Below are 115,343 nucleotides of genomic sequence, written 5' to 3' on the forward strand. Positions count from 1 at the left end.
GCCGCAGCTGCTCGACCTCCCTGAACGAGCCCGGGTCCACCAGCAGCTCGATGCGCTCGCGCGCCGTCAGCTTGCCCTTCGCGTGCTGGGCCTCGGTCGCGCGCTCACTCGGTCCGCGCCGCGCCTGCTCACGCAGCGCCAGCAGCTCGGCCACCCGGCCACGCGCGTCGGTGGGCTCACCCACGGTCTCGTCCAAAACGGTCATGTACTGACCCTACGAAGCCTGCCAAGAAAATACGCAGTGCACTTCGTACAGTCTCCGGACCAGTTTCCTGGTTGCCCTGGACAGAAGTCCCCGGCCGATCGGCCGAAGTACCAGTCCAGGGCCACCCTGGATTGTGCAGGTCCTACAAGTGGGGTCCTGCGGGGGTCTCCCGCCGGGCCCGGCCCGCCGGGTCGGCCCGGATCAGCCGAGCGTCACCTGACAGGTGTGCGTCGCCCCCACCGTGCCGGGGGTGATCCGCAGCCGCAACGAGCGCCCGGTGGACAGTACCTGCACCGAGGGGTCAGCTGCGGTCACCCGGCGTACCGGCTGCTTCCAGGTGATTTCCACCGGCTGTCCGGTGCGCGGCGGCTCACTGATGTGCAGGGTCGCGGTGCGCTGCTTGCGCCGCACCAGGACGCTCGCCGGGGCGGAGGCGGTCAGCGGGCCCACCGTACCCGCCTGCCAGAAGTTCGCGGCGGTCAGTCCGAGCGAGCGGACCGCGACGGCCTGCCGCGCGGCCGTATTGGCGAGTACCTCCAGCCAGCCGTGGTCGTCCGCGCGGGCCGCGAGCGTACGGCGGGAGGCGCCGGGCATCAGCAGGTAGGCGTAGGACGCGTCCGACGGGTCCTTGCCGTGGTCCAGCCAGAGGGTCTGGAAGGTCCTGGTCTGCTGTTCGGTGGAGCTGGTGGTGTTGATGTCGTTCCACGACCCGGTGCGGGCCTCGCGCAGGGTGTGCAGCGCGTCCGTGCCGCCGGGGAAGACCCAGCCGCCGTGGCCCGCGAGGTGCGCCCACTTCGGGCGGCGGCGCTCGTCGAGGGTGAACGCGCCCTTGCCGCCCGCGCCGAGGTTCCGGTTGTCGACGACCGTCTCGACCGGGACGCCGTCGGTGGCGGTGATCCCCGCCCCGAGGCAGATCACGGTGTCGGCGACGCAGAACCAGGACTTCCGGGCTTCGAGGGTCGAGTTCAGCCCCTTCACATGCTGGCCGACGGCGGCGAACTCCCCGTCGCTCGCACCGCCCACCCACTGGACGGCGGGCTTCGCCGCGCCCCACTCCCCGCCCGCACTGTCGGCAAGTCGCTTGGTGGACACGGTCGTTCCGGGCATCCGGTACGGGTCGACGGTCGGCCAGAACCAGTCCGTGTACTGGTCGTTGGCCTGCTCCCCCGGCCACCAGTAGAGCATTCCGGCGCCGGTGTGCCAGCCGTGCGGGTTCTCGCCGTTGCCGCACTCGTAGTACGAGATGCGCTCGGAGCTCATCGAGAGGTTCGCGGCCCAGCCGGGGCGGCGGTGGACGGCCCGGTCCATGGACGCGAACAGCGCGTGCGCGACCGGTTCCGGGGCCGCCTTCACCGGGGCATCGGCGACCGCCTGGAGCCGGGAGAGGTCCGCGACGCCGAACTGGGGGGCGGTGAGCGGCGGCGTGACGGTGTTCCGCCGGATCCAGCCCTTGATCATTCCCTGCCAGCGCAGCCGCTCCTCGTCCGGCGCTCCGCCCGCGATGACGGCCATGGCGGCGATCAGCCCGTTGCCGTGGAAGTGGTCGCTGCGCATCACGTGCGCGTCGTCACCCTTGAGGTAACCCCGGCTCACCGCGCGGCCGTTGACGCTGTCCATCGCCAGACCGTTGTAGATGACCGGCGCGTAGGCGTGCTCGACGCTGTCCAGGATGATCTGCCGGTTGGGGTCGGTGACGTCCCAGGTGGAGCCCGCGAGCAGGGTGAAGAGCCTGCCGAGCCCGTCGAGCATGACCTGTCCGTACGTACCCGAGTAGGCGATCGTGGTGTGCTGGATGAACGAGCCGTCGGCGTGCAGGCCGTCGCCCTCGGTGACGTACGGGAACACCGGCGAGAGGGCGTCCCTGGCGAGCGCGATCTTCTCGGCGGAACGGCCGTTGACCCCGCGCATGGCGACCGAACGGCAGAGGTCGACCCGGTTGGCGCCGGTCGACGTGCCGGAGTAGTCGGCGAGGACGGCGTCCGGAATGAAATGGTCGACGGCGGCGCACGCCGCCTGGATCTGCGCCTCGGTGAGGTGGTCGTACAGCGCGGCGACCAGGTCCATGAGCAGGCGCGGGCTGCCGATCTGCCACTCCCACCAGTTGCCGTAGGGGGTGGTTCCCGCGTGGTAGACCTTCGCCGAGACGTGGTCGATGCCGCTGATCACATCGGCGAGCAGGCCCGCGTCGCCGGTGAGTCCGGTGCCGTCCTGGAGGTAGGCCTGCGTCATCGTCCAGAGCCGCGAGTAGCTCTGGGTGATCCCGGCCGGCGGGTCGAACGGGCAGTCCGCCCAGAGGGACGTCGCGGCGGGGGCCATCGAGGCGCGGAAGCCGGCGGCCATGGTGCCCGTCTGCTTGAGCCGGGTGGCGTAGGGCTCGGTGGTCGCGTCGTAGCCGGTGCCGAGCGCGAGGTCCAGCCAGCGTCCGCGCAACGTGGCGAACTCGTCGCCGCCCGCGGCAGCGGCCGGCGCCGTGGTCCCGGTCGCGGTGGTGCCCGGTGCGGCGGCGGCGTACGGCACGGCGGTGAGGGTCAGCGCACTCGCGCCCGCGGTGGCGAGGAAGGTACGGCGGGACCAAGGGGGCAACAGGGGCACGGCGAACTCCCGGGCGAAGAGGGGGTGTCGAGAACTACTCCTGGCGGTTCTAGCAGGGCTTTCGGGGCCGGAGCAATGGTCTGGACAACACAAACAGAAAGCGCTTGCCCCCGGATCCTCACGAACCGGGAGCAAGCGCTTTCTCACCGACTGCGCGAAACGGTCGGCCCGACTGCGCGAAGAGGGTCAGCCTCCGCAGTGGAAGCGGGCGTCACCCCAGTCCGCGTGATCGTTGCCGGGGCCGTCGCCACCGTCGCCGGTCACCAGATCGACGTACTTGGCGCCGGTCACGTCGGCCGTCAGCGACCAGGCGTCGTCGGCGCCCTTGAGGACCGGCGACTTCACCTTCTCCGTGCCGTCGGCGGACACGATGAACTGGACGCTGCCACGGGTCCCCTGCGAGGCGTCCTGGCCCACCTGGGCGGTGAAGGAGGTGCACTGACCGCCGAGGTAGTAGCGGATCGTGCCGGGCGACGCGGTGCCGAGACCCTTGGCGAAGACCACACCGTTGACGGTCAGCGGCTTGCCGTCACCGGCGGCCTGCTCGCCGTTCTCCTGGTCCTTCTCGGCGGGTCCCCAGCCGTTCTCCATCGACGTCCAGTCGAGATCGCTCGCGTAGGTGTCCTTGACCGGCGGCGGCGGGAGCGTGGTGACCGAGGTGGCCGCCGTGAGCTTCCTGGTGGCGCCGCCGACCGTGTAGGTGCCCGTCGCGCTCAGCTCGTACGGCTGGTGCGCGGCGTCCACCGGCGGGGTGACCTGCCAGACGCCCGTGACCTCGGCGCCCGGTGCGACCGAGTCGAAGGTGACGGGGCCCGCGGGCTCCGCCTGCCAGCCCTCGGGGAGCTTCAGGCTCACCGAGACGCCGGTCGCCGCGGTCGTCTCGTCGTTGGCGAAGGTCACCGAGACCTTGTTCTTGGCGCCCGGCTCCAGGGTCTGCGCGGCCGGGTCCACGGAGAGCGTGCCGCAGGCCGCCTGCTCGCTCGCCGGGCCGAGGTCGGTGACGGTGAAGTTGTCCAGGACGAAGTCGGCTCCCGCGGCGGCTCCGTCGAGCTTGCGCAGCCCGGTGAAGGTGTCGCCGCAGCCCGCCGTGACGTTCTCGCTGAAGTGACCGGTGGTGCGCTGCTCGCCGATCGGGGTGGACCGGGTCTCCACCGATTTCGCCCCGGAGCCCGACGTGCGGTCGTAGCCGTCGACCCAGGCGTAGGAGCCCGCGTCGCTCGACTGGTAGTCGAACTTCACCTGGTACGCGTGGCCGTCGGTCATCGGTACGGTCCACGGCGCCGTCCGGTAGACGACGCCGGTGTTCTCCTCGTGGGACTTCAGCGACTGGCCGCCCCCGATCACGTCGTCGACGGCCTTGCCGTTCCAGCCCGCCTGCGTGTACGGCGCGTGCTTCTGCGCGATGTGCGTACGGGGGTCCGTGGAGCCGCCCGCGTCGCCCTTGAGGAAGGGGCCCCAGCCCTGGTCGACGTTCTCGAAGTCCTCGTACGCGACCGTGCCCGCCTTGACGGTGGGCGCGTTGGCCACCACCCGGACGTCATCGAGCCTGACCGTGGCCGGTGAGCCCTTCGCCGCCTCGATGCGGAAGGTCGTGGCGCCGTTCTTCGGGGCGGTGAAGTTCACCGCGGCCCGCTGGAAGTAGGTGCCGTGCCAGTCGGAGGCGTCGACCAGGTTCTTCGCGGTGGAGCGTTCGACGGCCACCGACGCGCCGCCCGCCGAGAGTGTCGTACGTCGCGACTTGCCCGGCTGGACCTCGATCCAGGCGGAGGCGGAGTAACGGGCGCCCGGCTTGAGGCCCTTGAGCTGCTGGGAGACGGCGGCGGTGCCGGTGCCGGACAGGGCGGCGCTGTTGCGTCCCTGACTGTCCGTGTCCCGTACCGCGGTGCCGGTCTTCTGCCAGTCACTCAGCCGCGCGTCGTTGAAACCGGGGTCCTTGACCAGGGTGTCCTGACCCCACTTCGGGTCGGCCTGGCTGGGGGCGTGGTCCGGGTAGAGGACGTACGGCTGACCCGCGTCCGCCGTCAAGGTGATCTTCCCGTGCACCGGCTTGACCGTGCCGACCTTGGTCCGGCCGTTGTCGGTGAGCTTGTACACGGTGTACTTCCCGGCGCCCGACACGTCCCAACTGGTCGTGCCGCCGGTCTGGTTGTAGTGGTACAGCTTCTTGCCGCCGTCCCACGGAATCAGGTAGTCGGTCCCGTCGATGACCTGCCGCCCGTGGTCGTACACGGCCCGCTTGCCGTCCTTGACGGTGCCGGTCACCCCGCCCGTGAAGGTGATGTCGTTGCCGTCCCAGCGGGTGATCTTCTGGTGCTGGAGGTACTTGGCGGGGAGGTCACGCTGCCAGACGTTGTCGTAGAACTTCGTCCAGTCGGTCTCGCCGGTCCAGCCCTCGAACTCCTGGATGGCGGTCTGACCGAGCACTGGGTCGTTGTTCCAGACGTCCTTCTCGTCGTTCCGGATGAACCGGATGATCTTCGAGTTGAGGCCCTTGTTGGTGGGGCCGCCGTAGTCCAGGTCATTGGCCCAGTGCGACCAGAGCGAACTCCGCTCGAACTTGTCGCCCCACTCGGAGGCCATGTTCCAGCCCTGGTTGCCCACCGCCTCGGCCGTCTTGTCGGCGATCCAGCCGTGCGTGTAGTAGACGTCCAGGTAGAGCAGGGAGAGGTTGGGGTCGGTCTCGTTCCTCAGCTGCTGGAGCCGGTCGACCAGGTTGCCGCTGTTGATGTCGTGGCGCTGGTCGATGTAGTAGCTCTGGTCCAGCCAGTTCCAGCCCTGCGCGGTCTTGTCCACGAGGCTGTCGTCGAAGTGATTGGCGACCGGGTACGCCTCGGTGGCGTTGATGTGCGCGCCGAAGGTCGCGCCCCACTTCTTGCCGTCCTTGAGCAGCTTGTTGAGGTCGGTGAGGCCACCGGCCCGGGTGTTGTAGTTGCCGCCGTAGTCCGGGTGCGCCGAGTCGTGGCCCTCCGACTGGTACCCCTTCAGCAGCGCGAGCTGGCCCAGGCCGTCCGTCGCGAGGGAGATGCGCTTGACGTCGTCGAGGGTGCGCAGGAAGGGGTGGGTGGCCTGGCTGGCGAAGTTGAACGGGATGTGGGTGATCACCCGGTCCGGCGTCTGGTTCCCGCCCTTCGGTTCGATGCCGATGGAGCGGAACGCGACGGCGCCGTCCTGCCAGTCGACCTGCTTGTCACCGTTGGCGTCCGGGGTGACGACGACCTTCGCCCAGGGCAGGTCGTTCCCGCTCTCCGGCTTGGCCGCACCGTCCCCGCGGTAGGTCCACTGGCCGGACCAGACGCCGACGCGGACACTGCCGTCGGTCTCCTTCTGCGCACGGTGCCAGAAGCGGGCGGCGTCACCGTTGGTGGCGCCGCTCGGCTTGTCGTACGAGGAGTTGGACTCGACGGCGGCGGCCAGCTGCCCGGTATTGACGATGGCGTACGAGGCCCCGACGGGCGCGGCGTCGGCCGCGGTGCTGTCGGTGACCTTGCCGAACACGTCGGCGGTGCGGGTGGAGTCGGTGTCGAGCCGGGTGAACGCGGTGGCGGCGCCGGGCTCGTCCGACCCCACGGAGACCAGGTCGTGGCCGGGGATGTCGATGGTCCCGACCCGGAAGGCCGCGGTGTCGCGGATGGCCGTCACCTTGAAGGTGGTGGCCCGCCCGGAGACCGAGAGGGTGGCATCGATCTCGACGCCGGGCAGCGCGTCGAAGGTGAGGGTGTACGCGGCGGACGCGGCCTTGACGACCGGAGCGCCCTTCACCTGCACGGGGTAGGCCTTGCCGTTCAGGGTGACGGAGGTGACCGGCTGCGTACTGCCGAGCAACTGCGCTCCGGTCCCCCGGTCCGTGTACGAGACGACGCGGGGAAAGTCCTTGGCAACGGTGACCGAGAGCTGGGCCGAGCCGATGACGGCGTCCGCGCCACCGCCCGCCGCGGGGGCGGCGGCGGAGACGGACGACACGGGCCCGGCCAGGGCGAATACGGCTGAGGAGGCGGCGACGAGCGCGCACACCGATCTGAATCTTCGGGACATGATCCTGAGGTATCCGCGCCACGGCCGTCCGGTCAATGTCCAACGGCCTTACGGGCAGCGGCAGTCCAACAACCACTGCCCGAAAGTCCAAGCCGGTCGGAACGACCTGGTGCGGTCAGCAGCCGCCGCAGTTGTAGAACGTGACGTCCCAGTGGCTGCCCTCGTCCGCGTACACATTGCCGGCGCCGGACTGCCACTGCGGGTAGCCGTCGCCGCGCAGACCGATGTACGCGAACGTGTTCTTGACGTAGTTCGTCAGGCAGGTGGTCTTGCCGATGTCGAGCTTGTAGCCGTTCCAGTGCGAGTAGGTACCGCTGGCGTGCCCGGTCTCGGTGCCACCGGTGATGTTCGTCGCGCAGCCGTCGGCGCGCTTCAGTGTCTGGGCACCCTGCGCGGTGGCCAGGTTGAGCTGGTCGAAGGAGGTGCAGGTGGAGTTGTTGCGGTCGGAGCAGCCACCTGAGGAGGACCAGGTGATGCCGGAGGAGCTGAACATCGAGGTGGCGGTGGCATGGCTGATCTTGGTGGCGGCGAAGGCGTCGGTGGCACCGCCGAGTATGCCGATGCCGGGGGCGAAGAGGACGCCGAGGACCAGCGCGAGCGCGCCGAGGACCGAGCGGAGCTTCATGGGGGATTCCCTCCTGCTGTGAACCGTGCTGCTGGTGGACCGTGCGGTCTGTGGGACAGCTGTGCAGGTGGCGCGGGAGAGATACTGCCGCAGTTCTACGCGCGTCCGCCAGAGGGCGGACGGCACTCGTCCGCTACGTCCTCACCGAACAGGGCAGGAGCACGCAACAAGGCGCCCCGGAAGGCGAGTTGAGCCTTCCGGGGCGCCAGGCGGGCGGGTGTCAGTCGACCGGCTGCAGGTGCCACTCGGCGGGCGAACCGGGCTCGGCGACCACGCGGTCACCGCGCGGGGTCAGGTTGAGGTCGGTATGTGCGCTGGTGATGACGAAGCCCTCGTGGGCCCGGCGGATCTGCCACAGGTCGCGCCCTTCGCCACAGCGGGCCACATCGGTGAACGGCGGGAAGATCGGCACCGGGGCGAGACGCAGACAGCGGTCCTCGCCACGGACCTCGGCGATCTGGAACTCATCGCCACCGCGGCGGATGACCCGCCACGCCGCCGCGGGCGAGCACTCCCCGAGCGCACCCTCCCGCCCGTGCTCGACGGTCAGACACCGGCCGCTCCGCGCGTCACGAATGAGGAAGGCACCGCCCTCGGCGTTGGCGGGGGTGGCGAAGGCCAGGGCCGCGGCGGCGGAAGCGGCGACGGACAGCACAGCACGGAAACGCATCACAAGCACTCCACTTGAAGTGAGCGACAGGCGGTCGGACCGACGGTCCGGCCGGGAACGCTCGCGCGCTCCGGGTGGTGACTCCCCCACCCCGACCCGCCCCAAGAGTCCGTTCACCCGTTCAGCGGGGGGCGTGCCAGGAGCGCACCGGACGAGCCCGTGCGTCCGCACGCCCGGACAAGATGTTGAACTTTGAACAAGATGGGTCTACAGTGAATCTCGTTGAAGGTTAAACAACCTTGTCAGCGATCCCGTCAGACACCACCCGAGGAGGAGCCATGGCTCTGTTCAACCGCAAGAACGACACCGTCCGGGCCGCCACCACCACCCTCGCGGTGGACCCGGCCCTGGCCGCCCTGTCCGGCACCTACACGATCGACCCGGCCCACAGCAGCATCGGCTTCACCGTGCGTCATGCGATGGTCACCAACGTGCGCGGCTCCTTCGCCGAGCACGAGGGCACGCTGCAGCTGGACGGTTCGGACCCGGCGAAGTCCAGCGCCTCGATCGACATCAAGATCGAGAGCATCGACACCGGCATCGCCGACCGCGACGGCCACCTGCGCAGCGGCGACTTCTTCGACGCCGAGCAGTTCCCGCACATGACGTTCCGCTCGACGCGCGCCGAGCAGCTCGGCGGCGACACGTACCGCGTGGTCGGCGACCTGACCATCAAGGACGTCACCAAGCCGCTCTCCATCGACCTGGAGTTCAACGGCTCGGCCACCGACGTCTACGGCAACCAGCGGGTCGGCTTCGAGGGCAGCGCCGAGATCCTGCGCTCCGACTGGGGCCTGACCTGGAACGCGGCGCTGGAGACCGGTGGCGTCATGGTCAGCGACAAGGCCAAGCTGAACTTCGACATCTCGGCGATCAAGGCCGCCTGAGACCGGTACCGCTCTTCCGCCGATGGGCCGCCACGCGTTCGCGGGTGGCACATCGGCGTGAGCAGTACCGGCGGGCAGGTCCGCTCCCCTCCACCACGAAGACGTTGCCGCAGCTCGGCGAAGCGCAGACCCCGCCGGGTGGGCACTGGCGGTCCCAGATGCGGACAGCCAGCGCCAGGCAGGACGAGGCGAGGAACCACTCGCCCCAGGGGGCGTCGTCGTCGCGGTCCAGGTGGGGGTGCCAGGGCGTACTGCCGTGGTGCGAGGTGAGCCGGAGCCTGCCGGTGCTGCGGCGCAGGAGGCGGTTGACGGCGGCTGCCGCGCTGTCCGTATCGGCGGCCTCGAAGACCTTCCGCAGCGCCCGTGCGGCGCGCCGCAGGTCCGTCATATCCCCCTCGGACAGAGCGAGTTCACCGGACTCACCATGTGCGCGCAGCACCTCGGCGACCTGATCAGGGGTCGCCTTCTCGTCGTTCAGGACATTGATGAGCGCTGCGGTCCGCTCAGTGGTGGCGTTCGGGGTGAGCACCGGGCCAATGTAACGCAACTAGCGCACTTTTGAGTTACCTGCGTAACGTGATGGTGATGGAAAAGCGTTACATGCTGCGGTGGTACCTCGCCGGCGCGACAGCGGCCCGTACCGGTGACGAGATGTCCGGTCCCGCCCTGCTGCTGGCGGGCTTCGCCGCCACCGGATCACCCTCCTCGGCGTCCGCGCTCCTCGCCGGTCTCACGATCTCCGCGGCTGTCGGCGGCCCCCTCGTCGGCGTACTTCTCGACCGTTCCGAACGGCCGGGCCGGGTACTGGCCGGGGCGCTCGCCCTGTACGCGGCTGCCCTGGCCGTCATCCTCGAAAGCCTGGGCCGCGTCCCGGTCGCCGTCACCGTCCTGATCGCCGCGTGCGCGGGACTGCTGGGCCCCGCGCTGTCCGGTGGCTGGACCTCCCAACTCCCCTACGCGGCAAGCCGAAAGGCGCTTCCTCGCGCCCATGCGCTCGACGCGATGACCTTCAGTTTCGCGAGCCTGGTGGGCCCCGCGCTCGCCGGACTTCTCGCCGGGTCGGCCGGGGCGCCGACCGGGGTGGCCCTTTCCGCCGCGCTGATCTGCTTCGCGCTGCCCGCGGCCTGGGCGCTGCCCGCACGCCGCGTCACCTCGACGGCCGCCCCTGTCCTCACCGACCTCGCCTCCGGGTTCCGCTCCCTCACGCACACCCGGCCGCTGGCCCGCGCGACCGCCACCTCGACGCTCTCCTGCGTGGGCGCGGGCATACTGACCGCCTGCACCCCGCTCCTCGGAGAGCGGGTACTCGGCGACGCGGGACGGGGCGCGCTGCTGCTGTCCGGCATCGCGGTCTGTGCCCTCGCAGCCAACACCGTGCTCGCCCGCCACCCCGGCCTCATGCGCCCGGACAGCGTCATCCGGTACAGCACCCTCGTCCTCGCCGCCGCGCTGCTGCTCGCCTCAACCGGCGTTCCTGTACTCCTCATTGCCGCCGTCGTACTGACCGGCGCGGGCGAAGGCCCCCAGCTCGCCGCGCTCTTCGCGGTACGGCACCGGGAAGCGTCCGACCGGTTGCGGGCCCAGATCTTCACCACGGGCGCCAGCCTGAAGCTCACCGGGTTCGCGGTGGGTGCGGCCCTCGCCGGACCGCTCGCCACCTGGTCACTGCCCGGCGCGCTCCTGACGGCCGCCGGATTCCAGCTCCTCGCCACGCTGGCCTTCACGGTGCTCACCCCGGCGGATGCCGACCGGTAGGGGCGCGAACCCCTGCCCCGGGCTCGCGGGTCCGGGTGTCCGCCCACCCCCGCGCCGTCCGCATCCGCGATTCCAAGCCCACCGACGGCCCGGTCCTGACCGTCGCGCCCGATGCCTGGGCCGCCTTCCTCGCCGAGCGCCGACCGCGCCACCGCACGTACAGCTGAAGGGCGTTACTCACCGCCGGAGCACCGCCCTTCAGTCGCGTCGTCGCCGGATTCCGCTCGTTACTCCAGCGGTTCGACGCCCGCCCGCAGCAGGCCGTACGTGTACGCGTCCTCCAGCGACTGCCAGGACGCCGCGATCACGTTCTCCGCGACGCCCACCGTCGACCAGTCGCCTTCGCCGTCGCTCGTGGTGATCAGTACCCGGGTCGTGGAGTCCGTGCCCTGCCTGCCCTCCAGGATGCGGACCTTGTAGTCGGTCAGCTGCAACTTCGCGAGCTGCGGGTAGATCCGCTCCAGGGCCACCCGGAGCGCCCGGTCCAGTGCGTTGACCGGGCCGTTGCCCTCCGCGGTGGCCACGATGCGCTCACTCTTCGCCCAGAGCTTCACCGTCGCCTCGTTGGCGTGCGTACCGTCGGGGCGGGTCTCCACGATCGCGCGCCAGGACTCGACGCGGAAGTAGCGGCGGGCGCGCCCCTCGGCCTCCTCGCGGAGCAGCAGTTCGAAGGAGGCGTCGGCGGCTTCGTAGGTGTAGCCCTGGAGTTCACGCTCCTTGACCCGGTCGACGACGCGGCCGACCAGCTCGCGGTCGCCGCTCAGGTCGATGCCGAGCTCCTTGCCCTTCAGCTCGATCGACGCGCGGCCCGCCATGTCGGAGACCAGCATCCGCATGGTGTTGCCGACCTGCTCGGGGGCGATGTGCTGGTACAGGTCGGGGTCGACCTTGATCGCGGAGGCGTGCAGCCCGGCCTTGTGCGCGAAGGCGGAGACGCCCACGTACGGCTGGTGGGTGGAGGGGGTGAGGTTGACGACCTCGGCGATGGCGTGCGAGATACGGGTCATCTCGGCCAGCGCGCCCTCGGGGACGACGGTCTTGCCGTACTTGAGTTCCAGCGCGGCGACGACCGGGAAGAGGTTGGCGTTGCCGACGCGCTCGCCGTAGCCGTTCGCCGTGCACTGCACGTGGGTCGCGCCCGCGTCCACCGCGGCCAGGGTGTTGGCGACGGCGCAGCCGGTGTCGTCCTGGGCGTGGATGCCCAGGCGCGCGCCGGTGTCGGCGAGGACCGTGGCCACGACGGCCTGGATCTGGGCGGGCAGCATCCCGCCGTTGGTGTCGCAGAGGATGACCACGTCGGCGCCGGCCTCGGCAGCGGCCCGTACGACGGACTTCGCGTACTCCGGGTTGACCTTGTAGCCGTCGAAGAAGTGCTCGCAGTCGAGGAAGACCCGGCGGCCCTGGGCACGGAGGTAGGTGACGGAGTCCCGCACCATGGCCAGGTTCTCTTCGAGGGTGGTGCGCAGGGCCAGTTCCACATGCCGGTCGTGGGACTTGGCGACGAGGGTGATCACCGGGGCGCCCGAGTCGAGGAGCGCCTTGAGCTGCGGGTCGTTCTCGGCGGGGGTGTTCGGCCTGCGGGTGGCGCCGAAGGCGACCAGCTCCGCGTGCTTGAAGTCGATCTCGGTCCGGGCGCGGGCGAAGAACTCCGTGTCGCGGGGGTTGGCGCCGGGCCAGCCGCCCTCGATGAAGCCCACACCGAAGTCATCGAGGTGCCGGGCGATCGTCAGCTTGTCCGAGACAGTGAGGTTGATGCCTTCGCGCTGGGCCCCGTCGCGCAGCGTGGTGTCGAAGACATGGAAACTGTCGTCCGTGGCCTTGGCCTCTGTGGTCATGCTGATCTGACTCCTGTCGGGTGGGTGGATCCCGGAATGTCTGGCTCCACTTGCCCCCATCTTCGCGTGCTCCCCGTTCCCGGCCGAGGTGGGGCCTGGAAACGAAAAAACCCCTCGCGGGTGCGAAGGGTTAGCGCGCGGGTCTGGGGCTCGATGGCCGCGCCGTACGTGGTGGTACGGCTGCGGTCACTGCGGACCGGCGCGCCTGCTGCCGATAATCATGGCGAACGAAGACACGGTCGCAGTGTGCCACATGGGCTGCGCCCGGCCGAGGGGGTCTCACGATGCGGGCGGGATGGTCGGCGGCAGGTCGGTGAACCGGGGGCGAGCCCCCGGACCCCCTGTGTCCTCAATCGCCGGACGGGCTTGATTTTCGGTCGCCGGACGGGCTCGGCTTTCCGTCCCCGGACGGGCCGGATTTCCGTGCAGGTCGATGTCCCGCGTCTCCCGCATCGTGAGATAGACCACCAGGGACACCGCCGCGCACCCGGCCACGTACCAGTAGAACCCCGACTCGATGCCCGCCTTCTTGAACCACAGCGCCACGTACTCCGCGGTCCCGCCGAACAGCGCGTTGGCCACCGCGTAGGGCAGCGCCACCCCCAGCGCCCGGATGCCCGTCGGGAAGAGTTCCGCCTTCACGCAGGCGTTGATCGAGGTGTACCCGGTGACGATGACCAGCGCGAGCAGCGCCAGGCCGAAGGCGGGCCAGAACGTTCCCGCGTGCTTGAGCATCGTCATGATCGGCACGGTCAGGAACGTCGACCCGACCGCGAACGTGATCAGCAGCGGGCGGCGGCCGATCCGGTCGGCGAGGAGGCCCGCCAGTGGCTGGAGACACATGAAGACGAACAGCGCGCAGAAACTGACCAGCGAGGCGGTCGACCTGGCCATGCCCGCGCTGGAGGAGAGGAACTTGGTGAGGTACGTGGTGTACGTGTAGTACGCCACCGTGCCGCCCATCGTCAGCGCCATCACCAGCGCCGCCTCACGCCGGTGCTCCCACAGCGCCTTGAGCGTGCCGCGGCTCTCGTCCGCCGCCGCGCCGGACTCCTCGTACACCTCGGTCTCCAGCATGGAGCGCCGCAGGTAGAAGACGATGCCCGCGCCGACGGCCCCGACGATGAACGGGATGCGCCAGCCCCAGCTGTGCAGCGCGTCCCCGGACATGGTGCGCTGGAGCACGATCTGGAGCCCCAGGCCCACCAGTTGGCCCGCGGTCATGGACACGTACTGGAAGCTGGAGGCGAACCCGCGCCTGTCGGCGGTGGACGCCTCGGTGAGGTAGGTGGCGCTGGCCGCGTACTCACCGCCGACCGACAGCCCCTGGAGCAGCCGGGCGACCAGCAGGACGGCGACGCCGCCGTACCCGGCGACCTCGTACGTGGGCGCCACCGCGATCAGGATCGCGGAGGCCGACATCAGGGTGACGGTGAGGGTCAGGGCGGCCTTGCGGCCTCTGCGGTCACCGATCCGGCCGAGCAGCCAGCCGCCGACCGGCCGCATGAAGAACCCCACGGCGAAGATCCCCATGGTGTTCATGAGGTTCGCGGTCTCGTTCCCCTCGGGGAAGAACGCGTCGGCGAAGTACACCGCGAAGGTGGCGTACACGAACCAGTCGAACCACTCGACCATGTTGCCGGCCGAGCCGACCCAGATCTTCTTCCACTGCTCTCGTCCCATGGGAGTTCACGGTGACGGAGCCGCCGGAAGGGCCACAAGAGGGCGGTACGCAACGATCACGCGTACTTGCGTGCGTTGCGTTCGCGACAGCGCGGCCTCAGCCGAGTGCCTCGTCGAGGAACTCCCCCACGTGGGCCAGGACCTGGGCCCGGTCCGAACCGGGCAGTGCCATCGCGACATGGGTGCTGAATCCGTCGAGCAGCGCCCTTATCCGGGTGGCGAACCGCTCGGTGTCCACGGCCTTCAGCTCACCGCGCGAGGCGCCCTCGACCAGCAGGGCGACCAGGTCGCGGTGCCAGGACAGCTCGATGTCGAGGAGCCGCGCGCGGGTGTCGTCGTCCACACCGTGCGCGCGGTTCCACAGTTCGAGCCAGAGCGACCAGTGCGGGTCACGGGGCCCCGCCGGGATGTACAGGTCGACGAAGGCGTCGAGCCGTTCGCGGACCGGAACCTGCCGGGCCAGTGCCGACCGGCGGTCCATGCCGAGCTGCTCCTCGCTCCATTCGAGGGTCTGGAGGAGCAGTTCGTCCTTGGTGCGGAAGTAGTAGAGGAGGTGCCCGCTGCTCATCCCGACCTCGCGGCCGAGCCCCGCCATGGTGAGTTTCTCCAGACCGCGGTCGGCGATGCTCGCCATGGCGGCGGCCAGGACGCTCTCACGGGGCGGGGCGTTCTTGCGCGCGCGGGCCGCCGGTTCGTTCATGGGGCTCAGAATATGGGCTCGGGGTATGCGTTCGGGGTACGGGTTCGTGCCGTGAGCGCGGTCAGCCGACGGCGGGCTGCTGCTGGGTGATGCAGTGGATGCCGCCGCCGCCCGCGAAGATCGTCCTGGCGTCGGCCTGCACCACGGTCCGGTCCGGGAACAGCGCGCGGAAGATCCCGGCAGCGGCCTCGTCCCTGGGGTCGTCGAACGAGCAGAGCACCACCCCGCCGTTGCAGAGGTAGTGGTTGATGTACGAGTAGTCGACCCACTCGCCGTCGGCCTCCAGGACCGTCGGCGCCTGTACCTCCACCACTTCCAGCGGGCGCCCCTTGGCGTCCGTCTCCGAGCGGAGCCGGGCCACGATGTCCCGGCAGAGCGCGTGGTCGGGGTGGGCGGGGTCGGGCTGGGTGTGCGCGACGACCACGCCGGGCCGGACGAACGCGGCGACGATGTCGACATGGCCCCGGGTGCCGAACTCCCCGTAGTCGCCGCTCAGTCCACGCGGCAGCCAGATCGCCTTCGTGGTGCCGAGCCGGGCATGGATCTCCGCCTCGACCTGCTCGCGCGTCCAGCCGGGGTTGCGTTCCGGGCCGAGCTGGACGGTCTCGGTGAGCAGGACCGTGCCCTCCCCGTCGACGTGGATCGCGCCGCCCTCGTTGACCAGCGCCGAGGTGTGGGTCTGCGCCCCGGCCAGCCCGGAGACCTCGGCGGCGATCTTCGCGTCGTGCTCCCAGCGGGCCCAGCTCTGCGCACCCCAGCCGTTGAACGTCCAGTCGACGGCAGCCAGTTGCCGCCCGTCGGTGACGAAGGTCGGGCCGATGTCCCGCATCCAGGCGTCGTCCAGCTCGCGCTCGGCCAGCTCGATGTCCGGGCCGAGCAGCGCGCGGGCCCCCTCCGACTGGCCGGGGCCGACGACCATCGTCACCGGTTCGAAGCGGCGCACCGCACGGGCCACGTCGGCCCAGGCCCGGCGCGCCTGCGCCAGGTCCACCGCACCGTCGAAGGTGGGGTTGGGTCCGGGCCAGGCCATCCAGGTGCGCTCGTGCGGGGCCCATTCGGGGGGCATACGGAACATGACGGTCCTCGGTTTCGTACGGGAGAGCTGGACTCGTGCGGGGGGGGGCGTGTCCTTGCGGGCACTCGGGGACTGGCGGGCGTGTCCTTGCGGGGACTCGGTGACTGCTACAGGAAGTAGAGGCGGTTGAGGGAGACGGACTCGGCGGGCCGCGACTCCAGCGGGTCGCCGTCGAGCGTGACGAGCCCGGTGCGCTGGTCGACGTCCACCTGTCCGGTACGGCTGTTGAGCCGCAGATCCGCGGGGCCGATACCGCGGGTGCCGCGCACGGCGACCCGGCGCCTGCGGGTCGGCATGTGGTCGTTGCCCTGGTCGAGGGCCGCCTGCGCCACGAAGGCCACGGAGAGATCCGCCGCCGTGGCGCCGTACGAGCCGAACTGCGGGCCCAGGATCAGGGGCTGGCAGGTGTCGGTCGCCGCGTTCGGGTCGCCCGTCACCCCGTACGCCGGGAAACCCGACTTGAGGACGAGCTGCGGCTTCGCGCCGAAGGAGTCGGGCCGCCAGAGCACGATGTCGGCGAGCTTGCCGGTCTCGATCGAGCCGATCTCGTGGGCGAGGCCGTGCGCGATGGCGGGGTTGATGGTCAGCTTCGCCATGTACCGCAGCACGCGCGCGTTGTCGTCGTCGCCCTCCGCGCCGCGCTCCGCCTTCATCTTCCCGGCCATGGCGAAGGTCCGCCGCACGGTCTCGCCCGCCCGTCCCATGCCCTGCGCGTCCGACGAGGTGATCCCGATGGCGCCCAGGTCGTGCAGGACGTCCTCGGCTCCCATGGTCCCGGCGCGGATGCGGTCGCGGGCCATGGCGGCGTCGCCGGGCAGATCGGTCTTGAGGTCGTGTACGGAGACGATCATCCCGTAGTGCTCGGCGACCGCGTCCCGGCCGAAGGGCAGCGTCGGGTTGGTGGACGAGCCGATGACGTTGGGGACGCCGGCCATCTTCAGCACGTTCGGCACATGACCGCCGCCGCAGCCCTCGATGTGGAAGGCGTGGATCGTCCGGCCTTCGAGCACGCTCAGGGTGTCCTCGACCGACAGGCATTCGTTCAGTCCGTCGCTGTGCAGGGCGACCTGGACGTCGTGTTCCTCGGCGACCCGCAGCGCGGTGTCCAGGGCGCGGGTGTGCGCCCCCATGTCCTCGTGCACCTTGAAGCCTGACGCGCCGCCCTCGGCGAGCGCCTCCACCAGGGGCGCGGAGTCGGAGGACGAACCGCGGGCCAGGAAGCCGATGTTGACCGGCCAGGCGTCGAAGGCGTTGAAGGCGTGGCGCAGCGCCCAGGGCGAGTTGACACCGACGCCCCAGACCGGGCCGAACTCCTGGCCGATGATCGTCGTCACCCCGGAGGCCAGCGAGGCCTCCATGATGCGCGGCGAGAGGAGATGGACGTGCGCGTCGACGGCTCCGGCGGTGGCGATCAGCCCCTCGCCCGAGACGATCGAGGTGCCGGTGCCGACCACGACGTCGACCCCGTCGAGGGTGTCGGGGTTCCCGGCCCGCCCGATCGCCGCGATCCGGCCCTCCCGGATGCCGATGGAGACCTTGCGGATGCCCTGCACCGCGTCGATCACCAGCACGTTGCTGATCACGACGTCGCAGGTGTCGCGTACGGCGGCGGCCTTGAGGTGCAGTCCGTCGCGGGCGGTCTTGCCGAACCCGGCGAGGAATTCGTCGCCCGGCCGCTGGGCGTCGGACTCGACCCGGACGGTCAGGCCGGAGTCGCCGAGGCGCACCCGGTCACCGGCCCGGGGCCCGTGCACTGCCGCGTACTCACTCATCGTCCGGCTCCCAGGTATCCGCAGGCCGCCGCGCGCCGCAGGGCCTCTTCCTTCGCGCCGGGCGCGTCCAGCGGTCCGTCGACCAGCCCGGCGAAACCGATCGCGATCCGGTCGCCGCCGATCGCGGTCAGTGGCACCTCGGCGCTCTCCCCCGGTCCGAACCGCACGGACGACCCCGCGGGCACGCACAGCCGCCTGCCGTATCCGGCGGCCCGGTCGAAGTCCAGCCGGGGGTTGGCCTCGAAGAAGTGGAAGTGCGAGGTGACGCTGACCGGCACGGACGCGGTGTTCCGTACGGTCAGCGTCACCTCGGGGACGGGGTCCGGGTAGCCGGGCCCGGACAGCACCGCGCCGGGGGCGTCCTCGCCCAGCGAGCCGCCGCCGATGGGGTCGGCGACCACGGCGAGCCGCGAGCCGTCGTCGAAGACGGCCTCGACGTGCACCTCGGTGACGACATCGGCGACACCGGGCAGCACATCACCGGGGCCGAGCACCGCACGGGCCGCCTCGATCGCCTCGGCGAGCCGCCGGCCGTCCCGGGCCGCCTCGCAGACGGTGTCGGCGATCAGTGCGGTCGCCTCGGGGACATTGAGCAGCAGTCCGCGCGCCCGGCGCGCCCGCGCCAGCTCCGCGGCGCCGAAGAGCAGCAGCCGGTCGCGTTCCGTCGGGGTCAGTCTCACGTCGCACCCACCTCCATGAGTTAGATCGTCACTCTAACTTCATGTTTCGGTTAAAGAAAGAACGGAATCCATTGACATGTCAAAGCGGAATCCCGCACATTGAGCGGCACTCAAAAAGACGAGCGGAGAGGTACCTCGTGCCGATCGAACAGCGCGGAGTCGACACCATCCCGGACGTGGAACGCACCAGCGGGCCACGCGACCTCATCAGCATCCTGCTGGGGTCCAACCTCTGCCTGGGCGTGATCATCTTCGGCTGGCTGCCGGTCTCCTTCGGTCTCGGCCTCTGGCCGGCGGTCACCTCCGTCGTCGCCGGGACCGTCGTCGGCACGCTGCTCACGGCGCCGCTCGCCCTGGTCTCGCTGCGGACCGGCACCAACCTCTCCACGTCGAGCGGCGCCCAGTTCGGCGTACGCGGCAGGCTCATCGGTTCGGTCGTCGGCCTGCTGCTCTCGCTCGGTTACACCGCACTGACCCTGTGGGTCGGCGGTGACGTGATGATCGGGGCACTGAACCGGCTGACCGGCCTGCCGGACAACGGCTGGATCCACGCCCTCGTCTACGCGCTGATCGCCGCCCTCACCGTCGTCGGAGCGGTGTTCGGATACCGGCTGCTGCTGCGGCTCAGCAAGGCCCTCGCCGTCGGCATGACGGCCCTGCTGGTGCTCGGACTCCTCGCGTACGCCCCCGACTTCACCACCGCCGCTGCGCCGCACACCGCGTATCTGCTCGGCTCCTTCTGGCCCACCTGGTTCCTCTCGGCCGTCGCCGCCGGGCTCAGCGGGCCCATCGCCTTCATCACCCTGCTCGGGGACTACACCCGCTACGTCTCGCCCCGGCGCCACAGCTCCCGCGCGGTCCTGGGCGCCACCTGTCTCGGCCTCATACTCGGACTGCTGGTCCCCCAGCTCTTCGGCACGTACACCGCGCTCGCCGCCCGCTCCGCCGCCGACTTCGCGGGACCGCTCGTCGCCGCCTCGCCCGGCTGGTACCTGGTCCCGCTGCTGCTCGCCGCCTCCGCGGGTTCGGTGGGCAACGCGGGGCTGATGCTCTACTCGATGGGCCTGGACCTGGACGCCATCCTGCCGCGCGCCACCCGCGCGCGGGCGACCCTGGTGGTGGCCGCCGTCTCCACCGTCTTCGTCTTCGTCGGCCACTTCGCCTGGGACGCGCAGTCGGCGATGACCTCGTTCGTCCTGCTGCTCACCGCGGTCGGCACGCCCTGGGCCGTCATCACCGTCATCGGGTACGTCCGCTGCGGCGGCCGGTACGACCCGGACGCCCTCCAGGTCTTCAACCGCCGGTCCAGGGGCGGGATCTACTGGTACAACGCGGGCTGGAACCTCCGGGCGGCGGTGGCGTGGGCCATCGGCGCGGCCGTCGGTCTGACCGCGGTCTCCACCCCCTTCTACGAGGGCCCGCTGCTGCACCTCACCGGCGGGGTGGACTGCAGCTTCCTGTTCTCCGGTGCGGTCGGCGGGCTGGTCTACGCGGCCCTGACCGCGCGCACGCCCGACGCCGCTGCCCACCCGGACAGCCTGGCGGATGAGTCGGACCCGTCCGAGATCTCCACCGGGGCGCTCGCGGAGTTGTAGCGTCGTGGCCCATGGACCGTGAGATACAGGCTTTCGTTCCCGAACCGGCCCGCACCGAACGGATCGCGGCCGAGACCGCCGCAGTCACCACCCGCTGGCCCGACCCCGCCGACCGGCCGCCGCTGTTCGGCGTCCCGGTCGGTATCAAGGACATCATCCAGGTCGACACCCTACCCACCAGGGCCGGTTCGGCCCTCCCACCGGAGGCACTGGCCGGACGGCAGGCCACCGTCGTCGACCGGCTGCGCGCGGCGGGAGCCGTGGTCGCGGGGAAGACGGTGACGGCGGAGTTCGCCGTACTGGCGCCGGGGCCGACCCGCAACCCGCACAACCTCGCGCACACACCCGGCGGATCGAGCAGCGGTTCGGCCGCGGCGGTCGCCGCCGGAATGGTTCCGCTGGCCGTGGGGACCCAGACCGTCGGCTCGGTGATCCGGCCCGGCGCGTACTGCGGAGTGGCCGCCTTCAAACCGACGTACGGGCGCATCCCTGTCGACGGCGTCATCGCGAACGCCCCGAGCTTCGACACCCTGGGGCTCTTCGCGGCGGATGTGGCGGGCCTGGCTCCGGCCGCCGCGGTGGTCTGCGACAACTGGCGCCCTGCCGTGCCCACGACGGAACTCCCGGTGCTGGGCATCCCGGAGGGCCCCTATCTGGAACACGCCGAACCCGATGCGCTCGACGCCTTCCGGATCCAGGTGGACCGGCTCGAAGCGGCCGGGCACCTGGTACGGCGGATCGCCGTGATGACCAACTTCGAGCAGGTCAGGGCCCAGCTCTTCACGATGAACCGCTACGAGGTGGCCCGCACGCACGCCGACTGGTTCGCGGAGTACGGCGAGCTGTACCGGCCCGAGACGGCGCAGGCGATCCGCGCCGGGCAGCTCATCACGGAGGTGGAGTACGCACGCGCGCAGCGGGAGCGGGTGGCGTTCCGTGACCGGATGGCGGCGGCGATGGCGGACATCGACCTGTGGATCACCCCGTCGGCGACGGGTCCCGCGCCGAAGGGGCTGGCCACGACCGGAAGTTCGGTGATGTCCCTGCCGTGGAGCAACGCGGGGCTGCCGTCGCTGAACGTCCCGGCCGGGGTGGCGGGGAACGGTCTGCCGCTCGGTGTGCAGTGCGTGGCCGCGGCCGGGCGGGACGAGGAACTGCTCGGCTGGGGCCCGGCGATCGAAGCGACGCTGCGGTAGGGCCCCTGCTCCGTACGCGGTCGTCGGAGGGGCTCGGTACGGAGCCCCTCCGACGGTCCGGTCACGGGTGTCAGAAGGACGCGGTACGGAGCCCCTCCGACGGTCCGGTCACGGGTGTCAGCCCAGCGGGTGCATCCAGCCGTACCGGTCCTCGCCGATCCCCCGCTGGATGTCCAGCAGCGCCGCCCGGAGCTTCAGCGTGACCTCGCCCGGCTCCCCCGAACCCTGCTGCCACTCGCCGCCGTTGGACTTCACCGTGCCGACGGGGGTGATCACCGCGGCCGTGCCGCAGGCGAAGACCTCGGTGAGCGTTCCGTTCGCGGTGTCCGCGCGCCACTGGTCGATGGAGACGCGGCTCTCCTCGGACTCGTACCCCAGGTCGCGGGCGACCGAGAGCAGCGAGTCACGGGTGACGCCCGCGAGCAGCGAGCCGGTGAGCGCCGGGGTGACGATCTTGTTCCCGTACACGAAGTACAGGTTCATGCCGCCCAGTTCCTCGACCCACTTGTGCTCGACGGCGTCGAGGTAGGCGACCTGGTCGCAGCCCTGCTGGGCGGCCTCGGCCTGGGCGAGGAGGGACGCGGCGTAGTTGCCGCCGGTCTTGGCGTCGCCCATACCGCCGGGGACGGCGCGGACCCGGTCCTCGGACAGCCAGATCGAGACCGGCTTGACGCCACCCTCGAAGTACGCGCCGGCCGGGGAGGCGATGACGATGAAGAGGTACTCGTTGGAGGGCTTCACGCCCAGCCCGACCTCGGTCGCGATCATGAACGGGCGCAGGTAGAGGGACTCCTCGCCGCCGTGCGCGGGGACCCATGCCTTGTCCTGCTGGACCAGCGCGTCACAGGCCGCGATGAACGTCTCGACGGGCAGCTCGGCCATGGCGAGGCGGTGTGCGGAACGCTGGAAGCGCTTGGCGTTGGCCTCCGGGCGGAAGGTGGCCACGGAGCCGTCGGGCTGGCGGTACGCCTTGAGACCCTCGAAGATCTCCTGCGCGTAGTGCAGCGTCATGTTCGCCGGGTCGATCGACAGCGGCGCGTACGGGACGAGCTGGCCGTCGTGCCAGCCCCGCCCCTCGGTCCACTTGATCGTCACCATGTGGTCGGTGAAGTGGCGGCCGAACCCCGGGTTGGTCAGAATCGCCTCCCGCTCCGCGTCGGACAGCGGGCTGGAGGTGGGCTTGAGTTCGATCGTAGGCGTCGTCATGAGTGGTTGTCCTTCACCGGTTGTGTGTGACGGACCGCGCTCACGCCACTACTAGGACGTCCGAGCTTCCCCTCATACCGCGGCCCCACGTCCGATTATCGCGCGTGGTCTGCCGTGGATGAAATGCGTGAATGCGGTCCAGGAATCGATGGTCGCACCCGAGGACCGCAAAACACAGCCGCCGGGTGTCTGTGCGACCCGGCGGCTGTGATGAATCAGTCGACGGGTCAGCCCGCTACTCGTACCGCGAGCGCGTCGCCGATCTCGTCCGTCGTGCGGAACGTGCCGTCGCGCTCCGCGAGGTCCGCGGAGACGGCGTCCTCGATACGGGCCGCCTCGGCCTCGAAGCCGAGGTGACGCAGGAGGAGGGCGACCGAGAGGATCGTGGCCGTCGGGTCGGCCTTGCCGGAGCCCGCGATGTCGGGCGCCGAACCGTGCACCGGCTCGAACATCGACGGGAAGGTGCCCGCCGGGTTGATGTTGCCGGAAGCCGCCAGGCCGATGCCGCCGGTCACGGCAGCGGCGAGGTCGGTGAGGATGTCACCGAAGAGGTTGTCGGTGACGATCACGTCGAAGCGCTCGGGCTGCGAGACGAAGAAGATCGTCGCGGCGTCGACGTGCAGGTAGTCGGTGGTGACGTCCGGGAACTCCTGGGCGACCTTGTCGAAGATGTTCTTCCACATGTGGCCCGCGTACACGAGGACGTTGTTCTTGTGCACCAGCGTCAGCTTCTTGCGCGGACGCGCCTGGGCGCGGGCGAAGGCGTCCCGCACGACGCGCTCGACGCCGTACGCGGTGTTGACGCTGACCTCGGTCGCGATCTCGGCCGGAGTGCCGGTGCGGAGGCTGCCGCCGTTGCCCGTGTACGGACCCTCGGTGCCCTCCCGGACGACGACGAAGTCGATGTCCGGGCGACCGGCCAGCGGGGTGGCCGTGTTCGGGAAGAGCTTCGAGGGGCGGAGGTTCACGAAGTGGTCGAAGGCGAAACGGAGCTTCAGGAGCAGACCGCGCTCCAGGACACCCGACGGCACGGAGGGGTCGCCGATCGCACCGAGCAGGATCGCGTCGTGCTGCTTGAGCGACTCCAGCTCGGCGTCCGGGAGGGTTTCACCGGTGCGGTGCCAGCGCTGGGCGCCGAGGTCGTACTCCTTGGTCTCCAGCTTCACATCCTGAGGAAGGATCGCGTTCAGGACCTTGAGGCCCTGGGCCACGACTTCCTGGCCGATGCCGTCACCGGGGATCACTGCGAGATTGAGGCTGCGAGACATGACGGCACCCTACTGCGCGTCCCAGGTAATGACATAAGCGTCCACTATCCGGACAGCCCGTCTGCTGTACGCCTGTCGTTCATCCGGAGGGGAAGAGCACGCCAGACGGGCCAGGCACCTTGTGCGCCATGGACACACCTCGCTTCGGTATCCCCGAGAAGCTCGCCGGCCGGATGAGCATGGCCGAGCAGCACGAGTACCTGCGCACCAAGCTCACCCGCCGCGGAGTTCTCCGTACGACGGCCGCCACCGCCGCCGTCGCCGGGGCGGGCGTCGCGGCGGGCGCCCCGGCCGCGTACGCGGCCCCCGCACACCGGCCCGTCCCTTCCACGCCCGCTCACTCCACGCCCGCCGTCGACGGTTCGCTGGTCGCACCGTTCGGCCGCCACCTCGCCTACGGAGCGGACCCCAGGACGCAGATGCGCGTCTCCTGGCAGGTCCCCTTCGCGGTGAAGCGGCCGTACATCCGGATCGGCACCGCCCCCTGGGACCTGAGCCGGAAGATCAGCGCCGAGGTGCGGCACCTGACCACGCCCCGCCTGAACGGCGGCAAGATCGCCGCCGCCGAGCAGTTCTACGTCCACGCCGGACTGGACCGGCTGCGGCCGGGGACGACGTACTACTACGGCGTCGGGCACGACGGCTTCGACCCGGCCGACCGCCGCCACCTGGGCACGCTCGGCACCTTCACCACCGCTCCCGCGCGGGCCGAGTCGTTCACCTTCACGGCCTTCGGCGACCAGGGCGTGAGCTACCACGCGCTCGGCAACGACCAGCTGATCCTGGGCCAGAACCCGTCGTTCCACCTGCACGCGGGTGACATCTGCTACGCCGACCCGTCGGGCTCCGGCCAGGAGACCGACACGTACGACGCGCGCACCTGGGACCAGTTCCTGGCCCAGACGGAGACCGTCGCGAAGACCGTGCCGTGGATGGTGACCACCGGCAACCACGACATGGAAGCCTGGTACTCGCCCGACGGCTACGGCGGCCAGAACGCGCGCTGGACCCTGCCCGACAACGGCCCGGACCCGGTGAACCAGCCCGGCGTGTACTCGTTCGTGCACGGCAATGTGGGCGTCGTCGCGCTGGACGCCAACGACGTCTCGTACGAGATCCCCGCCAACTACGGCATCAGCGGCGGCAAGCAGACCCGCTGGCTCGACAAGCGCCTCGGCGAACTGCGGAAGAACCACGACGTCGACTTCGTCGTGATCTTCTTCCACCACTGCGCGTTCTCCACGACGAACTCGCACGCCTCGGAGGGCGGAGTGCGCGAGGAGTGGGTACCGCTCTTCGAGAAGCACCAGGTGGACCTGGTCATCAACGGCCACAATCACGTGTACGAGCGCACCGACGCGATCCTGCGGAACAAGGTCGCCAGGAAGGTCCCCATCGGCGAGCGGACCGACCCGACGCGGGACGGCATCGTGTACGTGACGGCGGGCGGCGCGGGCAAGTCGCTGTACGACTTCCCGGCGCCCGACAGTTACGAGGGACACCTCGACGAGCAGGAGAGCGTGCCCACGTACCACTGGGTCAAGGGCGGCGCCAAGGCCACCGAGACCGTCGAGTGGTCCCGGGTGCGGTACACCGGCTACTCGTTCCTCGCGGTGGAGGTGACGACCGGCCGACAGGCGAAGCTCAAGGTCAGCGCACTCGCCGAATCGGGCGAGCGCATCGACCACTTCGAGATCCAGCGCGGCCACTGACCCCGTGATCCCGCTCGACGACCGCCCTGCGCCGTACGGTGCGGGGCGGTCGGCGCCCACGGGTGCGAGTACCGGCGGTCAGTGACCGGTGGAGCCGCCGTTGTCACGGCGGTCGAGTGCGCGCTGGAGGGCTGCTGCCGCGTTCCTGCGGTCGGACTCACCCGAACGTGCGGCGCGGGTGGTGTGACGGACGCGGCGGACGGTCTCGGCCATGGTGATCGACTCCTTGAAGAGCAAGGGGGATATCGATGCGCCGGAAGGGGCGGGGAGCGGGGCGCCGCAGGGGTTACCTGCATCGGGGCGCGGCTCACGACCGCCACTCGCTGGGTCGAGCGAGACGTTCGGCTCCTACCAAGCTAAGGGAGCAGGGCCGCTCTGTCTCCACAATTACTCGGACTTCCTACTATCTGAGACGCGATCACATCTCCGCCTGACTCGCGGACACCCCTACCTGGCTCGCGACGCCACCTAGGTTGCATTCCTAACTAGGTGGTGCTGCAATACAACCATGGCCGCAGACCGCAGATCCAGCTGGCTCAAGGGCGTCCTTGACCTCCTCGTGCTCACCTGCCTCACCGGAGGCGAGAGCTACGGATACGAGATCGCCAAGGCGCTGGCCGCCGCCGGGGTCGGCGAGATCAAGGGCGGGACGCTCTACCCCGTGCTGAACCGGCTCGAAGAAGCCGGACTCGTGGTCGGGGATTTCCGCGCCGCCGAGCGCGGGCCGGGGCGCCGCTACTACCGGCTGACCAGCGGGGGCAGGAAGGCACTCGGCGAACAGAGCGCGGCCTGGCTGGAGTTCCACACGCACGTACGGACGATGCTGGAACCAGGGGGAACAGGGGACATGCCATGACGGATCGCTCGGACACCGATATCGAGTACTTCGCGGAACTCACCGCGGCGCTGCGCTCACACGGGAGGCCCCGGGAGGAGGTGTCGGCCACCGTCGATGACCTCTCGGGCTACCTCGCCGAGACCGGGACGAGTGCGCAGGAGGAGTTCGGCCCGGTGGACGTGTTCGCGGAGCGGCTCACGGCGGCCGAGGACGGTCCCGCCGCCGGGCAAGGGACCGAGCCCCGGACCTGGAAGTGGATCGCCGACATCTACGCCGACCGCCGGCAGCTCAACCACTTCGGCGACCAGGGCTGGGAGATCGAACGCATCGACCGCCTGGGCCGGTTCGTCGCCCGCCGCGACCCGGCCACCGCGATGCGCTGGGAGTACCGGCGCGAAGTGGTCAACGCAGCGGACCGTACGGCGAAGGCGGCCGAACTGGCCCCCGACGGTTGGGAGTTGTGCGGCCACTGCCTGTACCTCATGTACTTCAAACGGCCGAAGGCGGCGAGCGCGGGCCCGGCGGCCGACCTCGCCGAACTGCCGGAAGTCCCGCACCAGAAGATCTTCCTGCGGAATCGCGCGCAACGCGGAAAGCTCTTGCTCGCCCTGCTCTCCGCCGTGGTGAGCGGCACGGTGGTGTCCCTCGCCGTGCAGCACGGGGCAAGCGTCACGCCCATCCTGATCGCAGCGCTGCTCGCGGGGGTGGTGGGCGGGGGCACTGCCTGGTACGGCGTCAAACGGGACGCCGTCGGACAGGTCGAGGACTGAGCCGGTACCCGCACCTGCCGATCGCCCTGGTTCGCCCCTTCGCAGATCAGATTTCGCAGATCAGATGGAGCAAACCAGGGCGTTCGGGCCACAGCTCTTCCGAGTGGCTAGCGGGTCCTCGCCGCGTTCCTGCGGCGCAGTGCGAAGACCAGGCCGCCGCCGAGTGCGACCGCGGCCGCACCGATGCCGGTCACCAGGGGGGTGTTGCCCGCGCCGGTCGAGGCCATCGTGCCGGTCGCGTCGCCGACCGTCGTGGTGCCGTCCGTCGTCGAGCCCCCGGTCGACGTCGTGGAGCCCGAGGTGCCCGTACCGCCGGTCGACTGGGCCTGGGTGCCGCCGTTGGTCGAACCGGACGTGGAGCCCGACGTCGAACCGGCCGTCGATGAGCCTCCGTTGGATCCGCCGGATGAGCCTGAGCCCGTGCCGGATCCCGTACCCGTGACGTCGATCACGAGCTTCGCCTTGTCGTTGGCGGCGTTCTTGTCGAAGACCGGGTGGATGTCGTACACCGACGTGGCCTTCACCTCGCTCGACGTGTCCTTCGCGCCGCTCTCGATCTTGAGCACGAACTTGTACGTGTGCAGCGAGCCGACCTCGTAGAGGTGGTCGGAAGGCAGGCAGACGTACGTGCGCTTGCCCGGTGCGGACGGGCCGCTCGGGCCGTCGATACCGAAGGGCAGGCAGTCCTTCGGGACCTCGACGGCCGTGGTGCCCTTGGGTATGCCGACCATCACCGCCGGCTGGTCGTCGCTCGTGTTGTCGTCGATCCAGCCGGGGCCGTCGTTGCGCAGCCCCGCGGTGACCGTCACCTTGTCGCCGGGCTTGCCCTTGGCGTTGTCGCCGACGGCGGCGAGGTCGGCGGTGTTGTCCGCGGTGACCGCGAGCGAGCGGTAACTGATGTCGGTGGAACCGGACTCCGGGTCGCCGCCGGTGGAGCCGGTGCCGTACTCCACGTTCTCCAGCAGCGCCTTGGACAGCACCTTGAACTTGAGGGGCACGTCGAAGGACTTGCCCGGGTCGAGCACCTGGTCGAAGTGGCAGACGGCCACCGACACCTGGTCGGCGTCGGTCGAGTACGTACATCCGGCGGCGTGCTCCGGGAATTCGATGCCGCGCGTGATCCGCAGCCGCATCGTGAGGCCGTCGGCGGGCGCGTCGCCCTGGTTGGTGAAGGTGAGGGAGTCCTCGCGGACCGTGCCCGGCTGCCACGGATCGCTGGACAGCTCGGACACCACGAGGGCGGGGGCTGTCCCGTCGGCGTGCGCCTGGGCGGCCGGTGCGAGGGCGACGGCGAGCAGGGCCGCCGCTACGGCGGACGACGAGCTGATGCGGTGACGCAAAACGGTTCTCCCGGGTGGGTTTCTGCTGTGTACGCGGGTACCTGCGGCGCGGGTTCTCGGCCTGCACGCACGGGCACCTCCCGCGTGGGGGGGGCTTCGACCACACGTGAATTCATGTGCGGTACGGGGGCTTTGACCGCCGGGTGACGCACAGGGTTGCACGAGGTCACGGGACCATCACCGGTGCGGCACAGGTCCCACACCTGGAGCCGCGGACCGCGGCCGGCTCATCCGGTGACGGTCTCGATGTCCTCCGGCACGCCCGTGACGCCCCGCACCACCTCGCCGCTGCCCCTCCGGACGGGCAGCACGCTCGCGAGCAGCCCGTCGTCGGCCGGGTACGGGAGCTCCCGGGGCAGCAGGGCGGTCGCCGCCGCTTCGTCGCCCTCGCGGACCAGCGCGTGGATCCGGTGCACCAGCGGGGTGACGTCCCGGATCGAGACCGTCCATTCGTCCGCGTACCGCCGCGCCGCCTCCCCGCTGAGGCCGAGCTGCAACGAGCGGTGGGGCTGCGGGCGGAGCCACAGATCTCGTTCCGGGTCCCACTGCACCCGGGCCGGTGACCGCTGCAACTCCCTCTTCCAGGCGGCCTGGTCGGCGTGGAACCCGCGCTCGTACGCGGAGAGACACGCGTGCCGCAGCGCCCAGTCGAACCCGGCGCGGCTGATCTCGACGGCCAGGACCGTCTCCTGGCCCTCCTTCGCCGCCCAGCCGCAGCGGTACATCATCCACAGGAACGACGGCTTGATCCAGGTCATCCGGGACCGCTTCCAGGCTGCGGGGAAACGGCCGTCGCGGGCGGCGGGGAGGCCCAGGGACGGGGTGTACGCCTGGTAGACGGTGACCGTCGACTCCGTGTGGAGCGCGCGGATGCGGTGGGACGGTTCGGGGGCGAGGTGTTCTGCCATGCGGGCAAGGGTGCGTCGGCGCACGGCGGGCGCGCCACTGAATTCCGTACGGCCCCGGGAACGCGAAACCGCCCCCGCCCGGTGGGGGGACCGGATGGGGGCGGAGCTTCGCGGGGCGTGCCCGGGGTGACCCGGGGGGGGTGTCAGCCCTGGTGCGGGTAGGTGTACTCGGTCGGCGGGACCAGCGTCTCCTTGATGGCCCGGGTCAGGGTCCAGCGCTGGAGGTTCTGCGGGGCACCGGCCTTGTCGTTGGTGCCGGAGGCACGGCCGCCGCCGAAGGGCTGCTGGCCGACCACGGCGCCGGTCGACTTGTCGTTGATGTAGAAGTTGCCCGCCGCGTAGCGGAGCTTGTCCATCGTGTACGCGGTAGCGGCGCGGTCCGACGAGATGACCGAGCCGGTCAGCGCGTAGTCGGAGACCGACTCCATCTGGGTCAGCATCGCGTCGTACGCGCCGTCCTGGCTGTCGTCGTAGACGTGGACGGCGAGGATCGGGCCGAAGTACTCGGTCGTGAAGACCTCGTTCTCCGGGTCGGAGCACTCGATGACGGTGGGTCGGACGAAGTAGCCGACGGAGTCGTCGTACGTACCGCCCGCGACGATCGTGCAGCTCGGGTCAGCCTTCGCACGGTCGATCGCGCCCTTGTTCTTCGCGAACGCGCGGTCGTCGATGACGGCGCCCATGAAGTTCGACAGGTCGGTGACGTCACCCATGGTGATCCAGTCGACCTCGGCGGCGAACTCCTCGCGGAAGCCGCTGTTCCAGATCGAGGCGGGGACGTACGCACGCGAGGAGGCCGAGCACTTCTGGCCCTGGAACTCGAAGGAGCCACGGGTCAGCGCGGTCTTCAGCACGGCGCGGTCGGCGCTGGGGTGGGCGACGACGAAGTCCTTGCCGCCGGTCTCGCCGACCAGCCGCGGGTAGGTGCGGTACTTGCCGATGTTCTCGCCGATCGTCTTCCAGAGGTACTGGAAGGTCGGGGTGGAACCGGTGAAGTGGATGCCCGCCAGGTCGCGGTGGTTCAGGGCGACCTCGGAGACGGCGATGCCGTCGCCGGTCACCAGGTTGATGACGCCCTTGGGGAGACCGGCCTCCTCCAGGAGCTGCATCAGCAGGACGGCCGCGTGGGTCTGCGTCGGGGACGGCTTCCAGACGACCACGTTGCCCATCAGGGCCGGGGCGGTCGGGAGGTTGCCCGCGATGGCCGTGAAGTTGAACGGCGTGATCGCGTAGACGAAGCCTTCGAGCGGGCGGTGGTCGAGACGGTTCCAGACGCCCGGGGAGTTGGCCGGGGGCTGCTCGGCCAGCAGGTCACGGGCGTACTTGACGTTGAAGCGCCAGAAGTCGATGAGCTCGCAGGGGGTGTCGATCTCGGCCTGCTGGGCGGTCTTGCCCTGGCCGAGCATCGTCGAGGCGGCGAGCGTCTCGCGCCACGGGCCGGACAGCAGCTCGGCGGCGCGGAGGATGATCGCGGCACGGTCGTCGAAGGACATCGCACGCCAGGCCGGGGCGGCGGCCAGCGCGGCGTCGATCGCCTCCTGGGCGTCGGCCTGCGTGGCGTGCGCGCCGGTACCGATGACCGACCGGTGGTTGTGCGGCTGCACGACGGTGAACGGCTCGCCGCCACCCATCCGCTTCACACCGTTGATGGTCATCGTGAGCTCGATGGGGTTCTCGGCCAGCTCCTTGAGCTTGGCTTCGAGACGCGCCCGCTCCGGGGTACCGGGGGCGTAGGAGTGGACCGGCTCGTTGACCGGCGCGGGGACCTGGGTCACAGCGTCCATGAGTGCCTTGTCTCCTTGTGTCAGGGGTGGGTGGTCAGCCGGGCGGGTCAGCCCTTGGTGAGGATGGAGCGGCCGAAGAACAGCAGGTTGGCCGGCTTCTCCGCGAGACGGCGCATGAAGTAGCCGTACCAGTCGGTGCCGTACGCGGTGTAGACGCGCATCCGGTGGCCCTCGGCCGCGAGCCGGATGTGCTCCTCGCTGCGGATGCCGTACAGCATCTGGAACTCGTACTCGTCCAGCTTGCGCCCGGCCTTGCGTGCCAGCTCCTGCGCGACGGCTATCAGACGCGGGTCGTGGGACCCGATCATCGGGTAGCCGTCGCCCTCCATCAGGGTCTTCAGGATGCGGACGTAGGCCTTGTCGATCTCGGGCTTGGCCTGGTACGCGACGGAGGCGGGCTCCTTGTAGGCGCCCTTCACGATGCGGACGCGGCTGCCTGCGGCGGCCAGGCGGCGGGCGTCGTCCTCGGTGCGGAACAGGTACGCCTGGATCACGCATCCGGTCTGCGGGAAGTCCTTCCGCAGCTCCTCGTGGATGGCGAACATCGAGTCGAGGGTGGTGTGGTCCTCGGCGTCGAGGGTGACCGTGGTGCCGATCTCGGCGGCGGCCTCGACGACCGGGCGGACGTTGGCGAGCGCCAGCTCGTGCCCGCCTTCCAGCGCCTGGCCGAACATGGAGAGCTTGACGGACATCTCGGCCTTGGTGCCCAGACCGAGGTCCTTGAGGCGGCCGATCAGTTCCAGGTAGGCGTCACGGGCCGCGGCGGCCTGCTCGGGCGTGGTGATGTCCTCGCCCACCACGTCCATGGTGACCTCAAGGCCCTTGTCGGCGGCGTCCTCGATGATCGGGACGACCTGGTCGACCGTCTCACCGGCGATGAACCGGCCGACGACCTGCTTGGTGCCAGGTGCGGCCGAAATGAAACGGCGCATCTTGTCGCTGCGGGACGCGGCGAGAATCACGGGACCCAGCACGGGGCACCTCCACGGAAAGTACGAACGAAGGCCGTACCTGCGCAGACCGATACAGAGCGGTACAGAGCGGTACGGAGAACCACCGTGAAATCTAGGGATCACTCCGATTTTCTGCCATCGACAGCTGTCACGCATCCGTACCCCGGATCTCAGACATATGTCTGAAGGGGTGCGAGAATGCCAGGGTGAAGGCTGATTACCAGGACCTGGCCGACGAGATCTCGGCGCTGCTCGGCGCCCCCGCGACGCTGGAGAACCGGGATTTCGGGCTGATCGCCTTCGGCGCGCACGACAGCGAGGACGACAGCGCCATGGACCCGGTCCGCACCCGGTCGATCCTGACCCGGCGCTCGACACCCGCGGTCCGTGCCTGGTTCGAGGGCTTCGGGATCACCCACGCGACCGGCCCGGTCCGGATCCCCGCGGCCCCCGACGCCGGCGTGTACCGGGGAAGGATCTGCCTGCCGGTACGCCACCGTGGCACGGTCTACGGCTACGTCTGGCTCCTGGACACCGACCCGGGCCCCACGGAACAGCAGCTGGCCGCGGCGATGGAGGTGACCGCGCGCATCGGTGACCTGCTCTTCGACGAGGCACAGGCGGGCGCCGGTCTGTCCCGCGAATTCCGCGCGGTCCTCACCGCCGAACGGGGCTGGCCGCGGGACATGGCGGTCGCCTCCCTGCGTACGGCGCTGGGCCCGAGCGCCGACGGGCTGCACGCCATGGTGTGCGTGACGCCGTGGCCGGACGAGGACACACCGGTACGCCCGGTACCGGCCACCGCGGCGCTGTGCACCATGCCGGCCGACGGCGGCCCGGCGGCCGGGGACGCCACCACGTACCGCCTGGCCGCGCTGATCCGGCTGCGCACGCCGGACGCGCTCGACCCGGCGCTGACCGCCGCGGCCCACCTCAGGGAGTCGGCGGGCGCCGGGGCCACGGCGGGGATCGCACCGGCCCGCCGGGGTCTGGGCGAGCTGACCGCGTCCTGGCAGGAGTCCTCGGCGGCATCCCGCGCCGCCGCGGCCGAGAGCCGGTTCGGCGCGGTCGCCGCATGGGCGTCGATCGGCCCGTACCGCATGCTGACGGCGCTCCCCCAGGAGACGGCCCCGGACCCCGTGGTGGGCGATCTGCTGTCGCCCGCCCACACCGAACTGGCCCACACCGCCGAGGTGTTCCTCGACCGCGCGGGCCAGGCCGGGCGTACGGCGGCGGCACTGGGCATCCACCGTCAGACGCTCTACTACCGCCTCTCCCGCATCGAGCAGCTGACCGGCCTCGACCTGGACGAGGGCGAGGACCGGCTGCTGCTGCACATGGCGCTGAAGAGGGCTCGACTGTAAGAGACCGCGCCGGTCTCCGACCCCGCCCCGGACAGCAGCGCACCCGGCGCGCAGACATCTGTGCTCCACATGTCTACGGGCCGGGTGCGCCGGTGAGGTACGGGGATCAGTCGGTCAGGTCCACCGAACGGGCCGAGACGGCGCCGATCTCGTCGGAGATCTCGGCGAGCACGGCCGGCGGCACGGTGTCGTCGACGGTGAGCACGACCAGCGCCTCGCCACCCACGGCGGCCCGCGAGACCTGCATGCCCGCGATGTTCAGCCCGGCCTCGCCGAGGATCTTGCCGACCGCGCCGACCACGCCGGGGCGGTCGGTGTAGCGCAGGACGACCATGTGGTCGGAGAGCGCCACGTCCACGTCGTACTCGCCGACCGCGACGATCTTCTGGAGGTTCTTGGGGCCGGCCAGCGTGCCGGAGACCGAGACCTCCTCGCCGCCCGCGAGCGTGCCGCGGACGGTGACGACGTTGCGGTGGTCCGGGGACTCCGAACTGGTCGTCAGACGGACCTCGACGCCGCGCTCCTGCGCGAACAGCGGGGCGTTGACGTAGCTCACGGTCTCGTCGACGACGTCCTCGAACACGCCCTTCAGCGCGGAGAGTTCGAGGACCTTGACGTCGTGCTGGGTGATCTCGCCGTACACCTCGACGTCGAGCCGGGCGGCGACCTCGCCCGCCAGCGCGGTGAAGATCCGGCCGAGCTTCTCGGCGAGCGGCAGCCCCGGACGGACGTCCTCGGCGATCACGCCGCCCTGGACGTTGACCGCGTCCGGGACCAACTCACCGGCGAGCGCCAGGCGTACGGACTTGGCGACCGCGACACCCGCCTTCTCCTGGGCCTCGTCCGTGGACGCGCCGAGGTGCGGGGTGCAGACGACCTGGTCGAACTGGAAGAGCGGGGAGTCCGTGCAGGGCTCCTTCGTGTACACGTCCAGACCGGCACCGGCGACGCGGCCCTCCTTGAGGGCGGAGGCGAGCGCCTCCTCGTCGACGATCCCGCCGCGGGCGGCATTGACGATCCGCACGTGCGGCTGCACCTTGTGCAGCGCCTCGTCGCCGATCAGGCCGATCGTCTCGGGGGTCTTGGGGAGGTGGACGGTGATGAAGTCGGCGACTTCGAGCAGTTCGTCGAGCGTGAGGAGCTTGACGCCCATCTGGGCTGCGCGCGCGGGCTGCACGTAGGGGTCGTACGCGACGATCTTCATACCGAAGGCCGACATGCGCTGGGCGACCAGCACGCCGATCCGGCCGAGACCGACGACGCCGAGGGTCTTCTCGCTCAGCTCGACACCGGTGTACTTCGAGCGCTTCCACTCGCCGTTCTTGAGCGCGCTGTTGGCCTGCGGGATGTTGCGCGCGGTGGCGACCAGCAGACCGCAGGCCAGCTCGGCGGCGGTGACGATGTTGGAGGTCGGGGCGTTCACGACCATGACGCCGGCCTTGGTGGCGGCGGAGACGTCGACGTTGTCCAGGCCGACTCCGGCGCGGGCCACGATCTTCAGCTTCTTCGCGGCGGCGACGGCCTCGGCGTCGACCTTGGTGGCGGAGCGCACCAGGATCGCGTCCACATCGGCGATGGCGGGCAGCAGTTCGGCGCGGTCCGCGCCGTTGCAGTGCCGGACCTCGAAGTCCGGGCCCAGCGCGTCCACCGTGGCGGGCGACAGCTCTTCAGCGATGAGTACGACAGGTTTCGAGCTCACGTGAGTCCTCACAAGTCCGTTGCGGAGGGCCGTCCCGACGGCCGCAGGCGGAGGGGCTGGGCGCGTGGAAGACGCACGACGCTGTGGGCCTGACGCGTATGTTCTGAGCAGTGTAGTGGCGTTGCGGGGTGGATATTCCGCCGATGCGGCGGGATCACCCGTACGTGGTTGGACGAGGTGGACAAGGGGGCTCCTCCGTCCGGAGAAGCCCCCTGATCCGTACTGCTTACGCGTCGCCGTTGTCGACCCAGCTCATGAGCTTGCGGAGCTCCTTGCCCGTGGTCTCCAGCAGGTGGTTCTCGTCGGCCTTCTTGTACTCGTTGTACTTCTTCAGGCCGCCGTGGTACTCGTCCATCCAGTTCTTGGCGAACGTACCGTCCTGGATCTCGCCCAGGATCTTCTTCATCTCGACCTTGGTCTGGTCGGTGATGATGCGGGGGCCGCTGACGTAGTCGCCCCACTCGGCGGTCTCGGAGATCGACCAGCGCATCTTCTCCAGGCCGCCCTCGTACATGAGGTCCACGATGAGCTTCAGCTCGTGCAGGCACTCGAAGTACGCGATCTCCGGCTGGTAACCGGCCTCGGTCAGGGTCTCGAAGCCCGCCTTGACCAGCGCGGCGGTGCCGCCGCACAGAACGGCCTGCTCGCCGAAGAGGTCGGTCTCGGTCTCCTCGGTGAAGGTCGTCTTGATGACGCCGGCGCGGGTGCCGCCGATGCCCTTGGCGTACGAGAGCGCCAGCTGCAGGCCCTTGCCGGTGGCGTCCTGCTCGACGGCCACGATGCACGGAACGCCGCGGCCCTCCTCGTACTGACGGCGGACCAGGTGACCCGGGCCCTTCGGGGCGACCATGCAGACGTCGACGCCGGCCGGCGGCTTGATGAAGTCGAAGCGGATGTTCAGGCCGTGGCCGAAGAACAGCGCGTCGCCGTCCTTGAGGTTGTCCTTGATGGACTCCTCGTAGACCTGGGCCTGGATCGGGTCCGGGACGAGGATCATGATGACGTCGGCCTCGGCGGACGCCTCGGCGGGGGTCACCACACGCAGGCCCTGCTCCTCGGCCTTGGCCTTGGACTTGGAGCCCTCGTGCAGACCGACTCGGACGTCGACGCCCGAGTCACGCAGCGACAGCGCGTGGGCGTGGCCCTGGCTGCCGTAACCGATCACTGCGACCTTGCGGCCCTGGATGATCGACAGGTCGGCATCGTCGTCGTAGAAAAGCTCGGCCACTGGGATATCTCCTTGGTCTGCAGGTGTTACAGCCCACCGTACGGCGGGCGGGTGGAGGAAAGTTTCCGGGTCTCGCAATGCGAGCAGCCCTTGACCGGTTCTCAGGCGCTGCGGTCGAGCGCCCGCAGGCTGCGGTCCGTGATGGAGCGCGCGCCTCGCCCTATGGCGATCGAACCGGACTGGACGAGCTCCTTGATGCCGTACTGCTCCAGCATCTTGAGCATCGCGTCCAGCTTGTCGGTGCCCCCGGTGGCCTCGATGGTCACGGCTTCCGGGGAGACGTCCACGGTCTTGGCGCGGAACAGCTCGACGATCTCGACGATCTGGGAGCGGGTCTCGTTGTCGGCGCGGACCTTCACCAGGACGAGCTCGCGCTGGATCGCAGCGCCGGGCTCGAGTTCGACGATCTTCAGGACGTTGACCAGCTTGTTGAGCTGCTTCGTCACCTGCTCGAGCGGCAGGTCGTCGACACTCACCACAATCGTGATGCGGGAGATGTCGGGGTGTTCGGTGACGCCCACGGCGAGCGAGTCGATGTTGAAGCCGCGGCGGGAGAACAGGGCGGCGATCCGGGCGAGGATGCCCGGCGTGTTCTCGACCAGGACGGAGAGCGTGTGCTTGGTGGACATGTCGTCGGTCTCTCTCTGCTCTCTCAGTTCTCTTCGCTGTCGCCGAAGTCGGGGCGGATGCCGCGGAGGGCCATGACTTCGTCGTTGGAGGTTCCTGCGGCGACCATCGGCCACACCATCGCGTCCTCGTGAACGATGAAGTCGACGACGACCGGGCGGTCGTTGATCGCGTTCGCCTCCGCGATGACCTTGTCCAGGTCCTCCGGGCGCTCACAGCGCAGCGCGACACAGCCCATCGCCTCGGACAGCTTCACGAAGTCCGGGATACGGGTGCCACCGCTGGCCTTGCCGTCCACCGCGATGCCGTCGGCGCCGGGGCCGGAGTGCAGCACGGTGTTGGAGTAGCGCTGGTTGTAGAAGAGGGTCTGCCACTGGCGGACCATCCCGAGGGCGCCGTTGTTGATGATCGCGACCTTGATCGGGATGTTGTTGAGCGCGCAGGTGGTCAGTTCCTGATTGGTCATCTGGAAGCAGCCGTCGCCGTCGATCGCCCAGACCATCCGGTCCGGCATACCGGCCTTGGCGCCCATCGCGGCCGGGACCGCGTAGCCCATCGTTCCGGCGCCGCCGGAGTTCAGCCAGGTGGCGGGCCGCTCGTACTGGATGAAGTGCGAGGCCCACATCTGGTGCTGTCCGACACCCGCCGCGAAGATCGTGTCGGCGTCGGCGGCCAGCCCGATGCGCTCGATGACCTGCTGCGGGGACAGGCTGCCGTCCTGCGGCAGGTCGTAACCGAGCGGGTAGGCGTCGCGCCAGCGGTTGAGGTCCGTCCACCAGTCCGCGTACCGCTTCTGGGCGGCGGTGCCGATGGTGCCCTCGGTGTGCTCGGCCTGGACGGCCTGGACCAGATCGGCGATGACCTCCCGGGCGTCCCCGACGATCGGCACGTCCACCTGTCGGTTCTTGCCGATCTCAGCGGGGTCGACATCGGCGTGGATGACCTTCGCGTCCGGGGCGAAGCTGTCCAGCTTGCCGGTGACGCGGTCGTCGAAGCGGGTACCGAGGGCGATCAGCAGGTCCGACTTCTGCAGCGCGGTGACGGCGGTGACCGAACCGTGCATGCCGGGCATTCCCACGTGCTGCGGGTGGCTGTCGGGGAACGCGCCGAGCGCCATCAGCGTCGTGGTGACCGGCGCTCCGGTCAGCTCGGCCAGCACCTTGAGTTCGGCGGTGGCGTGGGCCTTGATGACCCCGCCGCCGACGTACAGGACCGGGCGCTTGGCCTGGGTGATCAGCCGGGCCGCCTCACGGATCTGCTTGGCGTGCGGCTTGGTCACCGGGCGGTAGCCGGGCAGCTCCTGCTGCGGCGGCCAGGAGAAGGTCGTGTCCGCCTGGAGCGCGTCCTTGGCGATGTCGACGAGCACCGGGCCCGGACGGCCGGTCGAGGCGACGTGGAACGCCTCGGCGATGACCCGCGGGATGTCGGCGGCGTCGGTGACCAGCCAGTTGTGCTTGGTGATCGGCATCGTGATGCCGCAGATGTCCGCCTCCTGGAAGGCGTCCGTACCGATCGAGGCGGCGGCGACCTGGCCGGTGATCGCGACCAGCGGCACCGAGTCCATGTGCGCGTCGGCGATCGGGGTGACCAGGTTGGTGGCGCCCGGACCCGAGGTGGCCATGCAGACCCCGACCTTGCCGGTGGCCTGGGCGTAACCGGTGGCCGCGTGGCCCGCGCCCTGCTCGTGACGGACCAGGATGTGCCGCACCCGGGTGGAGTCCATCATCGGGTCGTACGCCGGAAGGATCGCACCGCCGGGAATGCCGAATACCGTGTCGGCGCCGACTTCCTCAAGAGAACGGATGAGGGACTGCGCGCCCGTGACGTGCTCGACGGTGACGGACGACGGTCCGCCGTTACGGGCTCGCGGCTGCGGGTGGTGGGCCCCGGTGGCCTGCTCGGTCATCGGCATTCTCTTCTCGAAGCTGAGGGTTTTTGCGGGGATTTTCGCGGTGTTCGGGTGGTGCTGGTGCAACAAAAAACCCCCCGTGCCGTGAGGCAAGCGAGGGGAGCGCGTCGGTGCGTTGTGCGGAGCTGGTGAGGAGCTCTGCTTCAGCCGACGCGCTTTCCAAGTACGAGAATTCGGGTGGTCATGGCCTTGACCCTCCTCCTGGCGCCCGGTGACTGTCAAGTGGGTGGGACGGGCGTCTCATTATTTGAGCTGGCGAACGAGGGGGTGCCGAGCAGGACGGGCCGGGCCGCGCCGCCGGGCAGGGGGAAGCGCGCGCGGGCCAGGGAGCGGCGCAGGCGGTACTCGTCCAGTGGTCCGGAGAAGGCCATACCCTGCCCGTGCGTACACCCCATCGAGCGAAGAGCGATCACCTGTTCGGGTAGGTCCACGCCGTCGGCGACGGACTGCATGCCGAGGTCGCAGGCGATCCGCAGCAGTCCGCTGGTGATTTTGTGCAGCCGCGCGGATTCCACCACTCCCTCGACGAGACCGCGGTCCAGTTTGAGTACGTCGACGGGCAGTCGGCGCAGGGCGTTTATCGCGGCGTATCCGCGCCCGAAGCCGTCCAGCGCGATCCGTACGCCGAGCCTGCGCAGCACCATCAGACGGCGCTCCAGCTCCTCGAAGGCGATGCGCGGGTCGCTGTCGGTGATCTCGATGACCAGGGCGCCCGAGGGCAGCGCGTGCCGGCTGAGGAGTGCCTCGATGGACGCGAGCGGCATGGACCTGTCGAGCAGCCTGCGGGCCGAGAGCCGCACGGCGACCGGCACCTGGTGCCCGGCGCCTCCCCGGTCGGCTGCCTGCTCGACGGCTTCTTCGAGCAGCCAGCGGCCCAGCTCGCCGGTGCGTGCCCCCTCTTCCAGGTCGCCCGCCCCCTGGACCTGGAGGAACTCGGCCGGGGTGAAGAGGATCCCCTGGGTGGAACGCCAGCGCGCCTGGGCGGCGACCGCGGCGATCCGGCCGGTGGTGAGATTCACCACGGGCTGGTGCAGCAGGGCGAATTCACCGTCGTGGAGCGCGGTGCGCAGCCGGGTGGACAGCTCGGACCGGCGGACGACTTCGGCCTGCATCTGCGGGGCGTACAGCTCGACGCGGTTCTTACCGCCCGCCTTCGCCCGGTACATGGCGAGATCGGCGTTGCGCATCAGGTCGGTCGGGGTGACACCGGATTCGGCGAAGGCCACGCCGATGGAGGCCGCGACCCGCACTTCGCTGCCGTCGATCCGGTACGGCTGGGAGAGCCGCAGGCGCAGCCGGTCGGCGATCTCATGGACCTGGCACTCCCGGGCGGGCTGGTCCTGGCTGCCGTTGCCGACGATGAGCGCGGCGAACTCGTCGCCGCCGAGACGGGCCGCCGTGTCCGCCGACCTGACCGACTCCTGGAGGCGGCGGGCCGCCTGGACGAGCAGTTCGTCGCCCGCCTGGTGGCCGATGGTGTCGTTCACCGCCTTGAAGCCGTCGAGGTCGATGAAGAGCACCGCCGTGCCGTGGTCGGTCGCCCTGCGCCCGCCGAGCGCCTCGCGGACCCGGTCCGTGAACAGGGCCCGGTTGGGCAGGTCGGTGAGCGGGTCGTGCTCGGCGTTGTGCTGCAACTGGGCCTGGAGGCGGACCCGTTCGGTCACGTCCCGGCTGTTGAAGATCAGCCCGCCCTGGTGCCGGTTGACGGTGGACTCCACATTGAGCCAGTCCCCGGTCCCTGATCTGAAGCGGCACTCGATACGGGTGGTGGGCTCGGAGGCGGGCGAGGCGGCCAGAAAGCGGCGCACCTCGTGGACCACGCGCCCCAGGTCGTCGGCGTGAATGAGCGAGGCGAGCTCGGAGCCGATGAGTTCCTCGGCGTCCCGGCCGTAGACACCCGAGGCTGCCGGGCTGACGTAGCGGAGTATGCCGGTCGGCGCGGCGATCATGATGACATCGCTCGACCCCTGCACGAGGGACCGGAAGTGGTTCTCCTTCTGGGCCAGTTCATGGGTGAGTGCGATGTTGTCGACGAGCATGATGCCCTGTCGGACCACCAGCGCGAGGACGACCGTGCAGCCGGTGAAGACGACCACCCGGTCCACCCGGTGGCCGTCGATCACGTTGTTGAGGATGCCGAGCGTGCAGACGGCTGCGGCCAGGTACGGGGTGAGTGCGGCCAGCGAACCGGCGATGGGACGGCTGGGGTGCCGGATTCCGCGCGGTTCGGGCACCGGGTCGGTGCCGGTGAACCCGCTCGCCCCCAGCCGGGCACCCCAGGGCGCGTACGCCAGGAGCAGCGAGCCTGCGAACCATCCGGCGTCCAGCAACTGCCCCGAGCGGTAGCTCGCCCGCAACAGCGGCGAGGTGAACAGGGCATCGGACAGCACGGTCAGCGCCAGCCCGGCAATGGCGGTGTTGATCGCCGAACGGTTGGCGTTCGACCTGCGGAAGTGCAGGACCAGCACCATGGACACCAGAACGATGTCGAGGAGCGGATAGGCGAGGGAGAGCGCGGCGTGCGCCACGCTCTCCCGGCCGCCTTCCAGGCGTGCGGCGTGCGCGAGTGCGAGGCTCCAGGAGAGCGTCAGCAGCGAACCGCCGATGAGCCAGGCGTCCAGCGCCAGACAGACCCAGCCCGCCCGGGTGACCGGCCGCTTCGCGAGGACCAGCAGTCCGACGATGGCGGGTGGCGCGAAGCAGAGGAAGAAGAGGTCGGCGAGCGAGGGGGTGGGAACCGGAGTCCGCAGGATGACCTCGTACCACCCCCAGACAGCGTTTCCGCAGGCCGCCATGGCGGAGGAGAGTGAGAACAGCAGCCAGGCGGGACGGAACCGGCTTTCCCGGGTGCGTGAATAGAAGAAACAGGAGACCGCGGCGAGCGCCGCCGCGAAGCTGAGGCCGAAGTCACCCATGACGAGCGCCAGTTCATCCGATCCCCAGTCGAACGCCGAGCCGATCGCATAGCCTCCGCACACCACCGCGAGAAGGAGCTGGGAGAGCAGACCCGCGGGGCCGCCGGAGACCGGCTGCCGGGCGAGGAGCGCCCCCGACGTGCTCACCGGTCCTTCCCGGATGTCGCCGTCCGCCGCATCGCCGAGCGAGGGTCCGAGCCGCGCGCCCTCGTCCGTCGGGGACGTCGTCGGTGGATCCGCCGCGTCGGTTGGTCAGTCCACTGGCCGTGCATCGTCCGTCGCCCCCTCAAGATCTGTGCGCTCGCCCGCACCGCGTCCCTGCGCGGCCCCCATCCGGACGATACACCAGTACCGTCACTCAGGGACATAGCTTCTCTACTCTCCGTGACGAGCAAAGGAGTTATGGGCACCCGGCACATCCGAACATCCACAGAACGGTCTTATTCGGTCGTCAGCACCACATTGTCCAGCTGCTCCCCGGCGACGAACCGGGTGAGCTGGGAAGCCAGCAGCCGCTTGGCGCGGGGCATGAACGCCGAGGTGGGACCGCCTGCATGGGGGCTGATGAGGCAACCAGGGGCATGCCACAGCGGATGCCCGGCGGGCAGCGGCTCGGGGTCGGTGACGTCGAGCGCCGCATGCAGTCGCCCCGACTCCAGCTCGGCAAGGAGTGCCTTGGTGTCGACGACGCCCCCGCGCGCGACGTTCACCAGCAGCGCACCGTCCTTCATTGCCGCCAGGAAGTCCGCGTCCACCATGCCCCTGGTGTCCTCCGTGAGAGGAGTGGAGAGGACGACGACGTCCGCGTCCGGCAGCAGCCCGGACAGATCGGTGAACGCGTGCACTTGACCGCGCTCCGTGGTGCGCGAGGAGCGCGCGACGCGCGCCACCCGCGCACACTCGAAGGGGACGAGCCGGTCCTCGATGGCCGCGCCGATCGACCCGTAACCCACGATCAGTACGGACTTGTCCGCCAGCGCGGGGCGGAACCCCGAGCGCCACTCCTCCTGTTGCTGTCCGCGCACGAAGTCGGGGATACCGCGCAGGGACGCGAGTATCAGCGCGAGGGCGAGCTCGGCGGTCGACGCCTCGTGCACACCGCGGGCGTTGCAGAGGCGCACCCCCGGGTGCAGGCCGCCGATTCCCGGGCGAACGTGATCGACTCCGGCGGACAGGGTCTGCAGGACCCGCAGGGACCTCATCGCGGCGAGCGGGCGGACGGCGACCTCCATGCCCAGCATGTAGGGGACGACGTAGTACGCGCAGTCCGCGGGGTCCGCCGGGTACTCGGGCCCGCCGTTCCAGTAGAGGTAGCGCGGGCCGTCGGGGAGCCCGTCGATCTCGTCGGCCGGGATGGGGAGCCACACATCAGCAGTCATGGTCAGGAGGTTAGTTTGGGGGACGCGAAGAGGGAGGATGCGGCCAGGTGGAGCGCAGGACAATCGGGGCGGCAGCGCTCGAAGTGGGCGCGATCGGGCTCGGCTGCATGCCGATGAGCTGGGCGTACACCGGCTCGCAGCAGCGCGGGGACCGGTCTCTGCGTGCCGTGCATGCCGCGCTCGACGCCGGCTCGTCCCTGCTCGACACGGCCGACATGTACGGGCCGTTCACCAATGAGCTGTTGCTGGGTCGGGTACTGAAGGAGCGCAGGACCGATGTCTTCGTCTCGACCAAGTGCGGGTTGCTGGCGGGCGAGCAGCACATCGTGGCCAACGGCCGTCCCGGCTACATACGCAGGGCGTGCGACGCCTCGCTGCGGCGGCTGCAGACCGATGTGATCGACCTGTACCAGCTCCACCGGCCCGATCCCGAGGTCCCGGTGGAGGAGACGTGGGGCGCCATGGCCGGGCTGGTGGCCGCGGGGAAGGTGCGGGCCCTGGGGTTCTGCGCGATAGGGGCGCGAGCCTCCCGGCGTTCCGGTGCGCGGCTGTACGACACGACGGTCAGCCAGCTGGAGCGGGTGCAGCAGGTGTTTCCGGTGAGCGCGGTGCAGGCCGAACTGTCCGTGTGGTCACCGGAGGCGCTGGACAGGCTGCTGCCGTGGTGCGAGGCGCGGGGAATCGGTTTTCTGGCCGCGATGCCGCTGGGGAACGGTTTCCTCACGGGGACGCTCACGCCCGGGATGGGTTTCGAGCCGGACGACGTGCGGGCCCGGCATCCGCGGTTCACCGCCGAGATGATGGCGGCGAACCAGCCGGTGGTCGCAGGACTCCGGCGGATCGCCGAGCGGCACGGAGCGACGCCCGCGCAGGTGGCGCTGGCGTGGGTGCTGGAGCAGGGGGCCCATGTGGTGCCGGTGGCGGGGACCAAGCAGGAACGATGGGCGGTGGAGAATGCCCGCGCTGCGGAACTGGTGCCGACGACGGAAGATCTGAGGGAGATCGCGGAGCTGCCGGCCGCGCGGGGTTCCTGGGACTGACCCCGTTGCGGTGGGGTGCGGGTGGTACTGGTGTGCGGCGGTGCAGGTGCGCGGGCCGGGTGCGGAACCTTCGGCAGGGTTGCGGTGTATGAACAGTAGCTGTGCTGTCGTCGAAGGGATCAGAACCGTGCAACGTCCAGCTGTGACAGCCGTGTTGGCGGCATCCGTGCTGCTGTCGCTGGCCGGGTGCTCCGCCGGGGGCGGCGGGGCACTCTCCGCACCGGACCGGAGTCCTGGTTCACACCCCGCCGCCTCCGCCTCGGTCTCCCCGTCGGCCTCTGTACCCCCGGCGAAAGGCTCGGTGAAGGTGGTATCGACCCTCGCCACGGGCCTCCGGTCGCCATGGGGTCTCGCCGTGCTCCCTGAGGGAGATCTGCTGGTTTCCTCACGTGACGAGGCCACGATCACCAGGGTCGACGCGAAGAGCGGCAAGAAGACCCTGGTCGGGAAGGTGGCGGGGGTCGCCCCGGCCGGCGAGGGGGGCCTGCTGGGGATAGCGCTCTCCCCGTCGTACGCCACGGACCATCTGGTCTACGCGTACTTCACCACCGCCTCCGACAACCGCATAGCGCGCATGCTGTACGACGAGAAGCAGCCCCCGGGTGAGCAGCTGGGAGCACCCGACACGGTCTTCAAGGGCATCCCCAAGGGGACCGTCCACAACGGCGGGCGGATCGCCTTCGGCCCGGACAAGATGCTCTACGCGGGCACGGGCGAGACCGGCGACCGCGACCTGGCCCAGGACAAGAAGTCGCTGGGCGGGAAGATCCTTCGGATGACACCCGACGGGCAGCCGGTGCACGGTGATCCCTGGCCCGACTCCGTCGTCTACACCTATGGGCATCGCAATGTGGAGGGGCTGGCCTGGGACAAGGACGACCGTCTGTGGGCCAGCGAATTCGGGGACCACACCTGGGACGAGTTGAATCTGATCCAACCGGGGAAGAACTACGGCTGGCCGGAGGAGGAAGGCAAGGGCGGGAAGCCGGGCTTCGTGAACCCGGTGGAGCAGTGGAAGCCTGCGGTCGCCTCACCGAGCGGCATCGCCTATGCCGAGGGGTCGATATGGATGGCGGCTCTGCGCGGCGAGCGGCTGTGGCGTATCCCGCTGAACGGGGACAGACCTTCAGCGACACCGCAGTCCTTCCTCCAGGGCAAGTACGGACGGCTGCGCACGGTGGTGTCGGCCGGGGGAAACCGGCTGTGGCTCGTCACGAGCAATACGGACTCACGTGGGAAGCCCGGCCCGAGCGACGACCGGATTCTCCAGCTGGAGGTGAGCTAGGACCTCTCGTTTGGATCACCCGGGCTCGCGGGCTGTCCAGTCGATCTTGTGGGTTCAGCTCGGGGCATCCGGTGCGGTGCGTCACGAGGCGCCGTGCGGGCGTCCTGGGCCCCGGCAAGGGCCTGCTGGGCAGCCCCTGGGCGGGGTTACGCTGGGAGCCGGGGCTCACAGTGGGGGTCTGAATGTTCAACATGATCGAGCAGCTGTTCTCGCCCGGACGTAAGCACACCGAGGACGAGAACAAGCGGCTGGAGCTGTCCCGGGTCGATCTCAACGACGGCGACCCAGGGCACGGACCGATAGATCTGGATTCGGGCACGGTGATCATCCGGCGGGAGGAACAGCCTCCAGCTCAGTGACCACTCAACCGCCGGAACCGGGCGCACCAGCAGCGGCACCGCCCACGGCCACGGCGCCCGTGCCGGTCGCCGTGGCGATGGCTGTGGCAGTGTCCGTGCCAAGGTCTGTGAACAGACGCAGCCGGTGGGCCAGTGCCGCTGCCTCGCCGCGGCCCGCGACTCCCAGCTTCGCCAGGATGTTGGAGACGTGCACGCTCGCCGTTTTCGGCGCGATGAACAGGGCTTCGGCGATCTGGCGGTTGGAACGGCCCGCAGCGACCAGGCGCAGTACGTCCTGCTCACGGTTGGTGAGGCCGAAGCCGTCGACAGCTGGGCGCGGGTCCGTCGGTGCCGGGGCCTTCTCGTCCGCGTCCGCGCGGAGAGAGACCCGGGCCCGCTGAGCCAGGAGTTCGATCTCCTCCCCCAGTGGCCGGGCGCCCAACCGGTCGGCCGTGGCATAGCTCCGGCGGAGCAGGGCGGTCGCCAGCTCCCGGTCGGAACCGTGCGCGAGCAGGGCTCCGGCCCACTGGTAGCGGACCTGCGCCAGCTCGTACGGATGCTCCAGCGGCTCCAGGGCAGAGGCTGCCTCGGCCCACTGGTCCGGCCGGTCCCGGCCCTCGGCCCGCGCCAGTTCGGCGGTGACGTGCAGGGCGTAGGCATCCCAGAGAGGTACCGGGGTGGCCAGCCGTTTCGCCGCCGAGCGGATCAGGGCCAGGGCGTCCGGGCGCCCCGGCTCCGCCGTCGGTAGGCCCCGGGTGTTGGCCTCGGCGGTGGCTGCGGCGAGCATCAGCGGCCAGCCGTAGCACTGGGTCCCGGGCGGGAATCCGGCTTCCGTCGCCTCCGCGAGCGCGCCCCGGACCTCGTCGATGTGGCCCTGTGCCGCTGCGATCGCGACGGTGAGCCGGGCCAGCGGTATCGAGTGCTGAGGCATCGGGTCGTGTGTGCCGAAGTGCCCGTTCGCGGACTCCAGATATCCGGCAGGCGTGCCCCGTTCGCCGCGTCGCAGGGCGAGTTCCGCCAATTGGATACAGGCGTTGCCGCGAGGGTTGGCGCTCCGCGCGGCCAGCAGGGTGCGGTGGGCGCAGGCCGATGCCTCGTCCCAACGCCCCAGCGAGAGGAGCGAGTCGGTCATATTGCTGCGGATCCAGGCCTCCTGGTCGTGCAGGCCGTACCTGCCTGCCAGTTCCACCCCGGCCTCGGCCACGGCCACCGCCTTGCCGGAGCAGCCGATGGATTCCAGGTTCGATGTCAGATTGGTGTGGGCGCGGCAGAGTTCGCCTATCAGGCCGAGTTCGGCGGAGCGGTTCACCGCGGCGTACATCGTGGTGAGGCCGGTCTCGATGTCGCCTGAGTCGACCAGCAGACCGCCGAGCGTGAGCCGGGCGTTCAGTTCGATTTCCTCCGCGCCGACGAGCCGGGCGTAGTCCACCGCCCGCTCCGCGGCGGCCAGACTGTCCGGGCCCGGCTCGTGGAGCATGGCCCAGCCTGCGGCGGTGGCGAGCACTTGGGCGTGGACCGCGGACGGGGGCAGTCCGCGCACCAGTTCCTGGGCGGTGGCGATCTCTTCCCAGCCGTTGCCGCGTGCCAGGCCCTGCACCAGCTTCGAGCACTCGGTCCAGAACCAGGCGGCGCGGAGGGGGTCTCCCTGCCCGACCAGCGTGGCAGGGCCGTTCTCGCCGTTCCCGATGAGCGCGGCAGGGCCGTTCTCGCCCTCCCCCATGAGCCGCAGGGCCTTCCTGATGATCTTCAGGGCGCGTTCGCGCTCGCCGCAGAAACGTGCGGCGACCGCCGCCTCGGCGAGCAGGTCGAGATAGCGCAGCGCGGAGGCGCCGGTTCCGTAGCCGTAGGCCGGGTAGGCGTCGGCGGTTTCGATCGGCCGCAGCCCATCTCGTACTTGGGCGGGCGCGCTGTCCCAGAGCCCCATCGCCCGTTCCAGCAGCCGCAGTTGCTCGGCGTAGGCGTGTCGGCGCCGCGCCTCGGCGGAGGCCAGGAGTACGGCGGGCAGGGCCTTCGCCGCGTCGTGGGCGTAGTACCAGTAGCCCGCAAGACGCGTGGTGCGCGCGTCGGCCCGTACGAGCGTGGGGTCGGCCTCCAGTGCCTCGGCGCAGCGGCGGTTGATGCGGGAGCGTTCGCCGGGCAGCAGATCGTCGCTGACGGCCTCGCGCACCAGCGAGTGGCGGAAGCGGTAGCCGTCGCCGTCCGGCACCGCGATCAGGATGTTGGCGCCGACGGCGGCCCGAAGCGCCTCGATCAGGTCGTCCTCGGGCAGCCGGGTCACCGCCGCGAGCAGCGGGTATTCGACGGTCGAGCCACCCTCGGCCACGAAGCGGGCGACCCGCTGGGCCTGCTCGGGCAGTTCCTCCACCCTGACCAGCAGCAGATCGCGCAGCGACTCGCTGATGCCGGAGACCGAGCCGCTGCCGCTGCACACGGCAAGTTCCTCCACGAAGAAGGCGTTGCCGTCGGAGCGCTCGAAGATCTCCTGCGCCAGGGACGGTTCGGGTTCGGCTGCGAGGATGCCGGTCAGCTGACGGACCACTTCGACGCGGGTGAAGCGGGACAGCTCGATCCGCCGGACCGTACGCAACCGGTCCAGCTCCGCCAGCAGCGGTCTCAGGGGGTGGCGGCGGTGGATGTCGTCGGCGCGGTAGGTGGCGACGACAACGATCCTGCCCCTGCTCAGGGTGCGGAAGAGATAGGCGAGCAGATGGCGCGTCGAGGCGTCCGCCCAGTGCAGGTCCTCCAGCACCAGCACGACGGTGCGGTCCGCAGCGATGCGTTCGAGCAGCCGGGCCGTCAGCTCGAAGAGCCGGGCCGTGGCGTCCTCGTGGTGCGTCTGGCCGCTGGTGTCGCCCAATTCGGGCAGCAGCCTGGCCAGTTCGCCCTCCTGGCCCTCGATCGCGTCGTCCATCTCCTGGGGGAGGTGGCGGCGCAGCGCCCGCAGCGCGGTGGAGAAGGGGGCGTACGGCAGGCCGTCGGCGCCGATCTCGACACAGCCGCCGACCGCGACGACGGCCTTCGCGCGGCAGGCGCCGTCCAGGAACTCCTCGACGAGCCGGGTCTTGCCGACCCCGGCCTCGCCGCCGATGAGCAGCGCTTGCGGCTCTCCGCCGGCCGCGTGGGCAAGCGCGCCGTCGAGGGCGGCCAACTCGTCGGCGCGACCCACGAATACGGGGCTGACTGACTTGAATTCCACATCGCCGAGCATCGCACAGCGGCCCGACCGGACGGCCCCCGTTCTCCGGCCGCCGCCCGCCGCGACGACCACGCCCGCCGTGACCGCCATGCCCTCCGTACGACTACGGGCGGGACGACTATGCCCCCCGTCGCGTCGCTCATCAAGCCGCACGGTCATCAGGCTGCTCAAGCCGCACGGTCATCAGGCTGCTGAGGCGAAACGTGACCTCGACGAATCCACCTGCCCTCCCGTGTCCTGGTTCCGGGACCCGCGGGCGGCACGACGCACGGTCCTGCGCGCGGTCCGGCGGGCAGCGCGGGCCTGGTCGGCCAGGCGCTCGGCCTCGGCCTCACGCATGAGGTCGGCGGTGCGGAACTTCTGGAGCTGGTGGTGAAACATGGCGTTCTCCGCCTGTGGCGGAGGCCGGTTCCGGCTTCCTTCGGTGCCTCGATCCTGGTCTGCCAGGGGGGTCCGCCACATCGGGCGAGTGCCGCATCCTCATGGCGGAGGGGCCTTAGGCCGCGTACGTGTGTGCTTACGTACGGCCCAGGCCCCCCGCGGGATGTCTTACGGGTGCTCCTGGCCCTACTGGGTCGGGGTGGACGTCGCCGCAGGAGCGCTGGGCAGCGCGGCGAACAGGTCGAAGTACATTCCGGCGGCGATCACCAGACCGATGACCGCCACGGCAACCGAGCCCCAGGCGACCGCACGCACCCAGACGGCTTGCGTCCGGGCCGGTGTGCTGAACAGCGGGAGGGCCAGCACGACCACTCCGACGATCAGCGCCAGCAGCGCGAAACCGCCGTTGACCAGGGCGGTGGTGTGCCAGGGGGCCGCGTAGACCTCGTGGATCTGCTGCGCCGCCGAGGCGCCCTGCGGAAGGTGGATCTGACCGGTCAGGGTCTTGCGCTCGGAGAGCACCGTGCCCATCCAGCTGCCGGAAAGGGCGACGAAGGCGAGCGCCGCCGCGACGACGGCACCGGCTCCGGCCCCGACCCCGCTCCGCGGAGCGGGGTCGGTGTCCGCATCCGGTTCCCCGTCCTCGGCTTCGCCCTCTCCGGTCCCCTCCTCCTCGGAGGCGGAGTCGTGAGGGGCGGCGTCGTGAGCAGCGGAGTCGCGAGGGGCCGAGTCGTCGGCGTTCTCCGTGACCGCCTCCGCCGTGGCTTCCTCGGCCTCTGCGGCCTGCGCTTCTGCGGCGGCGGAGTCGTCGATCGTGTCGGGCTTGGTGGTGGCGTTCATACGGCGCACGCTAGGTGGCCTTTCTGAGAGCGCCCTTAACGCTTCCTGTGCGCCCGCCACTCGTCCGCGAGGACCGACCACATCTCCATGTCGAGCCGGACGCCCCGGTGCGGATAGCTCTCCCGCCGTACTCCCTCGCGGGTCATGCCCAGGCGCTCGGCGACCTTGACACTGGCGGTGTTCGTGGAGGCAGCCTCCCATTCGATCCGGTGCATTCCGCGCTCCTCCACCGCCCAGTCGATCAGCACCCGCACCGCGCGGGTGACCAGCCCGCGGCCCGTTCCGGCCGGCTCCAGCCAGCAGCCCGCCTCACAGGTGCCCGAGGCGCTGTCGAAGACCCGGAAGAGCACTCCGCCGACGAGGGTGCCGTCCAGCCAGATGCCGTAGAGCACGCCGGTGTCCGCGGCCTGCTTCTCCGCGTACGACTGGAGGAACGCCCGCGCCGACACCAGGTCCGTGGCGGCCTTCGCCAGTCCGACGAACTGGCTGATGAACTCGCGTCCACGGTCGATGTGCGCCAGGTACTCCTCGGCCCGCCAGGGCTCCAGGGGCCGCAGCTCCCCGCCGTCACCGAGCGATATCGCGAACATGCTTCTCCTCCACCAGGGTCTTCTCCGCCGCCATGGTCTCCGGCTCTGCTGTCTCCGGCACGGTCGTGGGCTGCTGGGGAATTTTCGCACGCGTACGGCACCCGGGATTCTCGATGCTGATGCGGGGCAGCCGCCGGTCCAGCCAGCCGGGCAGCCACCAGTTGGCGCCGCCCAGCAGATGCATCAGGGCGGGGACCAGCAGCGTACGGAGCACGAAGGCGTCGAGGGCCACGGCGGCGGCGAGCGCGATGCCGAACATCGCGATGACGCGGTCACCGCTGAGGACGAAGGCCAGGAAGACGGAGATCATGATGACGGCCGCCGAGTTGATCACGCGGCTGGTCTCGGCCAGGCCGACCCGTACGGCCCGCCGGTTGTCGCCGGTCTCCAGCCACTCCTCGTACATGCGGCTCACCAGGAACACCTGGTAGTCCATGGAGAGCCCGAAGAGCACCGAGACCATGATCACGGGCAGGAAGGGTTCGATCGGCCCGGCGCTGCCGAGTCCCAGCAGTTCGCTCCCCCATCCCCACTGGAAGACCGCGACCACGACCCCGAAGGCCGAGGCCACGGCGGCCACATTCATCACGGCGGCCTTCAGCGGAATGCCGACCGAGCGGAAGGCCAGCAGCAGGAGCGCGCAGCCGAGCGCGATCACCACACCGACGAACAGCGGGAGTTTGCCCACGATGACCTGGGCGAAGTCGTCGTAGCTCGCGGTGACACCACCGACGTGGACGGCGAGTGACGTGCTGTCCTCGGCCTTCGGAATCACGTCCGTGCGCAGCCGGTCGACGAGGTCGCTGGTCTTCTGCGACTGCGGGGAGGAGTCCGGGACGACGGTCAGCACGGCCGTGTCACCGCTGCTGTTGTACGTGACCGGGCTGACGGAGGCGACATCCGGGGTCGCGCGCAGTTGGTCGGGCAGTCTGTCGAGAGCGACCCGGTCCCCCGCCCCGTCGAGCTGGGCGACCAGGGTGAGCGGGCCGTTGACGCCGGGCCCGAACCCCTTGGCGAGCAGGTCGTACGCCTGCCGGGTGGTCGATCCCGCCGGGCTGTTGCCCTGGTCGGACGTGCCCAGATGGAGCCCGAACGTCGGCAGCGCCAGGACCAGCATCACGGTGGCGGCGAACGTGCCGAGCAGCTTCGGGTGCCGCTCCACGAAGGCGGACCAGCGGGCGGCGAATCCGGTGGGCAGCTCGGGCTGCGGGCCGCGCTCGGCGAGCCGTCTGCGTTCGCGGCGGCTCAGCGCCCGCATCCCGATGAAGGAGAGCAGCGCGGGCAGCAGGGTCACCGAGGCCGCCACGGTCAGTACGACGGTGAGCGAGGCGGCGATGGCGACACCGTTGAGGAAGCTCAGCCGCAGGATCAGCATGCCGAGCAGGGCGATACAGACCGTCGCACCGGCGAAGACGACCGCACGTCCGGTCGTGGCCACCGACTGCGTCACCGACTCGGCGACCGGCAGACCGCTGCGCAGCCCCTTGCGGTGTCTGGTCACGATGAAGAGCGCGTAGTCGATCCCGACACCGAGGCCGATCAGCATGCCGAGCATCGGCGCGAAGTCGGCAACGGTCATGACATGGCCGAGGAGTTCGATCCCCGCGTACGCCGTACCGACACTGACCAGTGCGGTGGCGATGGGCAGCAGGCTGGCGGCGAAGGCGCCGAAGGCGAGGAAGAGGACGAGCGCGGCGACGGCCACCCCGATGATCTCGCTGGTGTGCGCGCTGGTCGTCTGGGTGAGTCCTATCGCGCTGCCGCCGAGTTCGACCTGGAGCCCGTGGGCCTCCGCCGCCTTCGCGGTGTCGACGACCGTCTGGACCTGTGCCTTGGGGATCTCGTCGGACTGTGCGTCGAAGGTGAACGTGGCGTAGGCGGTGTGCCCGTCCTGGCTGGTCTGCGGTGCGCCGACGGACGCGATGCCGGGAAGGCCGTCGATCCGGTTCAGGGTCTGCGTCATCCGCTGCTCGACGCCCGAGGCCCGGACGCTGCCCTCGTCGGTGTGCCAGACGATGGTGTCGCTGTCGCCGCCCTGGCCGTGGAAGCCCTGGTCGAGCAGGGCGGTGGCCCGGCCCGATTCCGTACCTGGTGCCTCGTAGTCGTTGGAGTACGCGGATCCGGCGACTCCGGCGGCAGCCGCCGTGCCGCCCAGGGCCAGGAGCCAGAGCAGGACGGTGAGGAGGCGGTGCCTGATGCACCATCGCGCGATGGCTGCCAACGGACTGCTCCCTCGGTGATTCGACCCGGGCGATTACAAGGTCTTTATCGGGAATAGACCGAAAAGAGCGTATGACCTTTGACGAGTCACTCTGACATCGAAACGTGATCAATTGCCGCTTTCGTGGGGTTAGTCACAGGGACACGAACGGCCGTAGGGTCGGGGCATGGCTGCAGACGAGGGGACCGTACGGCTCGACACCTGGATCTGGTCGGTACGGCTCACGAAGACCCGCTCACAGGCGGCTGCCGCCTGCCGCGCCGGTCACGCCCGGCTCAACGGGGAGCGGGTGAAGCCCGCCCATCCGGTGCAGGCGGGCGACGAGGTCCGGCTGTTCCACGCGGGTCGCGAACGGATCGTCGAGGTGTCGCGGACCGTGCGCAAGCGGGTGGGCCCGCCGGTCGCCGCCGAGTGCTACGTGGACAACAGCCCGCCGCCCCCGCCGCGCGAGGCCACGGTCGACATCCCGGTGCGCGACCGGGGCACGGGAAGGCCGACGAAGCGGGACCGGCGGGAGATGGAACAGCTGCGCGGGGACATCCGGGGGCGTTGACCGCACGCCCCTTCGGCCCGAGCGGCCCTTCCGCACGGGAGGGCCGCACGGGAGTGGGCGCCCGGTCAGCCCCCGAACAGGTGGAGCGCGCCCCACAGCGCGACGGTCGACACGGCCAGCGTCGCCGGCACGGTCAGCAGGCCGAGCCGGGAGAAGGTGCCCAGCTCGGGTTCGCTCCCGTGCTCGTTCATGATGCGGCGCCAGAGCAGCGTGGCGAGCGAGCCCACGTACGTCAGGTTCGGCCCGAGGTTGACGCCGATCAGCGCGGCCAGAACGGGCCCGGGGCCTGCGGGGCCGACCACCGGCAGCAGTGCCAGGATCGCCGGCAGGTTGTTGATCGCGTTGGACAGTACGGCGGCGACCACGGCCACCGCGAGGAGCGCGGGCAGCGAGGCGCCGCCCGGCAGCAGCCGGCCGATGCCGTCGCCGAGACCGTTGTCGACCACCGCCTTCACCACGACGCCCAGCGCGAGGACGAACAGGCAGAAGTACGGGTTGGCATCACGCACCAGGCCGACGACGGTCGTACGTCTCCGGCGCAGCGCACGGACCGCGAGCACCAGCGCCCCCGCGACGGCGGCCCAGACCGGTTGGGCCCCGGCGAACGAGGTGACCACGAACCCGGCGAGCGTCAGCCCCAGCACCACCAGGGTGAACACCGGCACCTCGGCCCGCTCCGCTCCCTCCGTCGGGTGCGCGCCCGCCGCCAGATCCTTGGCGAAGAAGCGGCGGAAGACGGCGTACTCGACGACGACGGCGGCCAGCCAGGGCAGCGCCATCAGCCCGGCGAACCGGGTGAAGGTCAGCCCGCTCGCGGCGAACGCCAGCAGATTGGTGAGGTTGGAGACCGGCAGCAGCAGCGAGCCGGAGTTGGCGAGATGCGCGCACGCGTAGACGTGGGGCCGCGAACGGGCGCCGACCCGCGCGGCCGTGGCGAAGACCACCGGGGTGAGCAGGACGACGGTGGCGTCGAGGCTGAGGACGGCCGTCACCACGGCGGCCACGACGAACACCCCGCCGAGCAGCCGCACCGGCCGCCCGCCGCAGACCCGCGCCACCAGGTCGCCCGCGGCGGCGAACAAGCCGTCGGCGGCGCAGAGTTGGGAGAGTACGAGTACGGCGGCGAGGAAGCCCACGACCGGGAGCAGGGTGCGGATCTGGTCCCACGCGTCGGAGAGCGGGACGGCTCCGACAGCTACGACGATCACGGCCGCAGGGACGGCCGCGGCGGCTTCGGGGCGGCCCTGGGGACGGGCGACGGCGAAAGCGAGTACGCCGAGCAGCAGGGCTACGGAGAGGGTCTCGGCGGCGATGGTGTTCAGCGGGTGCTCCGGAGATGTGTGGGGGGGGGTGGGCCGCTGCGCGGAGCTTTTCCCCTCCCCGCCCGTTCCCGTGACCGGGGCTCCGCCCCGGGCCCCGCTCCAAACGCCGGAGAGGCTGAAAATCGCCGGACGCGCTTGAAATCAAGCCCGTCCGGCGATTGGGGACAACGGGGGCCTGCCCCCGTTGTCCTGAGGCGTCAGCCCTCGGCGCCGAGCTTCTCCAGGATCAGCTCGCGCACCCGTGCCGCGTCCGCCTGACCCCGGGTGGCCTTCATGACGGCGCCCACGAGCGCACCGGCCGCGGCCACCTTCCCGCTGCGGATCTTGTCGGCGATCGCCGCGTTGGAGGCGATCGCCTCGTCCACGGCCGCGCCGAGCGCGCCGTCGTCCGAGACGACCTTCAGACCGCGCTTCTCCACGACCTCGTCCGGGCCGCCCTCACCGGCGAGCACGCCGTCGATGACCTGGCGGGCCAGCTTGTCGTTGAGGTCGCCCGCCGCGACGAGCGCAGCCACCCGGGCGACCTGCTCGGGCGTGATCGGCAGCGCCGCGAGCTCACGGCCGGTCTCGTTGGCGTTGCGGGCCAGCTCGCCCATCCACCACTTGCGGGCCTGGTCGGACGGGGCGCCCGCGTCGATCGTCGCGACGATCGGCTCGATCGCACCGGCGTTGAGAATCGACTGCATGTCGAACTCGGAGACGCCCCACTCCTCACGCAGCCGGTTACGGCGTACGCGCGGCAGCTCGGGCAGCTCGGCTCGCAGCTCCTCGACCCAGTCGCGCGCGGGCGCGACCGGGACCAGGTCGGGCTCCGGGAAGTAGCGGTAGTCCTCGGCGTTGTCCTTGATGCGGCCGGCCGTGGTGGAGCCGTCCTCCTCGTGGAAGTGCCGGGTCTCCTGCACGATCGAACCGCCGGAGTTCAGCACCGCGGCGTGGCGCTGGATCTCGTAGCGGGCGGCGCGCTCCACCGAACGCAGCGAGTTGACGTTCTTCGTCTCCGAGCGGGTGCCGAGCTTCTCGACACCGTGCAGACGCAGCGACAGGTTCACGTCGCAGCGCATCTGGCCCATTTCCATCCGGGCCTCGGAGACGCCGAGCGCCTTGATGAGTTCGCGCAGCTCGGCGACGTACGCCTTGGCGACCTCGGGAGCACGCTCCCCGGCACCCTCGATCGGCTTGGTGACGATCTCGATGAGCGGGATGCCCGCGCGGTTGTAGTCGAGCAGCGAGTGGGACGCGCCGTGGATACGGCCGGTGGCGCCGCCGACGTGCAGCGACTTTCCGGTGTCCTCCTCCATGTGGGCGCGCTCGATCTGCACCCGGAAGGTCTCGCCGTCCTCCAGCTGGACGTCCAGATAGCCGTTGAAGGCGATCGGCTCGTCGTACTGCGAGGTCTGGAAGTTCTTCGGCATGTCCGGATAGAAGTAGTTCTTCCGGGCGAAGCGGCACCACTCGGCGATCTCGCAGTTCAGCGCGAGGCCGATCTTGATGGCCGACTCGACGCCGATCGCGTTGACGACCGGCAGCGAGCCCGGCAGACCCAGACAGGTGGGGCAGGTCTGCGAGTTGGGCTCGGCACCCAGCTCGGTCGAGCAGCCGCAGAACATCTTGGTCCTGGTGCCGAGTTCGACATGGACCTCAAGGCCCATGACGGGGTCGTACGTCGTGAGGGCTTCCTCGTACGACGCGAGTTCAGTGACGGTCACGATGAGACTTTCCCTCTCAGCCCAGCAGGACGTCGTCGTCGCCCAGGCGCTTCAGCTCACGCAGGAGCAGAGCGATGCCGGTGGCGATGGCGGCGGCGGAGACGACGGCGTCGACCAGACGGAGCGTGTCGTTCTCGGTACGGGCCTGCTTGGCCTGCTTGACCACGCTCAGCGCACCGAAGGCGGTGGTTCCGATGGACAGGTACGTACCGGCCTTGGACTTCTTGAATCCCTTGGCCTTGCTCACAGCACTCACAACGACGGAGCCTCCTCAAGCAGCGGGTGTCCCCACTTTTCCACGAAGGCGGCCTCGACGGCGGCCCCGACCTTGTACAGACGGTCGTCCTTCATGGCGGGGGCGATGATCTGCAGGCCGACCGGCAGCCCGTCCTCCGGGGCCAGGCCGCAGGGCAGCGACATGGCGGAGTTGCCGGCCAGGTTGGTCGGAATGGTGCACAGGTCGGCGAGGTACATCGCCATCGGGTCGTCGGCGCGCTCACCGATCGGGAAGGCGGTGGTGGGCGTGGTCGGCGAAACGATCACGTCGACCTGCTCGAATGCCTTCTCGAAGTCCCGCGTGATGAGCGTGCGGACCTTCTGGGCGCTGCCGTAGTACGCGTCGTAGTAGCCGGAGCTGAGCGCGTACGTACCGAGGATGACGCGGCGCTTGACCTCGTCGCCGAAACCGGCCTCGCGGGAGAGCGCGGTGACGTCCTCGGCGGACTTCGTGCCGTCGTCGCCCACCCGCAGGCCGTACCGCATGGCGTCGAAGCGGGCCAGGTTGGAGCTGCACTCCGACGGGGCGATCAGGTAGTAGGCCGAAAGACCCAGGTCGAACGAGGGGCAGTCCAGCTCCACGATGTCGGCGCCGAGCCCCTTGAGGAGCTCGACCGACTCGTCGAAGCGCTGGATGACCCCGGCCTGGTAGCCCTCGCCGCGGAACTGCTTGACGACGCCGACCCGCAGCCCGGCGACCGAGCCGTTGCGCGCGGCCTCGACGACCGGCGGGACCGGGGCGTCGATGGAGGTCGAGTCGAGCGGGTCGTGCCCGGCGATGGCCTCGTGCAGCAGGGCCGCGTCCAGCACCGTACGGGCGCAGGGACCGCCCTGGTCGAGGGAGGACGAGAACGCCACCATGCCGTAGCGGGAGACCCCGCCGTAGGTCGGCTTGACCCCGACGGTGCCGGTGACGGCAGCGGGCTGGCGGATGGAACCGCCGGTGTCCGTACCGATGGCGAGCGGGGCCTCGTACGCGGCAAGCGCGGCGGACGAGCCGCCGCCGGAGCCGCCGGGGATCCGGGTGAGGTCCCAGGGGTTGCCGGTGGGTCCGTAGGCGCTGTTCTCCGTCGACGACCCCATGGCGAACTCGTCCATGTTGGTCTTGCCGAGGATGACGACGTCGGCGGCCTTGAGGCGCTTCGTGACGGTCGCGTCGTACGGCGGGATCCAGCCTTCGAGGATCTTCGAGCCGACGGTGGTCGGGACGCCCTCGGTGGTGAAGATGTCCTTCAGCGCCAGGGGAACGCCGGCCAGCGGACCGAGCTTCTCGCCGTTCGCCCGCTTGGCGTCGACGGCGCGGGCCTGCGCGAGCGCGCCCTCGCGGTCGACGTGCAGGAAGGCGTGCACCTTCTCGTCGACGGCCGCGATGCGGGCCAGGTGGGCCTCGGTGACCTCGACGGCCGTGAGCTCCCCGGAAGCGATCTTCTCGGCGATCTCGGCGGCGGTGAGCTTGATGATGTTGATGTCCGTCATGACTGTTAGTCCTCCCCCAGGATCTGCGGCACCTTGAAACGCCGCTGCTCCTGGGCGGGGGCACCGGAGAGGGCCTGCTCCGGGGTGAGCGACGGACGGACCTCGTCCGCGCGCATGACATTGGTCAGCGGCAGCGGGTGGGAGGTCGGCGGTACGTCTTGATCGGCGACCTCGGAGACGCGGGCGACCGCGCCGAGAATGTCGTCGAGCTGTCCGGCGAAGTGATCGAGCTCTTCGGCCTTCAGCTCCAGACGTGCCAGCCGTGCGAGGTGGGCGACCTCCTCGCGCGTGATGCCAGGCATGCGGCGATCCTCAGGGGTGAGTGTGAGTGGATTTTGGCCCAATCCTATGGGGCGGGGGCCCCTGCTCACTAAACGGATTCCCCTGGGGTGGTGGTGACCGGGACGGGACGGTCGTTCCACGGGGTCTGCGCACGGGGCTGTTCCACTCCCCCGATGCCGTGCGGGCCGGGGGAAACCCCGTCTGCGGGTACGTGCTTGTCGCTACGGCCGCGGCTCCGGCGGCCGGCCCGGCCTGCTGTGCAGTACGACCTGACCCATCCTTTTCTCCTGCTCCGCCGCCGCGGCAGCCGCAGCCGCAGCCGCCAGTTCCGCGGGCCGCTGCCATCCCCGGGACCCACGCGCCAGCAGCCACGCGGTCGCCTCGTGCGGCGGCATCGCCGCGGCCACCAGCCATCCCTGCACCGCGTCGCAGCCCAGGTCCCTCAGCCGTTCCCAGGTCTCGTCGTCCTCGACGCCCTCGGCGACGACGATCAGGCCCAGCGAGTGCGCCAGGTCGACGGTGCAGCGGACGATCTCCGCGTCCTCGTTGTCCACCGCCAGCCGGGCCACGAACGACCGGTCGATCTTCAGTTCGCTGACCGGCAGCCGGCGCAGGTGGACCAGTGAGGAGTACCCGGTGCCGAAGTCGTCCAGCGACATCTTCACGCCGTGCGCGGTCAGCCCGGCCAGGGTGTCGGCCGCCCGCTGCGGGTCCTCCAGCAGGACGTGTTCGGTGATCTCCAGCTGGAGGGCGCCCGGCGGCACGCCGTGCCGGGCCAGCCGCGCGGCCACCGCGCCCGCGAAGCCGGGGGTGTGCACGTCGCGCGGCGACACATTGACCGCCACCGGGACCTTCAGGCCCTGCGCGCGCCACTTGGCGACCTGGGCGAGGGCCGTCTCCAGTACGTATTCGGTGAGGTGCGGCATCAGCCCGGACGACTCGGCGATCGCGATGAACTCGTCCGGGGGGACCCTGCCGCGCTCCGGGTGCACCCACCGGACCAGTGCCTCAAGTCCCGCCACCTGTCCGTCGAACCGGACCTTCGGCTGGTAGTGCAGTTCCACGTCACCCGCGTCGAGGGCGCGCCGCAGGTCACCCAGCAGTCCGAGCCGGTCAGGGGTGTTGGAGTCCCGCTTGGACTCGTAGACCTCGACGCCCGTGCGGTCCCGCTTCGCCTGGTACATCGCTACGTCCGCCCGCTGGAGCAGCCCCTCGGCGTCCAGCGCGTGGTCGGGAAAGACGGAGACGCCGGCGCTCGCCTCCAGCACCAGCGTCAGTCCGTCCAGGTCGAGCGGGGAGCCCAGTTCGGCGACGAGATGGCGGGCGATGCGCATCACGCTCGTCGCCGAGTCGGCCACCGGGAGCAGTACCGCGAACTCGTCGCCGCCCAGCCGCGCGACCTCCGCGCCGCGCGGCAGCGCGAGCCGCAGCCGGTCTGCTATCTGCAACAGCAGCCTGTCGCCCGCCAGATGGCCGAGCGTGTCATTGACCGACCGGAACCGGTCGAGGTCGATCAGCACGAGCGACGATCTGCTTCCGCTGCTCTCCGCCTCCGACAGCGCCGCCCAGGTCCGCTCCAACAGCCACTGGCGGTTGGGCAGTCCGGTCAGCGGGTCGCGCAACTGCTCCTCCGCGCGGGCCCTCGCGATCCACAGCGTGGAGTCCAGGGCGATCAGCGGTACCGCGAAGAGCGGCAGCAGCAACGGCAGCGACATACCGACCACGCAGATCAGCGGGGCGATACCGAGCAGCGCGACGCCGACGAGGCCCTGCCTGACCAGTGCCGTGCGGGCCACCGTCGGGAGTCCGCCGTTGTGCGGCGCCAGCGCGGACCACAGCAGCACCCTGGTCACCAGCAGATAGGCGCAGGCCGCCACCACGATTTCTAACGCGGAGCCGATCCCCCAGTGGAGTGGCCGCCAGGGGTGCTCGACGGTCGGGGCCTCCCCGAACGCGGCGAGGACGAGAGCGGCGGCGCCGATGCCCAGGATGTCGGACGCGCCGTGCAGCAGCCCCTGCCGCCAGCGGTGGCTGCGCGCCGCCCCGACCAGGACGACGACGGCCAGGCTGACCAGCGCGGCCGGCAGCCAGCCGTACAGCAGCAGTACGGCGAGAGTGAGGGCGGCGCCGGATCCGGTGCCGCCCCACCAGCGGTCGCGGCCGAGGGCGACCAGATGGCCCACGATGACGCCGGTGAGCACGGCCAGTGCCCAGCCGACCGTGCCGTCGGGGAACAGCGCGCTGCCGTCCCGGACCGCCTGCAGCAGCCCGGTCGCCAGAGCGATGGCCGCCAGTCCCACGACGAAGGGGAAGGCGGACAGCTTCGACACGGAGTGAGCGAAGTACGCGAGGCCGCGCACTCGCCCGTCCGGATCGGCGCTCTCGGTCGGTTTCATGCCCGTCCCTCTCACAGCCGGCAGTGCCCATGCCACGCGATGGCCCTCTGTCGTGCCATCACGACTTGAACCCGTCCCGAGCTCCGGGGGAGCAGGGGAGACCGTTTGGAAGCCGTGCACGACGGGCGCACTGTTCAACAGTAGGCCGCAGAAGGCCCCGACGGGCAGCCGTCTGCAGGTCTTGCCCGAATGCGACCCGACCATCCTTAACCATCTGCTATGCGCCGAACGGGTGAGCTTGGGCCCGGTCTGCGGCTACTCCGCTGCCGGACCGTCTGCCGGTTCATCCGCCGGTACCGCCGCCTCGCGGGCCGCGTCGGGTCCTTGTTCGAGCAGTACGGCGAAGCCCTCTTCGTTCAGCACGGGGACCTTCAGCTGCATCGCCTTGTCGTATTTGGAGCCGGGGCTGTCCCCCACCACCACGAAGGCCGTCTTCTTGGAGACGGAGCCGGTGACCTTCGCGCCGAGGCTCTGGAGTGCTTCTTTCGCGCCGTCGCGGGTGTGGTGCTCCAGGGTGCCGGTGACCACCACGGTGAGCCCGTCCAGCGGGCGGGGGCCTTCGTCCTCGCCACTGCCCTCGTCCTCCGTACGGACCCCGGCCGCCCGCCACTTGCGCAGGATCTCCCGGTGCCATTCCTCGTCGAACCACTGCTTGAGCGAGGCCGCGATGGTCGGCCCGACACCTTCGACGGCGGCCAGCTCCTCCTCCGTGGCCCCTTCGATCCGGTCCAGTGAGCGGAACTCGCGGGCCAGTGCCTCGGCGGCGACGGGGCCCACGTGCCGGATCGACAGCCCGGTGATGATCCTGGCCAGTGGCCGGGTCTTCGCCGCCGCGATGTTGTCCAGCATCGCCAGGGCGTTCTTCCTCGGCTCGCCCTGCTGGTTGGCGAAGACCGTGGCGATCTTCTCCTCGCCGGTCTTCGGGTCGCGCTTGGGCAGTCCGCTGTCCTGGTCCAGGACGTACGCCTTGATGGGCAGCAACTGGTCGATCGTGAGGTCGAACAGGTCGCTCTCGTCGCGCAGCGGCGGTTCGGCGGGCTCCAGGGGCTGGGTGAGCGCCGCCGCGGCGACATAGCCGAAGTTCTCGATGTCCAGGCACTTGCGCCCGGCCAGGTAGAAGAGCCGTTCACGCAACTGGGCCGGGCAGGAGCGGGAGTTGGGGCAGCGGAGGTCGATGTCACCCTCCTTCATCGGGCGCAGCGCCGTCCCGCACTCGGGGCATTCGGCGGGCATCACGAACTCCCGCTCGCTGCCGTCCCGCAGGTCCGCGACCGGGCCGAGGATCTCCGGGATGACGTCCCCCGCCTTGCGCAGCACCACCGTGTCACCGATGAGCACGCCCTTGGCCTTCACCACGTCCTGGTTGTGCAGGGTGGCGAACTCGACCTCGGACCCGGCCACCGTCACCGGCTCGACCTGGGCGTACGGGGTGACTCTGCCCGTACGGCCCACACCGACGCGGATGTTCACCAGCTTGGTGTTGACCTCCTCCGGCGCGTACTTCCAGGCGATCGCCCAGCGCGGCGCGCGCGAGGTGGAGCCGAGCCGTCCTTGGAGCGGGATCTCGTCGAGCTTGATGACGACGCCGTCGATCTCGTGTTCCACGGAGTGCCGGTTCTCGCCGAAGTAGGCGATGAACTCCCGTGCGCCCGCGAGGTCGTCGACGACCTTGTTGTGTTGGGCCGTGGGCAGGCCCCACTCGTGCAGCAGCTCGTAGGCGTGCGACAGGCAGTCGATGTCGAAGCCCTCACGGGCACCGATGCCGTGCACCACCATGTGCAGCGGACGCGTCGCGGTGATCTTCGGGTCCTTCTGGCGCAGCGAACCCGCCGCGGCGTTGCGCGGGTTGGCGAACGGTTTGTCGCCTGCCTCCACCAGCCGGGCGTTGAGCCCTTCGAAGGCGTCCATCGGGAAGTACACCTCGCCGCGGATCTCGACGAGCGCCGGGATCCGCTCGCCGCGCAGCCGGTGCGGGATGTCGGCGATCGTCATGACGTTCGGCGTGATGTCCTCGCCGGTGCGGCCGTCGCCGCGGGTGGCGGCCCGCGTCAGTCTGCCGTTCTCGTAGGTGAGGTTGACGGCCAGGCCGTCCACCTTGAGCTCGCACAGGAAGTGGTAACCGGCCGAACCGACGTCCCGGGCCACCCGCTCGCCCCAGGCGGCCAGTTCCTCGTCGTCGAAGGCGTTGTCCAGCGACAGCATCCTGTCCCGGTGCTGCACGGACGTGAACTCCGTCTCGTACGCCCCCGCGACCTTCTGGGTCGGCGAGTCGGGGGTCCGCAGCTCCGGGTACTGCTCCTCCAGGGCCTCCAGCGCGCGCAGCTGCGTGTCGAACTCGGCGTCGCTGACGACCGGCTGGTCCTTCACGTAGTACCGGAAGCGGTGCTCCTCGATCTGCTCGGCCAGCTGCGCGTGGTTCTCCCGCGCCTCCGCAGGCACAGCACCCTGCTGTTCGACAGCCACCGTCTCGTCCTCCCGTTGATGGAACTCAGCCCGTTACTCAGGGTTGTCCGCGAGCGACTTCGCCGCACGGACACAGTGCGCGAGGGCCGCACGGGCGTACGCGGGCGAAGCACCCGCCAGCCCGCACGCCGGGGTGAGCACCAGGGACTCGGTGAGAGTCCCCGGATTCAGCCCCAGCCTGCGCCACAGCGTCCTGACACCCATGACGCTACCGGCAGGGTCTGACAATGCGGTGTCGGTGCCGGGCACCACTCCGGCGAAGAGCCGGGTACCGCCCTCCACGGCCTCTCCGATCGCGTCCTCGTCACGCTCGGTGAGAAGGCTGAAATCGAACGAGACGCCCGCGGCGCCGGCCCGCCGAAGCAGCGCGAACGGCACGTCGGGCGCACAGGAATGCACGATCACCGGACCGTCGCTGACCGCCATCACGTCGCGCAGCGCGCCCTCGACGAGCTGCCGGTCCACGGCCCGGTGGGTCCGGTAACCGCTGGCCGTCCTGATCTGCCCGCGCAGTACGGAGACGAGCGACGGCTCGTCGAGCTGGAGCACCAGCTGAGCGCCCGGCACCCGGCGGCGCACCTCGGCGAGGTGCCCGCGCAGCCCCTCGGCGAGCGAGGCGGTGAGGTCCCGGCAGGCCCCGGGATCGCCGAGAACGGCCTCGCCGCCCCGCAGTTCGAGCCCGGCGGCCAGCGTCCAGGGCCCGACGGCCTGCACCTTGAGCGGCCCCTCGTACCCCTGGGTGAACTCCTCCAGCGCGTCGAGGTCCTCGCCCAGCCAGGAGCGTGCACGACGGGTGTCGTGACCCGGCCGGTCACTGACCCGCCAGCCGCTGGGCTCCAGGTGGGCGTACATCTCGACGAGCAGCCCGATGGTCCGCCCGATCATGTCGGAGCCCGGCCCGCGCGCGGGCAGTTCGGCCAGATACGGAAAGTCCTCGAAGGACCCGATGACGGTCTTCGCGGTCTCCCGCGCGTCGCCGCCCGGCATGGAACCGATCCCGGTGGCCGGTCCCCAGCTGAACTTGCTCTTCTCGCTCACGCACAAAGCCTACGAGCAGGAGGGACAGCCGGATGACGGCCGAGGCCGGGGCCGGGGCAGCGGTCGCGCTGTCAGTGGGCGGTACTACCATCTGGCGCACAGCAATCGGGGGAGAGCGATGAAGGACGATCTGGACGGCTGGACCTGGAACTCCAGCGGCACGGAGTCGGAGGACCCGCCGGTGGTGGGCCCCGACGGGCGCGTCCCGCGGATACGGCGCAGCCCCGCCGAGTCGGCGCGTGCCACGGCTGCGTGGGTCCGGGTCAGGGCGGTCAAACTGGTGACCGTCGCGGTGGTGCTCGCGCTGGCCATCGGTGGCTGGCAGACGTACACGTACCTCACCCGCTACCACGAGCAGATGAGCGGGCCGCACGGCGACTTCCCGGCGGCGCTCGGCAGCAGTGCGCCCGTGAAGCCCAGCAGGGTGGTGGCGAACTTCGAGGGCTCCATGAGCGGGATCGCCGGTGGGCTGTACCTGCACGAGGAGCCCAGGGGCGTCACGGCGTTCTCTCTCCGTACGGGCAAGAGCTACTGGCACTACGGGCGGGAGAAGACCGGCCTGGTGGACGTGACGAACTCCCGGGACACGGTGGTGCTCTCGTTCGACGACCAGCTCGTGGTCGGGATCGACGCACACAGCGGCAAGCCGCGCTGGCACGTCAAGGTGCCCGGCGACGCGAAGTCCGGGCAGAGCAGGCTCTGGCTCGACAAGGACACGGTGATCCTCAGCCAGCCGGCCTCGGTCACCGCTCTTGCCGTGCACGACGGCAAGCGGCTCTGGACGGCTCCCCCGCCCAAGGGGTGCCGGAAGTGGGCCGTCCGGGCCCCCGTCGCTCTGAAGGACGTGGTGGCGTACCGGGCCACCGACTGCGAGGGCAGCAGTGACGAGTACGTCCTGTCCGGTATGGACCGGAGCACGGGCCACCCTCGCTGGCAGCTGAAGGACGAGATCACCGGCTACTGGCGCCTCGACGACCACACCATGGCGACCGCGTCCGTGCGCGACGCACTGGTCGTGACCGATGTCTCCGGCAGCCGGCCCCGGACCCGTTCGACAGCGCTGTCGAACGACCTGTCTCTCGGCTACGCCGACGACAACATCATGGTGTTCGACTCCAGCAACAGCCGGACTCTCACCGCGATACGGGTGACCGCGGACCGGAACCGAACCGCCTGGACCCACCCGGCCGCCAAGGGGCTTGAGTTCGGCAGGCCCTGGATAGCCGACGGCCGAGTGTACGTCACCCAGGGCGTCCCGCCGCTCGATGCCCGGCGGGACAAGGTGCCCGCCTCCGCCCGGCTCCTGGTGCTCGATGCGCGTACCGGTCACGAGCTGTCCCGGGCGGATCTGCCGAAGTCACTGTTCCAGGGCGAGAACGAGGACCAGAGGTCGCTTCCCGCGATCCGCGGGGCGGGGTCCGGGGTGGTCCTGATCGGCTGGGCGGACTTCGCCTTCTCCTCGGTGGATCTGGCGCTGGCGGAGTGAGCGGTCTCAGCGGCCGGCGCGCACCGTCAGGTCGTTGACCTCCGCGTCCCGCGGCAGGTCCAGCGCCATGAGGATCGTGGTGGCGACCGACTCGGGGTCGATCAGGCCCTCCGGGCGGTACTCCTTGCCCTCCTGCGAGTGGACCTTGGCCTGCATCGGGCTGGCGGTACGTCCGGGGTAGACGGACGTGACCCGTACGCCGTTCCCGTGCTCCTCGTGGCGGAGCGCGTCGGCCAGGGCCTTCAGCCCGTGCTTGGCGGCGGCGTACGCGCCCCACTCGGCGTGGGCGTTCAGGCCCGCGCCGGAGTTGACGAAGATCACCTGGCCCCGGACGGTACGGAGCTGCGGCAGCATCAGCCGGGTCAGCTCGGCCGGTGCGACGAGGTTGGTGTTGAGCTGCTGGTGCCAGGTCGTGGGGCGCAGTTCCGCGATGGGGCCGAGGTCGACGATGCCCGCGATGTGCAGCAGCGAGTCGACCTGCGCGGGCAGCGCCTGCTTGTCGAGCGCCCAGGAAATACGGTCGGGGTTCGCCAGGTCCGCGACGAGCGTGCCCGCCCCGGGGAAGCGCCCCGCGAGCTCCCTGGCGCGCCCGGCGTCGCGCGCCACGATGACGAGGTCGTCACCCCGCTCGTGGAGACGGCGCGCGACGGCCGCGCCGATGCCGGAACCCGCGCCGGTGATCACATGTGTAGCCATGGCCCCATCGTCGCACTACTGCACGCCGTGCGACTCCTCCAGGTAGGCCAGCGCCGCCACCCCGTCCTCGGCGAAGAACACCAGGTCAGTGAGGGGCACGGGCAGGAAGCCCTCGTCCTCCATCCGCTGGAACTGCTGCTTCAGCCCGTCGTAGAAGCCCGCCGTGTTCAGCAGCACCACGGGCTTGTCCGTCCTGCCGTGCTTCTTCAGCTCCAGGATCTCGGTGGCCTCGTCCAGCGTCCCGGTCCCGCCGACCATGATCACGACAGCGTCCGACTTGGCGAGCAGCAGCGCCTTGCGCTCGGCGAGGTCGGCGGCGATGACCATCTCGTCGGCATTGGTGCGGGCCTTCGCGGCCAGGAAGTCCACGGAGACCCCGACGAGCCGCCCCCCGGTCTCCTGCACCCCGTCGGCGACGACCTTCATGAGGCCGCTCTCCGAACCGCCCCAGACCAGGGTGTGACCGCCCTTGCCGATCAGCTCGGCGAATTCACGGGCGGGGCGGGTGTAGCGCTCGTCGAGGTCGGCGGCGGAGAGGAAGACACAGATGTTCATGCGTCCACCGTAGAGGGAAGAAGCGGGCCGCTCCGAGCGCTGTACCAGTCATGACTACCGGACACCGCATCACCGTCGAGCAGGGCACCGACCATGTACGGGTTGTTCGCGAGGGCCAGGTCCTGGCGGAGAGCCGCCGCCCCCTGCTGCTGCACGAGACAGGGCTGCCGGTGCGCTACTACCTCCCGCCGGAGGACGTACGCACCGAACTGCTGACACCTTCGGACACGCACACCCACTGCCCGTTCAAGGGCGACGCGTCGTACTGGTCGTTGCCCGGGGCCGCCGATCTGGTCTGGGCGTACCCGGAGCCGCTGGCCCAAGTGGCGGAGATCAAGGACCACTTCTGCTTCTACGACACCGAGGTGGTCTGAGCCGCCCGGCTGCCGGGTGGACCCAGGCGGAGACGGCCCCGAGGGCGAGTTCGAACCGGACGGTTCTTCCCGCCGGGTCCACCCGGGCCCTCCGAAGCGTCAGGCAACAACTGCGTCGAGGTCGCCGTGCCGCACGCGGACGGCATCGGGGGCGCTCTGACGTGCGGGGCGCCCGGCGGGCTCGTCCGAGCACGGCCCGCAGACCCTCGAAGCCGGGTTCAACAGCCGCAGCCGACCGGCGGGGACGACGTCAGGGCGAGCGCGGCAGTTCGCAGCTCGGCCACCCAAGTCGGCTGGTCGAACCCCAGCGTGTACTCGATGCAGCACACGCATTGCGGGATCAGCGACACGAACACCCGCTCCTCCGGGGTCTCGACTGCGGTCTCCCACCAGTCGTCCGCCACGGTCTCCGTGAGAGCGGTCTCCCCGCCGTCGATGATTCGCTCTGCCAGGCGGCGCAGCGCGTGGCGGCGTGCCAGGCCGGGAGCAGGCAGCTCGATTCCTGACTCGGAGAGGGCCTGCTCGAACGCATCACGAATGTCGCGGGGATCAGCGGTGCGCGGCCACCCTGCTAGTTCGCACAGTGTCGGGGCGTCCAGCCCGGCGGCGAGCGCCTCGGCAGCGATCATCGGCAGGTCCTCCGAGCAGACCTCACCCGCCTGATATCGGCACGCCGCCTCCGCCAAGGACGTCCGACCGTCCGGCGTGACGATGCCCGGTTCCGTTGTCACCGCTGCTCTCCCCCTGCTGGCTCGCACGATGCCGCATCGTACACAGGCGAGTCCGTACCCCTGTCACGTGAGTCCGTGCCGCTCCCCGCGCAATTGCCGGGACGGCGCCGCCCCCGAGTGCGGTGCCACAACGGGGAGTTGACATGCAGAGTTCGAGATACGTCCTCGTCCTAGCCGCGCTGTGACCCGGTCCGGGCGGGCCGGCTCGCCTCCGGCCCGCCCGGCCGATCCGCACTACCGGCCGCCGCCACCTCACCCGGCACGGACGACCGTGCCGGTCACACCGCCGCCGTGGCCGCCCGGTCCGTCGTGGCGATCGTCGCCGAGCCGACGACCCGGGTGCCGTCGTAGAGCACGATCGCCTGGCCGGGGGCCACGCCCCGGACCGGCTCGTCGAAGGAGACCCGCAGCTCGTCACCGACCAGCTCGGCGGTGACCGCCGTCTCGCCGCCGTGCGCGCGCAGCTGTGCGGTGTACGCTCCGGGGCCCGCCGGGGCGTTCCCGCACCAGCGGGGCTTGATCGCGGTGAGCGCGGTGACGTCCAGGGCCTCCACCGGTCCGACCGTCACCGTGTTGTTCACCGGGGAGATGTCGAGCACGTAGCGCGGCTTGCCGTCGGCGGCCGGGTGGCCGATCCGCAGGCCCTTGCGCTGGCCGATGGTGAAGCCGAAGGCGCCGTCGTGGCTGCCCACCTTCGTACCGGACTCGTCGACGATGTCGCCCTCCGCCTTGCCGCCGAGGCGCGAGGCGAGGAAGCCCTGGGTGTCGCCGTCGGCGATGAAGCAGATGTCGTGGCTGTCGGGCTTCTTGGCGACGGCCAGGCCCCGCCGCTCGGCCTCGCCGCGGATCTCGTCCTTCGTGGTGAGGGTGTCACCGAGCGGGAACATCGCGTGGGCGAGCTGGCGCTCGTCGAGGACCCCGAGGACGTACGACTGGTCCTTCGCCATGTCGGAGGCGCGGTGCATCTCCCGCGTGCCGTCCTCGTTGACGACGACCGTCGCGTAGTGGCCGGTGCAGACCGCGTCGAAGCCCAGGGCGAGCGCCTTGTCGAGCAGCGCCGCGAACTTGATCTTCTCGTTGCAGCGCAGGCACGGGTTGGGGGTGCGCCCGGCCTCGTACTCCGCGACGAAGTCGTCGACGACGTCCTCACGGAACCGCTCGGCCAGGTCCCAGACGTAGAACGGGATGCCGATGACGTCGGCCGCGCGCCGGGCGTCGCGGGAGTCCTCGATGGTGCAGCAGCCGCGCGCGCCCGTACGGAAGGACTGCGGGTTGGCGGAGAGCGCCAGGTGCACGCCTGTCACGTCGTGCCCGGCTTCGGCGGCGCGGGCGGCGGCGACGGCGGAGTCCACGCCGCCGGACATGGCGGCCAGTACCCGGAGGGGACGGGGGCGGGGGCTCTGGGATGTCTGAGTCATAGCCGTACCAGGGTACGGGCACGGGGGAACCGAAAGCGCGTGAGTATGCGTTGACGATCGTATGGGGACAAAGGGCAGCGCAGGATGGAACCCCGGCCGCCACCTGGGGCGCCGGGGCCTGCTGCTCGGTGGGCTGGGCGGGCTCGGCGCGGCTGTCGGAGCCGTGGTGCTGGGCCGCGAGCACCGGACGCACGGGGGCGGCGGACCGCGTGAGGCGGGCGCGGTGGACTACGCGGGCGCGCAGTGGGCCGCTGCCTCCCCCGCGAACTACCGACGGGCCGACCGCCCCGACGACTACGCGATCGACCGGGTGGTCATCCATGTCGTGCAGGGCAGCTTCACGATGGCGCTCCAGGTCTTCGGCGACCCGGCGCACCGGGCCGCCGCGCACTACGTGCTCCGCAGGGACGGGCACGTGGCGCAGACGGTCCGCGAGCTGGACGTGGCGTTCCACGCGGGGAACCGCTCCTACAACGAACGCAGCATCGGCATAGAGCACGAGGGCTTCGTGGACCGGCCCGCGTCGTTCACGGACGCGATGTACCGGTCGTCGGCGCGGCTGACGGCGGGGATATGCAAGCGGTACGGGATACCCGTCGACCGGGAACACATCATCGGGCACGTGGAGGTGCCTGGCGCGGACCATACGGATCCGGGGCGGTACTGGGACTGGGCGCACTACCTGAGGCTGGTGCGGGCCGTGTGAGCGGCTGAGAATCACGGCCCCGGGCAGGGCCGGGTGCCGCGTGGGCCCGATGGGCCGAGGGCCGTCGTCGCGGCGGCCGGCTCAGCTCAGCCCCGCCGACCTCGCCCGTTCCACCGCGGGACCGATCGCTTCCGCCACCGCCGCCACATCGGCCTCCGTCGACGTGTGCCCGAGCGAGAACCTCAGCGTCCCCCGTGCCAGGTCCGGATCCGTACCGGTGGCCAGGAGTACGTGGCTGGGCTGGGCCACCCCCGCCGTGCAGGCCGAGCCCGTGGAACAGGCGATGCCCTGGGCGTCCAGGAGCAGCAGCAGGGAGTCGCCCTCGCAGCCGGGGAAGGTGAAGTGGGCGTTGGCGGGGAGCCGGTCGACCGGGTCGCCGCCGAGGATCGCTTCGGGGCAGGCCGACCGTACGGCCGCGATCAGTGCGTCGCGCAGCCCGCCGATCTCGCGTGCGAAGTCCGCCTGCCGCTCGGCGGCCAGCGTCCCGGCGACGGCGAACGAGGCTATGGCCGGGGCGTCGAGCGTTCCGGACCGGACATGGCGTTCCTGGCCGCCGCCGTGCAGCACCGGGACCGGGGTGTACTCGCGGCCGAGCAGCAGCGCGCCGATGCCGTAGGGGCCGCCGATCTTGTGGCCGGACACGGTCATCGCGGCCAGGCCGGACGCGGCGAAGTCCACCGGGAGCTGGCCGTACGCCTGGACCGCGTCGGCGTGCAGCGGGATCTCGAACTCGGCCGCCACCTCGGCGAGTTCGCGGACCGGCAGGACGGTGCCGATCTCGTTGTTGGCCCACATCACGGTGGCCAGGGCCACATCGGACGGGTCCCGTTCGATCGCCGCGCGGAGGGCTTCGGGGTGCACCCGGCCGTAGGCGTCGACCGGAAGGTATTCGACGGTCGCGCCTTCGTGGGCGCCGAGCCAGTCGACGGCGTCCAGGACGGCGTGGTGCTCGACGGGGCTGACCAGCACCCGGTTCCGGCGCGGATCGGCGTCCCGGCGGGACCAGAAGAGCCCCTTGACCGCGAGGTTGTCGGCCTCGGTGCCGCCGGCGGTGAAGACCACCTCGCTGGGGCGCGCGCCGAGCGATTCGGCGAGGGCCTCGCGGGCTTCCTCGACGGTACGCCGAGCCCGTCGCCCGGCGGCGTGCAGCGATGAGGCGTTGCCGGTGACGGTGAGCTGGGCGGTCATCGCCTCGACCGCCTCCGGAAGCATGGGAGTGGTCGCAGCGTGGTCGAGGTAAGCCATGGTGACCACGATTCTACGAGCTTCGGTTTGTCGGCCCGACGCCCGTCCCACCTGTCGGTCAGCCGCCGATGTTCCAGATCACGGCGCCGCTGGAGGTGACGAGCGCGGCCAGGACCACGAGGTCCGCGACACCGAGCGCCAGCGCGAGCAGGGCGCGTCCGCGGCGGGCGGTGCCGCGCCGGAGTGCGAGTGCGGCCAGCACGATGGCGGTCGGACCGAGGACGATGTTCAGCACGAGCAGGCCGAGCAGTCCGAGCACGAACGCGGCGACGGCCATGCCGTCGGCGTCGCGGGTGCCGATGCGGGTGGTGGTGCCGGTGCGGGCAGGGGCGGTGGTGCGGGTGGTGAGTTCCATGGTGCGGCTCCGTTACTCGGGCTCGGTCACTGATGCGCCGTCACTGGGGCGCTGTCACTTGGACGAGAGGCGCTCGCGCACGGCGAACACGACCAGCCAGCCGCCGATGACGAGCGCGGCGACCAGGGACACGGAGACCGGGAAGTGGGCCACGGCACCGAGCACGACTCCGAACAGGAGGAGAAGCGCGACGAGGGCAATCATCACTGTCCTTCCGAAGAACAGACGGACTCACGGGAGCGGACGGATCAATTCGGTGAACAGTTGTGAGTACGACTGTTCACTGACCAGTGAGTCTACGCTTCCCTTCGACGGAGAACGGTTGTTTACTGAATGGCATGAGTCACACCGCCGGAATCCGCCAGGCCCAGAAGCAGAAGACCCGCCAGGCCCTCCTGGACGCGGCCCTCGGGCTGCTGGAGGAACAGAGTCTCTCCAGCCTCGGACTGCGTGAGGTGACGCGCGCCGTGGGGGTCGCGCCGACAGCCTTCTACCGGCACTTCCGGGACACCGCCGACCTCGGCGTCGCTCTCGTCGAAGAGACCCTGGGTTCCCTGCACGGCCTCATCGCCGCCACGCTCGCGGAGACCGGCGACAGTGCGGTACGGATCGACACCACCATCGACCTCATCGCCGCCCTGGTCCGTACGCACCCCGCCCATGTCCGCTTCATCGCCCGCGAACGGCACGGCGGGGTCCAGCCGGTGCGCACGGCCATAGGGACCCAACTCCGCCTGTTCACCGAGGAGGTGGCCGCGGCGTTCGCGGGCGAGCCGCAGTCCGAGGGGTGGAGCCAGGACGATCTGCTGATGCTGGCGGGTGTCTACGTGGACCACATGGTGATGACCGCCTCGGTCCTGCTGGAGGCCGAGGAGGCCGGCCCGCAGGCGGTGGAACGCGCACGCGACACCGCGCGGCGCCAGATGCGCCTGGTCACCCTCGGCCGCCTGCACTGGCTCGACTGAGCCGCCGCCCGGCTCGTCACGGGCGGCGGCCCCCGATCGGCCCCGATCAGCCCCGCGGGGCCAGCGCCAGTTGGCGGGACTGGGCCACCAGCCGGTCCGCGCTGTCCCAGACCTCCGCGTCCTCCTCCAGGAATCCGCCCGCGAGGTTGCGCGTGACGATGGACACCCGGAGCGGACCGGGCGCCGGGCGGCAGCGGACATGGGTGGTGAGTTCCACCGTGGGCACCCAGCCCTTGATGCCGAGTTCGAACGCGGTCGGCGGCAGCGCGTCCACCGTCAGCAGCAGCGAGAGCGGGTCCGCGTCGCGGCCGTCCGCGAGCCCGAACCAGGCACGCATCTCCCCCTTGCCGGACGGTGCGCCGACTGCCCAGCCACAGGTGGCGGGGTCGATCTTGAGCATCAGGCGGTCGGTGATCGCGGACGATCCCGGAATGGGCGCGGGCCCGCCGGAGGAGCCGAGGCAGTGCTCGATCGGCGGGATGACCGGCGGCTTCGCCGTGGTGCGGACGTCGTCGGGGAGCGCGTCCAGGTCTCCGTACGAGGCGAGCACCCGGATCCGCTCGACCTCGGTGCCGTCCTCGGCGTACTGGAAGAGCGAGGCCTGGCCGGTGGAGAGGGTGCGCCCGCCGCGGACCAGTTGGGTGCGGATCACCGCGGGCCCCGGACGGGACGCCGTGACGTAGTGCGCGGAGACCGAGAACGGGTCGGAGTGCGGCAGGGCGTCGCCGAGCGCGCGGGCGATCACCGCCAGCAGATAGCCGCCGTTGACCGCCTGGATGATGGTCCAGCCCGCGGAGAGCTCCGCGTCGTAGACGCCTTCTTCACGACGGGTGACTGCGGTGTCGCGGTCGAACTCGCTGTCCCCGATGGATGCCTGTGCCATGGACAGCACCGTACACCGCAAAGTTACTCGTCGGTAGAGACGGCCGACGAGCGACGGTTCCAGGCCCGTGAGGCCCGCCAGTGGAACCGCAGCGCGAGCAGCCGCAGTACGAAGCAGGTGACGGCCGCGAGAGTGCCGGTGGTCGCGGTGAGCACGTCGAACCGGAGGAAGAGCACCACCATGGTCGCCCCCACGATCGCCGGTACCGCGTAGAGGTCACGGTCCCAGCGCACCAGCGAGGGCGTCTCGTTGGCGAGCACGTCGCGCAGCACACCGCCGCCGACCGCGGTCGCCAGCCCGAGTACGGCGGACGAGGTGAGCCCCAGCCCGTAGTCGTACGCCTTGGTGGTGCCCGTCACGCAGAAGAGCCCCAGCCCCGCCGCGTCGAAGACGTTCACCGCGCCCTGGATCCGCTCGACCTCGGGATGCAGGAAGAAGACCAGCGCGGCGGCTATCAGCGGCGTGACGAAGTACCCGAGGTCGGTGAAGGCCGCGGGCGGGATCGCGCCGATCACGATGTCGCGGAACAGGCCTCCGCCCAGCGCTGTGACCTCGGCGAACACCGCGATGCCGAAGACATCGAAGTTCTTCCGGACGGCGAGCAGCGCGCCGGAGATCGCGAACACGAAGATCCCGACGAGGTCGAGCGAATGCTGGACGGAGGCGTTGAAGAGGTCATGGAGCACCCGACAGTTCTACCTTTTACGACCGGGTCCGGTTGCTACCGGCCCAGCGGCCACCGGCCCGACTGCCGCCGGTCCGGTTGTTACTGGTCCAGCGCCGGCCTGCCGGTCGTGTACAGCCACTTGTCGAAGAGGTCCCCGAGGTGCTGCCCGGAGATCTTCTCCGCGAGGGCGGTGAACTGCGCCGTATCGGCGTTGCCGTAGCGGTGCGCCTTCGCCCAGGCGGGCAGCAGCCGGAAGAAGGCCTTGTCGCCGATCCGCTCACGCAGCGCCTGCAAGGTCATGGCGCCGCGCTGGTAGACGGCGGAGGCGAACATCGTGTCACGCTGCGGGTCGGCGACCTCCGTCTGCCAGAAGGACGAGGTGCCGGGGCGCGAGTTGTAGCCCGCGAGGAACGCGTCGTGGGCCGAGCGGGTGCCCCGGTGCTCGGCCCACAGCCACTGGGCGTAGGTGGCGAAGCCCTCGTTGAGCCAGATGTCCTTCCACTGCTTCACCGAGACCGAGTCGCCGAACCACTGGTGGGCCAGCTCGTGCACGATCGTCGACTCGTCGCGTACGGCCGAGTAGCTCGGCTTGGACTGGGTCTCCAGCGAGAACCCGGCCTGCGGCATGTCGTCGACGACCGCGCCGGTCTCCTCGAAGGGATAGGGCCCGAAGAGCTTCGACCAGTAGTCGGTGGCCTCGGCGGTCACGGCGTACACGTCGACGGCGTTGCTGTGGGCGAGCACCGGGTCGATCGCCACGTAGATCGGCGTACCGCCCGGGGTCCGTCCGGTCCTGACGTCGAACTTCCCGATGGAGGCGGTCGCGAGGTAGGTGGCCATGGGCTTCGACTCGCGCCAGTGCGCGACGGTGGACGCGCCCTGGGTACGGGTGGAGACCAGCCGCCCGTTGGAGACACCGGTGAGCCCCTCGGGCGCCTTGAGGGTGATGTCGAAGGTGGCCTTGTCGGAGGGGTGGTCGCTCGAAGGGAACCAGGTGGACGCCGCGTTGGGCTCACAGGCGACGAAGACCCCGTCCGAGGTCTTCATCCAGCCGTAGTCGGAGCCGAAGACGATCGGACCGCTGAGCGCCTGCGGCACGCCGCCGTAGACGACCTCGGCGGTGAAGGTGCGGCCCTTGCGCAGGGCGCCCGCGGGGGTGATCCGCATCTCGTCGCCGGAGCGCGTGAAGCGGGCGCGTCTGCCGTTCACCTCGACCGAGGTGACGTCCAGCTTCTGGAGGTCGAGGTCGAAGGACGAGAGGTTCTGGGTGGCGCGGGCCGTGAGCGTCGTACGGCCGTCGAGCCGGCCGGAGCCGGGGTCGTACGCGATGTCCAGCCCGTAGTGCAGGGCGTCGAAGCCGCCGTTGCCCAGCTGCGGGAAGTACGGGTCTCCGATCCCGGCGGACCCGGGTGAGGGTGCGGGGGATGCCGCGATCAGACAGAGGGACGCCGTCGCTGTCGCGAGGGCCGCCAGACGTGCCGAACGGGAGAGTGCCAAGAGTCTGCCCTTCGTGCGTGCGCCGTTGGTACGGACACACAGACTCTGCACTCCCCCGTTTCGGCATGTTCATGACTTTGCCAAGTCGTCATTGCCGCACCGTCGTTGCCACGTCACACGGCCGTTGCCACGTCACGCCGCCGTTGCCACGTCACGCCGTGGCTGCCACGCCGGCATGGGCGGCGCCCCGGCTACTTGCCGTCCGGCTCCTCGGCGGCGGGCGCCGGTGCGGGCACCTCGACGGGGGTTTCCTCCGGGTGGTGACAGGCCACCTGGTGCCCGGTCTTCAGCGCCACCAGCGGCGGCTCCTGCGTCTTGCAGACGTCCGTCGCCTTCCAGCACCTGGTGTGGAAGCGGCAACCGCTCGGCGGCGAGATGGGCGAAGGCACGTCCCCCTCCAGCCGGATCCGGTCGCTCTTGGCCCCCTTGCGCCGGGGGTCGGGCACCGGAACCGCCGAGAGCAGCGCCTTGGTGTACGGATGCATCGGCGACTCGTACAGCGACCTGCGGTCCGCCAGCTCGACGATCTTGCCGAGGTACATCACCGCGATGCGGTCCGAGACGTGGCGGATGACCGAGAGGTCGTGCGCGATGATCACGTACGTCAGGCCGAGTTCGCTCTGCAGGTCGTCCAGCAGGTTGACCACCTGCGCCTGGATCGACACGTCGAGGGCCGAGACCGGCTCGTCGGCGACGACGAGCTTGGGCCGCAGGGCGAGTGCGCGGGCGATCCCGATGCGCTGGCGCTGGCCGCCGGAGAACTCGTGCGGGTAGCGGTTGTAGTGCTCGGGGCTGAGGCCCACCAGCTCCAGCAGACCCTGGACCTCCTTCTTCACGCCGCCCTCGGGCTCGACGCCCTGGAGCCGGAAGGGGGTGCCCACGATCCCGCCGATGGTGTGGCGCGGGTTGAGCGAACCGTAGGGGTCCTGGAAGATCATCTGGACGTCGCGGCGCATCGGCCGCATCTGCCCCGCGGAGAGGTGCGTGATGTCCCGCCCCTCGAACTCGACCTTGCCGCCGGTCGGTTCGAGCAGCCGGGTGATCAGCCGGCCCATGGTCGACTTGCCGCAGCCGGACTCGCCGACGACACCCAAGGTCTCCCCCGGGTACACGTCGAAGGACAGCCCGTCGACCGCCTGGACCGCCCCCACCTTGCGCTTGAGCACACCCTTGGTGATCGGGAAGTGCTTGGCCAGGTCGGTGACCTTCAGGAGCGGCTCCGCAGCGGCTCCCGCGGAGTCCTTCGACGTCTGCTGCGGAACCTGCGCAGCGTTCTTCGTCTCATCAGTCACAGCTTCGGCGCAATCTCTTCGGTCCAGATCTTTTCCCGCTGGGGCCGCGACAGGTGGCACGCGGAGAAGTGCCCGTCGGTGCTCTCCCGCAGCTCCGGACGCTCGGTGCGGGTGATGTCGTCCTTGGGCACATCGGCGTACGGGCAGCGCGGGTGGAAGGCGCAGCCGGACGGGACGTTGATCAGGCTGGGCGGCGAGCCCTTGACGGGCACCAGCCGCTCGGTCTGCTCGCGGTCGATGCGCGGCATCGAGCCCAACAGGCCCCAGGTGTACGGGTGCTGGGGCTCGTAGAAGACCTTCTCGGCGCTGCCGCGCTCGATGCACCGGCCCGCGTACATCACCAGGAGGTCGTCCGCGATCTCGGCGACGACGCCGAGGTCGTGGGTGATGATGACGACCGCCGAGCCGAACTCCTGCTGGAGGTCGCGGATGAGGTCGAGGATCTGCGCCTGGACGGTGACGTCCAGGGCGGTCGTCGGCTCGTCCGCGATGAGCAGTTCGGGGTTGTTGACCAGGGCCATCGCGATCATCGCGCGCTGGCGCATACCGCCGGAGAACTGGTGCGGGTAGTCGTCGAAGCGCCGGCCGGGCTCGGGGATACCGACCCGGTCGAGCATCTCGACGGCGCGCTTCCTGGCGGTCTTCTTGTCGACCTTGTTGTGGACGCGGTACGCCTCCACGATCTGCGCGCCGATGCTGTAGTACGGGTGCAGCGCCGACAGCGGGTCCTGGAAGATCATGGCCATCTTCCGGCCGCGGAGGGCACGTACCCGCTCGGGTCCCGCCCCGATCAGCTCCTCGCCGTCGAGCCAGATCTCGCCGGAGATCCGGGCCCGGTCCGAGGTGTGCAGCCCCATGATGCCCAGCGAGGTCACGGACTTGCCCGAGCCGGACTCGCCGACGATACCGAGGGTCTGACCGGCCTTCAGGTCGAAGCTGACGCCGTCCACGGACTTGACCAGACCGTCGTCGGTGTCGAAGTGGATCCGCAGGTCCCGTACCGAGAGGAAGCCCTTGGCGTCGGTGGCCGTGCCGGTCGTGCCGCCGCTGTTCGCGGGCTCGCCCGGGTCCGTCTTGCGCACGTCGCTCATGAGAGCCTCACCCGGGGGTCGATCGCGGCGTACACGAGGTCCACCAGCAGATTGCAGACAACGATGAAGAAGGCGGCGACGAGCGTCACACCCATGACGACGGGCAGGTCGCTCTTGGTGACGCCCTCGATGGCGTAGGCGCCCATCCCCTGGAAGGAGAAGACCGTCTCGGTGATGACGGCGCCACCGAGCAGCAGCGCGAAGTCCATGCCGAAGATGGTCACCAGCGGGGTCAGCGCGGCGCGCAGACCGTGCTTGACGACGACGTTGCGCTCCCGCAGGCCCTTGGCCCGCGCCGTTCTGATGTAGTCCTCGCCCATGGTCTCCAGCATTCCCGCGCGGGTGAGCCGGGCGTAGAGCGCCGAGTACAGGAACGCGAGCGTGCACCAGGGCAGGACCAGATTCCAGGCCCAGTCCGCCGGGTTGGTCGTGAAGGGCACGAAGTGCACGTTGTCCCAGAGCGTCCAGTGGAAGCTGAACAGGGCGAGCGAGACCATGCCGGTGAAGAACATCGGCAGGGAGACACCGGCCAGGGCGACACCCATGGCCAGCCGGTCGATGATCGTGCCGCGCTTGAGCGCCGAGACCACACCGGTGGCCACACCCGAGACGACCCAGATGACCGCAGCACCGACGGCCAGCGACAGCGTCACCGGGATGCGCTGCTTGATCTCGGGCCAGATCGCCGAGTGGGTCTTGAAGGAGTAACCGAAGCAGGGCGCGTGGCAGACAGCCGGGTCGGGCCCGAAGTTGTAGTGCGCACCGGCGACGATGCCCTTGATGAAGTGCCAGTACTGGAGATACAGGGGCTGGTCGAGCCCCAGGTTCTTCTTGACGGCGGCGATGACGTCCGGGTCCGGGCTCTTGCCGACGTACTGGGCGGCCATGGAGTCGGTCGTCTGCCCGCCGAGACGGGGGACAAGGAAGAAGATCGCGAACGTGACTGCGCTGACCACCAGCAGCAGCAACACCGCGGCGAAGACGCGTCGGATGATGTACGCAGCCACAGCCGTGCGGCGCCGGGTCGGCCGGACGGGATACGCCCGGCCGACCCGGCACCTTCACCTGCCTTTCAGGGGGTGCTGTCGATGAACAGGTGTTACTTCTTGGTCGAGGTCATCAGCACGTAGTCGTACATACCGAGGTACGCGTCGGTGACCGTGACGTTCGCCGCCGAAGTCGGGCGGTACAGCAGGTTCTTGCGGTAGAAGAGCGGCACGACGGACGCGTTCTCCATGACCTTCTGGTCGACGTCGCCCCAGATCGCGTTGCGCGCGGTGGTGTCGACAGTGCCGATGCCCTTGACGAGTTCGGCGTTGATCGCCTTGTCGTTGAGCTCCATCAGGTTGGTGCCACCGGAGGCCTTGATCGCCGTGCCGTCGACGATCTGGTCGAGGAAGCCGTAGCCGGTCGGCCAGTCGGCGCCCCACGCCATCATCATCATTCCGGCGTTGTTCTTGTGGACCCAGGCCGGGACGCCCGCGAAGTCGGTGAAGTACTTGTCCGCCGGGAACGTCTTGATGTCGGCGGTGATGTTGATCTTCTTGAGGCTCTGCTGGAGCTGCGTGGCGTTGGTGACCTCGTCGGGACGGTCGGAACGCGCGGTCAGCGTGGTGTGGAAGCCCTTGGGCTTACCGCACTTGGCCAGGTACTCCTTGGCCTTGGCGACGTCACCCTTGTTGCCCGGCGTCGGGTACAGGTCGAACTTCTTGTAACCGGCCACGGTCGGCGGGATGACCGTCGTCGCCGGGTCGCCCTTGACGCTGCCACCGATGGAGTCGACCATGCCGGCCTTGTCGGTGACGTACTGGACGGCCTTGCGGCAGTCGACGTTGTCGAACGGCTTCACGTTGACGTTCAGCGCCAGGTACTGCAGGGCGCCGGCGTACGGGTTGTCCGTCTTCGCCTTCTCGGCGGGCTTGACCAGGACCTTCGGCTGCGTCTTCGACTGCAGTCCGGTGCCGTTGATGTCGGCGGTGGACGTGTCGTTCAGCAGGTGCTCGTCGACCGTGGTGGGGTTGACGTTCAGGTTCAGGACGATCTTGTCCGGCAGCGCCTTGCGGACCGGGTCGGTCTTCGGGTCCCACTGCGGGTTGCGGACCAGCGTCGCGCCACGGCTCTCGCTGTACGAAGCGAACTTGTACGGGCCCGAGGAGACCATGTGCTGGACATAGGCGGCGCCCTTGTCGGCCTTCGCCGGCACGGGGGCCGTCTGCGAGAAGGCCGCGAGGTAGTCCATGTCCGCGAACGGTTTGTTCAGGTGGAAGACGATCGTCGAGTCGTCCGGCGTCTCGATGGACTTCAGACCGTCCGCCGACTTGTCCTTGTAGGGACCCTTGTACTTGTCACCGCCCGCCAGGTACGCCTTGAAGTACGTCGGGCCGTTGGACAGCGCCTCGGGCGCGAAGTTGCTGCGCTCGATGGCCCACTTGACGTCCTTCGACGTGATCACGGTGCCGTCGTCGAACTTCACGCCCTTGCGGAGCGTGTACGTCCAGGTCTTGGCGTCCGGGCTGGCCTTGCCGAGCCCCGTGGCCAGGTCGGGCACGAGCTGGAGGCTGTCCTTGCCCGCGGCGGGCTTGAAGGTCACCAGGGCACGCGCGTAGAGGCGGGAGAAGTTCTGCACCCAGCCGTAGTACGTGTTGCCCGGGTCGAGGGAGTCGGGACCGCTGGAGTGCTCGTAGGTGACCGTCCCCCCCTTCTTGTCGGTCTTGTTGACGATGCTCGTCAGACCGGCGTCGGCCTTGGCGTTACCGCCGCTGCCTCCGCTGCCGCTGTCGCTGCTGCCACAGGCGGTCGCGGCCAGTCCCAGCGCCACCGTCACGGCTATCGCCGCTGCCGTCTTCCTGCTGTTCATCGTGAGGAAAGCCCCCTCGGTTGTCCGGTGCGGCACGGCCGCGATTACTTGCCACGGGGGTCGAGTGCGTCACGCAGCCCGTCCCCCAGCAGATTGAAGGCCAGCACGGTGATGAAGATCGCCATGCCGGGAATGACCATGAACATCGGGTCCACCTGGTAGAGGTCGACCGCGGTGGACAACATGCCGCCCCAGGAGGCCTGCGGCGGTGCGATACCGACACCGAGGAAGCTCAGGGACGCCTCGAAGAGGATGTTGGTGGGAATCAGCAGCGTCGAGTAGACGAGGATCGGCGCGATCAGGTTCGGCAGCAGCTCGCGGAAGAGGATGAACGGGCCGCGCGCGCCCAGCGAACGGGCCGCCTCGACGAACTCCCGCTCCCGCAGGCTCAGCGTCTGCGCGCGGACGATCCGGCCCATGTAGGGCCAGTTGAAGAAGCCGATCACGAAGATCAGTACGACGATACGGAGCGTCAGACCGTCCAGGCCGAACGCGTGGCCCTGGAGCGAGGCCGAGATGGAGATCGCGAAGAGCAGCAGCGGGAAGGCCAGGAACGTGTCCATCAGCCGGCTGATGCCGCTGTCCACCCAGCCGCCGTAGAAGCCCGCCACCACGCCCATCACGACGCCGATGACGACGGAGAGCAGCGTGGACCCTGCGGCGACGACCAGCGAGACCCAGGAACCCTCGATGATGCGCGCGAGGATGTCCCGGCCGGTCTGCGGTTCGACGCCGAGCGGATGGCTCCAACTGATGCCGCCGAAGCTGCCCTTGGGCGCCAGCAGGGTCGGGTCGACCAGGCTCTGGTGGAAGCTGTTGGGGTCGAGTCCGAACATCGCCTGGATCGGCTTGGACAGGATGGCGACCAGGACCAGCAGGAGCACGACGATGCCGCCCGCCATGGCGACCTTGTCCCGCTTGAAGCGCGTCCAGGCGATCCGGCCGAGCGACCGGCCCTCGATCTGGCTCTGCGTGGCCCCCGTGAGTACTGCCTCCGGCTGCGCTTCGGCAGTCGCTCCGGTGGTCTCGATCGGTGCGGTCACAGTGCCTTAGACCCCTCCCGGCCGGTGGTGGCCGGCCCGTACCTGCCGCGGTGGCGGCTGCTGTGCGTGAAGCGCATCGGGTGATGCCACTGGTGGTGTCACTGAGCTGAGTTGATGCCGCTGTGCTGAAGCACCGGACGGGTCCTCAGCGGCATGTCGCACACGGACACGACGATGCGCGTTAGCGGGGAGTCTTCATGGCGGTTGCGATCACCCGCCAGACCTGACGGGGAATGTTTGCGCAAACGTGATGCGCTCAATGAGCTTCCGTTATCCGGACGTCGGAGGCGGCTGAGCGGTAAACCTGCGTACGAATCCCGCAGATCGGACATGGCGCCCAACAGGCGCTATCGGCGCTTTAATTGGGACGGTCAGCCTACCGGCGGGTACCCGTACCCGGCCGCCGGTGCGGGCGCCACCTGGGCCTCGCGGTCGTAGAACGGACGGGAGTTGGCGCGCAGCCACATCCCGACCGGGTCGTACTCGTCGGACATCGCCACGGTCGAGACGGGCAGCCCATCGGGCACGGCGGCGATCGACTGCTGCATCATCGCCCGCACGGAGTCGATGGACTGCTGGCTCGTGTCGTACAGATCGAGACCGATGGCCAGATAGGGCGTGCCGAGCGCGGGCTGCACCCAGACGCGGCGCAGGGAGCGGACCGCGGGCGTGTGGTGGGCGCTCTGGGTGAGCAGCGCGTAGAACTGCGGGATGTCGATGGCCGGTTCGGACAGCCGGAGCGGCCCGGCGGGCATCCGGTCGAGGCCGGTGGCGATCCGGCGCAGATCGGTCCACGGGATGCCGACACCGCCGCCGGGGGCGTGCGGGTTGAGCCAGATGCCCCAGCGGTCCGGGTAGAGGGACCGGGCGAGGTCGCGCCCGGTGACCACTTCGTGCGAACGGTTCCAGCCGGAGACCGCGAGTTCCTGGGCGGAGGTCACGCAGGGGGCGTAGCCGAGGCCTTCGATCTCCATGTTCCCGTACTGGGCGTCGGGTGCTCCTGCCTGGCCGTGCCAGAGCAGCATCCAGACCTGGCTGTCGGCGAGTGCGTGCAGCAGTGCCTCGTAGGCGTCGTACCGCCCGGGGGTCACCTGGCGCAGCATGTGCTCGACCTGCCCGGCCGCCGCCGTGCCCGACGCACTCACTCTGGGTTCCGCCCCTCTTCGATCCGCCTTCCCCCGGCTACCGCCGGGAGGCAACCCCACCGGCCGCCCGCCCACCGGTCATTCCACGCATCCAACCAGCTTAGGCCGGTCCGTGCCCGGTCACCCCCTACGACGCGGACCTGACATAGAAGGGCCTGATCTTCTCCAGCATCCAGTCGGCGACCGGGTCCTGTGCCACGTCCAGCAGGACGAGGTTGACCGGCCAGGGGACCGCGACCCGGCCGAGTGCCCGGCCGAGCGCGTCCATCGGGGCGTTCTGGCCCGCACCGTCCCAGGTCGCGAACTCGACGCCGACGAAGAGGACCGGGTCGCCGCCCTCGATGGAGGCGAGCGCCCGGCGGGCCGAGCGCACCACGCCCGTCTCCTCGAACTCGCCCGCCGCCGCGGAGAGGAAGTCGACGGGCTCCTCCTGCCAGTCCGGTTCGAAGAGCCGCACCCGGCCGCCGGTCGCCGGGCCGTCCAGCGAGGTGTGTCCCGCCCGGCACAGCTCGGCCACGGCGGGCGGCGGCAGCGGCATGCCGACGGCGCCGCCCGGGTTCACCGCGATGCCCGCCTGCGGCGGCAGTCCGCGGGCGAACTCGACCGCCGGAGCCACCGTGAAGGAGAAGTGCGAGCCCATGCACCGGACGAACTGCGCCTCGGAGCTGAAGACCGGGACGTACGCCGCGCCCTCGATGTCGAGCATGGGCAGATCGAGCGAACTGCTGTCGTTCCCACCGCCGTTGGGCAGCGGGACCCAGACGCTGCTGCGCCCCAGCACCTCGATCAGCCGGCCACCCGCTTCGGGGTTGCCGATCGAAGCGGCCAGTACCTCTTCGAGCTCATTGCCCGGCCATGCCATGTCCACCGAGGTATCCCCTTCTCACCGGTCGTCTGCCGGACGACCCTAACGACCCGGTGCGCGAGGTCGTCACTCCGGCCGTCGTTCCGGCCGTCCGCGAACCCGATGCGGCGCAGCACCGCTGCCGCGTCCCGGTCGAGCAGCACCGCGGATCCGCACCCGGCGGGCAGCAGTTCACGCTCCGCGTCCCGGACCAGCGCGGCCACCGCTCTGCGGTGCCTGGCGAAGGCGTACGCCGAGACGCCGCGGCCCCGCTCGGCCTGTCCCGCCCGTGCCACCTCCGGCGCCACGTCGAGCAGCAGCAGGTGCAGGGCGCGCCCGCGCCGTCGGGCCGCGCGGGCCAGCAGTCCGCGCACCCAGGACTGCGTACCGCAGTCGTGCACGACAACGCTGTCACCCGAGCGCAGGGCCCGCCACAGCCCGAGGTAGTGCGCGGTCCGCACCAGCGGCCGGTAGGTCCAGTACGGCAGGGACCGGGGCATCCGGCGCTCCCAGCGCTCCCGCGCGTCCTGCGAGTCGATCCGGTGGGCTACGGCCCGCCGTAACAGGGTGGACTTGCCGCTGCCCGGGAGCCCCGACACGACCACCACGTCCCCGGCGGCGAAGACCAGGCCGTACGGACTGCGGCCGGCCCGCTCGCGCAGATCACGGACCGTGGACACCGGACGGTCGCCCCCGGCCGGACGCGGGCGGGGTCCGGGGCGCACGGGCACCGGCCGCGGTCCGCCGGTCGCGCTGTGGACGTGCTGCCCCTGGCCTTGCCCGTTCATGAGCACTCCCCCTGTCGGGCCCCCCGGCTACCTGCCCACGAAGGGTAAAGAAAGAGTAATGCGATACGGGCGGTCCGCCGCCGGTCCGGGCATGCGATGATGTGCGCGCCAACTCCATACAGGCCGTTCGAATCCGCGCGGGAGAGTCCCCGACCACTGGTCGGGGCGCCGAAGGAGCAAGTCCCTCCCTTGTAATCTCTCAGGCCCCGTACCGCGCGGACGAGGCAGATCTGAAAAGCGGGCCGCCCTGGTGCGGTCCCACCCAAGGTGCAAGCCGCGCCCTCTCGACAGGCGCCGGCGAACCTCTCAGGTTCCGATGACAGATGGGGAGGAATCGTCCTCACCTGTCATGCCCCGGGAGCACCGCATATGAGCAGCACCCCCCGTCTCACCTCACTCGACGCCCTGCACCGTTCGCTGGGCGCGACCATGACCGACTTCGCGGGCTGGGACATGCCGCTGCGCTACGCCAGTGAGCGCGACGAGCACAACGCCGTACGGACCCGTGCCGGGCTCTTCGACCTCTCCCACATGGGCGAGATCACCGTCACCGGCCCGCAGGCCGTGGACCTGCTGAACTACGCGCTGGTCGGCAACATCGGCACCGTGGGCGCCGGCCGCGCCCGCTACACCATGATCTGCCAGGAGGACGGCGGGATCCTGGACGACCTGATCGTGTACCGGCTGGCCGACCAGGAGTACATGGTCGTCGCCAACGCCGGTAACGCCCAGACCGTGCTGGACGCGCTCACCGCCCGCGCCGAGGGCTTCGACGCCGAGGTGCGGGACGACCGGGACGCGTACGCGCTGCTCGCCGTGCAGGGCCCGGAGTCCCCCGGCATCCTGAAGTCGCTGACCGACGCCGATCTGGACGGGCTGAAGTACTACGCGGGCCTGCCCGGCACCGTCGCGGGTGTCCCGGCGCTCATCGCCCGTACCGGTTACACGGGCGAGGACGGCTTCGAGCTGTTCGTGGACCCGTCCGACGCCGAGAAGCTCTGGCAGGCGCTGACCGAGGCCGGCGCGGCCGTGGGCCTGGTGCCGTGCGGGCTCTCCTGCCGCGACACGCTGCGGCTGGAGGCGGGCATGCCGCTGTACGGCCACGAGCTGACCACCGCGCTGACCCCGTTCGACGCCGGTCTCGGCCGGGTCGTCAAGTTCGAGAAGGAGGGGGACTTCGTCGGGCGTACGTCCCTCGAAGCCGCCGCCGAGCGTGCCGCCGCCGCGCCGCCGCGCAAGCTGGTCGGGCTGATCGCCTCGGGCCGCCGGGTCCCCCGTGCGGGCTATCCGGTCGTCGCCGACGGCCAGGTCGTCGGCGAGGTCACCTCCGGCGCACCGTCGCCCACCCTGGGCAAGCCGATCGCCATCGCGTACGTCGACGCGGCGCACGCCGAGCCCGGTACGTCCGGTGTGGCCGTGGACATCCGCGGTACGCATGAGCCGTACGAGGTCGTGGCGCTCCCCTTCTACAAGCGCCAGAAGTGACCCACACCATCTCAGCCCGTAAGACCACCGTTCATCAGCACTCCCCCGCATCCAGGAGAATCAGGTCATGAGCAACCCCCAGCAGCTGCGTTACAGCAAGGAGCACGAGTGGCTGTCGGTCGCCGAGGAAGGCGTCTCGACGGTCGGCATCACGGAGTTCGCGGCCAACGCGCTCGGTGACGTCGTCTACGCCCAGCTCCCTGAGGCCGGCTCCACGGTGACCGCGGGCGAGACCTGCGGCGAGCTGGAGTCGACCAAGTCGGTCAGCGATCTGTACGCCCCGGTCACCGGTGAGATCACCGCGGTCAACCAGGACGTCATCGACGACCCGTCGCTGGTGAACACCGCCCCGTACGAGGGCGGTTGGCTGTTCAAGGTGCGCGTCACCGGTGAGCCGGACGATCTGCTCTCCGCCGACGAGTACGACGCTTTCTCCGCCGGCAACTAGGGACTCCTTCATGTCGCTTCTTGATTCCTCCCTCCACGAGCTCGACCCGGACGTCGCCGCCGCTGTCGACGCCGAGCTGGTACGCCAGCAGTCCACCCTCGAAATGATCGCCTCGGAGAACTTCGCCCCGGTCGCGGTCATGGAGGCCCAGGGCTCGGTTCTCACCAACAAGTACGCCGAGGGCTACCCGGGCCGCCGTTACTACGGTGGCTGCGAGCACGTCGACGTCATCGAGCAGATCGCGATCGACCGGATCAAGGCGCTCTTCGGCGCCGAGCACGCGAACGTACAGCCCCACTCGGGTGCCCAGGCGAACGCCGCCGCGATGTTCGCGCTGATCAAGCCCGGTGACACGATCATGGGTCTGAACCTCGCGCACGGCGGGCACCTGACCCACGGCATGAAGATCAACTTCTCCGGCAAGCTCTACAACGTGGTCGCGTACCACGTCGACGAGAAGACCGGCGAGGTCGACATGGCCGAGGTCGCGCGCCTCGCCAGGGAGTCCCGGCCGAAGCTGATCGTGGCCGGCTGGTCCGCGTACCCGCGCCAGCTGGACTTCGCCGCCTTCCGCAAGATCGCGGACGAGGTCGGCGCGTACCTGATGGTCGACATGGCGCACTTCGCGGGCCTGGTCGCCGCGGGTCTGCACCCGTCGCCCGTCCCGCACGCGCACGTCGTGACGACGACCACCCACAAGACGCTGGGCGGCCCGCGCGGTGGCGTGATCCTCTCGACCGCCGAGCTGGCCAAGAAGATCAACTCCGCGGTCTTCCCCGGTCAGCAGGGTGGCCCGCTGGAGCACGTGATCGCGGCCAAGGCCGTCTCGTTCAAGGTCGCGGCGACGGAGGAGTTCAAGGAGCGCCAGCAGCGCACCCTGGACGGCGCCCGCATCCTGGCCGAGCGCCTGGTGCAGCCCGATGTCACCGAGCACGGCGTCTCGGTCCTCTCCGGCGGCACGGACGTGCACCTGGTCCTCGTCGACCTGCGCGACTCCGAGCTGGACGGCCAGCAGGCCGAGGACCGTCTCCACGAGGTCGGCATCACGGTCAACCGCAACGCGGTCCCGAACGACCCGCGCCCCCCGATGGTCACCTCGGGTCTGCGGATCGGTACGCCCGCGCTGGCCACCCGCGGCTTCCAGGCCGAGGACTTCACCGAGGTCGCGGACATCATCGCGGCTGCGCTGAAGCCCGCATACGACCGGGAGGCGCTGGCCGCCCGGGTCACCGCGCTGGCCGAGAAGCTCCCGCTGTACCCCGGCCTGAAGTAAACGCACCACATCGGTACGTTCACTATCCGTACGCTGTAAACCGTACGTTTTTGTACGAACCACGGGGCACCCGCACACTGAACAGTGAGCGCGGTGCCCCGCACCGTGTACCCCTTCTCTGCACCACCCCGGCAGACAAAGGCGTCTACCAAGATCTAGGAGTCCCCGTGGCCATATCGGTCTTCGACCTGTTCTCGATCGGCATCGGCCCGTCCAGCTCCCACACGGTCGGCCCCATGCGGGCCGCCCGGATGTTCGCGGCCCGCCTCAAGAACGAGGGTCTGCTGGCGCACACGGCCACCGTGCGCGCCGAGCTGTACGGCTCACTGGGCGCGACCGGCCACGGACACGGCACCCCGAAGGCGGTGCTCCTCGGCCTGGAGGGTGAGTCCCCCCGTACGGTCGACGTCGAGCACGCCGACGAGCGCATCGACCAGATCCGCGGCACCGGCCGCATCAACATCCTCGGCGCGCACGAGATCGCCTTCGACTTCGACGCGGACCTGGTCCTGCACCGGCGCAAGGCACTTCCGTACCACGCCAACGGCATGACGGTCCTCGCGTACGACAGCGAAGGCGCCACGCTCCTGGAGAAGACGTACTACTCGGTGGGCGGCGGCTTCGTGGTGGACGAGGACGCCGTCGGCGAGGACCGCATCGTCCTCGACGACACCGTGCTGAAGTACCCCTTCCGCACCGGCGACGAGCTGCTGCGGCTCACCCGCGAGACGGGTCTGTCCATCTCCGCGCTGATGCTGGAGAACGAGAAGGCCTGGCGCACCGAGGCGGAGATCCGCTCCGGGCTCCTCGACATCTGGCACGTCATGCAGGCCTGTGTCGCACGCGGCATGTCCCGCGAGGGCATCCTCCCCGGCGGCCTCAAGGTCCGCCGCCGCGCGGCCAATTCGGCCCGCCAGCTGCGCGCCGAGGGCGATCCGCTGGCCCGCGCGATGGAGTGGATCACCCTCTACGCGATGGCCGTGAACGAGGAGAACGCGGCGGGCGGCCGGGTCGTCACCGCCCCGACGAACGGCGCGGCGGGCATCATCCCGGCCGTTCTGCACTACTACACCAACTTCATCCCCGGCGCCGACGAAGAGGGCATCGTCCGCTTCATGCTCTCCGCGGGCGCCATCGGCATGCTCTTCAAGGAGAACGCCTCCATCTCCGGCGCCGAGGTCGGCTGCCAGGGCGAGGTCGGCTCCGCCTGCTCGATGGCGGCGGGCGCGCTGGCCGAGGTGCTCGGCGGCTCCCCCGAGCAGGTGGAGAACGCGGCCGAGATCGGCATGGAGCACAACCTGGGCCTGACCTGCGACCCGGTCGGCGGTCTGGTGCAGATCCCGTGCATCGAGCGCAACGGGATGGCGGCGGTCAAGGCCGTCACCGCGGCGAAGATGGCCATGCGCGGGGACGGCAGCCACAAGGTCTCCCTGGACAAGGTCATCAAGACGATGAAGGAGACCGGCGCGGACATGTCGGTCAAGTACAAGGAGACCGCGCGCGGCGGGCTCGCGGTGAACATCATCGAGTGTTGAGAGAGCGGGCCCCTGACGCGGTCCCGGCTCCTTCGTGTCCAGCGCCCTCGCGCGGCGGGGCCCGGCCCGGTCGTCAGCAGACGACCGGCATGCTCCGCAGGCCGTAGACGATGTCGTTGAGCCTGAAGTCGGACCGCGTCAACGGCCTCGCCAACCGCAGCCCCGGCACCCGGCGCAGCAGCGTGACGAGCGCGATCCGGAGCTCGATCCGGGCCAGCTGGTGGCCGATGCACTGGTGCGCGCCGAACCCGAACGCCAGGTGGGTGCGGGCCTGCCGGCCGAGATCGACGGTGTCGGGGGCCGGGAAGACACTCTCGTCCCGGTTGCCCGACGGGACCGCGGCGACCAGCCACTCTCCCGCCTTCACCGCGGTGCCGCCGACGGAGAGGTCCTCGGTGGCGTACCGGAGCAGCCCGAACTGGATCACCGAGAGATAGCGCAGCAGCTCCTCCACGGCGGCGCCGACGGTGTCCGGCGCGGCACGCAGCGCAGCCATCCGGCCGGAGTTCTCCAGCAGCACCAACGTGCTCAGTGCGACCATGCTGGCGGTCGTCTCGTGTCCGGCGACCAGCAGCAGCTTGGCGAGCGTGACCAACTCCTGCGTGGTCAGCGGCCGGTCGGTCTCGTTGCCCCGGTCGATCAGCCGGCTGAGCAGGTCGTCCTGCGGCTCGGTGAGCCGCTGCCCGATCACCTCGCCGAGGTAGCCGTCCAGCCGCTGGTCGGCCGCGTCGCGGGTCGCCTCGTCGGAATCGAAGTCCATCAGTACCTGGCTGTCGCGCCGGAACGCCTCGTGGTGGTCGTAGGGCACGCCGAGCATCTTGCAGATCACCAGCAACGGGATCGGCAGGGCGAAGTCCCGCACCAGGTCCGGGGTCGCCCCGGCGAGCATCGCATCGATGTGCTCATCGGTGATCTTCTGGATGTACGGCCGGAGCGCCTCCGCCCGCCGCATGGTGAACTCGCCCATCAGCAGCCGCCGCAACCGCGCGTGCTCCGCGCCGTCCAGCTGGATCATGAAGCCCGGGACCGGGTCTCCTCCGTCGAACGACGGCAGCATGTGATTCGAACCCGCGCCGCGTGAGCTCAGCCGCGGATCCGCGAGTACGTCCTGCACGTCCTTGTACCGACTGACCAGCCAGGCGGTCATCCCGGCCGGGCAGCGGACCAGCGACACGGGCTCCCCGGCGCGCAGCCGGGTGTAGGTCTCGTCGGGGTCGAAGGAACAGGAATCCGGCCTGGTGACCGGGAAGTCGCGGACTTCCGTACGGGAGGTGAGGTGGGCGTCCGTCATGTGGGGCAGCTCCAGACCGATGGGTCACATCATTTCGCTGACGACGCCCCATTCAACGGATTTCCAATATCTTCGCGCTCGAACGTAAATTACCGTTCGACATAATCACCAGGACCACTGTCGAGGGTCGCACCGATACGGTCAAGCTGATTATTCCGATTCACCGGATCGCATGATGCGATCCATGAGCCGGATACGCGAAATACACCCGGCAGCGCGCGGCCCACCCCAGGAACGCCCCAGAAGGATTGGTTCCAGGCGGACTGGGCATTGGATCGCACCATGCGATCGAGTACATCGAAATTATGAGCTTGACCGAATCCACTGGACCGCCGACAGTGGTTCTGAAGATTCCACCGACAAGTGTCGCGCACAGGAATTTTCGAGACAGGAAAGATCCGCGAACGGCTTTCCCCGGTTACACGCTCCGCGTGAAATTACACGCTCCGCGTGAAACAGAGAGCCGTGAACAGGGAGCAATTCATTCGCGGCCGTGCTCCGGCGTTGCGTCGCGTCGACGGAAAGCACGGTGATCCCATTGGGCGGGCAACAGGACGACTCGGTCTGCGCCCGGATGCCGCTCTCCGGCATCACGGTGGTGGACGTCTCCACGCTGTTCGCCGGTCCGTACGCGGCGCAGCTGCTCGCCGACTTCGGTGCCGAGGTGATCAAGGTCGAGCACCCCTCGGGTGACCCCCTGCGCCGCTTCGGCCAGTCCCACGACGGCGTCCCCCTGCTGTGGAAGGTGCTCAACCGCAACAAGAAGTGCGTGACGCTCGACCTGAAGCGGGCCGAGGACAAGGACCGGTTCCTCGCCGTGGTTCGCGACGCCGACATCCTGATCGAGAACTTCCGCCCCGGCACACTGGAACGCTGGGGCCTCGGCCCCGATGTGCTGCGGGAGGCCAATCCCGCGCTGGTGGTCACCCGGGTGACGGCGTTCGGTCAGGACGGTCCGTACGCCGGCCGGCCGGGGTTCGGCACGATCGCGGAGGCGATGAGCGGGCTCGCGTCGATGTCCGGTGAGCCCGACGGCGCTCCGCTGCTGCCACCGTTCCCCCTCGGTGACGCCCTCGCCGGGCTGCATGCGGCGCTGGCCTGCCTGATCGCCCTGCACGCGCGGGGGAGGACCGGCCGTGGCCAGATCGCCGATGTGGCGATCACCGAGGCCGTGATCGGCGCGCTCGGTGCCCAGATCACCGGCTACGACAAGGCGAAGGCCAAGCCGGCCAGGGTCGGCAACGGCTCCACCAACAACGCTCCACGCAACGTCTACCGCTGCGCCGACGGCACCTGGGTGGCGGTGTCGGCGCCCGCGCAGTCCGTCGCGGAACGGGTGATCACTCTTGTCGGCCGGCCTGACCTGGTCGACGAACCGTGGTTCGCCACCGGCACCGGCCGTGTCCGGCACCGGACGCTGATCGACGAACTCGTCGGCGGCTGGATCGCCGACCGTGACCGGGACGAGGTCGTCGCGGCGTTCGACCGTGCCGAGGCGGCCGTCGCCCCGGTCTACGAGGTCGACGACGTGCTGGACGATCCGCACTTCCGGGCCCGGGAGGTCGCGGTCCGCGTCCCTGACGGGGAACTGGGCACGGTACTGATGCAGAACGTGCCGTTCCGGCTGTCGGAGACGCCCGGTCGTGTCCGGTGGGCCGGCCCCCCGTTGGGGGCGCACACCGACGAGTTGCTCGCGCGTCTGTCGGCAGAACAGGGCACGACCAGTGGAACCTGACCCGCGCAGCCGTCCGGTGTTCCGGAGCTGCCTGTACGTACCCGGGCACCAGCCCGACCGGATCGAGCGGGCCTACGCCTCGCAGGCCGATGCGGTGATCCTGGACCTGGAGGACGCCGTGCCGGCGTGGGAGAAGGACCGCGCGCGGGAGATCGTCGCGTGCCGCACGGCTCAGCCGACCGTCAAACCGACCTATGTGCGGGTCAACGGGATCAGCACCGGCCGCTGTCTCGACGACGTGGCCGCCGTCGTCGGCGCCGGACTCGCAGGCGTCCGGATGGCGAAGACGCGCCACCCCGACGATGTCCGCCAAGTGGCGTCGGTGCTGGAGCAGTTGGGCAGCTCGGCGACCATCCATCTGCTGATCGAGTCCGCGCACGCGCTGGAGAACGTCTACGGGCTGGCCACCGCGTCGAAGGCGGTGACCATGCTCGGTCTCGGCGAGTCCGACCTCCGTGCGGACCTGCGCACCGGGCTGGAGGGCCCGACGATGGACGCCGGCAGGGCCCGGGTGATCATCGCGTCCAGGGCGGCCGGCCTGCCCAGCCCGTGCCAGAGCGTGTGGCCGGAGCCCCGCGACCTCGAAGGGCTGCTGCGCTCCAGCGTGCACGGCAAGAACCTCGGCTTCATCGGCCGGATGGCGATCCACCCCGACCAACTGCCGATCATCCACGACGTCTACACGCCCACCACCGGCGAGATCAAGGACGCCCAGGAGATCTGCGAAGCGGCCGACCTCGCCCTCGCGAACAACGCATCGGTCGTGCTCACTCCCCAGGGCAGGCTGGTCGCTCCCCCGATCATCGCCAACGCCAAGCAGACGCTGTCCCTGGCCGACGCACTCAACCTGATGACGGAGGCGTCATGACCGATGCTCTGCTCACCGCTGTCCGAACGGGACTGCGGATCTACGACCTGGCCCAGCCGCTGGCGAACGGGATCCCCTGCTCGCCCAACCATCCCGGCTTCCGGATGTCGCTGGCCCGCCGGCACGGCGACATGGTCCGCCCCGACGGCGGGTCCGCCGCCAACGAGCTCATCGTCACCGGCGGCCACGTCGGCACCCATGTCGACGCGCTGGCCCACGTCTCCCAGGACGGGAAGCTGCACGGCGGCGTCGACTGCGCGGACGCCCTGACCGGCGGCAGGTTCTCCGTGCACGGCGTGGACACGATCACGCCGATGATCGTGCCCGGGGTGCTGCTGGACGTCGCCGCCCTGCACGGCGTGGATTGCCTGCCCGCCCATCACGGCATCACCGCCGACGACCTCGCCGCCGCCGCGAAGCGCGCCGGAGTGGCGCCGTCCGAGGGTGGGGTGTGCCTGGTCAACACCGGGTGGAGCACGTGGTGGTCGGCTCCGGACACCTACCTCGGCACGGCCAGCGGTGTGCCGGGCGTGACCCCGGACGCCGCCGAGTGGCTCGCCTCGCACCGGATCGTCGCGGCCGGCTCCGACACCACGGCCTTCGAGCAGGTGCACCCCGAGGTCGGCCATGCCACCATGCCGGTGCACCGCATCCTGTTGGTGGACAACGGGATCCACATCATCGAGCACATGCGGCTGACGGAGATAGCCGAGCGGGGCGTCGCCGAGTTCACCTTCGTCCTGTCCCCGTTGAAGATCGTCGGTGGCACGGGGTCGCCGGTCCGGCCGCTGGCCGCGGTCAGCGAGGTGTGACGGTGCGTGGACTGGTCGACGTCGTCGGCGAGTACGCCGAGTCCGTGGCGCGCGGCGGTCTGCCGGCCGGCCGGCGCTCCTGCGCGGTGCGGGCGGTGTCGGACACGGTCGGCAACATGATGTTGGCGGCCGGCCGGCCGGTCGCCGATCTGGTGACCGAGGTGGCCGGCCGGTGGGGCAGCGCCGACGTGGCCACCGTGGTGGGCCGGTCGCAGCGGTTTCCCCCGGGCAGCGCCGCCTTCGTGAACGGCACACTGGCGCACTGCATGGACTTCGACGACACCCATCTGCCGTCGGTGCTGCACCCGAGCGCGTCGGTCGTGCCGGCCGCGCTGGCCGTCGCGGAGGAGACCGGTGCCGGTGGGCCCGCACTGCTCGACGCCGTCGCCGTGGGGGTCGAGGTGTGTGTGCGGCTGGGCATGGCCGGCTACGACAGGGAACTCGGCAACTCGATCTTCTTCGAGCGGGGCCAGCACGCGAGTTCCATCTGCGGTGCGATCGGGTCGGCCGTCGCCGCCACGATGCTGTCCGGCGGCGACGCGGGCACCCTCGCCGACGCGGTCGCGATCGCCGCGAGCATGGGATCCGGGGTGCTGGAGGCGAACCGGACCGGCGGCAGTGTCAAGCGGATCCACACCGGGTGGGCGGCGCACTGCGGTGTGTCCGCCGCGCAGCTCGCGACCGCGGGTCTGACCGGTCCGCCGACCGTGCTGGAAGGCCGGTTCGGGTTCTTCCAGGCCTTCTGCGGTGACCGCGCCGTACCGGAGATCGTCACCGCGGGCCTGGGTGCGCACTGGTACTCGGAGTCCTTGCACATCAAGCCCTATCCGTGCAATCACTTCACGCACACCGGGATCGACGCCGCCCTGGAACTGCGGGCACGCGGCGTGACACCGGACGACATCGTCGCGATCGAGGCCGGGGTGGCGCAGCCGGTGCTGCGCACCATCGCCGAACCACCGGCCGTCAAGGCTGTGCCGGAAAGTGGTTACGCGGCCGCGTTCTCCGGTCCGTACACGATCGCTTCCGCACTGGTCGGAGGCGGCGGACTCGGCCTCCACCTGGAGGACTTCACCGACGAGGCCGCCCGCCGGCCCGAGGTACTGGCGCTGGCGGCGAAGGTCAGCTGTCACGCCGACGCCGCGTGCACGGCGGACTTCCCCGACCAGTTCCCGACGGTCCTGACCGCGAGACTGCGCGACGGCCGCACCGAGCGGGTGGCCGTGATGACCAATCGGGGCGGCCCGCACCGGCCGCTGTCCCAGGCCGAGCTGGACCTCAAGTTCGACCTCGGCACCCGGACCCGGTGCGACGGGGCCACCTCGCGCGCCCTGCGCGAGGAGATCCGGAGCCTGACAGGTCCGGCGACCGCGCGCACGGTCCTGCGTCTGATCACCTTGGCAACTACCAGTACGGAGGCCCGCGATGGCCGGTGACGACACCACCGTATGGAAGATCCTCGACCCGGCGGTCGACCCGTGGGATGCCGACGAGTACCTGCGGACCGCGGTCCGCTGGCACTTCGGCGAGGACACCGGCTCGCCGTTCTGGCTGCGCCGGGCCAGGACCCTCGGGTTCGATCCCCTCACCGGGGTCGGCACGTTCGACGATCTGCGCAAGTTCCCCAACGTGGTGGACGAGTTGCGCGACGTCCCGGTCGAGGACCTCGTGCCGCGCGGGTACGGTCCGAACCCGCCGGCTCCGCACGTCTTCGAGACCGGCGGCACCACCGGCGCCCCCAAGCGCATCATCCTGATGCCGGACTGGATCGAGGCGGCCGTCGAGCGGTTGCGCAAGGGCCCGCAGTTCGCGGGCCGCCGCAGGGCGCACATCCTGGTCGCCACCCCCACCGGTCCGCACAAGATCGGCGTGTTCTACGACTTCCTGGTCGAGCGGGAGAACATCGTCAAGTTCAGCATCGACCTGGACCCGCGCTGGGTGAAGAAACTGATCGCCCGTGGGGAGACCGAGCAGGTCGCCGCCTACGTCGAGCACGTCCTGGACCAGATCGAGCACGTCATGGCCACCCAGGACATCGGTCTGCTGGTGATCACCCCGCCGCTGCTGCAGGCGTGCACCCGCCGCCCCGAGCTGACCAAGCTGATCAAGGACAAGGTCGACCTGATCTTCTGGGGCGGCGCGCACATGACCATCGACGAGCGGTTCGAGCTGGAGTACGAGTACTTCCCCGGCGTGCGGATGCTCAGCCGGTACAGCAGCGCCCTGATCCTGGAGGGCACGACGGAACGGGCCGGTCTTTCCCGTGACGAGGACATCGTCTACGACACCCGCAGCCCCGTGGTGACCTTCCGGGTGGTCGACCCCGCGACCGGCGAACAGGTCGAGTACGGCACCCGTGGCCAGGTCGTGATGAGCCATGTCAGCAAGGTCATGTTCCTGCCGAACAACAGGGAGCGCGACACGGCGATCCGGGTGCCGGCGCCGGAGGGACACCTCGGCGACTCGGTGTCCGCGCCCCAGCCGGTCGAGACGTTCGGCGGCGAAGCCGTCATCGAAGGCATCTACTGACCCACCCGCCCCGGCCGGGCGCGGAAGTCACCGGGCCGGCGCGGGAACCCATCGCAATTGCTGTACTGCCGACGACGTGCACCGTGAGGAAGCCATGACCATGCGCAGCAGCTTCGCCGGGATACCGGTCCGCCACACGCCGGAACGGAGCTGAGCCGATGTCCACCGACCTGTGCGTGCCGACCGGTTCCGGCACGGTCAGGGGCTTCTGCGACGACCGGGGCGTGATCCACTGGCGAGGTGTCCCGTTCGGCTTCGTGCCGCAGCGGTTCCGTCCCGCCGAACCGCTCGCGGTCGCTGGTGATCTGGACGCCACGCACTGGGGTCCGGTCAGCTGGCAGGCCCCGCCGTACCTGGAGAAGAAGCTCACCACCCTGCTCCCGGGCGTCGTCGAGGCCGAGCAGTGCCTCAACCTCAACGTCTGGTCCCGCAGTTACGGGGACGGCCGGCCGCGACCGGTGCTGGTGTGGATCCACCCCGGCCGGAACACCTGCGGCGCCGGCGCCCAGCCCAGGATCGACCACTGGACGGTCGCCGCCCAGCACGAGGTCGTCGTGGTCAGCGGCAACTACCGGCTCGGACCGTGGGGCTGGCTGCACCTGGGGCTGCTCGACGACCGGTTCACCGGCACCACCAACCTCGGCGTGCGTGACCAGGTGCTGCTGCTGCGCTGGGTCCGCGAGAACATCGGCGCGTTCGGCGGCGACCCGGACAACGTCACGCTGTTCGGCAACTCGGCCGGTTCCTCCAACGTCAGCACCCTGTTCGGGGTGCCCGAGGCGCGCGGCCTCTTCCACCGGGCGGCCGTCTACAGCGGCAATGCCGAGCAGCCCACCACCGCCGCCGAGGCCGTCGAGTTCGCCGAGGACTTCCTGCGCTCGGCGCCGTCCCTGGCCGGCGGCCCGGCCGGACTCGCCGGCCTGTCCAACGTGGAACTCCGGTACATGCACCGTCAGTTACTGAGAAAGGGGCAGGTCCACTACCGACCGGTGATCGACGGCGAGCTGATCCCGAAGGCGCCGCTGGATTCCGTTCGGGAGGGCCTGATAGCCGACGTGCCGTTGCTGGTGTCCGTGACCTCCAACGAGGCCCGGTGGCACGACCTGGTCTCCGACACCGAGATCGACCGGCTGTACGCGGCGCTGCCCGCCACGGACCCCTCGCTGACCCACGACGAGAAGATCGACGTCGTCTCCCGTCACGTGTTCATCGATCCCGCGCGGCGTCTGCTCGACGCGGCTGCCGTTACCGGTACGTGCTGGGCGCAGGTCTTCGACTACCACGCGACCACGTCACTGACGGCGGCAGACCCCCGTATCAAGGGGCGCGCGATGCACACCTGCGACATCGAGTCGTTGTTCTGCGATCTGGCCTCGGGTACCGACACCGACCGTGCGGTCGCTGCCGTCGAACAAGGCGCGCTGGTGGCCCTCGCCACCGACGGCAGACCGGGCTGGGGTCCGTACGACAGCGAGAAACCCGTCGCGCGCTGGGTCGGCCCCGCGCCGAGGACCGGGGCACTGCCGACACCTTGACCTGAAAGGTCCACCACCGATGGCCGCCACCGCCGTCAACAGCGGGCGCGAACTGAGCCACCGACAGATCCTCCACCTCCTGTCGGGGCTCCTGCTCGGCCTCTTCCTCGCCCTGCTGGACCAGAGCGTGATATCCACCTCGATCCGCACCATCGCCAACGACTTCCACGGCTACGCGCTCCAGGCCTGGGTCACCACGGCGTACCTGGCCACCTCCACGATCACCACCCCGCTGTACGGCAAGCTCTCGGACATCTACGGGCGCAAGCCGCTCTTCATGTTCGCCATCTCCGTGTTCATGCTGGGATCGCTGCTGTGCAGCTTCTCGACGTCGATGTACCAGCTCGCCGCGTTCCGCGCGGTACAGGGAATCGGGGCCGGCGGGCTGGCGTCGCTGACGCTGACCATCCTCGGTGACCTCGTCGCACCCCGGCAACGCGCCCGCTACCAGGGGTACTTCCTCGCCGTGTACACCGGTTCCGGCCTGTTCGGGCCGGTCGTCGGCGGTCTGTTCTCCGGTACTCGCAGCATCGCCGGTATCACCGGCTGGCGCTGGGTGTTCCTGGTCAACGTGCCACTGGGGCTGGTGTCGCTGCTGGTGGTGTGGCGGGTGCTGAGACTGCGATCGGTCCGGCGCGAGGACGTACGGATCGACTGGCCGGGCGGTCTGCTGCTCACGGTGGGCCTGGTGCCCCTGCTCGTCGTCGCCGACCAGGGCCGCACCTGGGGCTGGGGCGCGCCGGACTCCGTGCTCTGTTACTGCACCGGGTCCGGCGGTCTGCTCGTGTTCGTCCTCGTCGAGAAGGCCATGGGGGAGCACGCGTTCGTCCCGCTGCGCATCTTCGGCGACGCGCGGTTCAGCCAGGGCCTGGGGCTGGCCGTGGTACTCGGTGCCACACAGCTCGGGGTGATCACGCTGTTGCCCCAGTACTTCCAGGTCGTGCTCGGTCTGACCCCGACTGTGGCCGGATTGCTGCTCCTGCCGACGCTGCTGGGCACCGTCGTCGGATCCGTGGTGTCCGCGCAGATCGTCTCGCGCACCGGCACGTACCGTACGCACACCATCGTCGGTGCTGTCGTGTTCGTGACCGGCGTCTTCCTGCTGCAATTCCTGCATACCGACTCGGCGTTGCCGGGGACGTCCGTACTGACGCTGTTCGTCGGTCTCGGTCTCGGGGCGTTCAACCAGCCGCTGAACCTGGTGATGCAGAACATCCTGCCGGGCAGCGACATGGGGGTGTCCACGGCCGCCGTCACGTTCTTCCGGCAGATCGGCAGCACCTTGGGCGTGGCGCTGTTCCTGACGCTGCTCTTCTCGTTCGCCGCACCCGACATCGCCGCCGAACTGCGCGTCGCCGGAGGGCAGCACGTGCCGGACGTCGGCAGTCTCGTCGCGGACACCTCGGTGCTGGACCGCCTCCCCGCTGCGACCGCCGGTCCGGTCCGGCACGGCTTCGCCGACTCGATGGACACCGTGTTCCTGTGCATGTCCGCGTTGGCGCTGGTCGGCCTGATCCTCCAACTCTTCTGGAAGCCCGTGTCCCTGGGGGCGCGCGCCGGGCGGCGGGAAGGCTCCACCGGGTGACCGGCCGGGGAGGAACTCCATGTCACCGCACCCCGGGTGCCCGTGCCACCGCACTTCCGACGTGAGACCGAGGGGGCACACCGGCGATCTGCGCGTACGCCACGCACTCCGGCACGTTTCCTCTCCGGCGTCGAGGTGTACGGATGGTCCCCGGTATCCCCCGGTGTTCCCCGCGTCCCCCGGTGTTCCCCGCGTCCCCGGTGTTCCCCGTGTCCCCCGTAGCCGCTCAGGACGCGAAGACGATGACCGCGACGACGAAGCCGACAAGAAGGATCATGGCCAGCGAGAGAACGGGCGGGCTGACGATCCCGCCCAGCGGCTGCCGTTGGCGCATCCGGTCCTGGCGGGTGCGCCACTGGACGTATCCCGCGACCATGACGCCGCTCGACAGGGCGATGAGGTAGCCGGCCAGTGCCAGCCGCAGGGCACGAGGGGTGATGCCGGTGAGCCTCACGACGGCGAAGGAAGCGGCCAGCAACGCCAGTGACGTTCGTGACCAGGCCAGCAGGGTGCGCTCGTTGGCCAGGGTGGCCCGGTAGTCGGGTTCCTCGCCCCGCTGCCACCAGGCCCCGGACCGGGAGGTGTCCGCTTCGTCCTCGGGCATCAGCGGTCACCCCCGCGGGCCGGGCCGGAAGGCGTACCGGCGGGCCGGGTCATCCGGTCAGTCCGCTGATCGCGTCGCCGACGTACTTGGCGCCCAGAACGACCAGCACCGTCGTCATGATGGCCGCGTCGTGCCGGGTCATCCACGTCCGCCACTCGCTCAGCACCGCCTCGGACCGGCTGCCGCCGAGGAGGTACGTCCCCAACGGCAGCAGAGTGCACAGCGACCCGATGAACACCATCAGGACAGCGGCGACGGTCTTCCCGCCCGGACTCGCGCCGGAGGCCGCGATGGAGAGGGCCCCACCCACGGCGAGCACCAGGTTCTTGGGGTTGGCGACGGCCAGCCCCGCGGCCAGCCCGGCGGATTTCCCGGGAGAGAAGCGGTCGATGGCCCGCATCCAGCCCGGCTCCGCGAGACCTCCGGACGCCGCGACCTGACGAGCCCACCCGGGTGAGCGCGGCATCGTGGACCGGTCCCGCCCGGTCACCGGCCGCTCCTTCTGCTGTGTCTGCGGTTGCGGTTGCGGTTGTACACGAGCAGGGCCCCGCACAGGAGGCCGATCACGAACATGATCAGGAGGGCCGCGTAGAGCGGCATCGTGACCACCGGCACCACCAGACGGATCTTCACCTCCCGGGTGTTCTCCGCGATCAGGACGATGGCCAGGGCGGCCAGCACCAGGGCCAGCCAGCGGGTCGGGGTGAGGCTCTCACGCCATCTGGAAGCCCTTGATGTGCTGGGACCGCGTGAGTCGGGGCCCTGCGGGGAGCCGGGGCCGTGCGGGGAGTAGGGGGCTTGTCCGTCGCTCATGGCATCAGGATCAGCCCCGGCGCGCCGGGATCCCTGCCGCCGGCTGCGCCACGAGGGCCGTATCACCCGTCCGGCCGTCCCGGCGACCGGACGTTCCACCGGGCCCCGGAGCCGCCCCAGGAGCCCACGGGCACGGGCTGCCGCTCCTGGAGCGCCGGTCGCGTGGAGCCCGCCGCACCGCCTCGAACGGAGCACGTGCACTCGTGGAACGCGGCTGCCCAACCGAGGGTGGAGCTGGTGCTTCGGCCCTGCCGCCGATCCGGCCAACCGCCAGCAAGGGAGACCACGTTGTCCCAGCACACCGAGCCCAAGCCCGCGCAGCCGACGATCGCCGCCGCCAACAAGGCGCTCACTGCCCGTCTGCCGTTCGACGACACGCAGGACATGGAGGACGCCGAGCGCGGCTTCATGGGCACGGCCGGGAACAACCTGATCACCGACGGCACCGGGCGCACCGTGTGGGACCTCCACGCGTACGGATTCCTGAACAAGGACTGCCCCGACACCGCGAATCCGAGCCTGTGGAGGCAGGGCAAGCTCTGCGCCGACCACGGACTGTTCGAGGTGACCGAGGGCATCTACCAGGTCCGCGGCTTCGACCTGTCGAACATGACGCTCGTCGAGGGCGAGCGCGGCATCCTCGTCATCGACCCCCTGCTGACCACCGAGACCGCCGCCGCCGGCCTCGCCCTGTACCGGGAGCACCGGGGCGACCGCCCGGTGACCGGCGTGCTGTACACCCACAGCCACGTCGACCACTTCGGTGGAGTACGCGGAGTCGTCACCGACCAGGACATCGCCGACGGCGTACCGGTCCTCGCGCCGCTGGGTTTCCTGGAGCACGCGGTCAGCGAGAACGTCTACGCGGGCACCGCCATGAGCCGCCGCTCCGCGTACATGTACGGCGCCGCCCTGCCCAAGGGCGGACGCGGCCAGATCGGCGCGGGTCTGGGCCTCACCGTGTCCACCGGCGCGGTGACCCTGATCCCGCCGACGCTCGACATCACCCGCACCGGGCAGACCGAGACCGTCGACGGCATCCGCATGGTCTTCCAGCTCACCCCCGGCACCGAAGCCCCGGCCGAGCTGAACATCCACTTCCCCGACCGTTCCGCCCTGTGCATGGCCGAGAACGCCACCCACAACCAGCACAACCTGCTCACGCTGCGGGGGGCCGAGGTCCGCGACCCCCGTGTCTGGGCCCGCTACCTCACCGAGGCGATCGACCTGTTCTCCGGAGCGTCGGACGTCGCCTTCGCCTCGCACCACTGGCCGGTGTGGGGCCGGGAGCAGCTGACGCGGTTCCTGTCCGAGCAGCGCGACCTGTACGCCTACCTGCACGACCAGACCGTGCGCATGCTCAACCGGGGAATGACGGCCCTGGAGATCGCCGAAGCCATGCAGATGCCCCCCGCGCTCGAACGCGCCTGGCACACGCACGGCTACTACGGCTCGGTCAGCCACAACACCAAAGCGATCTACCAGCGTTATCTGGGCTGGTTCGACGGCAACCCGGCCCACCTGTGGGAGCACCCGCCGACCGAGGCAGCCCGCCGCTACGTGGACTTCATGGGCGGCGCCGACGAGGTCGTGCGCCGGGCCCGGCAGTCCTTCGCCGACGGCGACTTCCGCTGGACCGCCCAGGTCGTCAACCATGTGCTGTTCGCCGACCCGGGCCACGCCGACGCCCGCGAACTGCAGGCCGACGCCCTGGAGCAGCTCGGTTACGGCAGCGAGAACGGCACCTGGCGCAACTTCTACCTCACCGGCACCCTCGAACTGCGGCAGGGGCCGGTCGGCACCCCCACCGCCACCACCTCCCCCGACATGTTCGCCGCGCTGACGCTGGACCAGCTCTTCGACGCCCTCGCGATCCGGGTGGACGGCCCCGGATCGTGGGACACCGACATCGCCCTGCGATGGAACATCACGGGCCAGGACCCCGTCACCCTCCACCTGCGCAACGGCGTGCTCATCCACACGGCCGGTCGCGGACCCGCCACACCGGACCCGGACGTCGAAGTCACCCTCACCGAGGCTGATCTGCGCTCGCTGCTCCTCGGCACGGTGAGCCCCGACGACCTGGCGGCACGTCCCGGGGTCGAGATCGGCGGCGAGGCGGGCAAGCTGGCCGAACTCCTCGGCCACCTCACGGACCCCGACCCGGACTTCGCCGTCGTCACGCCCTGACCACCCCGAACCCTCACGTGCGTCGGCGCGTGACGGGACGCCTGCCGGACAGCTGACGCCGGGCCCGCTCCCCTCCGGAGCGGGCCCGGCGTCTGTAATGCCCGAGTAACGGCGTCGCTCTAGCGTCCGGGCTCCCCCGTACCGTTCCTGGAGGAGCACCCCGATGCACCTGCCCCAACCGCCCCGGCGCAGACGCGCAGTCCGGGCGGCGGTCGCCTTCACCGCGACCGCTCTGCTGACCGCGCCCCTGCCGATGGCCGCCGCCGCCGAGGCCGGCCCGTCGGCCAAGGTCGACCCCGCACTCTCCGCCGCAGTGGCCAAGGCGGGCGACGCCTCGTTCTTCGTCGTCCTCAAGGACCAGGCGGACCTGTCCGGCGCCCGTGAGAAGCGGACGCACGCGGCGAGGGCCAAGGCCGCCTACGGCGCGCTGACCGCACACGCCAGGTCCAGCCAGAAGTCGATCAATGCCTTTCTCGACAAGGCGAAGGTCGGCCACCAGGACTACTGGATCGCCAACGCGGTCAAGGTGACCGGCGACCAGGATCTGGTCAACCAGCTGGCGAAGCGTTCGGACGTCGCGAGCATCGTCAAGGAGCAGCACTACAAGCTCGACGACATCGAGACGGCCGACAACAAGGTCACGAAGTCGCGCACGGACTCCTCGGCCACCGGTGACAACGACACCCCCGAGTGGGGCGTCGCCGACATCAAGGCCGACCAGGTCTGGAAGCAGTACGACGTCCGCGGCGAGGGCATCGTCATCGCCAACGTCGACTCCGGGGTGCAGTACGACCACCCGGATCTCGTCGGCAACTACCGTGGCAACAACGGCGACGGCACCTTCACGCACGACTACAACTGGTACGACCCGACCGGCCAGTGCGGCACCAGCGGTGTCCCGTGCGACAACAACGGTCACGGCACCCACACCATGGGCACGATGGTCGGCAAGAACGGTATCGGGGTCGCGCCGAACGCGAAGTGGATCGCCGCCAAGGGCTGCGAGACCTCCTCGTGCTCGGACGAGTCGCTGCTCGCGGCCGGCCAGTGGATCCTCGCCCCGACCGACCACAACGGGCAGAACCCGCGCCCGGACATGGCACCGAACATCGTCAACAACTCCTGGGGCGGCGGCAACACGACGTTCTACCAGGACATCGTCGAGGCCTGGAACTCCGCAGGCATCTTCGAGGCGTTCGCGGCCGGCAACGACGGTGACGGCGTGACCTGCTCCACCACGAAGGCCCCCGGCGCGCAGGCCCCGTCCTACGGCGTCGGCGCGTACGACTCCACCGGCAAGATCGCTTCCTTCTCCGGTTTCGGCCCGTCGCTCGTCGACGGCTCGGCGAAGCCGAACATCTCGGCGCCGGGCGTCAACGTCGAGTCGACCTGGCCAGGTTCGTCGTACAACGTCGAGAACGGCACGTCGATGGCCACCCCGCACGTCGCGGGCTCGGTCGCCCTGCTGTGGTCGGCGGCGCCGTCGCTGATCGGCAACATCGACGAGACGCGTGACCTGCTCGACGAGGGCGCGACCGACGTCGATGACACGCACTGCGGCGGCACCGCCGGCATGAACAACGTCTGGGGCGAGGGCAAGCTCGACATCCTCGCGTCCGTCGACAAGGCCCCGCACACCGCGGGCACCGTCACCGGCAAGGTCACCGACAAGGCCACCGGCGCCGCCCTGTCCGGCGTCACCGTCAAGGCGACGAACGCCGCCTCCGGCACCCGTACCGTCACCAGCGGCGCCGACGGCACCTACCGTCTGTCGCTCAACCCGGGCACGTACGACTTCTCGCTCAGCGGCTACGGCTACGGCACGTCCGAGGTCACCGGCGTCGAGATCGCCCAGAACCAGGGGCTGGCCCAGGACGTCGCGCTGTCCGCGGTCCCCTCGCACCAGGTCACCGGCACCGTCCTCGACGTCACCGGCAAGGCCCTGTCCGGCGCGACCGTCGAGGTGACCGGGACCCCAGTCCCCTCGGTCACCACCGATGCCAAGGGCACGTACACGCTGCCGAAGGTCGCCGAGGGTGCCTACACCCTGACGGTGAAGCCGGTCGCGCCGGTCCTGTGCAACGGCATCTACAGCGGCTCGCTCACTGTCACCGCCGACCTCGGCAAGGACGTTCAGGTCCCGGCCCGCACCGACGCCGCCGGCAACAGCTGCGCCCCGGCCACGTACTCCTGGATCGCTGGTACGAAGAAGGTCGCCCTGACCGGTGACGAGGACTCCGCCACGGTCGCGCTGCCCTTCCCGGTCAAGCACTACGGCGTCTCCTACTCCACCGCCTCGGTCACCACCGACGGCCTGGTGAACTTCCTGTCCTCGCGGGTCGGCGACTACAGCAACACCGCGCTGCCCACCACCGGCGCGAACAGCGTGAAGGGCTTCGTCGCCCCGCTCTGGGACGACCTGACGCTCGACAAGAAGTCCTCCGTGCAGACGGCCACCACCGGCACCAGGGGCAGCCGCGAGTTCGCCATCGTCTGGAACAACGCCGCCTATGCGAACGGCACTTCGGGCCGTGCCACCTTCGAGGCCGTCTTCGACGAGGCCACCGGCGCCGTGACCCTCCAGTACAAGTCGCTCGCCGACCGGGGTGCGGGCGCCACCGTCGGCATCGAGAACCAGGCCGGTACCGACGCCCTCCAGTACGCGTACAACCAGCCGGTCGTCACCGACGGTTCGGCCATCCGCTTCACCCAGGGAGCCAAGTGATGAGAACCCACTCCCGGCGGGCTCTCCGGCTCGCCTCCACTCTGGTCGCCGCCGGGCTCTGCCTGAGCGCCGCCCCGCAGGCCCTGGCCGCCGACGACAGCGGCTCGGGCATGAAGCTGAGCAGCGCCGAGGCCAGGACGCTGGCCACCCACGTCACCCTCGATCCGTACGGTGACACCACCGACGCCGAGGACAGCTCGAAGGACGGCTCGAAGACCGACGGTGCGACCAGGTCGCCCGACGGTACGAAGGACACGTCCTCCGGTTCGAAGACGGCGGGCGCCACCACGGACGACGCCACCACCCCGGTCACCTTCACCGCCAAGTCCACGCTGGAAGGCGTACGCGGCATGGGCGTTACGGTGCCCGTCGGCAGGAACGGTGACTACTTCACCGTCCACAGTCTGGGCAACGTGCAGCGCCATGCCGCCGACGGCAGTTCGGTGTGGGAGCGCACCAACACCTCGCTGTACACGGACTGGGGCGTCGAGCCGCAGCGCGTGTGGCAGACCGAGCCGTACCCGGCGCGGATCGTCATGGGCTACAACGCGGTCTCCCCGTTCTCGCCCAACTCCGACTCGGGGTACTCCACCGGCGACCTGACCGGTGACGGTGTCGACGACATCGTCTTCTCGGCGAGTGTCGGCTCGGTGCCCTACCGCCCGTTCACCTCGCCCGGCTCCTCGCTGCCCACCGGCACGTTCGTGACGGTGCTCGACGGCTCGACCGGCAAGACGCTGTGGTCGAAGCTGTACGACTACGCTTCGATGGTGAAGATCGTCGACGGCACGCTGCTCGTCGCCGACGCGCCCCGGATGAACATGAACGCCCCGGCGTCCGACACGGCGAAGCTGTCCGGCATCCGCTTCTCCTACGCGGACGGCGCGTTGACCCCGTCGTCGACGTGGACGTACGACACGAAGGCCGCCGGCCAGGCCAACTGGGGTGACATCCAGGGCCTCGGCAAGGGCAAGGCCGCCGTCTCCTGGGACCTGGCCAAGACCTCGGCCTCCGACGGCCGGGGCCGCACCCTCGTCCTCGACACGGCCGACGGCTCCGTCACCTGGCAGACCGACAGCCTGCTCTACAGCCGTCAGCTGCGTGTGGACGCCGGGCGCAAGCGGCTGGTCGCCGTCGAGGAGACCGACCCGACCGACGAGGTCCGCTACGAGATCGCCGCGTACGACCTCAGGACGGGCCGGCGCTCGACGCTGGACAGCCGTACCAACGTGATCCCGACCGCGCTGACCGTGGGTGATCTCACGGCCAAGGCGGGCGACGAGTACGCCGTCGCCGAGTCCTCCCTGGACGGCGACCTGTACGTGAACGCCAGTACCGTCCGCGCCCTGAACGGCGACGACCCGAGCAAGGTGCTCTGGTCGAACACCGTCAAGCGCGACGCCGACAACGTCTCCGACGGCGCCAGCATCTGGGGGCTGCGGGTGGCCGACGGCACGCTCGTCACCGCCGCGCAGGACGACGAGAAGATCGGCACATCGCAGAACGCGGGCGGCGGACGCCTCGCCACGCTCACCGTGTTCACCGGCAAGGGCACGGTGAAGTGGCAGCAGAAGGGCGTCGGCGCGGCGCCGATGTACCAGGACGTCTTCAGCGACGCCCAGGGCGCCCATCTGCGGGTCGTCGACCAGAGCCAGAACATCCGCACGTTCAAGCTGGGCAACGGCAAACAGCAGGACATCACCCCGCTCCAGGGCGACATCGCCTACGCCAAGGCCACCGACCTCGACAAGGACGGCAAGTCCGACGTGGTCATGGCCGGTTCGTCGAACGGCGTATGGGCCTACTCCGGCCCGTCGCTCGCCGACGGCAAGCCGAAGAAACTGTGGCAGGCCACGGTCCCCGGTGCGGTGCACGACATCGAGACCGGTGACGTGAACGGCGACGGCAAGCCCGAGATCGTCGTCGCCGCCGACAACGCGGTCGTCGTCCTCAACGGCAGGACCGGCAAGACCCTCGCCACCATCGACGGCGGCGGCCAGTTCGTGCACTCCGTGAAGCTCGCCGACCTCGACGGGGACGGCGAACTGGACATCCTGGTCCCGACGAACAAGCTGAACGCCTACTACGGCGACGGCCACCAGATCTGGTCGTACGCATCCAAGTACCTCGGCGGCGACGCCGTCTTCTCCGACCCCTCGGTCCTCGACGGCAAGGTCTACACCTCGTACTCCAAGGTGAACTCGGTCGACCTGGCCGACCCGGCGGCGGACGCGGTCGCGCTGAACGCCCGGACCGGCAAGGCCAAGTGGGACATCGCGCCGAAGGCTCCGGCCGTATCGAGCGACGGCATCATCCACGCCGCCATCACGTTCCACGGGACCTTCGCCTCCAAGGACATCCCGTACGCGGACGGCCACGCGGTCGTCTACCTGTGGGACATCCAGTCGCAGGCCGGCGTCGGTTCCACCGACGCCGACGGCCCGCACCAGTACATGGAGATCCGCGACGGCCGCACCGGTGCGGTCGTGCACGCCACCACCATCGGCGGTCTGTGGACGCACAACAGCTTCTTCACCGACGGCGGGAGCCTGTACCAGGTGGGCACGTCGTCCTTCCGGCGGTTCAGTGGCGAGGGCACGGACGACTTCACGATCTACGCGATCCCCGAGTCCCACGACGCCGCCTTCGCGACCGGCCCCGGCGGGCGCAAGCTCCTGATCGGCGGCGTCGAGGGCGGCCTCGACGCCTGGGACCCGAGCATCTTCAGCTCCACCGACTCCTACGCGTCCAGCGTCGGCAGTGCCACTGTCATCGGCGGCCGCAACTACCTGGCCGCCGACCTCGACGGTGACGGCGTCACCGAGGTGCTCTCGCTCAACGCCGACCGCTACGGACTGGACCGGATCGCCGAGAACCTCGGCGGCCGTTACCTGACCAGCGACAACGGCATCCACCAGGTCGGCACGTTCACGCTCTCCTGAGCCGGTACGGAGCTGACCGCACAGAGCCGGCCGGAGGCCGACGGACCGGGGGGCCGTCGGCTGACCCGGCCGACGGCCCCCCGGGCCTCGCCCGGGGGGCCCTCAGCATGTTCGATTAAAGTGCGCCTCCATGGACGCGCAACGCCCGGACGGCAGCACATCCGCCGCACCGTTGCTGCGCCTGCACCTTTTCGGCGGTTTCAGGGTGACTCGCGACGGCGGCCCCGCGCTCGCCGAGCGGTGGCCCCGGCCCGGGGCCAGGGCCCTGGTGAAGCTCCTCGCCGTCGTCCCCGGGCACCGGCTCCACCGCGAACAGGCCATGGACATCTGCTGGCCCGACGCCGACCCGAAGGCCGCCGCGGGCAGCCTGCGCGTCGCCCTGCACGCCGCCCGCCGCGCCCTGGAACCCGAGTTGGCCCCGCGCGCCACCTCCTCGTACCTGATCTCCGACGGGACACTTCTGCGCCTCGGTCCGGCGACGGTGTGGATCGACGCCGACGACGCCGAGGCGTCGGCCCGGACGGCCCTCGCCGACGGTGGTGTGGAGGAACTGACGAGCGCCCTGGACCGGTTCACCGGCGAGATGCTGCCGGAGGACCGGTACGCGCGCTGGGCCGACGGCCGGCGCGGGCAGCTCACGCTGCTGCGCGAGCAGGTGCTTCTCCGGCTCGCGCAGGAACACGTGGAACGGGGCGCCACCGACGAGGCGGTGGCCGCCGCCGAGCAGGTCCTCGCGGCCAGCCCCGCGGAGGAGCTGGCCCACCGCGTCCTCATCGACGCCTGGCTGCGTCAGGGGCTGCGCCGCCGCGCGGTGCACCAGTACCACGTGTGCCGCGAGATGCTCGACGCGGAACTGGGCGTGCGACCGGGCCCGGAGACGGAGCGGCTGCACAAGGCCGCGCTGGCCGCGGCGCCCGCCCCCGTCCCCACCACCCCGCTGCTCCCGGCCCCGCTGCGGGCCGCCCGCGCCGCACCCCCGCTGCGAGGCCGCGCCGCCGCGCTCGAACGGCTCCTCTCGGCGGACGGGCCGCCGGTCACGCTGCTCAGCGGCGAGGCGGGCGTGGGGAAGACCCGCCTGGTGGGCGAGGTGGCGCGCCGTGCCACCGCGGTCGGCACGGCCGTGCTGTGGGGCGGCAGCCAGGACGCGGAGGGGCACACGCCGTACGGGGCGTTCGCGGAGGCGCTCGACGGCTGGCTCGCCGAACACAGTGCGGACGAGCGCGCGCGAGCCGGCGCCGAGTACCCCGAACTCGCCTCGTTCCTGCCGTCGCTCGGGCAGGTGGGAACGTCCGGCGAGCGCAGCCCGGAGGAGGAGCGGGACCGTCTCTTCCGGGGAAGCACGGCACTGCTCGGCGACCTGGCCGCACTGCGCCCGGTGCTGGTGGTGCTCGACGACCTGCACGCCGCCGACACGGGCTCGTTCCAGCTGCTCAGCCATCTGGCCCGCCGGGCCGTGGAGCGGGGGACGGCTCTGCGGTTCCTGGTGACGTACCGCGAGGAGGAACTCCCCGACGGCGACGCGCGACGCTCGGCCGTGGCGTCGATGCTGCGCCAACGCCTCGCCCTGCGCGAGGAGTTGGGGCGGCTCGACAGGGAGGCCTGCCTGGCGTTGGTGCGTGACGCGGCCACGGAGGTGTCGCGCGACGACCGGATCCACCGCGTGTGGGAACTCTCGCTCGGCAATCCGCTGTTCGCCCTCGAACTCGCCCGCGACCTGACCGACGGGGACACCGGCGGCCTCGCCCCGGAAGGCGTACGGGAACTGGTGGCCGACCGGCTCGTGCGGCTGGACGCGGACGCGCGCCGCATCGTCGAGGCGCTCTCCGTGGCCGGGGGCGACGCCGCGCTGTCCGAACTGCTCGACGTCGCCGAACACGGGCTGCACCCGCCGGTGTCCGGCGCCGCGGCGGCCGACGCCCTGGAGCGGGCCATCGCCGCCTCACTCGTCGAGGAACGGCACGTCGTGGTGGCCGGGCGGCCCGAAGCGGGGGTGGCCTTCCGGCATCCGCTGGTCCGGCTGACCTGCTACGAACAGCTGACCGTGGTCCGCCGCAGGCAGCTGCACGCCGCGTTCGCACAGGCGGTACGGCGGCGCCGCCCCGATGCCGTCGACACCCTGGCCTCCCACTTCGCGCGCGCCGACGACCCGCGCGCGGCCGAGTACCTGCGCCGGGCGGCGGAGCGGGCCGCCGCCCTGTACGCCAACGACACCGCCGACCGCTACTACCAGGACCTGGTGGCCCGACTGGACGTCGACGCGGCCCGCGCCCGGCTCGCGCACGCCCATGTCCTGCGCAGAATGGGCCACTTCGAGCAGGCGGCCGGTACCGTACGGCTCGCCCTGACCGAGTTCGAGCGGCGCGGCGACCACGACCACGCGGTCCTCGCGGCGGCGCTGCTGGCCGAGACGCTCGTCAAGACGAGCGCCTCCGGATCCGGCCGCCGAACACTGCGGGAACACCCGGTGACCGCGGACACCGCGCCGGAACCGGCCGCCAGCCACTACCTCGCCCTGTCCGTCGTCCGCTGCGTCCAGGGGCGGTACGCGGCCGGGGCCGAGGCGGCCCGGCACGCACTGGAGGCGGCACGGCGCATGCCAGGGCTGCGGGGACAGGGGCTGGTGGCTCGCGCCTTCGCCCTGCAGGCCGCCAACCTCGGACTCGCCGGCCTGTTCGACCAGGCACGCGAAGCGGGCGACGAGGCGCTGGCCCCGGCCGAGGCGTACGGAGATCCGACGCTGCTCGGCTCGGTCCTCTCCACGCTGCGCGAGAACGCGCGGCGGGCCGGACGGTTGCGCGAGGCCGTGGAGATCGGGACTCGCGCGCTCGGCCTGGCCGAACAGTCCGGTGATCCGACCGCCGCCGCCTTCGAGCGGGCGAACCTCGCCGAACTGCGGTTGCTGCTCGAAGAACCCGAGCCTGCCCGCGCCCTCGCCGAACAAGCGGTGGCGGGCGCGGAGGCGTACGACGCCTGGTGCCTGACCTACACGCTCGCGACCCTGGCGCGCGTGCGGGTGTTCCTGGGCGAGACGGAGCAGGCCACGGCCCTCCTGGACCGCGCCGGAGGGGTCGCCACCGCGCTCGGGGACCGGCAGGCGGAGCACGAGGTGCGCACGGCCCGTGCCGAACTCGCGTTGTACGCACGCCGACCGGACGACGCGCTGCGCGTCCTGGACGGGCACACCGACGAGGCGCCGGTGCTGGTGGCCTGGGCGGAACTCCTGTCGGGGCGGGCCGAGGCCGCGCTGCGGCTCGCGCGCGCCGAGGTGGCACGGGCGCAGCGCACCGGGGAACGCCTCGCCGAGGTGGAGGCGCGGATCGCCGTCGGGACGTCCCTGTCCCGGCTCCACCGGACGGCGCAGGGCGCGCGGGAGCTGGCACGAGCCGAATCGATGGCCGGAGTTCTGCCGTATCCGGCCGGGGCCCGCCGGGCGGCATGGGCACGGGGTCTGCTCGGCGAGGCGTGACCCCGGTGTGTCACACCGGACTTGTGCCGCGCACGGCCCGCCCGTGCGCCGGGTCGGGGCTGCACAGCCAGCCGTTGACGGCGAAGCGGCTGTCCCCGTGCTGCTTGCCCGGACAGCTCACCGGCCGCACCTCGTGCCAGGAGGTGGGCAGGAAGAACACGATGCTGTCGTGCTCGGGCTGCCAGTCCCGCCAGGTGCGCTCCTGCCACTTTCCCGCGGTCGCGGTGTGCAGCGGCAGGGCGACGTCGAACACGCGCAGCTCGCCCCCGTCGAAGGGCCGGGGTGTGCGGTGCAGGTAGTACACGAAAGTGAGCAGACGCCGGGGGGAGAACTCGGCGCTGGTGTCCTGGTGCGGACGGTAGAAGTCACCGTCGTTGTGCACGTTGAGGCTGTAGTCGGCCTCGGTGTACCGGCAGGAGACGCCCAGGGTGTGCTCGACCGACCCCCGTACCGCTTCGATGGCTGCCAACAGCTCGGGGGCGGCGAACTCCTGGCACGACCGGGACCGGCGGAAGTCGGGGACCACCTCCCGGTCCCGGATCATGGAGGGCCGCAACGTGTCGCCGGTGGAGGCGATGGCACGCTCCAGCAGGGTGTCGGCCGTCCGCTCGCCCAGGAACTGGGTGATGCGGCAGACCGTCACCGGAAGCCGCCAGATCGCGTCCGTACACACCGGTGACCGCTGCTCCACCACCTCGGTGGGGCCCGCCAGGTGGCCCTGTCCCGCCAGGTGGCCCTGTCCCACCAGGTGGCCCTGTCCCACCAGGTTGTCCTGTCCCACCAGGGGTTCCTGTCCCGCCAGGGCGTCCTGCTTCGTCATGGTGTCCTGTCTTCCGGATCGGGACGGGTGTTCCGCGGGGGCCGGCTCCCGTCCGGCCTGGTCACGCCGCCTCGGGCCTGTTCGCGCGCGTGGCTTCGCGCAGCCGGTCCACTTCGGCCGTGAGCTCTTCCACGCGGCGGTTCAGCGCCTGGACGCACACCAGGGCGACGCCGAGGCCGTCCACGACGGGGATGGTGGTGCCGTCCTGGTTGAAACCGAAGGCCGCCTGCCAGTCCTGGGCCATCGGCCCGAGATGGCGTACGTCCTCGGGCTCCCAGAGGTAACGCCAGGTGCTGACGGGCAGCGTGGCCACGGTCTCCAGGACCGCGTACCCGTTGACCGCGCCGACCGGAGCCACCGCACCGGCCTCCCGCGCACCGTTCTCCCGGGCGTCCGTCTCCCGGGCGTCGGTCTCCGGCGCACCGGCCGCACGACGGGCCGGTGCGCCGCGGTCGGCCACCCGGGACCGCCGGCGGAGGATGCGCATCCTCACCGGCTCCAGTCGACCGGGACCACGTCCCGCTTGAGCCCCCGGTCGCTGCAGACGGAGCACGGGGCGCCCGGGACACCCGGGCCCTGATCGGTACCGACGGTGATCGCGCCGTGGCCCCCGGCCGGGGCGTGCACGCCGTCGCCGACCATCGCGGCCTCGTAGCCGCCGAGCAACTCCTGGAGGGTGCCGGGGCCCAGGTTCTCCGGGGCGGTGAGCGCGGCCACCCCGTCGTAGTCGGTGTAGGCCGCCCCCAGCGTCCGGCCGCCGACGGTGGCGAACACGATCCGCGCGCCGCGGATGGGTTCCCCGGTCACCGCGTCGGAGGCCATCGCCTGGATGTTCTCCAATTGCATCTGGCTGACGTTCAGGGAGGCCTGGCTGACCGCGAGCCTGGTCGGCTGCAGGCTGGGGCACTCCGCTCCGCTGCACGGCGCGACCGGTTGGGTGGTCGCGGAAGCGGTGACACTGCTCCCCGCGCCCAGCGACGCCAGCGCCGCGGCCATCACCGCGACGGTCCTACGACCCACTGAACTCATGTGCACTCCCGGGGGAATCGCCCGCACGTGATTCCCTACCGGCGCATGACGGCCGGACGGCCTGGGCGCACGCGGCACACGACGGGTGCCGCCCTCTCGGGGGCGACACGGACGACCGTAGCCACGCCGGTCCGGCACCGACCAGCGGACAAACGGGAGTTCGCGCTATCTGATGAACCACCGGCGGGACGGTGACGAACGCGAGCGACGCGGACAAACCCGTGAGCGACCGCGGCAGCCTGCCGCCGCCCACGGGGCCGGGGGCCGCGTCAGGGGTGGTGCCCGTGCTGCGGCCTGAGCGGCGGCTCCTCCTTGCCCGTGGCCTGCACCGACGCGGCGCCGCCACCGCCGTGGTGCGTCAGCGGCCCGCCCCGGATGTCGTGGACGCCGCTCAGCCGGCCGGACAGCCAGCGGA

95 protein-coding genes, 1 pseudogene and 1 riboswitch (1 of these 97 running past the window's edge) are annotated in these 115,343 nt (G+C 70.4%); of the genes and pseudogenes, 32 read left to right on the forward strand and 64 right to left on the reverse strand.

Annotated elements, in window-relative coordinates:
• The 5 genes from NBY69_RS00800 to NBY69_RS00820 all read right to left on the reverse strand — a co-directional run.
• The coding region (locus NBY69_RS00800; RefSeq protein ID WP_284347815.1) for a carboxyl transferase domain-containing protein at window positions 1-205 on the reverse strand (205 nt) is incomplete at its 3' end.
• 201 nt (window positions 206-406) lie between these two features.
• Entirely contained in the window at window positions 407-2,797 is a 2,391-nt protein-coding gene (locus tag NBY69_RS00805) for a polysaccharide lyase 8 family protein (RefSeq protein ID WP_250297616.1), read from the reverse strand.
• Between the two features lie 186 nt (window positions 2,798-2,983).
• Window positions 2,984-6,829, reverse strand: coding sequence for an endo-alpha-N-acetylgalactosaminidase family protein (locus NBY69_RS00810; RefSeq protein ID WP_250297617.1), 3,846 nt, complete (start codon window positions 6,827-6,829; stop codon window positions 2,984-2,986).
• A gap of 115 nt (window positions 6,830-6,944) precedes the next feature.
• Window positions 6,945-7,454 carry a hypothetical protein gene (locus tag NBY69_RS00815; RefSeq protein WP_250297618.1) on the reverse strand — a complete coding sequence of 170 codons (510 nt, stop codon included), beginning with the start codon at window positions 7,452-7,454 and terminating at the stop codon, window positions 6,945-6,947.
• Window positions 7,455-7,674: 220 nt separating this feature from the next.
• A complete protein-coding gene (locus tag NBY69_RS00820; RefSeq protein WP_250297619.1) occupies window positions 7,675-8,124 on the reverse strand; it encodes an RICIN domain-containing protein in 450 nt (149 codons plus the stop codon).
• Between the two features lie 278 nt (window positions 8,125-8,402).
• On the opposite strand from NBY69_RS00820, the gene NBY69_RS00825 reads away from it, so the two are divergent.
• On the forward strand, window positions 8,403-9,011 hold the full coding sequence (locus NBY69_RS00825) for a YceI family protein (protein ID WP_250297620.1): 609 nt from the start codon (window positions 8,403-8,405) through the stop codon (window positions 9,009-9,011).
• On the opposite strand, the gene NBY69_RS00830 is transcribed toward NBY69_RS00825, so the two are convergent.
• Entirely contained in the window at window positions 8,998-9,540 is a 543-nt protein-coding gene (locus NBY69_RS00830) for a CGNR zinc finger domain-containing protein (RefSeq protein WP_250297621.1), read from the reverse strand. The genes NBY69_RS00825 and NBY69_RS00830 overlap by 14 nt on opposite strands.
• 56 nt (window positions 9,541-9,596) lie before the next feature.
• Between NBY69_RS00830 and NBY69_RS00835 the strand changes: the two genes are divergently transcribed.
• Entirely contained in the window at window positions 9,597-10,766 is a 1,170-nt protein-coding gene (locus tag NBY69_RS00835) for an MFS transporter (RefSeq protein WP_250297622.1), read from the forward strand.
• A 35-nt stretch (window positions 10,767-10,801) separates the two neighbouring features.
• Window positions 10,802-10,933 (forward strand): DUF397 domain-containing protein, encoded by a 132-nt coding sequence (locus NBY69_RS00840; RefSeq protein ID WP_250297623.1) that lies wholly within the window; start codon window positions 10,802-10,804, stop codon window positions 10,931-10,933.
• Between the two features lie 60 nt (window positions 10,934-10,993).
• Here the strand turns inward: NBY69_RS00840 and cimA are convergent, their stop codons facing one another.
• The 6 genes from cimA to ureA all read right to left on the reverse strand — a co-directional run bounded on the left by cimA (window position 10,994) and on the right by ureA (window position 18,511).
• Entirely contained in the window at window positions 10,994-12,601 is a 1,608-nt protein-coding gene (cimA, locus tag NBY69_RS00845) for a citramalate synthase (protein WP_250297624.1), read from the reverse strand.
• A 279-nt stretch (window positions 12,602-12,880) separates the two neighbouring features.
• A complete protein-coding gene (locus NBY69_RS00850; RefSeq protein WP_250297625.1) occupies window positions 12,881-14,284 on the reverse strand; it encodes an MFS transporter in 1,404 nt (467 codons plus the stop codon).
• A 97-nt stretch (window positions 14,285-14,381) separates the two neighbouring features.
• A complete protein-coding gene (locus NBY69_RS00855; RefSeq protein WP_250297626.1) occupies window positions 14,382-14,984 on the reverse strand; it encodes a TetR/AcrR family transcriptional regulator in 603 nt (200 codons plus the stop codon).
• A 61-nt stretch (window positions 14,985-15,045) separates the two neighbouring features.
• A complete protein-coding gene (locus NBY69_RS00860) occupies window positions 15,046-16,059 on the reverse strand; it encodes an agmatine/peptidylarginine deiminase (RefSeq protein ID WP_250297627.1) in 1,014 nt (337 codons plus the stop codon).
• Between the two features lie 107 nt (window positions 16,060-16,166).
• A complete protein-coding gene (locus tag NBY69_RS00865; protein ID WP_250297628.1) occupies window positions 16,167-17,831 on the reverse strand; it encodes an urease subunit alpha in 1,665 nt (554 codons plus the stop codon).
• Complete coding sequence (gene ureA / locus NBY69_RS00870; RefSeq protein WP_250297629.1) at window positions 17,828-18,511, reverse strand: urease subunit gamma; 684 nt, start codon at window positions 18,509-18,511, stop codon at window positions 17,828-17,830. The genes NBY69_RS00865 and ureA overlap by 4 nt, the downstream gene beginning before the upstream one ends.
• A 137-nt stretch (window positions 18,512-18,648) precedes the next feature.
• Between ureA and NBY69_RS00875 the strand changes: the two genes are divergently transcribed.
• Both NBY69_RS00875 and NBY69_RS00880 read left to right on the forward strand, forming a co-directional pair.
• Window positions 18,649-20,106 carry a cytosine permease gene (locus NBY69_RS00875; protein ID WP_250297630.1) on the forward strand — a complete coding sequence of 486 codons (1,458 nt, stop codon included), beginning with the start codon at window positions 18,649-18,651 and terminating at the stop codon, window positions 20,104-20,106.
• A gap of 11 nt (window positions 20,107-20,117) precedes the next feature.
• Window positions 20,118-21,302 (forward strand): amidase, encoded by a 1,185-nt coding sequence (locus NBY69_RS00880; RefSeq protein WP_250297631.1) that lies wholly within the window; start codon window positions 20,118-20,120, stop codon window positions 21,300-21,302.
• Window positions 21,303-21,419: 117 nt separating this feature from the next.
• On the opposite strand, the gene NBY69_RS00885 is transcribed toward NBY69_RS00880, so the two are convergent.
• A complete protein-coding gene (locus NBY69_RS00885) occupies window positions 21,420-22,508 on the reverse strand; it encodes a branched-chain amino acid aminotransferase (protein ID WP_250297632.1) in 1,089 nt (362 codons plus the stop codon).
• Window positions 22,509-22,735: 227 nt separating this feature from the next.
• Entirely contained in the window at window positions 22,736-23,776 is a 1,041-nt protein-coding gene (locus NBY69_RS00890; protein ID WP_250297633.1) for a 3-isopropylmalate dehydrogenase, read from the reverse strand.
• A 128-nt stretch (window positions 23,777-23,904) separates the two neighbouring features.
• Here NBY69_RS00890 and NBY69_RS00895 point away from each other — a divergent pair, with 128 nt between their 5' ends.
• Entirely contained in the window at window positions 23,905-25,488 is a 1,584-nt protein-coding gene (locus NBY69_RS00895) for a metallophosphoesterase family protein (RefSeq protein WP_250297634.1), read from the forward strand.
• Between the two features lie 78 nt (window positions 25,489-25,566).
• Here the strand turns inward: NBY69_RS00895 and NBY69_RS37300 are convergent, their stop codons facing one another.
• Window positions 25,567-25,701, reverse strand: coding sequence for a hypothetical protein (locus NBY69_RS37300; protein WP_266640596.1), 135 nt, complete (start codon window positions 25,699-25,701; stop codon window positions 25,567-25,569).
• Window positions 25,702-25,996: 295 nt separating this feature from the next.
• Between NBY69_RS37300 and NBY69_RS00900 the strand changes: the two genes are divergently transcribed.
• Together NBY69_RS00900 and NBY69_RS00905 are read left to right on the forward strand one after the other, a co-directional pair.
• Window positions 25,997-26,344 carry a PadR family transcriptional regulator gene (locus NBY69_RS00900; protein ID WP_250297635.1) on the forward strand — a complete coding sequence of 116 codons (348 nt, stop codon included), beginning with the start codon at window positions 25,997-25,999 and terminating at the stop codon, window positions 26,342-26,344.
• Window positions 26,341-27,096 carry a hypothetical protein gene (locus tag NBY69_RS00905; protein WP_250297636.1) on the forward strand — a complete coding sequence of 252 codons (756 nt, stop codon included), beginning with the start codon at window positions 26,341-26,343 and terminating at the stop codon, window positions 27,094-27,096. Before NBY69_RS00900 ends, NBY69_RS00905 begins: the two co-directional genes overlap by 4 nt.
• Before the next feature lie 107 nt (window positions 27,097-27,203).
• Here NBY69_RS00905 and NBY69_RS00910 read toward each other — a convergent pair whose 3' ends face one another.
• The 4 genes from NBY69_RS00910 to NBY69_RS00925 form a co-directional block, all read right to left on the reverse strand.
• On the reverse strand, window positions 27,204-28,436 hold the full coding sequence (locus tag NBY69_RS00910) for a hypothetical protein (RefSeq protein WP_250297637.1): 1,233 nt from the start codon (window positions 28,434-28,436) through the stop codon (window positions 27,204-27,206).
• 227 nt (window positions 28,437-28,663) lie between these two features.
• Window positions 28,664-29,344 (reverse strand): DUF4291 domain-containing protein, encoded by a 681-nt coding sequence (locus tag NBY69_RS00915; RefSeq protein WP_250297638.1) that lies wholly within the window; start codon window positions 29,342-29,344, stop codon window positions 28,664-28,666.
• 143 nt (window positions 29,345-29,487) lie between these two features.
• Entirely contained in the window at window positions 29,488-31,128 is a 1,641-nt protein-coding gene (gene pruA / locus NBY69_RS00920) for an L-glutamate gamma-semialdehyde dehydrogenase (RefSeq protein WP_250297639.1), read from the reverse strand.
• Window positions 31,129-31,175: 47 nt separating this feature from the next.
• Window positions 31,176-32,102: a proline dehydrogenase family protein gene (locus tag NBY69_RS00925; protein ID WP_250297640.1), complete on the reverse strand. Its 927-nt coding sequence runs from the start codon at window positions 32,100-32,102 to the stop codon at window positions 31,176-31,178.
• 185 nt (window positions 32,103-32,287) lie between these two features.
• On the opposite strand from NBY69_RS00925, the gene NBY69_RS00930 reads away from it, so the two are divergent.
• The gene (locus NBY69_RS00930) at window positions 32,288-33,445 is read left to right on the forward strand and encodes a CdaR family transcriptional regulator (protein WP_250297641.1); all 1,158 of its coding nucleotides are present in this window, start codon (window positions 32,288-32,290) and stop codon (window positions 33,443-33,445) included.
• Window positions 33,446-33,551: 106 nt separating this feature from the next.
• Here the strand turns inward: NBY69_RS00930 and serA are convergent, their stop codons facing one another.
• The 6 genes from serA to NBY69_RS00960 form a co-directional block, all read right to left on the reverse strand.
• On the reverse strand, window positions 33,552-35,144 hold the full coding sequence (serA, locus tag NBY69_RS00935) for a phosphoglycerate dehydrogenase (protein ID WP_250297642.1): 1,593 nt from the start codon (window positions 35,142-35,144) through the stop codon (window positions 33,552-33,554).
• Between the two features lie 226 nt (window positions 35,145-35,370).
• A complete protein-coding gene (gene ilvC / locus NBY69_RS00940) occupies window positions 35,371-36,372 on the reverse strand; it encodes a ketol-acid reductoisomerase (protein ID WP_250297643.1) in 1,002 nt (333 codons plus the stop codon).
• 101 nt (window positions 36,373-36,473) lie between these two features.
• The gene (gene ilvN / locus NBY69_RS00945; RefSeq protein WP_250297644.1) at window positions 36,474-37,001 is read right to left on the reverse strand and encodes an acetolactate synthase small subunit; all 528 of its coding nucleotides are present in this window, start codon (window positions 36,999-37,001) and stop codon (window positions 36,474-36,476) included.
• A gap of 23 nt (window positions 37,002-37,024) precedes the next feature.
• A complete protein-coding gene (locus NBY69_RS00950; protein ID WP_250297645.1) occupies window positions 37,025-38,911 on the reverse strand; it encodes an acetolactate synthase large subunit in 1,887 nt (628 codons plus the stop codon).
• A 215-nt stretch (window positions 38,912-39,126) separates the two neighbouring features.
• Window positions 39,127-41,970, reverse strand: coding sequence for a bifunctional diguanylate cyclase/phosphodiesterase (locus NBY69_RS00955; protein WP_250297646.1), 2,844 nt, complete (start codon window positions 41,968-41,970; stop codon window positions 39,127-39,129).
• A 293-nt stretch (window positions 41,971-42,263) separates the two neighbouring features.
• Window positions 42,264-43,202 (reverse strand): 2-hydroxyacid dehydrogenase, encoded by a 939-nt coding sequence (locus tag NBY69_RS00960; RefSeq protein WP_250297647.1) that lies wholly within the window; start codon window positions 43,200-43,202, stop codon window positions 42,264-42,266.
• A gap of 47 nt (window positions 43,203-43,249) precedes the next feature.
• On the opposite strand from NBY69_RS00960, the gene NBY69_RS00965 reads away from it, so the two are divergent.
• The 3 genes from NBY69_RS00965 (at window position 43,250) to NBY69_RS00975 (ending at window position 45,886) form a co-directional block, all read left to right on the forward strand.
• Window positions 43,250-44,242, forward strand: coding sequence for an aldo/keto reductase (locus NBY69_RS00965; RefSeq protein WP_250297648.1), 993 nt, complete (start codon window positions 43,250-43,252; stop codon window positions 44,240-44,242).
• 88 nt (window positions 44,243-44,330) lie between these two features.
• The gene (locus NBY69_RS00970) at window positions 44,331-45,527 is read left to right on the forward strand and encodes a sorbosone dehydrogenase family protein (RefSeq protein WP_250297649.1); all 1,197 of its coding nucleotides are present in this window, start codon (window positions 44,331-44,333) and stop codon (window positions 45,525-45,527) included.
• A 182-nt stretch (window positions 45,528-45,709) separates the two neighbouring features.
• A complete protein-coding gene (locus NBY69_RS00975) occupies window positions 45,710-45,886 on the forward strand; it encodes a DUF6191 domain-containing protein (protein ID WP_250297650.1) in 177 nt (58 codons plus the stop codon).
• Window positions 45,887-45,890: 4 nt separating this feature from the next.
• Here NBY69_RS00975 and NBY69_RS00980 read toward each other — a convergent pair whose 3' ends face one another.
• The 5 genes from NBY69_RS00980 to NBY69_RS01000 form a co-directional block, all read right to left on the reverse strand.
• Window positions 45,891-49,073, reverse strand: a complete 3,183-nt coding sequence (locus tag NBY69_RS00980) for a helix-turn-helix transcriptional regulator (protein WP_250298002.1) — start codon at window positions 49,071-49,073, stop codon at window positions 45,891-45,893.
• A gap of 171 nt (window positions 49,074-49,244) precedes the next feature.
• Complete coding sequence (locus tag NBY69_RS00985; protein WP_250297651.1) at window positions 49,245-49,442, reverse strand: hypothetical protein; 198 nt, start codon at window positions 49,440-49,442, stop codon at window positions 49,245-49,247.
• A 186-nt stretch (window positions 49,443-49,628) separates the two neighbouring features.
• Complete coding sequence (locus tag NBY69_RS00990; RefSeq protein ID WP_250297652.1) at window positions 49,629-50,282, reverse strand: hypothetical protein; 654 nt, start codon at window positions 50,280-50,282, stop codon at window positions 49,629-49,631.
• A gap of 35 nt (window positions 50,283-50,317) precedes the next feature.
• Window positions 50,318-50,872, reverse strand: coding sequence for a GNAT family N-acetyltransferase (locus NBY69_RS00995; RefSeq protein ID WP_250297653.1), 555 nt, complete (start codon window positions 50,870-50,872; stop codon window positions 50,318-50,320).
• Window positions 50,850-53,093, reverse strand: coding sequence for an MMPL family transporter (locus NBY69_RS01000; RefSeq protein WP_250297654.1), 2,244 nt, complete (start codon window positions 53,091-53,093; stop codon window positions 50,850-50,852). Before NBY69_RS01000 ends, NBY69_RS00995 begins: the two co-directional genes overlap by 23 nt.
• Before the next feature lie 166 nt (window positions 53,094-53,259).
• Between NBY69_RS01000 and NBY69_RS01005 the strand changes: the two genes are divergently transcribed.
• Window positions 53,260-53,646, forward strand: a complete 387-nt coding sequence (locus tag NBY69_RS01005) for an RNA-binding S4 domain-containing protein (protein ID WP_250297655.1) — start codon at window positions 53,260-53,262, stop codon at window positions 53,644-53,646.
• 65 nt (window positions 53,647-53,711) lie between these two features.
• On the opposite strand, the gene NBY69_RS01010 is transcribed toward NBY69_RS01005, so the two are convergent.
• The 8 genes from NBY69_RS01010 to NBY69_RS01045 form a co-directional block, all read right to left on the reverse strand.
• Complete coding sequence (locus NBY69_RS01010; protein WP_250298003.1) at window positions 53,712-54,968, reverse strand: ArsB/NhaD family transporter; 1,257 nt, start codon at window positions 54,966-54,968, stop codon at window positions 53,712-53,714.
• Window positions 54,969-55,165: 197 nt separating this feature from the next.
• Window positions 55,166-56,674 carry an Asp-tRNA(Asn)/Glu-tRNA(Gln) amidotransferase subunit GatB gene (gatB, locus tag NBY69_RS01015; RefSeq protein ID WP_250297656.1) on the reverse strand — a complete coding sequence of 503 codons (1,509 nt, stop codon included), beginning with the start codon at window positions 56,672-56,674 and terminating at the stop codon, window positions 55,166-55,168.
• 16 nt (window positions 56,675-56,690) lie between these two features.
• Window positions 56,691-56,930: a hypothetical protein gene (locus NBY69_RS01020; RefSeq protein WP_250297657.1), complete on the reverse strand. Its 240-nt coding sequence runs from the start codon at window positions 56,928-56,930 to the stop codon at window positions 56,691-56,693.
• Window positions 56,927-58,426, reverse strand: a complete 1,500-nt coding sequence (gene gatA / locus NBY69_RS01025) for an Asp-tRNA(Asn)/Glu-tRNA(Gln) amidotransferase subunit GatA (protein ID WP_250297658.1) — start codon at window positions 58,424-58,426, stop codon at window positions 56,927-56,929. The genes NBY69_RS01020 and gatA overlap by 4 nt, the downstream gene beginning before the upstream one ends.
• 5 nt (window positions 58,427-58,431) lie before the next feature.
• Window positions 58,432-58,728, reverse strand: a complete 297-nt coding sequence (gatC, locus tag NBY69_RS01030; protein ID WP_250297659.1) for an Asp-tRNA(Asn)/Glu-tRNA(Gln) amidotransferase subunit GatC — start codon at window positions 58,726-58,728, stop codon at window positions 58,432-58,434.
• A gap of 201 nt (window positions 58,729-58,929) precedes the next feature.
• Window positions 58,930-61,104, reverse strand: a complete 2,175-nt coding sequence (locus NBY69_RS01035) for a bifunctional diguanylate cyclase/phosphodiesterase (RefSeq protein ID WP_250297660.1) — start codon at window positions 61,102-61,104, stop codon at window positions 58,930-58,932.
• Between the two features lie 255 nt (window positions 61,105-61,359).
• Entirely contained in the window at window positions 61,360-63,567 is a 2,208-nt protein-coding gene (ligA, locus tag NBY69_RS01040; RefSeq protein ID WP_250297661.1) for an NAD-dependent DNA ligase LigA, read from the reverse strand.
• A 33-nt stretch (window positions 63,568-63,600) separates the two neighbouring features.
• A complete protein-coding gene (locus NBY69_RS01045) occupies window positions 63,601-64,605 on the reverse strand; it encodes a methionine synthase (protein ID WP_250297662.1) in 1,005 nt (334 codons plus the stop codon).
• A gap of 118 nt (window positions 64,606-64,723) precedes the next feature.
• Here NBY69_RS01045 and NBY69_RS01050 point away from each other — a divergent pair, with 118 nt between their 5' ends.
• Window positions 64,724-66,091, forward strand: coding sequence for a PQQ-binding-like beta-propeller repeat protein (locus NBY69_RS01050; protein ID WP_250297663.1), 1,368 nt, complete (start codon window positions 64,724-64,726; stop codon window positions 66,089-66,091).
• A gap of 6 nt (window positions 66,092-66,097) precedes the next feature.
• Here the strand turns inward: NBY69_RS01050 and NBY69_RS01055 are convergent, their stop codons facing one another.
• Together NBY69_RS01055 and NBY69_RS01060 are read right to left on the reverse strand one after the other, a co-directional pair.
• Window positions 66,098-66,787, reverse strand: coding sequence for an SDR family oxidoreductase (locus NBY69_RS01055; RefSeq protein ID WP_250297664.1), 690 nt, complete (start codon window positions 66,785-66,787; stop codon window positions 66,098-66,100).
• 15 nt (window positions 66,788-66,802) lie between these two features.
• A complete protein-coding gene (locus NBY69_RS01060; protein ID WP_250297665.1) occupies window positions 66,803-67,342 on the reverse strand; it encodes a TIGR00730 family Rossman fold protein in 540 nt (179 codons plus the stop codon).
• 50 nt (window positions 67,343-67,392) lie between these two features.
• Here NBY69_RS01060 and NBY69_RS01065 point away from each other — a divergent pair, with 50 nt between their 5' ends.
• Entirely contained in the window at window positions 67,393-67,716 is a 324-nt protein-coding gene (locus NBY69_RS01065; RefSeq protein ID WP_250297666.1) for a DUF427 domain-containing protein, read from the forward strand.
• Window positions 67,717-67,934: 218 nt separating this feature from the next.
• Here NBY69_RS01065 and NBY69_RS01070 read toward each other — a convergent pair whose 3' ends face one another.
• Together NBY69_RS01070 and mnmA are read right to left on the reverse strand one after the other, a co-directional pair.
• Window positions 67,935-68,447 carry a hypothetical protein gene (locus tag NBY69_RS01070; RefSeq protein WP_250297667.1) on the reverse strand — a complete coding sequence of 171 codons (513 nt, stop codon included), beginning with the start codon at window positions 68,445-68,447 and terminating at the stop codon, window positions 67,935-67,937.
• Between the two features lie 278 nt (window positions 68,448-68,725).
• Window positions 68,726-69,865 (reverse strand): tRNA 2-thiouridine(34) synthase MnmA, encoded by a 1,140-nt coding sequence (gene mnmA / locus NBY69_RS01075; RefSeq protein WP_250297668.1) that lies wholly within the window; start codon window positions 69,863-69,865, stop codon window positions 68,726-68,728.
• Between the two features lie 61 nt (window positions 69,866-69,926).
• Here mnmA and NBY69_RS01080 point away from each other — a divergent pair, with 61 nt between their 5' ends.
• Window positions 69,927-70,571 (forward strand): N-acetylmuramoyl-L-alanine amidase, encoded by a 645-nt coding sequence (locus tag NBY69_RS01080; protein ID WP_250297669.1) that lies wholly within the window; start codon window positions 69,927-69,929, stop codon window positions 70,569-70,571.
• An 81-nt stretch (window positions 70,572-70,652) separates the two neighbouring features.
• Here NBY69_RS01080 and NBY69_RS01085 read toward each other — a convergent pair whose 3' ends face one another.
• Genes NBY69_RS01085 through NBY69_RS01095 form a run of 3 tightly spaced genes read right to left on the reverse strand, consistent with a single transcriptional unit; the run spans window position 70,653 to window position 72,375 of the window.
• Window positions 70,653-71,816, reverse strand: coding sequence for a cysteine desulfurase family protein (locus NBY69_RS01085; RefSeq protein ID WP_250297670.1), 1,164 nt, complete (start codon window positions 71,814-71,816; stop codon window positions 70,653-70,655).
• A gap of 58 nt (window positions 71,817-71,874) precedes the next feature.
• On the reverse strand, window positions 71,875-72,171 hold the full coding sequence (locus NBY69_RS01090; RefSeq protein ID WP_250297671.1) for a DUF4190 domain-containing protein: 297 nt from the start codon (window positions 72,169-72,171) through the stop codon (window positions 71,875-71,877).
• A gap of 54 nt (window positions 72,172-72,225) precedes the next feature.
• Complete coding sequence (locus NBY69_RS01095) at window positions 72,226-72,375, reverse strand: hypothetical protein (protein ID WP_250297672.1); 150 nt, start codon at window positions 72,373-72,375, stop codon at window positions 72,226-72,228.
• A 134-nt stretch (window positions 72,376-72,509) separates the two neighbouring features.
• Between NBY69_RS01095 and NBY69_RS01100 the strand changes: the two genes are divergently transcribed.
• Complete coding sequence (locus tag NBY69_RS01100; protein ID WP_250297673.1) at window positions 72,510-73,136, forward strand: TetR family transcriptional regulator; 627 nt, start codon at window positions 72,510-72,512, stop codon at window positions 73,134-73,136.
• A 46-nt stretch (window positions 73,137-73,182) separates the two neighbouring features.
• Here NBY69_RS01100 and NBY69_RS01105 read toward each other — a convergent pair whose 3' ends face one another.
• The 11 genes and pseudogenes from NBY69_RS01105 to NBY69_RS01155 all read right to left on the reverse strand — a co-directional run.
• Window positions 73,183-74,019 carry a thioesterase family protein gene (locus NBY69_RS01105; RefSeq protein WP_250297674.1) on the reverse strand — a complete coding sequence of 279 codons (837 nt, stop codon included), beginning with the start codon at window positions 74,017-74,019 and terminating at the stop codon, window positions 73,183-73,185.
• A 23-nt stretch (window positions 74,020-74,042) separates the two neighbouring features.
• Window positions 74,043-74,705: a trimeric intracellular cation channel family protein gene (locus NBY69_RS01110; RefSeq protein WP_250297675.1), complete on the reverse strand. Its 663-nt coding sequence runs from the start codon at window positions 74,703-74,705 to the stop codon at window positions 74,043-74,045.
• An 80-nt stretch (window positions 74,706-74,785) separates the two neighbouring features.
• Window positions 74,786-76,183 (reverse strand): M1 family metallopeptidase, encoded by a 1,398-nt coding sequence (locus NBY69_RS01115; protein ID WP_250297676.1) that lies wholly within the window; start codon window positions 76,181-76,183, stop codon window positions 74,786-74,788.
• Between the two features lie 191 nt (window positions 76,184-76,374).
• Window positions 76,375-77,475: an ABC transporter ATP-binding protein gene (locus NBY69_RS01120; RefSeq protein ID WP_374211178.1), complete on the reverse strand. Its 1,101-nt coding sequence runs from the start codon at window positions 77,473-77,475 to the stop codon at window positions 76,375-76,377.
• A complete protein-coding gene (locus tag NBY69_RS01125) occupies window positions 77,472-78,566 on the reverse strand; it encodes an ABC transporter ATP-binding protein (RefSeq protein ID WP_250297677.1) in 1,095 nt (364 codons plus the stop codon). The genes NBY69_RS01120 and NBY69_RS01125 overlap by 4 nt, the downstream gene beginning before the upstream one ends.
• Window positions 78,563-79,573 carry an ABC transporter permease gene (locus NBY69_RS01130; RefSeq protein ID WP_250297678.1) on the reverse strand — a complete coding sequence of 337 codons (1,011 nt, stop codon included), beginning with the start codon at window positions 79,571-79,573 and terminating at the stop codon, window positions 78,563-78,565. The genes NBY69_RS01125 and NBY69_RS01130 overlap by 4 nt, the downstream gene beginning before the upstream one ends.
• 92 nt (window positions 79,574-79,665) lie before the next feature.
• Entirely contained in the window at window positions 79,666-81,423 is a 1,758-nt protein-coding gene (locus NBY69_RS01135; protein ID WP_250297679.1) for an ABC transporter substrate-binding protein, read from the reverse strand.
• A gap of 44 nt (window positions 81,424-81,467) precedes the next feature.
• A complete protein-coding gene (locus NBY69_RS01140; RefSeq protein WP_250297680.1) occupies window positions 81,468-82,466 on the reverse strand; it encodes an ABC transporter permease in 999 nt (332 codons plus the stop codon).
• Window positions 82,467-82,837: 371 nt separating this feature from the next.
• Window positions 82,838-83,611: an enhanced serine sensitivity protein SseB C-terminal domain-containing protein gene (locus tag NBY69_RS01145; protein ID WP_250297681.1), complete on the reverse strand. Its 774-nt coding sequence runs from the start codon at window positions 83,609-83,611 to the stop codon at window positions 82,838-82,840.
• 127 nt (window positions 83,612-83,738) lie between these two features.
• The gene (locus NBY69_RS01150; RefSeq protein ID WP_250297682.1) at window positions 83,739-84,473 is read right to left on the reverse strand and encodes an enhanced serine sensitivity protein SseB; all 735 of its coding nucleotides are present in this window, start codon (window positions 84,471-84,473) and stop codon (window positions 83,739-83,741) included.
• A gap of 92 nt (window positions 84,474-84,565) precedes the next feature.
• A pseudogene (locus NBY69_RS01155) lies at window positions 84,566-85,243 on the reverse strand (AAA family ATPase); the annotation flags it as partial.
• 128 nt (window positions 85,244-85,371) lie between these two features.
• A riboswitch (glycine riboswitch) is annotated at window positions 85,372-85,467 on the forward strand.
• A gap of 145 nt (window positions 85,468-85,612) precedes the next feature.
• Between NBY69_RS01155 and gcvT the strand changes: the two are divergent.
• The 4 genes from gcvT (at window position 85,613) to NBY69_RS01175 (ending at window position 89,984) form a co-directional block, all read left to right on the forward strand.
• Complete coding sequence (gene gcvT, locus NBY69_RS01160; protein WP_250297683.1) at window positions 85,613-86,728, forward strand: glycine cleavage system aminomethyltransferase GcvT; 1,116 nt, start codon at window positions 85,613-85,615, stop codon at window positions 86,726-86,728.
• Window positions 86,729-86,795: 67 nt separating this feature from the next.
• Window positions 86,796-87,176, forward strand: coding sequence for a glycine cleavage system protein GcvH (gcvH, locus tag NBY69_RS01165; protein ID WP_250297684.1), 381 nt, complete (start codon window positions 86,796-86,798; stop codon window positions 87,174-87,176).
• Window positions 87,177-87,186: 10 nt separating this feature from the next.
• Window positions 87,187-88,449 (forward strand): serine hydroxymethyltransferase, encoded by a 1,263-nt coding sequence (glyA, locus tag NBY69_RS01170; RefSeq protein ID WP_250297685.1) that lies wholly within the window; start codon window positions 87,187-87,189, stop codon window positions 88,447-88,449.
• A gap of 167 nt (window positions 88,450-88,616) precedes the next feature.
• On the forward strand, window positions 88,617-89,984 hold the full coding sequence (locus NBY69_RS01175) for an L-serine ammonia-lyase (protein WP_250297686.1): 1,368 nt from the start codon (window positions 88,617-88,619) through the stop codon (window positions 89,982-89,984).
• Window positions 89,985-90,057: 73 nt separating this feature from the next.
• On the opposite strand, the gene NBY69_RS01180 is transcribed toward NBY69_RS01175, so the two are convergent.
• A complete protein-coding gene (locus NBY69_RS01180; RefSeq protein WP_250297687.1) occupies window positions 90,058-91,275 on the reverse strand; it encodes a cytochrome P450 in 1,218 nt (405 codons plus the stop codon).
• A 529-nt stretch (window positions 91,276-91,804) separates the two neighbouring features.
• On the opposite strand from NBY69_RS01180, the gene NBY69_RS01185 reads away from it, so the two are divergent.
• The 7 genes from NBY69_RS01185 to NBY69_RS01215 all read left to right on the forward strand — a co-directional run bounded on the left by NBY69_RS01185 (window position 91,805) and on the right by NBY69_RS01215 (window position 100,339).
• A complete protein-coding gene (locus NBY69_RS01185) occupies window positions 91,805-93,010 on the forward strand; it encodes a CaiB/BaiF CoA transferase family protein (RefSeq protein ID WP_374211179.1) in 1,206 nt (401 codons plus the stop codon).
• On the forward strand, window positions 93,000-93,878 hold the full coding sequence (locus NBY69_RS01190; RefSeq protein WP_250297688.1) for a CoA ester lyase: 879 nt from the start codon (window positions 93,000-93,002) through the stop codon (window positions 93,876-93,878). The genes NBY69_RS01185 and NBY69_RS01190 overlap by 11 nt, the downstream gene beginning before the upstream one ends.
• On the forward strand, window positions 93,875-94,690 hold the full coding sequence (locus tag NBY69_RS01195) for a cyclase family protein (protein WP_250297689.1): 816 nt from the start codon (window positions 93,875-93,877) through the stop codon (window positions 94,688-94,690). The genes NBY69_RS01190 and NBY69_RS01195 overlap by 4 nt, the downstream gene beginning before the upstream one ends.
• A 2-nt stretch (window positions 94,691-94,692) precedes the next feature.
• The gene (locus NBY69_RS01200) at window positions 94,693-96,126 is read left to right on the forward strand and encodes an MmgE/PrpD family protein (protein ID WP_250297690.1); all 1,434 of its coding nucleotides are present in this window, start codon (window positions 94,693-94,695) and stop codon (window positions 96,124-96,126) included.
• Window positions 96,116-97,219, forward strand: a complete 1,104-nt coding sequence (locus NBY69_RS01205) for a phenazine antibiotic biosynthesis protein (RefSeq protein ID WP_250297691.1) — start codon at window positions 96,116-96,118, stop codon at window positions 97,217-97,219. Before NBY69_RS01200 ends, NBY69_RS01205 begins: the two co-directional genes overlap by 11 nt.
• Window positions 97,220-97,377: 158 nt before the next feature.
• Complete coding sequence (locus tag NBY69_RS01210; protein WP_250297692.1) at window positions 97,378-98,754, forward strand: carboxylesterase family protein; 1,377 nt, start codon at window positions 97,378-97,380, stop codon at window positions 98,752-98,754.
• A 19-nt stretch (window positions 98,755-98,773) separates the two neighbouring features.
• On the forward strand, window positions 98,774-100,339 hold the full coding sequence (locus NBY69_RS01215; RefSeq protein WP_250297693.1) for an MDR family MFS transporter: 1,566 nt from the start codon (window positions 98,774-98,776) through the stop codon (window positions 100,337-100,339).
• Window positions 100,340-100,565: 226 nt separating this feature from the next.
• Here NBY69_RS01215 and NBY69_RS01220 read toward each other — a convergent pair whose 3' ends face one another.
• Genes NBY69_RS01220 through NBY69_RS37575 form a run of 3 tightly spaced genes read right to left on the reverse strand, consistent with a single transcriptional unit; the run spans window position 100,566 to window position 101,756 of the window.
• Window positions 100,566-100,943 carry a YidH family protein gene (locus NBY69_RS01220; protein ID WP_250297694.1) on the reverse strand — a complete coding sequence of 126 codons (378 nt, stop codon included), beginning with the start codon at window positions 100,941-100,943 and terminating at the stop codon, window positions 100,566-100,568.
• 49 nt (window positions 100,944-100,992) lie between these two features.
• The gene (locus NBY69_RS01225) at window positions 100,993-101,433 is read right to left on the reverse strand and encodes a GAP family protein (RefSeq protein ID WP_250297695.1); all 441 of its coding nucleotides are present in this window, start codon (window positions 101,431-101,433) and stop codon (window positions 100,993-100,995) included.
• A complete protein-coding gene (locus NBY69_RS37575) occupies window positions 101,430-101,756 on the reverse strand; it encodes a LapA family protein (RefSeq protein ID WP_374211181.1) in 327 nt (108 codons plus the stop codon). Before NBY69_RS37575 ends, NBY69_RS01225 begins: the two co-directional genes overlap by 4 nt.
• Before the next feature lie 384 nt (window positions 101,757-102,140).
• On the opposite strand from NBY69_RS37575, the gene NBY69_RS01235 reads away from it, so the two are divergent.
• The 4 genes from NBY69_RS01235 (at window position 102,141) to NBY69_RS01250 (ending at window position 113,079) form a co-directional block, all read left to right on the forward strand.
• Window positions 102,141-103,946, forward strand: coding sequence for an alkyl/aryl-sulfatase (locus NBY69_RS01235; protein ID WP_374211195.1), 1,806 nt, complete (start codon window positions 102,141-102,143; stop codon window positions 103,944-103,946).
• 163 nt (window positions 103,947-104,109) lie between these two features.
• Window positions 104,110-106,671 carry a S8 family serine peptidase gene (locus NBY69_RS01240; RefSeq protein WP_250297697.1) on the forward strand — a complete coding sequence of 854 codons (2,562 nt, stop codon included), beginning with the start codon at window positions 104,110-104,112 and terminating at the stop codon, window positions 106,669-106,671.
• A complete protein-coding gene (locus NBY69_RS01245) occupies window positions 106,671-109,613 on the forward strand; it encodes a VCBS repeat-containing protein (RefSeq protein WP_250297698.1) in 2,943 nt (980 codons plus the stop codon). The genes NBY69_RS01240 and NBY69_RS01245 overlap by 1 nt, the downstream gene beginning before the upstream one ends.
• 130 nt (window positions 109,614-109,743) lie before the next feature.
• On the forward strand, window positions 109,744-113,079 hold the full coding sequence (locus NBY69_RS01250; protein ID WP_250297699.1) for an AAA family ATPase: 3,336 nt from the start codon (window positions 109,744-109,746) through the stop codon (window positions 113,077-113,079).
• A 10-nt stretch (window positions 113,080-113,089) separates the two neighbouring features.
• Here NBY69_RS01250 and NBY69_RS01255 read toward each other — a convergent pair whose 3' ends face one another.
• The 4 genes from NBY69_RS01255 to NBY69_RS01270 all read right to left on the reverse strand — a co-directional run.
• Window positions 113,090-113,899: a 2OG-Fe(II) oxygenase gene (locus NBY69_RS01255; protein WP_250297700.1), complete on the reverse strand. Its 810-nt coding sequence runs from the start codon at window positions 113,897-113,899 to the stop codon at window positions 113,090-113,092.
• A gap of 61 nt (window positions 113,900-113,960) precedes the next feature.
• Window positions 113,961-114,386, reverse strand: coding sequence for a tail fiber domain-containing protein (locus tag NBY69_RS01260; protein ID WP_250297701.1), 426 nt, complete (start codon window positions 114,384-114,386; stop codon window positions 113,961-113,963).
• A gap of 2 nt (window positions 114,387-114,388) precedes the next feature.
• A complete protein-coding gene (locus NBY69_RS01265) occupies window positions 114,389-114,928 on the reverse strand; it encodes a hypothetical protein (RefSeq protein WP_250297702.1) in 540 nt (179 codons plus the stop codon).
• 269 nt (window positions 114,929-115,197) lie between these two features.
• Window positions 115,198-115,343: the 3' end of an esterase family protein gene (locus NBY69_RS01270; RefSeq protein WP_250297703.1), read on the reverse strand. Its footprint extends 1,075 nt past the window's final position; only the last 146 of its 1,221 coding nucleotides appear in the window; its start codon lies beyond the right edge, outside the window — the gene reads right to left on this strand; it ends in the stop codon at window positions 115,198-115,200.

This window comes from Streptomyces sp. A 4/2 (assembly GCF_940670765.1).
In the GTDB taxonomy this organism is placed as follows: domain Bacteria; phylum Actinomycetota; class Actinomycetes; order Streptomycetales; family Streptomycetaceae; genus Streptomyces.

Excerpts from the sequence above, each read along its gene's own strand:
- NBY69_RS00810 (WP_250297617.1), bottom strand. The coding sequence starts at position 6,829 with ATGTCCCGAAGATTCAGATCGGTGTGCGCGCTCGTCGCCGCCTCCTCA.
- NBY69_RS00815 (WP_250297618.1), bottom strand. The coding sequence starts at position 7,454 with ATGAAGCTCCGCTCGGTCCTCGGCGCGCTCGCGCTGGTCCTCGGCGTC.
- NBY69_RS00820 (WP_250297619.1), bottom strand. The coding sequence starts at position 8,124 with ATGCGTTTCCGTGCTGTGCTGTCCGTCGCCGCTTCCGCCGCCGCGGCC.
- NBY69_RS00825 (WP_250297620.1), top strand. The coding sequence starts at position 8,403 with ATGGCTCTGTTCAACCGCAAGAACGACACCGTCCGGGCCGCCACCACC.
- NBY69_RS00835 (WP_250297622.1), top strand. The coding sequence starts at position 9,597 with ATGGAAAAGCGTTACATGCTGCGGTGGTACCTCGCCGGCGCGACAGCG.
- cimA (WP_250297624.1), bottom strand. The coding sequence starts at position 12,601 with ATGACCACAGAGGCCAAGGCCACGGACGACAGTTTCCATGTCTTCGAC.
- NBY69_RS00850 (WP_250297625.1), bottom strand. The coding sequence starts at position 14,284 with ATGGGACGAGAGCAGTGGAAGAAGATCTGGGTCGGCTCGGCCGGCAAC.
- NBY69_RS00855 (WP_250297626.1), bottom strand. The coding sequence starts at position 14,984 with ATGAACGAACCGGCGGCCCGCGCGCGCAAGAACGCCCCGCCCCGTGAG.
- NBY69_RS00860 (WP_250297627.1), bottom strand. The coding sequence starts at position 16,059 with ATGTTCCGTATGCCCCCCGAATGGGCCCCGCACGAGCGCACCTGGATG.
- NBY69_RS00865 (WP_250297628.1), bottom strand. The coding sequence starts at position 17,831 with ATGAGTGAGTACGCGGCAGTGCACGGGCCCCGGGCCGGTGACCGGGTG.
- NBY69_RS00880 (WP_250297631.1), top strand. The coding sequence starts at position 20,118 with ATGGACCGTGAGATACAGGCTTTCGTTCCCGAACCGGCCCGCACCGAA.
- NBY69_RS00885 (WP_250297632.1), bottom strand. The coding sequence starts at position 22,508 with ATGACGACGCCTACGATCGAACTCAAGCCCACCTCCAGCCCGCTGTCC.
- NBY69_RS00890 (WP_250297633.1), bottom strand. The coding sequence starts at position 23,776 with ATGTCTCGCAGCCTCAATCTCGCAGTGATCCCCGGTGACGGCATCGGC.
- NBY69_RS00895 (WP_250297634.1), top strand. The coding sequence starts at position 23,905 with ATGGACACACCTCGCTTCGGTATCCCCGAGAAGCTCGCCGGCCGGATG.
- NBY69_RS37300 (WP_266640596.1), bottom strand. The coding sequence starts at position 25,701 with ATGGCCGAGACCGTCCGCCGCGTCCGTCACACCACCCGCGCCGCACGT.
- NBY69_RS00900 (WP_250297635.1), top strand. The coding sequence starts at position 25,997 with ATGGCCGCAGACCGCAGATCCAGCTGGCTCAAGGGCGTCCTTGACCTC.
- NBY69_RS00905 (WP_250297636.1), top strand. The coding sequence starts at position 26,341 with ATGACGGATCGCTCGGACACCGATATCGAGTACTTCGCGGAACTCACC.
- NBY69_RS00915 (WP_250297638.1), bottom strand. The coding sequence starts at position 29,344 with ATGGCAGAACACCTCGCCCCCGAACCGTCCCACCGCATCCGCGCGCTC.
- pruA (WP_250297639.1), bottom strand. The coding sequence starts at position 31,128 with ATGGACGCTGTGACCCAGGTCCCCGCGCCGGTCAACGAGCCGGTCCAC.
- ilvN (WP_250297644.1), bottom strand. The coding sequence starts at position 37,001 with ATGTCCACCAAGCACACGCTCTCCGTCCTGGTCGAGAACACGCCGGGC.
- NBY69_RS00950 (WP_250297645.1), bottom strand. The coding sequence starts at position 38,911 with ATGCCGATGACCGAGCAGGCCACCGGGGCCCACCACCCGCAGCCGCGA.
- NBY69_RS00960 (WP_250297647.1), bottom strand. The coding sequence starts at position 43,202 with ATGACTGCTGATGTGTGGCTCCCCATCCCGGCCGACGAGATCGACGGG.
- NBY69_RS00970 (WP_250297649.1), top strand. The coding sequence starts at position 44,331 with ATGAACAGTAGCTGTGCTGTCGTCGAAGGGATCAGAACCGTGCAACGT.
- NBY69_RS00975 (WP_250297650.1), top strand. The coding sequence starts at position 45,710 with ATGTTCAACATGATCGAGCAGCTGTTCTCGCCCGGACGTAAGCACACC.
- NBY69_RS00980 (WP_250298002.1), bottom strand. The coding sequence starts at position 49,073 with ATGCTCGGCGATGTGGAATTCAAGTCAGTCAGCCCCGTATTCGTGGGT.
- NBY69_RS00985 (WP_250297651.1), bottom strand. The coding sequence starts at position 49,442 with ATGTTTCACCACCAGCTCCAGAAGTTCCGCACCGCCGACCTCATGCGT.
- NBY69_RS00990 (WP_250297652.1), bottom strand. The coding sequence starts at position 50,282 with ATGAACGCCACCACCAAGCCCGACACGATCGACGACTCCGCCGCCGCA.
- NBY69_RS00995 (WP_250297653.1), bottom strand. The coding sequence starts at position 50,872 with ATGTTCGCGATATCGCTCGGTGACGGCGGGGAGCTGCGGCCCCTGGAG.
- NBY69_RS01005 (WP_250297655.1), top strand. The coding sequence starts at position 53,260 with ATGGCTGCAGACGAGGGGACCGTACGGCTCGACACCTGGATCTGGTCG.
- gatA (WP_250297658.1), bottom strand. The coding sequence starts at position 58,426 with ATGACGGACATCAACATCATCAAGCTCACCGCCGCCGAGATCGCCGAG.
- gatC (WP_250297659.1), bottom strand. The coding sequence starts at position 58,728 with ATGCCTGGCATCACGCGCGAGGAGGTCGCCCACCTCGCACGGCTGGCA.
- NBY69_RS01035 (WP_250297660.1), bottom strand. The coding sequence starts at position 61,104 with ATGAAACCGACCGAGAGCGCCGATCCGGACGGGCGAGTGCGCGGCCTC.
- NBY69_RS01050 (WP_250297663.1), top strand. The coding sequence starts at position 64,724 with ATGAAGGACGATCTGGACGGCTGGACCTGGAACTCCAGCGGCACGGAG.
- NBY69_RS01055 (WP_250297664.1), bottom strand. The coding sequence starts at position 66,787 with ATGGCTACACATGTGATCACCGGCGCGGGTTCCGGCATCGGCGCGGCC.
- NBY69_RS01060 (WP_250297665.1), bottom strand. The coding sequence starts at position 67,342 with ATGAACATCTGTGTCTTCCTCTCCGCCGCCGACCTCGACGAGCGCTAC.
- NBY69_RS01065 (WP_250297666.1), top strand. The coding sequence starts at position 67,393 with ATGACTACCGGACACCGCATCACCGTCGAGCAGGGCACCGACCATGTA.
- mnmA (WP_250297668.1), bottom strand. The coding sequence starts at position 69,865 with ATGACTCAGACATCCCAGAGCCCCCGCCCCCGTCCCCTCCGGGTACTG.
- NBY69_RS01080 (WP_250297669.1), top strand. The coding sequence starts at position 69,927 with ATGGGGACAAAGGGCAGCGCAGGATGGAACCCCGGCCGCCACCTGGGG.
- NBY69_RS01085 (WP_250297670.1), bottom strand. The coding sequence starts at position 71,816 with ATGGCTTACCTCGACCACGCTGCGACCACTCCCATGCTTCCGGAGGCG.
- NBY69_RS01090 (WP_250297671.1), bottom strand. The coding sequence starts at position 72,171 with ATGGAACTCACCACCCGCACCACCGCCCCTGCCCGCACCGGCACCACC.
- NBY69_RS01095 (WP_250297672.1), bottom strand. The coding sequence starts at position 72,375 with ATGATTGCCCTCGTCGCGCTTCTCCTCCTGTTCGGAGTCGTGCTCGGT.
- NBY69_RS01100 (WP_250297673.1), top strand. The coding sequence starts at position 72,510 with ATGAGTCACACCGCCGGAATCCGCCAGGCCCAGAAGCAGAAGACCCGC.
- NBY69_RS01105 (WP_250297674.1), bottom strand. The coding sequence starts at position 74,019 with ATGGCACAGGCATCCATCGGGGACAGCGAGTTCGACCGCGACACCGCA.
- NBY69_RS01125 (WP_250297677.1), bottom strand. The coding sequence starts at position 78,566 with ATGAGCGACGTGCGCAAGACGGACCCGGGCGAGCCCGCGAACAGCGGC.
- NBY69_RS01135 (WP_250297679.1), bottom strand. The coding sequence starts at position 81,423 with ATGAACAGCAGGAAGACGGCAGCGGCGATAGCCGTGACGGTGGCGCTG.
- NBY69_RS01150 (WP_250297682.1), bottom strand. The coding sequence starts at position 84,473 with ATGGCATGGCCGGGCAATGAGCTCGAAGAGGTACTGGCCGCTTCGATC.
- gcvT (WP_250297683.1), top strand. The coding sequence starts at position 85,613 with ATGAGCAGCACCCCCCGTCTCACCTCACTCGACGCCCTGCACCGTTCG.
- gcvH (WP_250297684.1), top strand. The coding sequence starts at position 86,796 with ATGAGCAACCCCCAGCAGCTGCGTTACAGCAAGGAGCACGAGTGGCTG.
- glyA (WP_250297685.1), top strand. The coding sequence starts at position 87,187 with ATGTCGCTTCTTGATTCCTCCCTCCACGAGCTCGACCCGGACGTCGCC.
- NBY69_RS01180 (WP_250297687.1), bottom strand. The coding sequence starts at position 91,275 with ATGACGGACGCCCACCTCACCTCCCGTACGGAAGTCCGCGACTTCCCG.
- NBY69_RS01195 (WP_250297689.1), top strand. The coding sequence starts at position 93,875 with ATGACCGATGCTCTGCTCACCGCTGTCCGAACGGGACTGCGGATCTAC.
- NBY69_RS01205 (WP_250297691.1), top strand. The coding sequence starts at position 96,116 with ATGGCCGGTGACGACACCACCGTATGGAAGATCCTCGACCCGGCGGTC.
- NBY69_RS01210 (WP_250297692.1), top strand. The coding sequence starts at position 97,378 with ATGTCCACCGACCTGTGCGTGCCGACCGGTTCCGGCACGGTCAGGGGC.
- NBY69_RS01215 (WP_250297693.1), top strand. The coding sequence starts at position 98,774 with ATGGCCGCCACCGCCGTCAACAGCGGGCGCGAACTGAGCCACCGACAG.
- NBY69_RS01220 (WP_250297694.1), bottom strand. The coding sequence starts at position 100,943 with ATGCCCGAGGACGAAGCGGACACCTCCCGGTCCGGGGCCTGGTGGCAG.
- NBY69_RS37575 (WP_374211181.1), bottom strand. The coding sequence starts at position 101,756 with ATGAGCGACGGACAAGCCCCCTACTCCCCGCACGGCCCCGGCTCCCCG.
- NBY69_RS01235 (WP_374211195.1), top strand. The coding sequence starts at position 102,141 with ATGGAGGACGCCGAGCGCGGCTTCATGGGCACGGCCGGGAACAACCTG.
- NBY69_RS01240 (WP_250297697.1), top strand. The coding sequence starts at position 104,110 with ATGCACCTGCCCCAACCGCCCCGGCGCAGACGCGCAGTCCGGGCGGCG.
- NBY69_RS01245 (WP_250297698.1), top strand. The coding sequence starts at position 106,671 with ATGAGAACCCACTCCCGGCGGGCTCTCCGGCTCGCCTCCACTCTGGTC.
- NBY69_RS01250 (WP_250297699.1), top strand. The coding sequence starts at position 109,744 with ATGGACGCGCAACGCCCGGACGGCAGCACATCCGCCGCACCGTTGCTG.
- NBY69_RS01255 (WP_250297700.1), bottom strand. The coding sequence starts at position 113,899 with ATGACGAAGCAGGACGCCCTGGCGGGACAGGAACCCCTGGTGGGACAG.
- NBY69_RS01260 (WP_250297701.1), bottom strand. The coding sequence starts at position 114,386 with ATGCGCATCCTCCGCCGGCGGTCCCGGGTGGCCGACCGCGGCGCACCG.
- NBY69_RS01265 (WP_250297702.1), bottom strand. The coding sequence starts at position 114,928 with ATGAGTTCAGTGGGTCGTAGGACCGTCGCGGTGATGGCCGCGGCGCTG.